Source organism: Sphaerimonospora mesophila (genome assembly GCF_001417795.1).
In the GTDB taxonomy this organism is placed as follows: domain Bacteria; phylum Actinomycetota; class Actinomycetes; order Streptosporangiales; family Streptosporangiaceae; genus Sphaerimonospora; species Sphaerimonospora mesophila.
Genome location: NZ_BCBX01000033.1, coordinates 225,685 through 331,137, shown reverse-complemented (window position 1 = coordinate 331,137; position 105,453 = coordinate 225,685). Strand labels below are relative to the sequence as shown.

Sequence of the window (105,453 nt, the reverse complement as noted above, 5' to 3'; positions counted from 1 at the left end):
CCGTACCATCCCCCCTGACGACACCGATACGGTCCCCGGCCAGCGCCAACTGCTTGACGTTGTCGTTCTCCAACACCCAGCTCGCCGACAGCCCACCCTCCTTCACCAGAGCCGTACCATCCCCCCTGACGACACCGATACGCTTCCCGGCCAGCGCCAACTGCTTGACGTTGTCGTTCTCCAACACCCAGTTCGTGGACAGCCCGCCATCCTTGACCCAGGCCTTGCCGTCGCCGGTGAGCACGCCGATGCGATCTCCCGCGAGAGCGATCTGGATGACGCCGTCGTGTTCGAGCACCCAGTTGGTGGACAGGCCTCCCTCCTTCACCAGGGCATCGCCGTCGGCCCTGAGCACCCCGATCCGGGGCGGGGCGATGGCGGCCCGCGCCTGGGTTTCGGCCTGGGCGGCGGGTGCGGTGGTGCCGAGGGCGGCCAGCAGCAGGCCCACCGCGCATGCGAACCCCGCCTTGAGGGAAGCCGGGCCTGGTCGTGTCGCCGAACGAGTCGTCATGGATGCCTCCGCGTCAGATCGGGCGGGACTCCTTCCCACCGAAATCGATCACGCAGAGAATAGACCCGGACACGATGAGTGATCGCGGTAGTCTTATGGCAGGCGAGTCACGACCTTTCGGGACACACGCAGAACAGATGCCCCTCGGGGTCCGCGAGGACGATCCAGCCATCGCCCGGCTGGAACTGCGGCTTGGTCGCCCCGAACTCCAGTCACTCCGCCACCGTCTTCTCCACGTCGGGCACCTCCGGCGTACTCGTCCTCCGCGTACCGCACCTCGAACCCGGTGATCATCCTGACCAGAGCTCGGCGAGCCTCTTCGGCTCGGCACGGTCGATGGACATGGCGAGGAACCTGGCGATCGTTGTCATGCTCGCCGTGCTGCCGGCCGTACCTTTCAGGAAGTGTCAGGTATGCGAAGGAGTGAAGGGATGCCTGATGGTGGCACCATGAACCGGGCAGACGGAACCAGTCCGGCGGCCCGGACGTTGAAGCGAGTGCCCTGCCCGGCGCAGCGAAGGTGTCGCCGTGGTGATATGACGGGGCGACGACTGGCGGGAGGGGCACGGGCATGGCGCGGGTGACCGGTTGGATCAAGCGCCTCCTCGATAAGCCGGGGAGCGTCGACCTGGCGCCGTTCCAGCGGATCGTCGCGGAGGCCGGAGGGCTCGAATCGGGGCTGCGCGACCGGACCGAACTCGTGCCGGCCGACACGGATCGGACCAGTGCGAATCGGAGCGGCGCGAATCGGACCGGCGCGGATTGGGTCGGCGGCGCCGAGTTCAGCGCCGTCGTGCGCGAGGCGGCCCGCCGCACGCTCGGCCAGCGCCCATTCGACGTGCAACTCGTCGGCATGCTCGCCATGCTGAACGGCCATGTCGTGCAGATGGCGACCGGCGAGGGCAAGACGCTGGTGGGGGCGCTGACCGCGGCCGGGTACGCGCTGCGCGGCAGGCGGGTGCACGTGGTCTCGGTCAACGACTACCTCGCCCGGCGGGACGCCGAGTGGATGACCCCGTTGTACGGAGCCCTGGGCCTGACCGTCGGCTGGATCGCCGAGAGCTCGGCTCCCGAGGAGCGCCGGGCCGCCTACGCCTGTGACGTCACCTATGCGGCGGTGAGCGAGCTCGGCTTCGACGTGCTGCGTGACCGGGTGCGCACCGACCCGGCCGACCTGGTCGTACCGGCCCCGCAGGTCGCGGTCGTCGACGAGGCCGACTCCGTACTGGTGGACGAGGCGCGGGTGCCGCTGGTGCTGGCGGGCGCCGCCGATCCGGGGGCGGCCCTGCCGGAGATGGCCGCGCTGGTCCGGCGGCTGTCGAAGGGGTATCACTACACGATCGACGAGGAGGGCCGCAACGTCTTCCTGACGCCCAAGGGCACCGACACCGTGGAGAAGGCGCTCGGCGTCGACCTCTACACCGACCCCGGCGTCGTCACCCAGGTCAACCTCGCCCTGCACGCCCACGCCCTGCTGACCCGGGACGTGGACTACATCGTCAGGGACGGGCGGGTGCAGCTCATCAACACCGCACGCGGCCGGGTCGCGATGCTGCAGCGGTGGCCGGACGGTCTCCAGGCAGCGGTGGAGGCCAAGGAGATGCTCGCCCCCTCCGAGACCGGGGAGATTCTCGACTCGCTCACGATCCAATCCCTGATGCGGCGTTACCCCGAAATATGTGGCATGACGGGTACGGCGCTCGCGGTCGCCGACCAGCTCCGCGAGTTCTACGACCTGCGGGTCGCCGTCATCCCGCCGAACAAGCCGTGCATCCGGGTCGACGAACCCGACCGGATCTTCGCCACGGCGGAGGACAAGGAGCGGGCGCTGCTGGAGGAGATAGCGGATCAGCACGCCACCGGCAGGCCCGTCCTGGTCGGCACGCTCGACATCGCCGAGTCCGAGCGCCTCGCCGAGGCCCTGCGCGCCAAGGGGCTCGACCCCGTGGTGCTCAATGCCAAGAACGACGCGGAGGAGGCCGAGGTGATCTCCCGCGCCGGAGCCCGGGGGGCGATCACCGTCTCGACCCAGATGGCCGGGCGTGGTACGGACATCCGCCTCGGCGGCGACGAGGCGGCCGAGCACGAGCGGGAGGTGGCCGAGCTCGGCGGTCTCTACGTCATCGGCACCGGCCGCCACGAGAGCAGCAGGCTCGACGACCAGCTCCGCGGCCGCGCCGGACGGCAGGGCGACCCCGGGGGTTCGGTGTTCTTCGTGAGCGGGCAGGACGCCCTGCTCACCGCCTATGCACCGGAGGAGCGGCTGCCCCCGGCGGAAGCGGACGGCGTGGTGCGCGACAGGTATGCGGCGCATCTCGTCGCGCACGCCCAGCGGGTGGCCGAGGGGGTCAACCTCGAGATCCACCGCAACACCTGGCGCTACACCCGGCTGCTGGAGCAGCAGCGCGCGCAGCTCATGGAGCGCCGGGACGAGATCCTGCACGGCGACATGGCGTCCCGGGCGTTGCTGACCGCCTGCCCGGAGCGTTATCGGGAGCTCACCGAGGTCGTGGGAGAAGACCGGGTGCGGCGGGCCGCCCGGCAGATCGTGCTGTTCCATCTCGATCGCTGCTGGACCGAGCACCTCAGCTTCCTGTCGGACCTCCGTGAAGGCATTCATCTGCGGGCGCTCGGCCGGTTGAACCCGCTCGACGAGTTCAACCGGGAGTCCGTCCCCGCCTACCGCACCATGCTCGACGAGATCGAACGTCGCTCGATCGAGACCTTCGAGAAGGCCGACCTCACCCGAGACCTCGACGATCAGGGCCTGCGACGGCCCAGCGCCACCTGGACCTATCTCGTCCAGGACAACCCGTTCGGCTCTGAGTGGGACCGCGTCCTCAGCCGGGTCGCCGGCGCAATGAAGCGCCGCAAGCGCTGAGCCGCCGCCGGGCTTTCAGCCCCTGCCGCCCCGCAGGAGGCCGCTCACCATGACGAGCGTCCGGGGCCGCCGATGGAACAGCGTCTTCACTCCGATGGCGGCGAGCGCGCCCACGAACACCGCGGCGGAGATCTCCGGCGTGGCCGCGGGGGTGGGACACGGCGGCGGCGAGTCGTCCACGACCCGGTAGGCACCGGTCGAGAACGGCTTCGGGGCGCCCTTCTTGCCGGGGCCCGGCCCCCACTCGGTGATGACGTACTCGATGGGGATGTGCCCCATGCCGCCGACGCCGTCGACGGTGTACGACCCGGTGTTCCACGTGCCGCCCGTCAACTCGGCGAACGTCTTGCCGTCGAGGTCGAGCATGATGCCCTTGCCCGACGGCACTCCGGGCCCGCGGTCTCCGATGAAGAACTCGGCCTTCTTCCCCTGGTAGACGACGTAGCCCTTGGTGCCCATCGGCCAACTCGGACTGGCCGCGAGACCTTTCTGCATCGGCAGGCCGGACGCGGGGGCGCCCGTGTCACCGTTGATGCCGGAGCCGTCGTCCCAGAAGTACGAGGCCGTCGTGCTGCCCTTGTACAGCACCTGCATGCCGTTCTCGACGGGGCAGGTGACGTCTTTGCTGGAAATGGGGGATCTCCTGACTGGTCACGGATGGGTAATCGGACACTAAGCCAGAATCACGACGTTTCACCACACTCTAGGACAAAATTTTACCTTGGTCGGAGATTGCCCGAATCTGGCATGAGCATGGACATCCAGCCGACCGGAGTCCCGACGCCGTCCCGCCGACGGAACCGGCAGATCTTGTCAAGATCCACGTGCTTGCCGGCATCGAGACGAGTGGCTGGGCGAAGTGTGAATGACCTGCACGGGTCGGGTCATAGGTACCCAGAAGAACCGCAGACAGGTGCCGCCGGAGACCACGACCGGCCCGGCGAGAACCGGCACGGAACGGACAGAACGATCAGAACGATCAGAGGAAAGCGATGGGAGTCGAGACCATGGTCGCGGCAGACGTGATGAGCCGCACTCTCGTCACCGTCGAGCCGGACGAATCACCGCTGTTGGCGTGGGAGCTCATGCGGCGGGCGGGCGTGCACCACCTGCCGGTCGTGGACGACGAATCCCGGATCGTCGGCGTGCTCGGACGGGAGGACCTGTCCTCCCATTGGTCGGGCGGACCGGCGGAGCAGTGCCGGGTGCGGGTCAGGGAGCTCCTCCCCGACCAGCCGGGGCCGCAGGCGGCGCCGGACTCGCCGCTCGGCGAGATCGTCGCTCAGATGATCGACACGGAGGCCGGCGCCGTTCCGGTGATCGGCCCCGAGGGCGTACTGGAGGGACTGATCACCGCGCGGGACGTCCTGATGGCGGTCGCCGGGCGTGTCCCGCACCGTGAGGACGCCGACGTCAAGGGCGGACTGTTCCGCCTTGAGCCGGTGCTGCCGCCCCACCCGTGATCGAAGCCCCGGCAGGTCAGAGGGTCGGGCAAGTGATCGTCAGCCGGGGTGGCAGGAAGCGCGGGGCGCGGGACAGCACGGAGCGGAGTGCAGAACAGCACGGAGCGAAGCGAAGAACAGCACAGAGCGAAGCGCGGGACAGCACGGAGCGAAGCGAAGAACAGCACAGAGCGAAGCGCGGGACAGCACGGAGCGAAGCGAAGAACAGCACAGAGCGAAGCGAAGAACAGCCACGGAGCTGAGCGGGAGGGAGCGAGCGAGGACCGCATGCCGGGCCCTGCCGTCGGGGTCCGGCAGCGGACCGGAGCCTCCTCCCTGCGGGTCCTCGGGGCCCGCGTGAATTGCGGGCCTGCGAGGAATTTTCGGGGGTGGAGGAACCGGAGCCGCATCGAGACTTCCGCACGCGGTGTCGTTAATCGACCGATGCCCCAAGGGGCCCTAGCCGCGGCTGATCCGGCGTCCGGTGACCTCGACGGGCGCGATCCTGATGTACAGGTCCCGATCGCCGCCCGCCCACGTCTCCAGGCCGGCGGCGGCCGCCGCCGCGCGTTCCTCCTCGTCGGTGACGTGGTGCGCGCCGCCGCGTACGAGCACGCTCCACCCCTCCCGGTTCGCCTCGTCTATCCGGTCGACCTCGAAGGCGACCTTGAACTCGGCGCCCTCGACCCCGGTGCGCAGATCGGTGTCGATGGACCCGCCGAGGGCCGTACGGAACAGGATCGTGCCCGCGTCCAGCGTGTAGTTGACCGGCAGGATCACCGGCCCGGTCGGGCTGTTGAACGCCACCCGGCCCACGCCTCCCGGCGCGACGAGCTCCAGGCATTCGTCCTTGTCCAGCCATTCCAGCCGGGGCCGGCCGGAGTCGGCGTCCCTTGACATGGGTACCTCCCGATGATCGCCGCCGATTCGGGCTGTCTTCGTCTTCCCTGCGCATGCCCGATCCAGGCACGATCATCACACATCGTTCAGAGGGGGCCGAATGGAAGTGCTCAGCAGCCGGATGCTCCTGCGCCCGGCCGATCCGGACGCCAGCCGCTCGTTCTACCGCGACGTGCTCGGGCTGGCCGTGTATCGCGAGTTCGGCCCGGCCGACGACCCCGGTGTGGTGTTCTTCCTCGGACAGGGGTTCCTCGAGGTCTCCGGGCGCTCGGACGGCTCACGCGGGGCCCATCTCCAGATCTGGCTCCAGGTCAGGGACGTCGAGGCCGAACATCGCCGGCTGGTCGCCGCCGGGGTTCCCGTACGGCGCCCGCCCAGGACGGAGCCCTGGGGGCTGATCGAGATGTGGATCGAGGACCCGGACGGCACGCCGATCGTGCTCGTCCAGATCCCCGAAGATCATCCGCTCCGGCGGGACCACCGCACCATCGACATCTGAGCGCGCGGCATCTGAGCGATATCCGAGCGCGGCGGAGTCTGATCACCGGCGCTCGGCACCGGCGGTGGCGTTCTGCGCATAGGGTCATAATCCTCTGGTGACCCTAAACCCGAGGGAGTCGCCGCGATGAGGCGGACCAGACGGGCGTCGGCCGTCCTGGGCGGGTTCCAGCATCCGGCTCAGATGATCGTGACGGCCTTCGGCGTCGCCGTACTGCTCGGTACCGCGGCCCTGGCCCTGCCGTTCGCGACCGAGTCGGGTGAGTCGGCGGGCTGGCTCACCGCCCTGTTCACCGCCACCTCGTCGGTGTGCGTGACCGGTCTGGCCGTCGTCGACCTGTCGGCGCACTGGTCGGTGTTCGGCAAGGTCGTGATCGGCCTGCTGATCCAGATCGGGGGGCTCGGCATCATGACCCTGGCCTCCCTGTTCACCGTGCTCGTCTCCGGCCGGCTGGGCCTGCGCGCCCGGTTGTTCGCCCAGGAGGAGCGGAAGGCCTTCGGCATGTCGGACGTCCGGCGCCTGCTGCGCCGGGTCGTGCTGTTCAGCCTCGCCTCCGAGGCGATCGTGGCGACCATCCTCACGCTGCGGTTCGCCACAGGGTACGGCGAGCCGCTCGGCCGGGCGGCCTACCTCGGGGTCTTCCACGCCGTCTCCGCGTTCAACAACGCCGGGGTGACCCTGTGGCCGGACAGCCTGATGCGGTTCGTGACCGATCCGTGGATCTGCCTGACGATCGCCGCCGCGGTGATCGTGGGCGGGCTCGGCTACCCGGTGGTGTTCGAACTGCTCCGCTGCTGGCGCCGTCCGAGCAGATGGACGGTGCTGACCAGGATCACGCTGGCGGTCACCGCGGCGCTGCTGCCGCTGGGCACCCTGATCTTGCTCGGCACCGAGTGGAGCAACCCCCACACGTTGGGAGCGCTGGACGAGTCCGACCGGATGCTGGCCGGATTCTTCGCCGCCGTGATGCCCCGTTCCGCGGGGTTCAACAGCCTGGACGTCTCACAGATGTACCCGTCGAGCTGGCTGACCATGGACCTGCTGATGTTCATCGGCGGCGGCAGCGCCGGCACGGCGGGCGGGATCAAGGTCACCACGTTCGGTCTGCTGGCCTTCACCATCTGGTCCGAGCTGCGCGGGGAGACCCACGTCAACATCGGTCACCGGCGGCTGCCCGAGTCGGCGCAGCGCCAGGCCGTCACGATCGCCGTGATCAGCGTGACCGTGATCGTGATCGCCACCTACATCCTGCTCGTGCTGACGCCGCACAATCTGGACCAGGTAATGTTCGAGGTCGTCTCGGCGTTCACCACGTGCGGCCTGTCCACCGGCATCACCTCCGACATCGCCCCGGCCGGGCACGCGCTGCTCGTCCTGCTCATGTTCGTGGGCAGGATCGGGCCGCTGACCTTCGGCTCCGCGCTCGCGTTGAAGGAGCGGACCAGGCGTTACGAACTACCCGAGGAGCGGATCATCGTTGGCTGACAGGACAAGCGAGCCGGTCGTCGTGGTCGGACTCGGCCGTTTCGGCACGTCACTCGCATTGGAGCTCACCCGGCGCGGCACCGAGGTGCTCGCCATCGACCGCAGGCCCAAGGTCGTGCAGAACCTGGCCGGGCACATCACCCACGTGGTCACGGCCGACTCCACCGACATCGAGGCGCTGCGCCAACTCGGCGTGCCCGACTTCTATCGGGCCGTGGTGGCCATCGGCGGCGACCTGGAGGCGAGCATTCTGACCGCCTCGCTGATGGTGGAGCTGGAGATCGACGACATCTGGGCGAAGGCGGTCAGCCGTCAGCACGGCCAGATCCTCAGCAGGATCGGCGTCCACCACGTGGTCTTCCCCGAGCACGACATGGGCGAGCGCGTCGCGCACATGGTCAGCGGCAGGATGCTCGACTACGTCGAGGTCGACGAGAACTTCGCCCTCGTCAAGACCCGCCCGCCGAAGGAGTACGTGGGCGTCCCGCTGGGCGAGTCGAACCTGCGCCGCAAGCACGGCGTGACGGTCGTCGCGGTCAAGAGCCCGGGTGAGGAGTTCACCTACGCCACCGCCGACACCGAGCTCGGCTACGGCGACGTCATCATCGTCTCCGGCCGGACGGAACAGGTGGAACGGTTCGCCGAACTGCCCTGAGTCTGATCCTCCCGGCCCCGGACGCGGCGGAGACCCTCATCGATAGATGGCGACGGCGGCCTCGCCGACGAGCGTGTCGACCGTCTGGACGATCTCCTGGACCGGCCGTGAATGCTCCCCCGCGATGGTGCGCAGGCGGCCGATGAGCTGGCTCGACGGCTGGTCGATGTAGAGCGCCGACTCCAGGTGCAGCACGCCGACCAGCCCGCACAGCGCGGCGCAGTGGCTGTCCGGCGTCTCCCGGCCGTCGGCGGCGGCCCGCACCCCGGCACGCGCGCGTACGGCCGGGGCGGTGTCGACGGGCTGGTAACGGGTCTGCGCGAGCATGCCCAGGCGGCGCCTGGTCACCTTGGTGAGAAGGCCGGCGGCGACCAGGCTTCCGCAGGTGCGGTCGTAGATGTCCTCGGCGATCTGCTTGATCCAGACCTTGAGGTCGCGGTTGGCCCGGTCGTTCAGGATCGCGGGGATGAGGGTGTCGGCGACGGTGTCGCCGATGGGGTTGCGATCGTAGACGGCGAGCTGACCCTGGGTGACGTTGAGCCGGCCGCTCAGCGTGAGATCGAGCAGCACCGCGCCGGCAAGTCCAAGGCGCAGGGACGGCCGTTGGATGAGCGGCTTGCCATCGTCGTCGTGGGCGATGAGGTACAGCTCCTGATGAAGCGGCGGCCGGTTCATGATGTGGGGGGCTCCCTTGCTCCGTTACTCCGTTAGGCCGGACAGGTTGGGGCGGCGGCCCAGAGCGTACAGAATGATCAAGATCAGCGCGCCGATGCCCAGCCAGATCAACCCCAGCCGCTGGGCCAGGATGCTGGCGTTGATCACTACGTAGATGAGGATCGTCACGCCGATCAAGGGCATGATCAGATGGGACCACAGGTCGGTCGATCGCCGTCGGACCACGTAATGGACGATAACGGCCACGTGCAGGACCACGAAGGCGATCAGCGCGCCCATGTTGATGAGGCTGACGAGCAGGTTCACGCCGTCATCGATGTTGGCCATCCACACCCCCAGCACCACCGACAGCGCGGCGACGAGCATGGTGGCGTTGGCCGGCACGGAGTGCTTGACCGACACCTTCGCCAGGAAGGCCGGCAGCTGCCGGTCGCGCGCCATCGCGTAGAGCAGACGGGACACGCCGACCTGCGCGACCATCGTGTTGGCCAGGCCCCAGGAGATCGCGGTCGCGATCGACGTGAGGTTCGCCAGCCAGCTGCCGCCCGCGACCGCGGCGACGTCGAAGAACGCCCTGCTGTGATCTCCATCGGCCAGCAGTGCCGCCGGGTCGGGCACCAGCAGCGCGGCGACCCACACCTGGGTGATGAACAGCACGCCGGCCAGGGCGAGCGCCAGCCGCATCGCCCTGGCGACCTGAGCCGAGCCGCCCTTGGACTCCTCGGCCAGCAGGCTGATGCCGTCGAAGCCGAGGAAGGACAGGACCGCGAAGGAGACCGCGCCGAACACCAGCGGCCAGGAGAAGGTCTCGGAGTTGAACAGCGGATCGAGGCTGAAGCCGTGGCCCTTCCCCTGCGTGATCGCCCACACGCCGACCAGGAGGAACAGGGCCAGGACGATCAGCTGTGCGACGATCATCGCCTTGGTGAGCGAGACCGTCATCCGGATGCCGCGCAGATTGATCACGGTGTTGACGACCACGAACATGATCAGCCACGCCCACACCGGCACCGCCGGGACGGTGGCGTTCATCGCGATCGACGCCATCAGGTAGAGCAGCGTGGGGGCGAGGATGTAGTCGAGCAGGATCGCCCAGCCGGTCATGAAACCGACCGGGGGCGCGATGCCGCGGCCCGCGTAGTTGTAGACGGAGCCGGACAGGGGGAAGGCCTTGACCATCTGCGCGTAGGACGCCGCGGTGAACAGCAACGCGACCATCCCGATCAGGTACGCCAGTGCGGGCATGCCCTTCGAGACATGGTAGACGTCACCGAAGATCGCAAATGGTGCGATCGGCACCATGAAGATCAGACCGTAGAACACCATATCGGCCAGGCCGATACCACGCCGTAATTCCTGGCGGTATCCGAACCGTTCGATAGTCTCCTGTGGCTGCACCGCAGCCTCCTGTATTCCTTGTTTGTCAAGCTGCGAAGTTTGTCCGGCCGACGACGGCACGCGAATGCGCTCCATCACTCGGGGTCGTAGGGGATGATCCTCCCCCAGGTAACGTCATTGCCGCAAGCCGTCTGATAGACCAACAGATGCCAGTAGATCACCGACGAGTCGGCCACCCGGATCGGCCATGGAGCGACACGTGAAGAGAGCAGAAATCCTCGTCAGGAGGCGGGTGTGATCGAAACCATTCTTCCCGGCTGTGTGGTGGCGGCCGATCTCTTCCATGATCCGCCGGATGCGACGCTCTTCCCGGAGGAGGAAAAAGCCATTGAGCGTGCGGTCGACAAGCGTCGCAGGGAGTTCACCACAGCACGGGTCTGCGTCCGTACGGCTCTGGGCGAACTCGGCCTGCCCCCCTCCCCCATCCTTCCCGGGCTTCGGGGCGCACCCCAGTGGCCGCAGGGCGTGGTGGGCAGCATCACGCACTGCGAGGGCTATCGAGGCGCGGCCCTCGGTCCCTCGGCCGAGGTGTCGACCATCGGCATCGACGCGGAACCGAACGGACCCATCCCCGACGGCACGCTGGAGGCGATCTCGCTCCCGGAGGAGCGGGCCGAGCTACGCCGCCTGAGCTCCCGGCATCCGCAGGTGCACTGGGACAGAATGCTCTTCAGCGCCAAGGAATCGGTGTACAAGGCGTGGTTCCCGCTGACCGGCCGGTGGCTCGACTTCCACGAGGCATCGATAGCTTTCGATCCGTTATCGAAAACTTTCTCGGCCCGGCTGCTGGTTCCCGGCCCACGCGTGAACGGCACGCGGCTCGACTCTTTTTCCGGCCGATGGCTGGTCGACCGCGACCTCATCCTCACCGCCATCGTCGTGTGCTCCGGAGATCACCACTCCTGAAAGGCGCCAGAGCCGTGTGGAAGCCGCCCCGATCAAGGTCGCGGGGATGAAGGACATGCCTCGGCTCGGGCCTCTCCGGCGTCACGGCCTCGGGGGGCGGGTGAACGGCCGGACGTCGATTACCGTCATCCCGGCGGCGCGGGCCGCGGTAATGCCCTCGTCGCTGTCCTCGTACACGGTGCAGCGGGAGGGAGCGACCCCCAGCGCTTCGGCCGCTCGGAGAAAGATATCGGGGGCGGGCTTGCCACGCTTCACGTCGTCCCGGGTGATGAGTGCGTCGAAGAAGTATCGGAACGGCTGGTGGCGTAGGGTCGCTTCGATGATGCGGCGGGATCCGCCGGAGGCCACGGCCATCGGCACGACATCGCGCATGGCGTTGACCACCTCCAGCACCTCCAGGTGCGGACGCACCATGTGGGCTTCCTTGAGGAACAAGGCGTCCCGATGAGCAACGATCCGGTCCAGGGGACGGGACAGGCGAAGATTTCGTTCCTCCGCCAGGACACCGATCATTTCCGCGGAGGAGAGCCCGGTGCGGGCATCGAACCATTCCTGCTCGAGTTCCACACCCTCCGCGGCCAACGCACCGGCCATCGCCAAGTAGTTGGCCTGCTGGCTGTCCACCAGCGTTCCGTCCCAGTCGAAGAGCAGGCATTGGGACTGGCGGGGGGTGAGTTCGGCACGCAAGAGAGGACTCCGCTTTCTGCTGGTCAAGGTCTGAGATCGGTGCAAGAGGGCTTGCTTCCCCCGGGTCGGAGCCAATCCGGTCCCGGGGCCTCATACAGGCGGTCCAGACACGCAAGAGAGATGGCGCATGCGCGAGTGACCGAGATGTGGCCGGCTCACTATCGCACAGCGGTCTCATCATCCAGGCTCACGCCGGCGCCGCCGGCCGCTGCGGACCTGACGAGCGCTGCTCCCACCCTGGCAGTACGCCGGGAGTCCGCAAGGGTCACGTGAGGTGGCCCGTCGCCGCGTACGGCCTGCGCGAAGGAGGCCACCTGAAGCCGATAGTGATTCGCCGCGGAGATGGTCTCTTCACGGACTCCGTCCGCGGTGAGAACAGTGATCTCGCCGTTCTCCTCAGCCATGGCCCACGCGTTGCGCACGGTTATGGTGCCCCGTGTGCCCTGGAGCTCATACCAAGCACGAGGTCCATAGTCGATGCTGTAGTCGAGCACCGCTCTGCGACCATCGCCGAAGTCCATCGTCGCAACCGCGCTGGTCTCCACTTCGGCTCCCGGGCGACAACTGAAGTGAGCGTTCACCTGTCTCGGCGCCCGCCCGAAGAAGAGCAGCGGAACGTCCACTGCGTAGCAACCGACATCCCAGGTGGCGCCACCGCCCAGTGACGGCTCCAACCGGATGTTTCCACTCCCTTCTTCGATGGCGAATGCGAAGCAGGCGCGGACGACCCGCAGTTCGCCGATTACGCCGGCGCGCAGAAGCTCGGCGGCACGGCGCTGTTGCGGGTGGAAACGGTACATGAAAGCTTCCATGACCGTTCGTGAGGATTTCCGGGCGGCCTCCTCGATGCGCACACAGCCCTCCTCGACCATGGCCATGGGCTTCTCCACGAGGACATGCTTGCCTTTCTCCAACGCACGAACAGTCCAATCAACGTGGTCGCTGTTGGGAAGCGCGATATAGACCACGTCGATCCGTGGGTCATCGATCAGCGACCCGTAGTCCGGGTGTGCTGTCGCACCATGTATCCGGCCGACCTCAGCCGCGCGGGAAAACCGCTCGGGGCGGCTGGCCACGGCGACCAGCTCGCAGCCGGCGGTCTGCGAGATGGCGGGCATCAGGTGAGTGCCGATGTAGGAGGTGGCGCCCAGCACGCCCCAACGCAGGGTCTTGCGTCCAGTTGACATCATTTCGTGTTGTCCTCTTGAATGAACTCGGCCGCGCGCTCGGCTATCGCTGCCACCGCGCAATGAATGTTTCCGGTGACCATGCTTGGAATGACTGACGCGTCGGCTACACGTAGGCCGGTCAGTCCTTTCACTCGCAGCCTCGGATCCACGACCGCTTCGGTCTCCTCCGCGCCGAACCCGATTCGGCACGTGCCGACCGGATGGAACTGCGTCTGTGCGTATGTCCGCACGAACTCCTCGACTTCATCGCGGCTGAGGGTGCCGCCCCATGGCTTTCCCCGGACAAGCCGCGCCAGCGGGTCGGTGCCGGCTATGTCGCAAGCCATCCGCACGCCATCCACCAGAACATCGAGATCCGCTGGGTCGGTCAGATAGGCGGGGTCTATCAATGGGTGCTCGTCTGGATCGGCGGAGGCAAGGGACAACCTCCCGCGACTGCGCGGGCGGGTGACGGCCGGACCGATCGTGAAGCCGTGACCGAGCCGGGAAGCGTTGTTCAGATCCTTCATCGGAGCAAATGAAAGCTGCAGATCAGGCGCCGGCGAGTCCGGATAAAGGGTAATGAAACCACCGGCTTCGCCGAGATTGGAAGAGTCCGCGACAGGATGTCCCTCCACGGTGTCGTACGCAAGAGACACCTGAATGTGATCGTGCAGGTTGCCCCCGACGCCAGGCAGGTCGACCGCGACCGGAATGTTCACGGCCCTGAGGTGGGCCGCCGGTCCGATGCCGCTGAGCATGAGGATTTGCGGGCTGGCCACCGTGCCGGCACACAGAACCACCTCGTCCGCGCACCGGACGGACATCACTTTGCCACCGGTCCGGAATCGCACGCCGACGGCACGGCCGTGCTCGACGGTAACGCAAAGAACGGTGGCATCGGTCACCAAGGTGAGATTCGGTCGGTCAAGTGCCGAGTGCAGATGGGTGTAGGCGGTATTGCCTCGGCGGGCCGGAACGTCGGGCCCGCCGGCGGTACGGGTGATGCGATAGAGGCCAACGCCTTCTTGCCGACCCGAGTTGAAGTCCGGGTTATCCGGCAGGCCGTGTTTCTGAGCGGCCGTTACGAAAGCCGCGGCGAAAGGGTGTGGGCTGGTGTTCTCAGCGATGGGCAGGCGGCCGTACTCCGGTGTATCGGCCGATCCTTCCAGACGCTCGAGGTACGGAAACATGTGCCTCGCGTTCCAGGTCTCACCTCCCCAACGCTCCCAGGCGTCGAAGTCCGAGATCGCGCCGCGGATGTGCACCATCGCATTGATCGAACCAGAGCCGCCCACCACGCGGCCCCGCGGCCACGCCAGGCGTCTGCCTTTCAATGCGACCTGCGGAACGGTTTGGTACCTCCAATCCAACTCACTGCCGAGCAACAACGGCCAAGAGGCCGGACGGGAGATGAGGGGGTTGAGGTCGGAGGGACCGGCCTCCAGCAAAAGGATCTTTCGATCCCGATCCTGACTCAGGCGGGCCGCGATGACGCTGCCGGCAGCGCCGGCACCGACCACAATGAAGTCGTAGGCCCCGTCGAAATCCATATGAGTTGCCTTAGTTCTAAGGGAGAGGGAGACGATCAGGTCGCGAGGAAACCGCCATCGACGCCGATGACTTGGCCGTTGACATAGGACGAGGCCGACGAGAAAAGCCAGAGCACTACGTCGGCCACCTGACGCGGGGTACCGATCTCGCCGGTGGGGATCAGGCCACGCCATTTGGTGGCCCCGCCCATCGCCACTTCCGAGGCGGCCAGCATGTCGCTTTCGATAGGCCCCGGAGCTATCGCATTGACGCGTATTCCTTTACCCGCGTATTCCATGGCCGCGACCCGGGTAAGAGCGATGGCCGCATGCTTGGAGGCCACGTAGGCCCCGATTCCGGGAAAGACCACACGAATGCCGTGCACCGAGGTATTGTTGACGATGTTCCCGTATCCCTGAGCCGACATCAACCGAAGCTCCTCACGCAGGCACAGCCATAACCCGCGTGTATTGACCGCGAATGTCCGATCGAAATCATCGGGTGCCAGTTCGGCGAGGAGACCGTCACCCGGAACACCCGCATTATTGAACGCGAAGTCAATTCGACCGTAGCTGTCGAGAGCCCGGGAGAACAATGCGCTCACCTCGTCGGCGCTGGTGACATCGCACCTGATGAAGGAGGCCGTACCGCCCCGCTCCCGGATTTCCTGAGCGACCTCGCCGCCCCGTTCCCGATCACGGGCGGCGATCACCACCCGCATCCCGGCTTCCGCAAAGGCGACGGCCGACGCGCGTCCGATGCCGGCACTTCCACCCGTGACGAGAACTACCGAGCCGTCACGAAGGGGAGAACGATCGGTAGCAGGAGTCATCGTCCGTCCTCCGAGTACGGCGAGAGACGGCTGTCCCGGGAATTCAACAGGCTCGCCATGCCTTTGCACGCCTGCTCGATTTCCAGTTCGGTCACGTCGTTGAGGAAACACACCTCGCCGATCGCCGTCAGCATAGGCAGGTTCTGCCGACCGTCGCGGTGCCGTACCGTGTCCGTCAATCCTTCCATCACCAGATCGACATCGCAGAACAGGGGATGCGACGGCGCCAGTCCCATCTTCCGCGCAACGGTGATGATGCGATCGAGATCGGCGCCGCTGATCATGCCTCGGTTCGCCGCGATCAGGGCGGAGAACACGCAGTCCATGGTCACCGCCTCACCGTGCAGCAATTCCGGTAGGGCGCGCATCTCTATCAGGGGTGAAAAGGAATGGCCATAGTCGACGGGCCGCTGCAGCTTCTTCTCCCACAGGTTCGTCTCAAGTTCCTCAGCCATGCCGACGATCGCACGGGCGATGACCTCGTCGGCGACGGCCCCGCTCACGCCGCCCGCTCCCAAGGTCGAATCCTGGAAACGTGCCTCGATAAGCGCTTTACCATGTTCCTCAAGAAGTTCGAACAGGCGCAGGTCCTTGATAAGCGCCATCTTGAAGATCTCGCCCATCCCGTTACGTAGTTGCCTGGCGGAAACCGTGGCGAGGAAACTACGGTCGATCAACGTGCGCGGAGGGGGACTGTACGTGCCCAGCCGGTTACGGTAGCCGTCGTAGTTGACGCCGGTTTTGGCGGCCACGCTGACGTCCACCTGGGCAAGCAGGGTCGTGGGAACGCGAACGAACGGAATGCCACGCCTGTACAAACTGGCGGCCAATCCCACGACGTCGGCCACCACACCTCCTCCGATGACGATGGGGGGAGTACTCAGGCGGTTCGTCCCGATGTCGTTGAGTCTTCTGGCCACTTCCAGTACGCGCTCAATGGTCTTGTTCTCCTCAGAGCCGGGTAGCGTCAGGTAATCCACCTGAGCCGCATTCCGATCAAAATACGCACGGATCCGAGTCCCGTACAGATCATCCACGGAGTGATCCAAGATGACGAGTCGGGTGGCGGTGCTTCGGCCGCCCTCGGGGACGGCGAGCAATTCAGGATTGTCTGGATCGAGCAGTCCGTAGGTCTCGACTATCTCATATTCGACGGATAGTTGTGTTCGGACACTCCATCTCTGACTAAGAGGAGACAGATTCACCGTATTCCTTTCAGCACATACACCGGAGGGGCATGACATCGATCGACACAGCCACCTACCATTACGGCGGCCTTCGCGCGACCTGACCGGGAAGAACCATTGTGCTTCTTGATCCGAGGAGCCGACTGCCTTCGAACTCTGCGGGAGTAGGTATTCTTCTTCACAGGCCGCGGGCACGCCTATTCGCGGCTGTTTCCTGGGCGGTCGCGGAAACCTCGCCTCGGCAGAGCTCACGCAGCCCGTGCGGCCGGCGGACGGTCACTTGGCCCGCTTCTGGCACCGGCCTGTCATGTGATAGTTCGTTCCTCATCATCGGTGGGCCGATCGAACCGCGGGAGCCAGCGAGAAGACGACGCCGGTCAACACCACCACAAGGGCCAGGGCCGTGGTCAGGCTCAGGGCGCTGGCGACAATACCGATCAACGGGGGGCCGAGGACCACACCGAACCAGCCACTGGTGGATACCGCCGCCACGGCTGCCGGCGTGGAGACGTCTGAAAGGGCTCCGGCCGCCCTGATCACCAGAGGCATCACACAGGCCAACCCCAGTCCCAACAGGGCGAAGCCCAGAGTGGCGACCACAAGATCGCGAGAGAGCAGGGCCATGGTGAATCCGCCACAGGCGAGACCGGTGAGGGTCCTTATCGTGACGACCGGACCGAAGAAGCGCACGATCCGGTCGCCGACCACCCTTCCGATGAACATGCTGAGCGAGTACGCGCCATAGCCCAGACCGACCAGCCCTGGTCCGACTGCCAGTACATCCCGGAAATAGACCGAACTCCAGGCCACCGCGGCGCCCTCGCTGAACAACCCGCAGATGGCGATCAGGGAGAGCACCAGCAGCGGCCTCGTGGGCCGTGCGAAGCGCGGCGCGGTGGGTGCTTCCTCATCCGCTTGCGGCAGGAACCAGCGGTTGACGGACTCGATGACGGCGAGGGCCAGTATCGCCGTGATGGCGAGCTGGAGTACGAGCGGAAGAGAGGTGGAGTTCCCCAGCGATCCGAGTGCCGATCCCGCGAAGGCGCCCAGACTCCAAGCGGCATGGAAGCTCGACATGATCGGTTGCCTGTGCTTCTTCTCAACCGTCACCGCCTGAGTGTTCATGGCGATGTTCAGCGTTCCGAGGACCCCTCCCCAGAGGGCCAGAAGCAGGAAAAGACTGAGGAGCGAACCGCTCAGACCGATCATGACCGTGGTCACCGCGAACGCCCGGAGACTCCACCTCAGCACCCGCCCGCTGCCCAGCCGCACGATGATCGCTCCGGCGAGGAGCATAAGGGCGAACGAGCCAAGGGGCTCCCCCATTAGAGCAACGCCGAGTTCGGCCTCGCTGATGCCAAGCCGCCGTCTCAGATCACCGATATGGGGAGTCCAGGACGCGAATACGGTCGCGTGCAGGAAGAAAACGAGAGTGAGGCTGATCCTGGCCCTGGTCGTTGACCGGTCCACGGTTGTCACCCAGGTCATGCGTCAACTGCCATCAGGGAGTCGGCCAAGGCGATCTGCCCTTCTTTGCGCATGGAATCGGCCAGTCGCCGGTGAAATCGTTGGGAGATTTCCGGCACCATGTTCGGCGTGATTTTCCCGAGGGAGAGCGCGATGTCCACGGCGTCCTGGAATCCCCGTGCGTTCATGCGGACCATCTGCCGGTAGTAGCCGTCCTGACCCAGTCGGCGGCGGTCCGACGATCCCGACCCGTCCCGTGTCACCCGGTAGCGGGTCGGCGTAGAGGACACGAAACGGAAGCCCGTACCCGCTGCCGACATGCACAGCCAGGTGTAGGAGTCCTCGGAGCCGCGCTCGTCGGGGAACGGCTGAGCGGCCGCCAGCGACGAGCGCACGGCCACAGTCGAAGTCTGTGTCGCGTAACCCGTTTCGGTCGCGATCCGGATCCAGGCCATCGGTCCCTCTACAGGGGAGCTTCGATGGATATCCAGAATTTCCCGGATGGAGGGTGTCAACTCCTCCTCGGGCACCTCGTCACCGTTCTCATCAATGGGGATGAAAGTTGAGTAGACAAAATCCACCTCCGGAGAATCAGCGAAGATCGCACGTGCCTGTTCGAGCCGGCGCGGGTGTGACACATCGTCGGCGTCATGGAACAGCACAAAAGAAGCGCCCCGCTCTACAGCCCACCGGGTGCCGATGTTGCGGCCGTGCCCCTGACCGCGATTCACAGGCTGGAACAGTACGGTCACCCGGCGGTCACCTGACTGCTCCAGAGCACGCAGGTGGCGCAGACTCTCCTCATCCGGCGAGGCATCGTCGACGATCACGAGATGCCAATCGCCGTCCGTCTGCGCGCATAGGCCGGCGAGCGCGTGGTCGAGGAAGGCGATATCGCGCCGACTCGTGCCGTAGAAGGGCATGACAAAAGTCGGCGGATGATGGTCGAGCATCTTTCACTCCTAAAGGGACGGATTGTCCGCAGCGCCGACGCACGGTGAATTTTCGTCTGACGATGCATACTTCTGGGCGTTACCACACGGCTTCTGAGGGAGTCCTGACGGGATCTCCGCATCAGGCGGGAACGCCTATCGGCGCCCAGAATGCGATGATCTTATGGCGGCAGAACCGGGCTTCAGTCGATCTCAGCGAACTCGACCGTTCACCTGGGCCAGCGGCTTGCAGAGACCGAATTCAATCGGAATCTCGGGAAGCACTCCGGCGACAGCGCGATGTTCTACCTGAAGGATGCCCGGACAATACGTTATTCGAGCCGTACTCAGAGTTGAGCACGCACCAGCAGCGAACGCGGCGCCAGCCGAAACTTCTATCCTACGCTGCAGGGTTGTTTCGATGACCGGGCAGCGTGAGACGGTATGTCGAGATGGTAACGGCCAAGTAGGTCCTTACGAGTGAAATCAATAATGGGAGCGCTCCCAGATTTTTACCCGAGTCCCATAGTATGCGTCAACGGCATCTCAGATCATGAGATATCGAAAGGCTTACTTACCGATTTCACGAGTAGCCAAATGGCCGCGACGAGCTACCGAATTGGGTCGCGAACGGCCGATCCCCAAACCGTGCCGAAATATGATGACCTGGTCCATCGCGAAGTTCGGACCCATCGAGCCGGGGCCGAAATCAGGAGGGATGTGAGTAGGTGTGTGCGTTCGGCGATCCACCGGCCCCACAGGAAATACCGATGGCCCAGAAGGGCACCGTCTCGTACGGCGGGCGCCACACCCTCGGGCACCGGCCTGATCACCTTGGTCGTCGGATTGCGGGTAAGTCGCAAGCCAATAGAGAAAGCCCAGGCCGGACGTGCCGACCTGGGCTCTCCTCGAGTGCGCCGCCAGGGACTCGAACCCCGGACCCGCTGATTAAGAGTCAGCTGCTCTGACCAACTGAGCTAGCGGCGCGTCCCCTCAAGGGTAGCGGTACTTCGAGGTGCTTCGCGCCAGGGACGCGGGACCGTACGGCACCGCCCGTGAGGCGCCGTGAGCGGGCCTGCGGAAGGCAATCAGAGCCTGTCCTGACCCTTACGTGTCCTGGATGTTGCCCCCTGTCGCCCAGGGTACGGATTCCGATGACGAAGGGAGATAGATCATGACACCGGACCTTTGGTCTTATCCCGCCAGCATTCAACAGGAAAGCGGACAGGGGCTCGACATCGCCGGGTACGCCGTGGAGGCCACGGACGGCAAGATCGGCTCCGTTGACGAATCCAGCAACGAGGCCGGTCAGAGTTTCATCGTGGTGGACACCGGCCCCTGGATCTTCGGTAAGAAGGTCATGCTGCCGGCCAGCGTGGTGACCCAGATCGACATGCGCGAGCGCAAGGTCTTCGTCGGCCGCACCAAGCAGGAGATCAAGAACGCACCGGAGTTCGACTCCGCCGCTTACCGGGAGGCGGGCTACCGGGAGCGTGTCGCGGACTACTACGGGCGTTTCCAGAGCCCGGGAGGCATGGGCATGTAGCCGCCGAAGTCGGACGAGACCGCCGGCCCGGGCCGTACCACCACCGGACGGACCGTCAGGGCCCGCCACCACAGATCCCCAGACGCGAACGCGGACGACGACGCCAAGGGCCGTGCCGTACGGCACGGCCCTGTTCGCTGCCCACCCGCCCGTTATCCGCCCGTTGTGAACCGGTCAAGGCCAGTGGACCGGCGGCCCACCCGGCGAGGCCGGCGCGATGATGCGCAGCCGTTCGAGCAGCGTGACGAAGGTCGACGCGTACGGCGACGGCGCCACGATGGCGGCGACCCGGTCCCAGTCGACCTGCTCCCGCATGGCGCGGACCATCGGCAGCAGCGATCCGTAGTCGCAGGTGTGCTCCGACAGCGGCAGGATCCAGGAGACCACCAGGTCGGTGGCCTCGAGCACGGGCAGGCTGATCGCCGCCGTGGTGATCGGCTGGGCCCGCGCGATCAGTTCCTCGGTCACCGGCCGCTCGGCGATCGAGAAGATCATGTCGACGAGCACGCCCTCCTCGTCGTACGCCTTGACCAGCCAGTCCTCCGGCGGTTTCGCGGTCCGGAAGCCCAGACCGTCGAGTGTCTTGAGTGCGAGCGGGACGTCCTCCTCCACGAGCGCGAAGTCGACGTCGTGAAGCGACGGCGCGGCGCCTCGCGCGTACCCGGCACAGCCTCCGGCCAGGGCGAACCGGACCCCGGCCTCCTTGAGACCGGCGCCGGCACGCTTCAGCGTTTCCAGGATGGCGTCGGTGACCGCATGACTGTGACTACCCACTTACGTCGCTTGCCCCCAGATGTTCGCCGCAAACAATCCCGGGTAGGGCGCGTTCATGACCGAGACCCTGAAGGACATTCAGCATGCCTACGAGGGCGAGGCGGAGCGCCCGCTCGCGTCGTACACGCGCGTCCTCGCAGCGTACGGCGGTGCCGTCTCCGTGCTGCTGGCCGCGGCCAGGCTCTGCGGCCGCCACGCTCCGGAGAAGATCGGCGTGATGGACATCGCGCTGATGGGCCTGTTCACCCACCGGCTCTCCCGGACCCTCGCCAAGGACACCGTGACCAGTCCGATCCGGGCGCCGTTCACCAAGTACGAAGGCGTCTCCGGCCCCTCCGAGCTGAAGGAGGGAGTCCGCGGATCGGGACTTCGCCATGCCCTCGGCGAGCTGCTCACCTGTCCGTTCTGCCTGTCCCAGTGGGTGGCCACCGGATATGCGGCCGGCTTGGTGTTCGCCCCCCGGGTGACCCGCATGGCGGGCGCGACGATGGCTGCCGTGGCCGCCTCCGACTGGCTGCAGCTCGCCTACAGCCGCCTCATGAAAGCCGCGAATGGGTGACCTTGTCGAGCCACCCCGCGGGGAGAACCCGAAAGAACGCGTCGACCGCGAGCTGGGCGAGTTGCTGCAGGGTCTCCGGGTCGCCTCAACCGGCGTCCAGGTGCTGTTCGCCTTCCTCCTGACCCTGCCGTTCTCCGCCGGATTCGAGAAGGTCGATCAGGCCGCCCGGTGGATGTTCTACGTCGCGGTGATCGCGGCGGCCACCGCCTCCATCTGCTTCATCGCCCCGGCCACCCAGCACCGCATCCTGTTCAGGTCGGGGCGCAAGGAGCTCATGCTGCGCCGCGCCAACCGGCTTGGCGTGATCGGCGGCATCGCCCTCGCCGTCGCAATGACCTTCTCCACCGGGCTGGTCGTCGAGGCGCTGACGGGCGGCTTGCCGGGCACGATCGTGGCCGCGGCGGTGGCCGGGCTGAGCGGCTGGCTCTGGTTCGTCCAGCCCCTCCGTTCCCGCGGGATCATCGGCGCGGAAGGCGACGTCCCGCCCCCGCCGGAGGGAGCCGACCCGCCGCCCGCTGAGAGCACCTAAGGCAGGGGCTCGTGATGTTATGCGGCGAGTTGTCAGGGCAGTTCACGCTTATGGCTACGTTACTTTGGATCATCGCCGTCGTACTCGTCATCTCCGGGATCTACGTCATCCTGGCCCGCCGGGACATCCTGTGGGGGATCGTACTCATCGTCCTCGGTTTCCTCGTCGGCCCCGGCGGCGTCAGTATCTTCAATCCCTAGCGGGTCCCCGCCACACCCCGGCCCGTGATCTTGCGAATACTCGCACATCGGACCGTGAGCAGGGGTTTCGCGTTCATGATCTTGCAGTTTCTCGCAGACCCATCCATTAAGCAGCAGAAACACCATCCGTGATCTTGCACTCACGACTGCAAGATCAACCACCACATACAAGCAGGTCAGGCGACCTTTCTGCGAGAAACTGCAAGACCACGGAGTCGGTTCACGCAGGCCAGGGGGGTGTGTTGCGAGAAACTGCAAGATCACGGGATCAGTGTGTGGCTTTTGCCCACGGGTGCGGCCCGAATCCAGCCGGAACCAAGCCGCTGGATTCGGGCCGCGCCCACGTCGCGTCGCAGGCCGCACTCATTCGTTGAAGAGCCACACCACGTCGTTGAAGAGCCACACCACGTCGTTGAAGAGCCACACCACGTCGTTGAAGCGTCCGCGTCGAGCCGCACCCGCGTCAGGGAAGGGGCGCCGGCCTACTCGCCTTCGCCGTCCAGGCAGTAGACGGCGTAGGCGTGCTTGATGACCGGGAGCGCCACGTTTCGTACGCGGATCCCGCCGGGGGTCACACCCTGCTCCATGCCCGCGTGGGCATGGCCGTGGACGAACAGGTCGGCGCCCACCGCGTCGGCCGCCTCCGCCAGCAGATAACTGCCGAGGAAGGGGTAGATCTCCGGCGGCTCGCCCATGAGGGTCTCCTTGACTGGCGAGTAGTGGCTCAGCACGATCGTACGGTCGGCGTCCAGGTCTTTCAGCGCACGACGCCATCGGTCGGCTATCTCCCGGGTATGGCGGACGAAGGCCTTGGTCTCCGGCTCGCCGAACTCGCTGGCGCACTTGCCGGCGAAGCCGCCGCCGAAGCCCTTGCCGCCGGCCACGCCAAGCCGTACGCCGTTGATGGTGATCGTCATGCCGCCGTCGTCGAGGACGATGATCCCGGCGTCCCGCAGGACCTGGATGATCTTCCGATCGGCGTCCGAATGGTAGTCGTGATTGCCGAGCACGGCGATGACGGGGATGGGCAGGCCGCGCAACTCGTCGGCGACGACCCGTCCCTCGGCGACCGTGCCGTGCCTGGTCAGGTCGCCCCCCACCAGCAGCACGTCGGCGCGGCTCTCGATGTCGTCGAGCCGCTTGCGGTACTGACCGCTCAGGTCCGCCCCAAGATGGATGTCGGCGACGGCGGCGATCCGCAGATCCGTCACAAGTGCTCCTCCTCCCCCGGTTCTCTCACCTCGACGAGCGTGATCTCGTTGTGCACCCGCAGGCCGGGGGTCGCCTCACGGGCGACCGTCTCGATCGTGCGCCGCCGTTCCTCCGAGGGCACCTGCCCGCGGAGATAGACATGCTCACCCCGTACGTCCACCCGAATACCCAGCTCGCTGGTCCTGTCGTCCTCCGCGAGCACCCGCTGCACGCGGGCCGCGACGTAGTGCGGAGTCTCCATGGTGTCCCCCTGGTCTCCCCCCGGTGTCCAGTTGACGACCGGCCTCCCCCACCCATACGGGAGGGTCCCGTACGACTACCGCTGCCCGCCGCTTTCCCGGTGAAACGTCGACGAAGTCCGTACGGAAGGTCAGCAACCCCGCAGGAGTGCGATGACGGCCTGCTCGACCGGGCCATGGGTGGCCGGGCTCCCCCGGTCGGTGTCCTCGCCGAGGCCGAGCAGCGTGATCGTCCTGCCTCTCTCGTAGAGCTCGATCAGCCGGGGATCCACGTACGATGCGCGGGCGACCGCCGGGGTGTTGCCGAGGTATTCGGAGACCTCCCGCATGACCCGGGCCACCGCCCGCTTGCGCCCGGCCGTACTGCGGGCGGGACGGGAGACGGCCAGCCCGACCGCCGCCAGCACGGTCGCGTGCCAGGTGCGGAAGTCCTTGGCGGAGACCTCGGTGCCGAACGCCTCCTTCAGATAGGCGTTGATGTCGGCGCTGCGCACGTCCGCCCAGCCGCCGCCGTCGACGCGGTAGCGCAGCAGTTCTCCCCGGTTCCGCCTGGTCAGCTCACCGAGGACGGCACAGACGTCGGCGTCGGTCAGCACCTGCTCGCGTTCCTTACGCCCCTTGGCGGGATAGCGGCAGACGACCTTTCCGTTGCCGCATCGAATATGGGCGGCCCGCAGGGTGGCCAGGCCGTAGGAGTCGGTGTACTCCTCGCCGCCGACCCGGAAGAAACCGATGTCGAGCATGCGGGCCGCGGTCGCGAGCACCCGCTCGCGGGTCAGCCCCTCGCCCCGCAGGTCCTCGGCGATCCGCTCGCGGAACCGCGGCAGCCGCTCGGCCACCTCCAGGACGTGATCGAACTTGGCCCGGTCCTGCTGCACCCGCCACAGGTCGTGATATCGGTACTGACGGCGCCCGGCCGAGTCGGTGCCCACCGCCTGCAGGTGTCCGTCGGGCGTGGCGCAGATCCACACGTCGGTCCACGCCGGCGGGATCGCCAGCGCCCTGATCCGGCGCAACGCGGCACGGTCCCGTACGGCACGGCCCGTCGGCCAGGTGTAGCTGAACCCCCGGCCGCGGCGGCGCCGTCTGATCCCGGGCTCGTTCGGATCACTCGGCCGCAGCTCCACCGGCTCAGCCGTCAGAACCGCCGCCGCCGTCCGACGGCTCATCTCCGGGATCCCCGTACCTGCATAAACACGTCAGTACGGGTTACCCGCCGCATCTCACCGCAAACTCCCCGTCCGCGTGGGCGGTAAAGGATGTCGTGGCCACACTCGGTGCGGAGAATCGTCCCTGACAGACGCCCCCGCATTGCTACCGTCAGGGCTCGTGACCGATGACGACGATGTGAAATCGGATGGTGACTCCTCGCGGCTACCCGACTGGGTGTTTCCGCCCCCGGAAGGGTTCATCGCAGCGGACCTCGATCGCATTCCCGATGCGCCCACGCACACGGAATTGATCGATGGAAGCCTGGTGTTCCGAAGCCCCCAGACCTGCATCCACATGAGAACCGTCAGTCTCCTGACCGAAGGGCTTCACCGGCAGATCCCCAGAGATCTCCGGGTGCGGCGCGACATGAGCGTCATCCTCGGTCTCCGACAGCGCCCAGAGCCCGATGTGAGCGTCATCCGAGCTCAGGCCGAGCGGGGACCAGACCAGACCTCCTATGAAGCAGAGGACGTACTGCTGGTCGTGGAGGTGGTGTCACCGGACTCCGAGGAGCGCGACCGCAAGCGCAAGCCACAGCTCTACGCCGAGGCGGACATCCCAAACTTCTGGCGGGTGGAGAACAACTCGGGCCGCCCCACCGTCTACGTGTACGAACTCGACCCCGCCACGAAGGCGTACGCCCTCACCGGCATCCACCACGACCGGCTCAAGCTCTCCCTCCCCTTCAAGATCGACATCGACCTCACCGAAATCGACGCCCTCTAACTCAAATCCGGTGCATCCGCCTGCACCCCTCCCAGGGGAATAACTTTCTCAAGTTAGGGCGTCAGGCACATACGCATAAGCAGCGTAAGCGATCTCGAGAGAATCGCGTTTCGGTCCTCGCACGGATGGTTACCTTCAGTGGCATCTTCGATCACACATCCTTTGCCCTGAGCCCGGCATCTTAATAGCACGCCACCTCTACGCAGCGCCAGTATTCATATGCGGCCCCACTTGCCTGCGTGGACGGCACTGAGGGCACGGATGCGACGCAAGACCCTTGTGATCTGCTAGCCCTGTCACCAAACCATCCACGACGGGCATCCGACCGTGAACGCGGCGTAGATCAACTGGAGATCCTCGTGCCGGGAAACTGGCCCGCGGCGTTCGGAGGGGAGCCACGCGCAAAAGGACCTGCCCAGCAGGAACCTCGGCGCGTGGCTTACCCGGTTAGCCGAAATGCCGCAAGGTTATGACGATCAAGGACGCCGAGTCGCCTACAGCCTCATAAATCTTATTTGCGGCTCGCTGTTCAGGGTATATCCCGTAATCAGATCGCCATTCTGCAAGAAATCGGGTGAGGGATCTGACATAGGCGACGGTTTGGTGTCTATCTGAACTCAAATACCATAGTTCCGGGCCGTCGCTGTCCAGACGCCAGCCAGACCTCTGCATCCGAGCAACCTGACCCCGGATTGCGGCTTCCGCACTCTCTGCCCCACGATCTAGCACCACATACTCGTACTCAAATAGAGGATCCCCGGTATTAGAAAGCTCCTCTACAAAAGTGCGGATCTTCCCGTCATAGGTGAGCTCTTTTCGTACTCCGTCATCGACCAGCACCGGAGAATAGTAGTGATTTATGATGGCAATGCAGCCGACTACCAGAACCGCGAGTAGCACAACCGGGATCAGAAGATAGTGTTTTCTGGAACGCCGAATCAGCACGGACTCCTAACTCTCATTAGGCTCACTGAATGCGAACTCGATCAAGTACTGCCCGTGCCGGCACATTTCCGCCACTCCGCATGTCGTCGATCACGCATTCCACCGACTCGGCCGCGAGGACCACCGCCGTCCGACGGCTCATCTCCAAAATCCCCTCACCTGCGTAAACAGGTCGGTACGGCGAGCCCTCAATCGCCCACACTTACCTCAACCTTCTTCTCTGACACCCCCGGATCACTCCTTACTGCAGCTATCAGCACCGTTTCGCCGATTCGCTTTTTGAGCACGATTTCACCATAGTAGCGTTTCGCATTCTGCGAAGAGAGCACTTCCACTGACGATTTAAGGCTGGCTGGTCTCAGCTTTGGTGTGGGCGCGTGGACCTTGCCCTTGCGATGTCCAGTGTTGTCTGGTCTGCCCTTTTTGATCACCGGGTAGCGGGGTCGGGTCGTGCGGTTCTTGCCTCCCTTGGGGCGGCCCGGCCCCGGCGTGGCGGGTTTCGGTGATCTAGCCGGGCTGGGCAGACCGGCGGTAACTCGCCGAAATACCCGACGGACTCGTCCCGGGCTGAGTAGATCGCCCTGGCCGGGCTTCTCCCACGGCAGGCGATGATCGATGGCCAGTACGCGGGCCAGATGCAACTGGGCGTAGGCGACCACCCAACTCCACCGCGTGGCCTGGACCGGCGACAGCGGAGTGTGCCCCGTCCAGAACAGATCAGTCACCACGTGCGACATCACATCGCACGGCTGCCGCCAGCTTCACCGGGCTGCTGCGACAGCCCGGCGGAGGGTCACTTCCTCCCTCTCGAAAACACAGCACCTCACGGCGCACCTGCACGACATGGAACGCGTCCAGGCACAGCTCGGCCCGGGGTGCGCGTTCGGCGACGACGGTGTGGATCCACTCGACGCCCTCGACGAGCGCCGATCGCCGAGTTGACGCACGTGCTCCGACCGTAGCCCTCTTTCGCCTACCTCAACCGCCACACATGGCTCGTCGGGCCGGGGGTGAAACCCCGTTAGCGCCACCGCTGCGCCACTGACAGATCTTATTCGTTAGTGCGAGACAACTTCAGGATCACAACACCTTCCGACATCACCTGGCCCCCAGGATCATTCACCGCCTTTCTTTCCTTCGGCCCCAACCCCTCGGTCGAATCATAAAATTCCAATCCTTCAATCGATAACAGCACATTTTCCCACTCGCCCGATTCCATCTGCACCCAATCAGGGAGTCGCTGAGCGGATATCACCCATCCGCGCTCACGCAATAAATTGCCTGCTTTCTCGAGTGCTTCTCTAGCTCTCAAGCTTCCGACGTCGATCACCAAAATCTCCGTGACCGTGGTGATGCCATCCCAGGTGTCCTCATCCGTTTTTTCTAACAGCACCTTCCCAATACTGCGCACTTCCTGAACGATCCCAGGGCCGACGCGTAGCGTCTTGGGGAAAAGTTCCGAGCGGCAACCTGGGAGAAGCAGAAGCACAAAGAGAAGAACCACAGTCGACCTAATGGGATGGATTTCCCACTTCACCCTATGGACTCTAATGCGGGACATTTACCGACACCAACCTCCTCTAAATCTAGCAGTTAGCGTCCGCACATTTCCAATATTCATATGCTGCGGTCCTTACCCAGCCGAAGATGTAGTCCCGGCGTTTCTCCGCCTCCGCTTGCGGAGCGCTTCCACCTTCGATCCATTTCACGAAGCCACCCCACACGAAACGCCCCTTCGACCGGCTCCAGGTAACCCCCGTACACCCACAGTAGGCGAGAGCGGCTTCCCAGTCATTAATGTGTCGCGACCCACCTGGCGTATCGATAACGATGCTCTCTTTCAGATAGCGCATATATGCGGCAGCCAATTCGATAGCCATTCCCGCATTATGGTTCAGGAGAGTGGCAATCTCCTTATTGGTCATCCTGTCGCCACGCCCACTATAATACCTGTTCAGCATGGCTCGCGCCTTGTATATCTCCATCTGCGCTATACCTAAAGAAATTCCGTCACCATATCCGGACAGCCACGCTATAGCATCTCCAGGCTTACCCCCCTTCGGCTCCAGCCAAAGACCCTCATAGATGAGAACTGCCGTTAATGCTGCGCGATCAACTTTGTGCTTCTTGGCGGCAGCGGCTATTTCCTTCTTGTACTGCAAGAGTTCAATATACTTCTGAAGATACGGATATGGGCAGCCCTCCCTGGTGCAGGGCTGTCGCTTGGGTCCCTCCTTGTAGGCCTGCGCGGCGAGGACAATCGTGTTGACATCATCCCCCTGCTCGATCAGGGTTTTTTTGATGTCTTCCCACATGCGCTGGAGCTGCGCGTCGCTCATGTACGTGTTCACTTCGTAGACCCGTATGTAGGTCTCTCGTTGTCCTTCCGTCGCCTCCCAGAAGCCCTTCGGAGCAGGTCTGCCGGTCGATGTCACACCTAGTTCCCGGGCCCGTTCATCCGAGAATTGCGGCTGGCTCATCCTGTAGTCAATGGAACTCGTGTATTCGCTCCACCAGCGTGCGGCGGTGTCGGTTTGGTGGCATGAGCCGTTGCTGCCGCAGATGTATCCGCCACCGCAGATTGTGCCGGCGAGGCAGACTTCGACCTGCTGGTGACCTGTGGGGTCGATGCCCATGAGCGGTGAGGCGTTGGCGTAGGCGTACCGGTTGAGCTGGACGGAAGGCACCGGTTCCAGATTCCAGCTGTCGCGGGAGGCGAAGGTGGCGGTGCCGGGTTGGTACCAGCGGGCGTGCATGTTGACGTTGCCGGTGTCGGGGTCGGTCCATTCGCCCTGGTAGCCGAGGTCGTGGGTGGTGCCGGTTTGGGTGATGACCTCGCCGAAGGGGGTGTAGGCGGTGGAGTCGGCCAGGGCTGTGCCGGTGGCGGTGAAGGTGCCGATGAGGTCGCCGTGCAGGTCGGTCAGGGCCAGGTGGGCGCCACCGGCGCCGGAGAGGCTGAGGGTGTTGCCCAGCGCGTCGCGTCCATAGGCGACCTTGGTGGTGTTGCTGCCGTCGGCCACGGCGATCAGGTTGTTGGTTAAACCGTCGTAGGTAAAGCGTTCGGTGTCGGTGCCCTTGACGCGGCTGGTCATACGGTCCGAGGCGTCGTAGCCGTACTGCACGGCGCCATCTTGGATGAGCCGGTCGAAGGCGTCGAACTTGCTGATCGTGACGCGGCCGTCGGTGCTCTTTTCGGCGAGGGTGCCGCGTGGGGTGTAGGTGTAGGTGCTTCCGTCGCCGGAGGTGAGGCGGTTGCGTTCGTCGTAGGTGTAGGTCTTGTCTCCTGCGCGGGTGCGGTTGCCGGCGGCGTCCCAGCCGTAGTCGGTCTTCTGCCCGTCGGGTGCCGTCCAGGAGGTGAGGCGGCCGGCCTGGTCGTAGGTGTAGGCGTTCGAGCCTGCGCCAGCGGTTCCGGCGGTGGTCTTGGAGACCATGTTGTCGTCCAGGTCGTAGCCGTAGCTGATCTGGCTGATCTGCCCGTCCGAGGACGACTTCAGCTCGTCCTTGACCAGGCGGCTGAGCGGGTCGTAGGAGAAGCTGCGGCTCGCGCCGCCGGTGCCGTATCCCATGCTGGTCAGGCGGGAGGCGCTGTCGTAGCCGTAGCTGATCGTGGTTCCGGTCACCGGGTCGGTGGCCTGGGTGAGGCGGTCGTCGCCGTCCCAGGTGAAGGAGGCGGTGCCGGTGGTGTCCTGCCGCTGGGTCAGCCGACCGTTGGCGTCGTAGGCGTAGGCGCTGATGTCACCGCCCGGCCCGGTCACCTTCAGCAGATTACCCCGGTCGTTGTAGGTGAAGGTCAGATCGCCGGCGCTGGTCAGATGCCCGGCCAGGTCGTAGGCGAAGGTCTTGTCGGCGGTGGCCGCCTCGGCGCCGCTGCCGGTCATCGTGGTGACCCGGTTCAACTCGTCGAAGGTGCGGTTGACCTGTACGCCGCCTGGCGCGACGTCCGCGACCGGGTTGCCGGCGGCGTCGTAGATCGTGGTCCAGGTCCGGTCGGATGCGTTCGGGTGCGCGGCCGTGGACGGCTCGACCATTGATTCGACCAGGCCTAGGGCGTTGTAGGTCGTGACGGTGGCGTTGCCGCGCCCGTCAGTTGATCGGGTACGCGCACCGGCCGCGTCGTAGCCGAAGCTGGTCGTGACGGTCTCCTCCGCCGAGACCGGCTCCTTCACCTCCACCAGGCGGTTGCCCGCATCGTAGGCCTGCCGGAGCGTGTGGCCTTCGGCCGTGGTCGTGCTGGTCGGGTTCCCGGCCGCGTCGTAACCGAGCACCTGGGTGCGCAGCACGTCACCATTGTCATCGAGTTCCTTGACGGCGACCTTGCGTCCCGCCAGGTCGTACTCGGCGGCCGTGCTCGTCCCATCGGGATTCGTCACCTTGGTCACGCGGCCCGCGAGGTCGTAGTCGAAGGTGCCGGCGTTTCCGAGCGCGTCGGTCTCTGACATCACAGCGCCGGAGGCGTCGTAGGTGCGGGAGATCACGTCGCCCGCCGGACGGGTCTGCTTGGTGAGACGACCGGCGTCGTCATACTCCAGCCGGGTCACGTACGCCGCGGCGCTCGGCCGTCGCTCGATGGTCGTCTGGGTGATCGCACGTCCGAGGTCGTCGTAGGTGCTCTCAGTACGCGCCCCGGTCGGGTCGGTCGCCGACAGCAGTTCGCCCGCCAGGTCGTAGGCGTAGGTCCACCGGCCGGGGTCGGCATCGCCCACCTTGGGGTCGGTGACCTGGACACGGCGTCCGAGCCCGTCGTAGACCGCCGTGGTGATCTTCCCGCGCTCGTCGGTGACGCTGATCTGCTGGCCGGCCGCGTCATAAGCGAACCGGGTGATCGGCGTGACCGCCGCTCCCCCGGGTGGGGTGTAGGCGGGCTTGGCCTGCGAGGTCGGCCGCCCCGCCAGGTCGTAGGTGGCCACCGAGGTGCGGCCCTCGGGGTCCACCGTGTGGGTGAGCTCGCCCGCGGTGTTGTAGCCCATCCGGGTGATGGGCTGGGTCCTGGCCGGTGCGCCGCCGCCCCGCTCCACCATCACGGCCGGCTGGATGGCCTCCACGGCCCGGCCCGCCAGGTCGTAGCGGATCGTGGTGGTGAAGTCGGCGGGATCGGCACCGGAGAGGTTCCCACGAGGATCGGTGATGCCGGCCACCAGACCACGATCGTCGACCGCGAAGCTCGTGACAAGGTCCTGCCCGTCATTGTTGACCGTCTGGCGGATGGGCTTGTCGAGATCGTTGTAGGCGATCTCGGTGACCTCGGCCCGATCCGTCCCATCAGCGGTCCGGCTGATCTTGGTGATGTTGTCGTTGGCGTCGTAGCCGTAGGAGGTCGTGCGGGCCAGATGCTGCGGGTCGAGCGTCTTGGCGGTGAGACGGCCGGCCGCGTCGTAGACGGCGTCGACACGGGTGGCGCCGCCGCCGGTTACCTGCTTGATCAGGTTGCCGACCGGGTCGTAGGTGTTGTCCTCGACGACCACGTCCCTGCCGGTGGACGACCCGTTGAGCTTGGCCCCCTTGGCGATCACCTTGGCCAGCCGCTCGTCGCCGTAGTAGGTGTAGGCCGTGGTCCGGCCCATCGCGTCGGTCTTCGAGGCGAGCCGGCCGCCGGGGTCGTAGGCGTTGGACTCGATGACCACGTTACGGGCGGGCTGGGGATCGACCGGGCTACCGGTCCACCCCATCAGGGTAATGGTGGCCAGTTCGTCACGGTTCGTGTAGCCGTAGGCATACACGGTTCCGCGCTCGTCGGTGAAGCTGGTCTTGCGGCCCTTGTGGTCGTAGGCGTACCGCTTGACCCCGCCCTCGGGATCGGTGACCGTCTCCACCCGGCCATAGGTGTCGTAGGTGAAGGTGACCTTCCTGTCGGGGTCGCCGCCGGTGAGGTCGGCGGAGACCTCGGTGAGCGGGTTTCCGTCGGCGTCGTAGGTCGTCCGCTTCTCGCGGGTGTGGGTCACGTCGGTGACCTCGTTCTTGACACCGGCCTCGGTGGTGCGGATCAGCCGCCCCACCTGGTCGTAGCCGAACGTCGTGGTCACACCTGCCGGAACGGCGTCCGACACCTTCGTGCTGGCCGCCACCCGGCCGAGGGCGTCGTGGGCGACGTCCAGCACCATCCCCGACGGCTGAGTCACCTTGGCGAGGTCACCGGCGGAGGTGTAGGCGAGCGTGGTCTGGTTGCCCTTGCGGTCGGTCTGGGTCTTCAGCAGCCCGGCCGGGGTCGTGCCGCCGCCCACGGCCGGCTCGGTGCCGACGGTGTAGGTCCAGCTCGCCGACCTCCCCGAGGGGAAGTCGGTGGTCGCCGGACCGGTCTGCTTGACCTTGTTGCCGTACTGGTCGTACTCGATCGTGGTGAGGTAGGTGTCGTCGGTCTCGTCCGACGACCTCGCGTCACGGAACTCGACCACCTGGTCGTTCCGGGCATCGAACAGGTTGTCGATGTCCAGGTGATAGGTGTAGTGCTCGCTGGCGCACGACCCGGCCGCCTTGCACACGGTCATGGCGAGCAGGTTTCCACGCACGTCGTTGGCGTACTCCCGCACGTTGCCGTTGCGGTCGGTGACCTTCACCTTGAAGCCGCCGGTGTCGTAGTCGTAGGTGGTCTTCTTGGCGAGCTGATCGGTCCAGGACACGATGCGGTCGTCCCGGGAGGTGTCGTTGACGAACTTCAGCGTCCCGTTGTGCGGGTCGGTGACCGTGACGTTCGCCAGCGACGTGCCCGCCGAGTCCTTGGTGTACGCCGGCGCCGACAGCTTCCACTGGCCGCCGTCGTCGTCGGTGTTGGTCAGCAGGCGGCCGCCGTCGGCGGCGTAGGTGTTGGCCGCGGCGACCCGCCCCGACGGCAGGGTGACCTTGGTGAGCTGACGGCGGACCTGCTTGGTCCGGTGATGGGTGGCGATCTGCTCCAGGCGCAGCGGTTTGCCGTAGATCGCGACCTCGTCGATCGACCCATTGAACGGGAACGGCCCGCTCGAGCTCACCGTCCCGGGCCAACTGGAGGAGCCGAATCCGTAACCGATGCGGGCGTCCCACTGGCCCAGGTTGGTGATCGCCTTGGCGATCGACCCGACGGCCTGGCCGTCGAGGTAGAGGGTCTGGGTGTTCTTGGCTCCCGACAGCGCCACGTGATGCCAGTTCCCGTCGTTCACGGTGCTGTTGGAGGCGATCGGGGCGGCCGTCCCGGTCCAGAACTGGCCGCGCAGCTTGCCGTCGGTTCCCACATAGATCGCCGGAGTGTACGCGCTGGGCGCGTTGGCCGCCGAGTTCTGGTAGCCGATGATCGTGCCCGAGGCGGTGGTCTTGAACCATGCCTCGATCGTCACGTCGCTGCCTCGGCCGCTGACCACGCTGGCCGGCAGGGAGACGTACGCCGAATTGGCCGTCCCCTTGAACGTCATCGCCGTCTCCGACGCCCCGTCCAGCGGCGAGGTCACCCCGCCGGTCGCGTCGGCGGCACCCCCGGCGATCTTGCCGTCGCCGATCCCGCTGATCGAGCCGACGAAGTTGGAGACCACGCTGCCGAGCCCGGTGCCGGTCTCGTTCAGCCGCCAGTAGCCGACCGGCTTGGTGTCCAGCACCGTGCTGCGATAGCGGGAGTCGTCACTGTAGTCGTACCGCGTGCATGCGGTGCCGGAGGCGGGTGGGCACACCTTGACGAGATAGTCGCCGTCATACGTGTAGGTCCAGATGACGGGCGTGCCGTCCACCGGATCGCTGATCACGCTGGTCACGTGGCTTCCGCTCCAGGTGAACGTCAGCGATCTCCCACCCGTCGCCGTCGCCTTGGCCAGCTTCCCGTCCGAGCCATACTGCAGCGTCTGCGTACGGCCCTGGCTGTCGGTGACCTTCACCAGCCGCCCGGCCGAGTCGAACCAGTAGGAGGTGGACGCCTTGTCCATCAGCCGCCAGGTGCCCCCCGGCTGACTGGCCAGCGTGGCGTACGTCCCGGCCGGAGAGGCATACGTGCCGTCCCCCTTGGCCGCGAACCGCCACTGCCGCCCATCCGGATAAGTGATCAACACCGTCGAGGTCAGCGGCTCGTCCTCCAGCCGGGTGTCCCACCGCGTGGTCCAGCCCGCGCCGAACGCCCCGTCCGTCCGCGGATCCAGGCTGTTATAGGTACGGATCACCGACAGCGGCGGCCCCACCGTCGCGACGACGAGATCGGTCTCGGTGCGGGTGAAGTTCCCGGTGACATGGTCGAAGTCCCGCCCGTTGGTCCCCGCCGCCAACTGAGCGTTGATCGACGCCTGCTCCGGCACCGTGGTGAAGCTCCGCCACGACGACGTCGCCGTCGCCGCACTGGTCGCGGCCTGGGCATACCACCAATACGTCTTGCCCCACTGCAGCTTGCCCGACGGGACCATCCAGGCGCCCTTGACCCAGGTGGACGACTCACACCACGTCCAGTTGTCCTTCGGCCCCGCGCAGACCTGATACCAGTACGACGTCGCCGCCTCCCCGGGCACCTGCGCGTACGCCGACAACGCCGGCGTGAGCGACCCCACCTGGGTGTTGTCGACCGGCGTGAACTGCTGGAACATCACCGTCGCCAGGTCCATCGAGGTCACCTGAGCCGTCTGCCATCCCGACCACGCCGAGTAGGCCGACCCGTCATACGCACGCGCCCGATACTGGATCATCTGCCCGTCCGACAGCTTGCCCGACGGGACGGCCACGGTCGCCTTCCCGCCCGAGCTCACCCCGCTGGCCGTGCCGCTCCACACCACCGTGCTGCCGACCTGCACCTGGAACTCCCCCGACAGCGACCCGCCATCGGGATCCGACAACACCGCCGACAGCACCGGCGTCAGCGACGTGACCACCCCGCCGGTCTCACCCGTCACCGTCGGCGACACCGCAGGAGCCGGCACCGCCGGCGCGCTGTTCGCCGTATACGTCACCGTCAGTTTCGGCGGAACGCCCTTGGACGACTCAGACGAATAAATCAGGCAGGAGAAACAGTCGGTGAGCGCGAACCCGTAATTGGGCGATCCGGATGCCCACGCCTGAGCGATCGCCTTCACGTTCACGTTGACCCGATCGCCGCCATTCGCGTAGACCGACCCGGCGCTGGTGTAAGTAGGCTGGTTCCTCCACGTCGTTCCGTACCCCCACGGAGAGGTCACCCGGCTGATCGTCGCATCGATGACCTTGAAACTGGAGTCGTAGTCATGGGTGAGGCTGAGCGTCGCGCTCGTCACCGTCGCACCGGTCAACGAAGGAGTGTTGAAGTCTATGAACGACCTGGCCTCCTCACCGAAGCCGGCGTTGGAGACATACAGCAACGACGAACCACTGAACGAGGACGACGGCGAACTGCTGATGACATACGTATCCGTACTCGGCGTCAACGTCACCGACGGATCGACCTTCACCGGATAAACCGTGTCCGGAGCCTTCAGGAACTCAGCGTCAGGCCTGAGCACAAGTGTCTGGCGGCCCTTCTCCGTCACCACCCGCGTGTCGATTTTCCCGGCCGAACGGTGACGTTCCCGGGCGGCCTGGTCCCGGCCAGACGGCGCACGAGCGGCGGCGGAAGGAGACGAGGATGCCAGAGGTAACGGCGCGGCGAAGTCCGATACGGCCGCGTCGTACATGACGGGCTCGGGAGCGGAGGCGACGACCTTACCGTCATCGGAGGTCACCGACAGCCCACCGGACGAGGTCTCGGCCACCGTCAGGCCTTCCGCGTCGATCTCCATCTTGATCTCGACCGGTGAGTCCGGACGCTCCCGCAACACCACATCCTCGGAGAACCCGTCCGGCAGCATGGTGACGACCAGATCGGCGCCCTTGCCCGCCGCGTCGACGTACGTCGCGGTGTTGCCCTCGATCACCGGTTTCGGCAGTGGAGTCGGCCACCGCAACGCCAGTGATTTGCCCTTGCCCTTGGTGAGCTTGACGAACGGATCGGCCGAACCACCGAGGGAGAACTCCACATCGGCCTTGGCCGCCTTCGCCCGGAGCACCCCGCCGATCTCCACCAGCGAGGTGTCGACCGGAACCCACTTCCCATCCTGTTTGACTCGGGCAATGCCCCCGGTCACCTCGGTCGTCAGCGTGCCATCGCCGTTGGCGTAGGTGATAGAACTCTCTGTCGTCTCACTATCTACGACGACAGGGGAACCCGTACGCCGCGCGGTGGCCAGCGCGTCCGCAACCTCCGAAGACATCGGCGCCGTCTCGGCGCTCTTGCCGTCATCAGCAGCCTTCGCGTCCTTCTCCGGCTCGGCGTCCTTCACATCCGGGTCGCCCTCGGACGATGGCTTCAACTCCGCCGGTAACGGCGGAGGCGACTTGAGACCACCCTTGGCCGGCTCGTCAGAGGTCTTGTGCCGCTTCTCAACAGGCAGGCTTCCCTTGGGGCGCTTGGCCTTCTTCGAGGCCGAGCCACTCGCGTCGGCCTGCGTGGCGGCGGAATCCACAAGGTGCGGCAGCCCTTCGGCAGAACCCGACTGCTGCACCGGGGGCTTGTCCACGGAACCCACCGTCGAGCCGGCCAAATAAAGCGTCGTACGGCTCTGCTCCGCAGTGATGGAAAATGCCGGAAGCTGCAAGAACCCCGGCAGAACGGCGATCACGGCAACCGCTCCGAACCGCGTCAACCACCGACCCGGACCACGCACACCCGACAAGAAGCCATTCCACCGCATTTTGCCACCTCTAGAACAAAAACCCCACCCTGACAACGCTCGCGCGCCGCTCCGGCAAGGCCTAAAGGTTGACAAAGGCATGACTGGAACGGTTTTACACAAATCAACCGCAATTTACCCACACATGATCAACAGAGTCCAGAGAGATTTTACGTGATCTACATCACAACACTTCTATATTTTCTCTATATTTAGCGATATACGGCATGTCCAAAAATCATTTTGATTGCGTCCGATGCCGTTGTCTCGTCGACTTGGACGTTGGTGCTGGGAAGATCACGTTGCCGACACGACGTCGGGCGCCCGCCGGGGGCATCACGGGCTGTTTCTTGACTGCTTCTCGGGGTAACGGCCGGACATGACGGACTTCATGGCGGAAGAGACGCTGGACAGGTTCGGCGACGTCACCGCTGTCGTCGTCGGGGACGTCATGCTCGACTCGTGGCTGCGCGGCCACAGCAGCCGGATGGCACAGGAGGCCCCGGTGCCCGTGGTCACGCTGGAGCAGATCGAGGAGCAGCCCGGTGGCGCGGCCAACACCGCCGCCAACCTGGCCGCCCTCGGCGCCCGGGTGCACATGCTGGGGGTGACCGGGGCCGACCCGGCCGGGGCCACGCTCAACGCGATCCTCGGCGGCCTTGACATCGATGGCCTGGTGATCGCCAGGAGCCGGCGGACATCGGTCAAGCGCCGCGTGTTCACCGACGGCCAGATCGTGGCCAGGTACGACGAGGAGGACGGAGCGCCGATCCCCGAGTCGGCGGAGCGCGAGCTCATCGAACGGATCAGGCGACTGGTCGCGGACGCCGACGTCGTCATCGCCTGCGACTACGGCGGCGGCGTGTGCACCCCGGCGGTACGGCAGGCCCTGCGTGAATCGGCATCGGGCGAATCGGCATCGGGTGAATCGCGCGTTCTCGTGGTGGACGCGCACGACGTGGCCAGATGGCGAGGCAGTCGTCCCCGCGCGGTGCTGCCCAACTACCGGGAGGTCCAGCGCCTCCTCGGCGAGACCGGGAACGGCGACCGGCCGGGCTTCCTGTCGTCCCGTTCCGACCGGCTGCTCGCGGCCACCGGCGCGGAACTCGTGGTCACCACGCTCGACGGCGAGGGGACGCTACTGCACCGGCGGGGGCGGGAGCCGTACCGGACCTATGCGACACCCGCGCCGGACACGATGAGCATCGGCGCCGGCGACACGTTCACCGCGGCGTTCGCCCTCGGCCTGGCGTCGGGGGCGGCCCCGGAGACGGCGGCCGACATCGCACAGGCGGCGGCGAGCGTCGTGGTCCGGCGGGCGGGGACGGCGGTCTGCACGCGCGACGACCTGCAGCGGGCGCTCCGCCCCGACACCGCGCTGCCGCCCGACCGGCTGGCCGCGTGTCTGGCCCGCGAACGCGAGCAGGGCAGGCGCATCGTCTTCACCAACGGCTGCTTCGACGTGCTGCACCGGGGCCATGTGGCGTACCTGGAGGAGGCCGCCCGCCTCGGTGACGTGCTCGTCGTCGCCGTCAACGGCGACGACGGGGTGGCCCGCCTGAAGGGACGGGGCCGGCCGATCAACCACTGTGAGGACCGGGTGGCCGTGCTCGCCGCGCTCGGCTGCGTCGACTACATCACGGTCTTCGAGGAGGACAGCCCGGTCGAGCTGCTCACGCTCGTCCGCCCGGATCTCTACGTCAAGGGCGGCGACTATCACCCCGACCTGCTGCCGGAGGCCGAGTTGGTCCGACGGCTGGGCGGCGAGGTCCGCGTGCTGAGCTACGTACCGGAACGGTCGACCACCGCGATAGTCAACCGAATCCGAGGGTAGGGGCTCCCACATGGGTGAGGAACCAAGCTGGGGTGAAGAACAGGTGTCACCCACCGGCAAGGCGATGGTGCAGACGACGCCGATGGATGTGATCCGCATCCGGATCGCGTCGTTCGTCCTGCTCTTCTGTGTGCCGGTGGCGATCCTGTCGATAACCGCACATCTGTGGGGACTGCTGGTGGCGGTGGGGCTGATCGCCCTGATCGCGGCCGGCAGCATCGTGTTCGCCGTACGCAAGCAGCGCAAACTGGGCGGCGGCCCCGAGTCCAGAGGCTGACGGCCAGAGCCGAAGGGGAGGATGCCTGGTGAGCCTGAACGGCAAGGTCGTGGTGGTGACCGGAGCGAGCGGCGGAGTCGGGCGGGCGGTGGTCCGGCGGCTCGGCGCCGAGGGGGCGAAGGTCGCTCTCCTGGCCCGCGGCGAGGCCGGGCTCGCCGGCGCGTCCGTGGACGTCGGCGCCGAGGGCGGCATCGCCAAGGTGTACGCCACCGACGTCGCCGACTACGACGGTGTACGGCAGGCGGCCCAGCGGATCGAGGCCGAGCTGGGTCCGATCGAGGTGTGGATCAACGTCGCGTTCACCACGGTGTTCGCACCGTTCATGGAGGTCGCGCCGGAGGAGTTCGAACGGGTCACCCGGGTGACCTATCTGGGATACGTGTGGGGCACCCGGGTGGCGCTGGAGATGATGCGGCCGCGCGACCGCGGCGTGATCGTGCAGGCGGGCTCGGCGCTGGCCTACCGGTCGATCCCGCTGCAGTCGGCCTACTGCGGCGCCAAGCACGCGATCAAGGGGTTCACCGAGGCGTTGCGGACCGAGCTGCTGGCCGAGGACTCCGGTGTGAAGATAACGATGGTGCAGCTCCCGGCGCTGAACACGCCGCAGTTCGACTGGGGACTGACCCGGATGCGGCGGCACGCGCAGCCCGTGCCGCCGATCTACCAGCCGGAGGTGGCCGCCGAGGCGCTGGTCTTCGCCGCCGAGCATCCGGAGCGCAAGGAATACTGGGTCGGCGGCAGCACAGCGGCCACGATCCTGGGGCAGCGGATCATCCCCGCCCTGCTCGACCGCTACCTCGCCAGGACCGGCGTGCAATCGCAGCTCGTCGACGGCAAGCCGCCCACGGGCGTGTCGAACCTCTGGGAGCCGGCGGACACCGACCGCGACTACGGCGCTCACGGCGACTTCGACGACCGGTCCCATCCCCGCAGCGTGCAGACGTGGCTGTCCCGGCATCGCCGGCTGGTCGCCACGGGAGCGGCGGGTCTCGCCGCGGTCGCGGCCCTCGCCCTGCGCTCCGCCGCGAAATGACCCGCGGCGGAGCGAACGAGCCACCCCGAAACGAGCGCCCCGAAACGAGCCACCCCTGAAACGACCGCCCCGAACCGAGCCACCCCGAAACGAGCGCCCCGAAACGAGCCACCCCTGAAACGACCGCCCCGAAACGAGCCACCCCGAAACGAGCGCCCCGAACCGAGCCGCCTCGAAACGACCCACCACAAAATAGGCCGCCGCTGCCGGGAAATGACCAGACTCGGGTGGTATAGCTCGCCGAGGCGGGGTAGTTGAGGGCGGTGGACGAGCCTGACTACCGCTTTCTGTGTGAACTCGCAGCCCAGCTCCGGGTGGACTCGGTGCGCGCGTCGGCCGCCGCCGGCTCCGGCCATCCGACCTCTTCCATGTCGGCGGCCGAGCTCATGGCCGTGCTGCTCGCCCGCCATCTCCGCTTGGACGTACGCGACCCGGACAATCCGGCGAACGACCATCTGATCTTCTCCAAGGGGCACGCCTCGCCGCTGCTCTACTCGATGGCGAAAGCGGCGGGCGTCATCACCGATGAAGAGCTGCTGACGTTCCGCCGCCGCGGCAGCAGGCTGGAGGGCCATCCCACGCCCCGCATGCCGTTCGTCGACGTGGCCACCGGTTCGCTCGGCTTCGGGCTGCCCGTCGGCGTCGGGCTGGCGTTGACCGGACGCAAGCTCGACCGCCTGCCGTACCACATCTGGGTGCTGTGCGGCGACAGCGAGCTGGCCGAGGGATCGATGTGGGAGGCGTTCGAACACGCGGGACACGAGGGGCTGACCAACCTCACCGCGATCATCGACGTGAACCGGCTCGGGCAACGCGGGCCGACCCGGCACGGGTGGGGCCTGTCGGCCTACGCACGGCGGATGTCCGCGTTCGGCTGGCACACGATCGAGATCGACGGCCACGACCCCGGCGAGATCGATTACGCCCTGTCCGACGCGCGCGGCACACGCCGCCGCCCCACCGCGATCCTCGCCCGGACGTCCAAGGGCCACGGCGTGTCGGCCGTCGAGGACAGGGAGGGCAAGCACGGCAAACCGATCGCGGACCCGGAACAGGCGATCGCCGAGCTGGGCGGGCCGCGCGATCTGACGGTCGAGGTGCAGCCGCCCACGAGCCCGCGTGATCCGTACGGCTTCGCCGCCACCGGCACGCTCGACCTGCCGGTCTGGGAGGTGGGCGAGAAGGTCGCCACGCGCGAGGCGTTCGGGGAGGCGCTCGCCGCCCTCGGCACGGCCTGCGGCGACGTCGTCGCGCTCGACGGCGAGGTGGCCGACTCCACCAGGCTCGAGGCCTTCGCCGAGGCACACCCCGAGCGGTTCTTCGAGTGCTACATCGCCGAGCAGCAGATGGTGGCCGCCGCCATCGGCGTGCAGGCACGCGGCTGGAAGCCGTACGCCGCGACCTTCGCCGCGTTCCTCACCAGGGCGTACGACTTCGTCCGCATGGCGGCGGTCAGCCGGGCCGACCTGTGCCTGGTCGGCTCGCACGCGGGCGTGTCGATCGGCGAGGACGGACCGTCGCAGATGGGGCTGGAGGACCTGGCCGCGTTCCGGGCCGTCCACGGCAGCACGGTCCTCTACCCCTGCGACGCCAACCAGACGGCGCGGCTGGTCGGGGACATGGCCGGGCTGGGCGGGATCCGATATCTGCGTACCACGAGGGGCGCCACGCCGGTCGTCTACGACGCGGGCGAGCACTTCCCGGTCGGCGGCAGCAAGGTCTTGCGCACCGGCGACCAGGCGACGATCGTCGCCGCCGGGATCACCGTACACGAGGCCCTCGCCGCCGCCGACCTGCTGCGGGAGGACGGCATCGAGGTGACGGTGATCGACGCCTACTCGGTCAAGCCGATCGACGCCGAGCGGCTGCGGACCGCGGCCGCCGACACCGGCGGGATCGTCACGGTGGAAGATCACTGGCCGGAGGGCGGCCTCGGTGACGCGGTGCTCGCCGCGCTGGCGACCTCACCCGTGCCGGTGGTGAAGCTGGCCGTCTCGGCGCTGCCGGGGTCGGCGACCCCTCAGGAGCAGCTCGAGGAGGCGGGCATCGACCGGCACGCGATCCGCCTGGCCGTACAGGACCTGGTCAAGCGGGCCGCCGGCTGAGCGGTCACTCGCGGGCCTTGGCGGTGGCGCGGCGGTTGGCCTTCTTGATGGCGTCGACGAGCTCCTCCTTGGTCATCTTCGATCTGCCCTCGATGCCGAGGCGGGAAGCGACGTCGTAGAGGTGCTGCTTGGACGCGTTCGCGTCGACGCCCTCGGCCGTACGGCCGGGCTTGGGAGTGCCCTTCTTCGCCTGTGCGTCGGACGGACCGCGCCCGCCCTTCTTCTCCCAGTGGTCGCCGACCTTCTCGAAGGTGTGCTTGAGCGCGGCGAACGCCGTACGGTGGGCCCGCTGGCCCTCGCCGTACGTCTCGACGGCCGAGTCATGCGCCTTGATCCACGTCTCCTGGGCCTCCTTGGGCGAGCGTTCCAGGGTCGACGGGAGTTCCTCACGTCCTGGCATGTCATTTCTCCCTCCGGGGCTACTCCTTCTGCTTTTTCCTCCCCGCACGTCTCAAACGTGGGTGACCCCGGAGGAATGGACTACGACGGGTGCGGCTCAGCCGACCGTGATCCTGGATCGGCTCGGCACGATCGGCATGTGCGAGGTGCGCCCGGTGCCCATGACGAACCAGACGGTCTTGCCGCCATGGGCGTACGGCGTGACGCCCCAGTCGTCGGCGAGTTCGCTGACGATCAGCAGGCCCCTGCCATCGGTGGAGTCCATGTCCGCGTCCCGCTGCTGCGGCAGGCCCTCCCCCTGGTCGGAGATCTCCCCGTAGACCCAGTGGCCGTCACTGCCGAGGCGCATGGTGAACACGGTCCCGCCGTGTCGCACCACGTTGGCGGCGAGCTCGCTGACGACGAGACAGCAGTCGTCGATGAGCCGCTCCACGCCCCATCTGCCGAGTTCACGACGGATCAGGGATCGCGCGTCCGCCACACTCGCGCCGACTGCCGGCAGGAGGCACTCGACGGTCCACACCGCGTTCCCCACCAGTGCCACGTCCAGTGGCGCGGTTCCGAACGGGAGATTCACGTGCGCCTCCTTTATCCGTGGGAGCGCTCCCACAGCAACCATACGGGACGCTCCGTGGTTTTGTGAATGCGGAGAAACAAGATTGTTTGCCACCGAGCAGCCGGATGTCCGCCTTTATCAGGAAACCTGGGAGGACCTGCGGCGTTCTAGCAGCTCACAAAGTTTCACCTGACACCACTCCTCAGCAGCATGCCGTACGGCCGGCCGCCGGGGGACGACGACGGAGAGCGACAACGCATGAAACTAGATGAAACAAGTATTTGCCGCCCCGCCCCCGTCATCCCGACATGTCCCACCACTCCGAGCGCGACCACGCCATTTCCCCCACCCCGTGATCTTGCAATTTCTCGCATGAAGGCCCGCCGACCTGCTCCGATCCATTCGCCGATCTTGCAGATACTCACAGGCATGCCGCCCGACCTGCACCTTCACACCAACCAATCTTGCACCGACACGGAGTGCAAGATCAGGGAGAGTGTTTTTCCTGCTCAGGGGGTAGACCTGCGAGAAGCCGCAAGATCACGAAGGCGTAGTTCCTGCTCCTAGCCTCACATGCGAGAAACTGCAAGATCACGGCGAGGTGGAGAGGGTCTGGCCGGCCAGCCGATCCTGGGCCACGAGCAACTCGCGGAGCTCGTCCGCGTCCTCGGCGGAGGCCGTCATAATCATTCCCTGATCCATTTCCGCGCGGGACAGCAACCTGGTCAACCTGGTCGCATACCAGCGACCGGCATCGCTGCGCCAGATGGACCAGCGACCCGCATACTCCCCGCGCAGTTGTCTCCAGACCACTTCCTCGGCTGAGAACCGCATTTCGCCACCACCCCCAGGCTTCGGTGCCCGGTACGGATGCGCTCGCCCGGACACGAACGGTAGTGAGAAACGGTCTGCCCGGCCCCACGGCGCGGCCACCGCACGTGGGGCGAAGATCTTCCGCTCGATGTGATCACTTCGTCGGGTCTTGATTCCGCGACCTCCCCCCGCTTCGGTGCATGTCACACCCTTTGAACACCTTGATCTCGGCTTGACCATACTTCGTCTCGCGAAGTATGGTGCCCGGCATGGCCAGGAGATCACCACCCTCGATCAGCGAGCCGACCTACTTCATCCTCGCCGCGCTCCTCGACGGCCCGCTGCACGGGCACGGGATCATCAAGTGCACGCTCCGGCTCTCCGAGAACCGGATCAAGCTGCCGGTCGGCACGTTGTACGGAGCACTCGACCGTCTGGCCGCCAACGGGCTGATCGAGGTGGATCGGGAGGAGACCGTCGACGGACGCCCGCGCCGCTACTTCCGGCTGACCGACGAGGGCCGTCACGTGCTGTCGGAGGAGGCGCTGCGCATGCGGCAGGCCGCCTCCGTCGTCATGAGCCGGATCGCCGACCCGGGATCGGCGTTCTCATGACCGAGACGGAGGCCGTCGGGACAGGGAGCACGAGGAGCGGGGCGCTGGAGCGGCGATACCGGCTGCTGCTGCGCGCCTATCCGCGGGACTATCGGGAGCGGTTCGGCGACGAGTTCATCGGCACGCTGCTGGAGACCACGCCACCGGGGCGGGCACTGCCGGGGATGACGGAATCGGCCGCGCTCGTCCGCGGCGGCCTGCGCACCCGCATCGCCGGCGCGGCGCACGGCCCGCCGTGGCCGGACGGCCTCCACCTCGGCCTCCTGATCGTCTCCCTCGCCGACCTGGGCCTGCTGCTCCCCTACGCCGGCTCGATCCCCCTGTGGGTGTGCCTGTCCGCCGGCGTCGTGCTCGCTGTGGCGCATGGCCGGGTACGGCTCGCAATGCCGCTCGTTCTGCTCGTCGGGAGCAAGACCACCGCCATCGCACTCGGCCGCCCGTGGCTGGATCAGACGCTGGTGCCGGTCTTCCCCGACTCCTTCTGGGGCAACGAGACCGCGCTCTACGGCATGGGCGGCCCGATCACCCCGGTGATCACCCATGCGGTGCTGCTCCTCGGGCTGCTCGTCCTCGCCGTTCGCCCCCGTCCGCCGCGCCGCCGCTTCCCGGGTTGGTGGGCGCTGGCTCCGCTGGTCGCGTGCACCGACCCGGCCTGGCTCACCGTCGCGGCCGGGTCGCCCCGGTCGCTGGCCAGGGTCGGGCTCGAGGCGGCGCTGCTGCTGCTCGCCGTCTGGGCCGGCGCGGCGACCGGCGACCCACGCTGGGCGGTGGCGGCCGTGCCGTACGTGCTCGTCCAGATCGCCGTCCTGGTCGAGAACTTCGACTCGGCGGGCCGTCAGGATGTCGCCCACTGGGCGCTGCTCGGTTTCCTGGCCGTCACGGCGACCGCCGTGCCGTACCGCTCCCGGGCGGCGCTGCGGCTCTGACCCGCCTCCCCCTGATCACCGGCACAGCCACCCTCCAGACCGACGACCGCGTCGTCACGAGGATCGGATTCAGCGTGCTCACAGACGTCCGTTCGACGGCGCCGCACCCGCCGGGCCGCCGCATCAGCGTTCTCGCGGATCACCGCGTCTTCGCCGTGGTCCTCTCGCTCGCCGCCGCGCTCCGGGTGGTGACGATGCTCGCGTACCGTCCGGCCAAGCTCTACTGGTACGACTCCTTCACCTACCTGGACAACGCGATCCATCTCCGGCCGTCGACCGGCCTGCACCCGATCGGGTATTCGCTGCTGCTGCGAGCGTTGTGGCCGTTCCACAGTGTCGAGCTGCTCGCCGCCGTCAATCACCTGCTGGGCCTCACCACCGCGGTGCTGATCTACGCGGTGCTGCGTCGCCGGTCGCTGCCCGGCTGGGCCGCGTCCGTGGCCACCGTGCCCGGCCTGTTCGACGCCTCGTTCCTCCGGCTGGAGCACGCGGTCCTGTCGGACACGCTGTTCATCTTCCTGATCACGGCCGCGCTCACCGTCCTCATGTGGTCGCCGTGGCCTTCGGTCCGCGCCGCTACCTGGGCGGGGCTGCTGCTGGCCCTCGCGGCGATCACCCGGACGATCGCACTGCCGCTGCTCCTCCTCATCCTGCTCGTCCTCGCCTGCCGGGGGGCCGTACGGCGCGGCGAGCGGCGGGCGGCCGGCTTGCGTCCGCTGCTCGCGCTGGCCCTGGCCGGGACGCTCCCGCTCGCGGCGTACGCGGGCTGGTACGCCGAGGAGCACGGCAGGTTCACCCTCACGCAGGTCGACGGGATCTCACTGTGGGCCCGCACGATGACCTTCGCCGACTGCTCGGTGATCGAACCGCCGCCCGAACTCGCCCCCCTCTGCCCGAACGGCGTCGTCGAGGACACGGCCGGCGAGTATTACTGGGTGTTCGGCGAGCGCGCCGACCGGCTCCCCGGCGGGGCGTTCGAGCGCAACGACGCCGCCCGCGCGTTCGCGCTCCGCGCGATCCTGGCCCAGCCGTTCGACTACCTGCGCGACGTCGTCCACGACACCGCGCTCACCTTCGCGTGGACTCCCGTGCCCCACCCTACGTGGGCCGTCCCGGCCTTCGGCTTCGGTCTCGACGCCGACGCCTTCCCCGACGAACCGCTGATCGGCAAGATGAAGCGAGAGTACGACTCCGGCATCCGGCCCCAACACGCGGTCCGTCCGTACGCCGACTTCCTGGTCGCCTACCAGCACCCGGCATACCTGCGCGGACCGATGCTGGGCGCGATCCTGCTCGTCGGCGCGCTGGGGTCGGTGGGCGTGACACGCGTCGCCCGTCGCGGACGGCGGGCCGATGACAGGTGGGAGCGCCGGGCCGCCCTGCTGCCGTGGAGCGTCGCCGCTGCCCTGCTCGTCGCGCCCGTCGCGGTGCTCGACTTCGACCATCGTTATGTGCTGCCCGTGATCCCCATCGCCTGCCTGGCCGCCGCGCTGGCCGTGCAGGACGAGACGCGGGCCCTACGCGGCCTGAGGTGAACTGTCGTCATGCCGATTCGCCCGATCACTCCGTCGATTCGCCGCGGGACGCTCACGGTTTCGGCCGTGCTCTCGCTGCTTTCGGTCACCGGTTGCGCGGGCACGGCCGAGTCGCTCACCGTGGTTCGGTCGAGCGGCGCGCGAGAGCACTCGATCGAGCGTTCGCTCGCGACGTGCATGGAGCAGAACGGCTTCCGCTACGTCCCGGACGACGGGTCGCCCTGGCAGCGGGTCGATCCCGAGCTCAAGAACGACAGGCTGGGTCGGGGCGACTACGCGGCGATGCGGTCCTACCGCGCCAAGTACGGCTACGGCGCCTTCGCCATCTACGTCTTCCCGCAGAAGTTCGGCAATCCCCGGGTGAAGCCCGAGCACGTCCCGATAAGTCCGAACGGGGCGATCCGGGCCGCGCTCTCCACCACTCAGCGCCGGGCCTACCAGGAGGCGTACGACCGCTGCTATGGGCCGGCCGTCAAGCAGGCCACCGGCAAGGACGTCGCGTCGGAGTGGGATCACCATCGCCAGATCAGCGCCCTGGTGGACCGGCTCGTCGCCGCGGAGATCGACGCCGATCTCCGGCTCGTCCGGCTCGCCGAGAACATGGCGGACTGCCTCAGGGCAAAGGGATATGCCGTCGAATCGACCCTGCCGTCCGCGCTGGCCGGTCGCGGTTTCGCCAGGTTCAATGCCGAGATAACCGAGATCGGGCGGACCGACGACATCTCCGACGAGCCATTGAAGTCCTTCGGAACGGACGAGGACGGGAACCACCGGGTCTACCAGCCGAATCTCACCCCGCTGCAGGCCGGGCCGTACCTGACACGCGAAATCGGGGACGCGCTCGACGACCTGAAATGCGGCCGGGAGTTCTACCCCGTCTACAAGACGCGTTACACGGACATCCAACGCCGTGCGCACGAGGAGTTCGGCCTGGCGGAGTGAATTCCGCCGGTCTCAGGTCGCGGGCTTCAAGATGGTGGCTTCCGTCATCGGTCACAGCGAGGGCGCCTGCATCGCGACGGCGCTCATGGGCGGCGCGCCGGGGCCCGGGCCCGGGCTCGCCGGGGTCGTGCTGCTGTCCGGCATCGCCAGGCCGTCTCCTCCTCCCCCACTGAACCGGCGACCGGCGACCGGCGACCGGCGACCGGCGACCGGCGACCGGCCAAGGATTCACTCGTCTTGCGGTCAGGTAACGACATATCCACGTGTTTCGGCATTGCGTCATCGCTGATCAGGTGAGAACTTCGAGGGGCCGCCGTCTCTTGAAGGGAAATCTGACATGTCTCGACTCCCTCAGTTGCCGTTCGCGCGGAGTGACGTCCTGGAGGTCTCCCCCGAGTTCGCCGAGCTGCGGGCCAGGGAACCGATCACCAAGGTCCTGACCGAGACCGGTGACGAGGCATGGCTGGTGAGCGGGTACGACGAGATCAGGCAGGTGTTCGCGGACCACCGGTTCGGCCGGTCGCATCCGACTCCCGAATCCGCCCCACGCCTGTCCAACAACGCCCTGATCGGCGGGCCGAACGGCGACCACGCCACGGAACACGTGGTGCACGCCCAGATGCGGCGGCTGCTCGCACCGGCCTTCTCCGCCCGCCGGATGGGGGCCCTGTCGGGACGGGTCGAGGAGATCGTGGCCGACCTGCTGGACCGGATGGCCGAGGAGGGTCCCCCCTGCGACCTGCACGCCCGGCTGTCGGTCCCACTGCCCATCCAGGTGATCTGCGAGCTGCTCGGCGTTCCGTACGAGGACAGGGACCGGTTCCGGGCGATCGCCGAGGAGATGACGGATCTGTCCGATCCGGCGCGCTCGGCCGCCGCCCGCGACGAGATGAGCGAGTACACGTACACGATCGTCAAGGGGAAGCGCGAGGAACCGGGCGAGGACGTGTACTCCGACCTCGCCGCCGCCGACCTGCCGGAGGACGAGATCGCGAAGATCGCCGGAGGTCTGCTGTTCGCCGGACACGAGACGACGGTCAACCAGATCGACTACGGCGTGCTGCTGCTCCTGCGCGACCCGGAGCAGCGGGAGGCGCTGCTGCGCGACCCCTCGCTGGTGCCGGGCGCGGTGGAAGAGATCATGCGTACGGCCGCGCCGAGCCAGCACGGCCTGGTCCGTTACGCGCACGAGGACGTCGAGATCGCGGGTGTCACGATCAGGGCGGGTGAGCTGGTGATGCTCGCCACGTTCGCGGCCAACCGGGACGAGCGCGTCTACGCCGATCCCGACCGGTTCGACGTCTCCCGCGAGATGTTCCACGCCCACGTCGGGTTCGGTTACGCGAGCCACTACTGCCTCGGCGCGAGCCTCGCCAGGGTGGAGCTGCGCACCGTGTTCGGCGCGCTGTTCCGGCGCTTCCCCACCCTGCGGCCGGCCGTGCCGTACGAGCGGCTGGAGCCGCGGGTCGACCGGCTGACCGGCGGATTCCGCGCGCTGCCCGTCACCTGGTGACCAGGTCGAAATGCAGCCGGAAGCCGGTGCCTGAGGCGTGCCGGTGGATGCGCACCAGGTCGGCGAGCTCGTTCACGACGAGCAGGCCGCGGCCATGGGTCGCGTTGTCGGGCGGCGGCACCCGTCCCGCGAGCGGATCTGCGAGCCGGCCCGTGTCATCCAGCTGACACACCAGGCTGCCGCCCTCGGCCCAGACCGTCAGCATGCCGGGCCCCCGGGTGTGCTCGGTGGTGTTCGTCGCGAGCTCGTTGACCGCTATGAGCAGTTCGGTCGTCCGCCGGGCGCCGAGTCCGGCGGAGGCCGCCTGACTCGCGAGGAAGGCCCGCACCTTCGGAAGCTCGCCGACCTCGCTGAAGACACAGGTCGCCGCGTCGCATGGCGGTTGCGGCAGCGGAAGATCGAAAGCTGCGGCGGTCTCCAGCGGATCGGCGTAAGCGGGGCCGGCCCGGGAGCCCGCGCCGTCCCGTACGAGCGGGTGCGTCCGATGCGCGTCGGCGATCACCGCCGGGTCCAGCCGGGAGACGTCGTACGGACACAGGACGGTCGCCGGGCGACCCGCGAAGGCGACGTTGATCAGCGCGTCGTGTGCCGCGCAGGCCGGATACTCGACGCTGCTGCGGCCCGACCAGATCGACTCCCCGATGATCCGCACCCGGCGCCCCGGACGCGCGGCGGCGAAGGCCAGCAGAACGCCGGGGATGATCCTGCCGGGGTTGCGTCCGGCGACGCTCATGTCCCTGAAGGCGACCGCCGCCGACTTCGGGCCGAGCCGCTCCCGGATCAGATCGCCGCCCCGACGGGGCACGGCCACCAGGGCGGGGTCTCCGCGCGCGAGCGCCTCCTCCACGAAGGCCGCACAGACGGTCACATACTCGTCGTCGTCGCGGTAGAGCAGTGCGATGTGCTGGAACACCTCGGCGGTCTCACTGGTGCCGGGGTGCCTCAACATGCTCATGTCAGGAGTCCAGCCCCCGGTGTCCGATGGTCTGCCGCGTGTCAACTTTTCCCCAGCGTACGCCTGAGCAGCCCTGATACCACTCCGGAGCCATAACGATTACCTTGCGCGAGGGGCTTTGACAGATCACGACGGCGAATCCGGGGGCCGTGAGCGGCGGCCGCGGCGAAAGTTCCGATTCGGTCGGAGCCCTGTGCGAAGATCAGGCCCACCGTTATGAAGGCCACCGTTAAGAAGGCCACCGGTATGAAGGGGTCTGGGAACATGAATCTGAGCGACTGGTACGACGACGAGGCCATGTGCGTGACCTACGTCCGGGGCCTGTCCCCGGCCGAGGCGTTCGCCCGGATGGAGGCGACCGTCGACCCCGAGGTGGAGTCGGGTCACGACGAGGGTGCGATCGCCGCTTTTCCCGTCGCCGGCGGGGTGGTCCTGGTGGAACCGAACGGCTTCGCGGGGATTCTCGACGATGTGATGTGCAAGCTCAGCAAGGGCACGGCGGCCGCCACGGTGTTCTTCAACGTCAACCTCGACCAGGATTTCGTGTACGCCGAGGACGGTGTGATCATCACTCAGTTCGAGCCGGATCAGCCGGGCGTCCGCTCGGGCGGCGATCCCGATCGGCTGCTGGAGCAGATGCGCGTCCTGGACATGGAGACCGAGGGCGATCTCGTCAAGGCGGCCGAGCTGGCCGAGATGGTGACCGGACTGACGTTGCCCGGCGACGACGACGAGCCCGCGCTCACCGGCGTTCTTCCCGACTACATGTGACCGGCCGCGACCCGGGCAGTGCCGGCCGGCGGAGTTAGGCTGGCGAGGTGATCTCTACTTGGGAGCCCACGGCGGCGGGTGTGCTGCGCCTGCCCTCCGGGCGGCTCGTACGCGGCCGGGGGCTGAGACACCCACTCCCCCAGGGGGCACGGCCCGACTTCGCGCTCTACCTGCTGGGCCGCCGACCGCCGACCGTGGCGTGGGAGAGCCGCTGGATCCGGTGGCCCGACTTCTGGCTGCCGTCCGACAGTGTGACGGCGGCCGAAGCGCTGCGCGCGGCCTGGGAGCGGGCCGAAACCGAGCGCGTGGAGATCGCCTGCGGCGGCGGATACGGACGCACCGGCACCGCGCTGGCCTGCCTGGCCGTGCTTGACGGAGTGCCGGACGATGAGGCGGTCGCGTATGTCAGACGGCACTACGCCGCACGCGCCGTCGAGACACCCTGGCAACGCCGTTTCGTCACCCGCTTCGGCGGTTCCGCCCGAATGACGTTTGAATGACGTTTGAATGACGAAAGACCTTGAATGACGAAAGACCCGGATCGGACGTACCGACCCGGGTCTTCGATCTGTGCGCCGCCAGGGACTCGAACCCCGGACCCGCTGATTAAGAGTCAGCTGCTCTGACCAACTGAGCTAGCGGCGCAGGCGACGTGCGTAACCCTAGCATTCCTGAAGTCCGCACGCACACCGAAAAATGATCTCGGGAGCCCCGCGTCCGGAGCTCCCGATCACCCGCTCAGCCCCGCCAGGCGCCCGAAGAGAAGGGGAGGGGACTGCCCGGGGTGCCGGGGCCGTCGCCCCACTTGGTCACGACGTAGTCCACCTCGATGTGGCCCTCGTCACCGGTGACGGTCAGCGAGTCGGCGTTCCACCTCTCGCCGACGAGCTCGGCGAAGGTCTGACCATCGAGATCGAGCATGACGCCCCTCTCCGAGGGAACGCCCGGGCCTCGGTCGCCGATGAAGAAGGGTGCCTTCTTACCCTTGTAGATGACGTAGCCCTCGGTGCCGAGCGGCCAGCTCGGGCTGGCGAACATTCCCTTCTGCATCGGCAGGCCGATCGCGGGCAGACCGGTGTCCCCGTTCCGGCCCGAGGAGTCGTCCCAGAAGTAGGAACCCACGGTGGTGCCGCGGAGCAGGATTTCCTCCCGCACGGGGGCGGCGTCGTCCACTGCCGTAATGGTCTGGTTGACCGGCTTGACAACCGGCGCGACCGGGGCGGGAGCGGCGGCCATGAGGGATGCGCCGACGGCGACGGTGCACGCGAGGGCGCTCAACTTCGACACGCTTTGGTTGTTACGCAGGTCAAACCAAGTCTTGAACACGAGAATAGGGATCTTTCGTGAGACGACAGAAGCAGGCCAGGAGTCATTGAGCCGACCCGTAGATCAGCGGGCCGAGAACAAGGGGCCTTAGGCCGGGCGAGAATGGTCGATCACCCGTGCCGAGCGCTGCTGGCGCTGATATTGGGATATGCGGCCGGAGGGCCGAGGTCGATCAGACGTGTGATCCGATGAGTCAGCGGATGGGGTCCCCCACGCAGATCTCCTCTCTGGAGGAACAACCCGTTGATGACAAATAGGACGCTACCGGACAGGTCAGGACAGAGCAAAACCAAACGCCCATAAAGCCCAGAAGATCTACCAGGTTATCCCAAGCCCAGGTCAGGAACCCGGTGGAAGCGACACAAGCCTTCCCGTCCGCCCCGCGACCCCCTCCCGACAAGACCGGCCCGGGACTCAGACCGGACTCGGACTCGGGCTCGGGCTCGGGCTCGGACTCGGGCTCGGGTTCGGGCGCAGGCTCGGACTCGGGCTCGGGTTCGGGCGCAGGCTCGGACTCGGGCTCGATGAAGACCGCGATCACCAGGATGTCGGCGCTGAACAGCGCGAGTTCCGGGTACGGCATGCGGCCGATGTCGAAGCGGGCCCACGACCCGGGGTGCGATACAGATCGATCTCGTCGTCGGCGCGCAAGGGGGGCTCACCGAACTCGAGGCAGGCCCCCGGAATCGGGGAAGCGTGCCGAGCCCAGGAGAAGCTCACCGAGCTCAAGGAAAGATCGCCGTGACGCCGGCGGCATGTGCCGTTCGATGTGGGGCGGCCGGCACCGGGCCGGAAAACGCCGGAGCCGGGCAGTCCCCCAACTGCCCGGCTCCGGATCAAAGCGGTTCCGCCAGTCATGCCCTCCCCAAAGGCACCGGCGGGCCCCCGCTTTCTCGGACGCGTTCCCCCATCCGCGTCCTTTCTTCATGAAAGTCTGTCCGATCCTCTTCCCTGAGGATCTGCTTCAAGCCTACAAGCGGGGTTGTCATGAAGTCGTCATACGCAGGTGGATTTTCGGCCTACATCCGGACCCCATCAGGCGTCCGGGTGCTTCGACAAATACTCGACGTAGACGGGGCGCAGCGCGTCGCCGAGATGGCCCTCTCCGGCCGCCATCGCATCGCTGAGCAACGCTGAGACCCGAGTGAGGTCGTTGGCAGTCTCGTCGGCCTTCCCGCTCGCGGCCTCGGCCGCCGGAATCACCTTGAGCAGGTCCCACAGAAACCCGAAGTCGCCATGGCGTACGGCATAGCGGACGGCGCGGTCGTGCAGTTCCCTGGCCGACAGTGACTCGATCTCTCGCTCATCCATCCGGCCTCACCCCCCAAGCCAGGGTGACTTCCCCCAAGCCTGTCTTTTATGCCCTGCCGGGAGGGCGGGACGCGGCTTCGCCACGCTCACCCGCGCGTTCTTTGCCGGATCGTGGAAGTATTCTTCCTGTGAAGGTCATACTCAAGATCCTGGTCGTCGCCGCAGCCCTCTGGGGGGCCACGAAACTGGTGGACGGCATCACGGTCTCCGCCGACACCACCACCAAGCAGATCGTCACCCTACTCGCGGTCGCGCTGATCTTCGGCATCGTGAACGCGGTGCTCAAGCCGATCATCAAGACCGTCGGATGCGCGTTCTACGTGCTCACGCTGGGCCTGTTCGCCCTCGTGGTCAACGCCGGCCTGCTGCTGCTGACGAGCTGGCTGGCCGAGCAGCTCGATCTCCCATTCCATGTCAGCGGATTCTGGGCGGCCTTCTGGGGAGCGATCGTCGTCGGGGTGATCAGCTGGATCCTCAACATGATCCTCGGAGACGACTGAGACGGGGAGACGACTGAGACGGCCGATGCCGACTGAGCGCGACTGAGGCCGGCTGAGATCGACTGACGTCACGGCCTCGGCTGCGCCGGCAGGGGCCTGGCGGCGAGCATGCCGAACGCGAGCTGGAGCACGCACGCGCCGATCCCGGCGAGCAGCGGCACCCGCCAGCCGCCGGAGAGCTGGTGAAGCAGTCCGATGGCCACGGGCCCCAGGGCGGCCAGCACGTAGCCGCTCGACTGCGCGACCGCCGACAGCGCGGTCACCGAGGCCGGATCCGGCGCGCGCAACGCGATGATCAGCAGAGCGAGCGCGATCGAGGCCCCCTGGCCGAGTCCCAGGACGACCATCCACAACCACGGCATCGTCGTCGGCGCGAGCAGGACCCCGCCGTACCCGACGATCGTCAGGAGCGCGGCGACCGTCACGTGCGGGACCTGGGAGCGAGCCGCTCCGGCGTGCACGGGCACGGTCAGGGTGGCCGCGATCTGAGCCAGGTTCGTCAGCCCCAGCAGATATCCGGCCTGATCGGCCGCGACGCCGGCGGACTGGAAGATCGTCGGCAACCAGGCCAGCATGACGTAGAACGTCAGCGACTGAAGCCCCATGAACGCCGTGACGAGCCAGGTGGTCCTGCTGCGCAGCAGCGCCCGGTACGGCCGATGCCCGGGAGCGCGGTCACCGCGCCGTGGCGGCGTACGGAACGCCTGAAATGACCACAGTCCCGCCGCGACCAGCGCGAGCAGCGCCGCCGACCCGGCGGCCGCCCGCCAGCCGACCACCTCGGCGAGCGGGACCATCACCGCCGATGCGGCGGCCGCCCCGGCGACCAGACACGAGACGTAGACGCCGGTGAGCGGCCCGATCCGGGTGGGAAAGTGCTGCCTGACGATGGCCGGCATGATGACGTTCATGACCGCGATGGCCGTACCGGCCAGGGCGGCCCCGCCGTAAAGAGCGACGACACCGCCGGCGCTGCGCACGACGACGCCGACCGCCAGGATGAGCAGGCCGATGAGCAGCGTGCGGTCGAGCCCGACCCGGTTGGCGAGGATCGGGGCCAGGGGACCGAGCAGGCCGAGGCAGACCACCATGACCGTGGTGATCGCCCCGCCCTCCGCCGCGGTGAGCCCGAGGTCCCCCATGATGTCGGTCAGCAGCGGAGACACCCCGGCCAGCGCGGGCCGGAGGTTCCACCCTGCCAGGATGAATCCGACTAAGAGCAGCAAATGGCCGCGATCTACCCTAGAACGGTTCATCATCCCCCAAACCATACAAGGGTGATCGGCCCTTCCCCCGCCCCGGGAGCGGCCGGACAGCGGCACACGTGGGGTGGCGGAACCACGAGCTAGGGGTGGAACTCGGCGTCGGGCGTGACGGCGACGTCGAGGAGCAGCGGTTCGGTGCGCGAGCCGAGCGTGGGGACGACCTCGTCGAGGGTGGCCAGGAGATCGGCATGGGAGTCCAGCTGGATCGCCGGGCAGCCGAACGAGCGGGCCATCGCCGAGAGGCTGACCTCGGTGAACGCGGGCCAGGGAGCCTTGCCCGCGCCGTTCTTCTCCGCCAGCCGGTCCATCACGGCGTAGCGGCCGTTGGCGAGCACGACGAACAGCGCGCCCACCCGGTAGTGCGCCGCGCTCCACAGCGCCTGGATGCCGTAGATCGATGACCCGTCTCCGACGACCCCGACCACCGGCCGGTACGGCAGGGCCATGCGGAGTCCGACGGTCGCGGGGAGGGCGAAGCCGAGCCCGCCCATGGCCGCGGAGACGAATCCCAGCGGCCGCCGGGCCCGCAGCAGCCGGTGCAGGTCGGGCCGGGACGACGGGGTCTCCTCCACCACGATCGCCTCCGGCGGGAGCCGTACGGCGAGCTCGTGCAGGACATGCGCGGCGCGCAGCGGCTCACCGGCACGAGCGGGCACCGGCGGGGTCGGCGGCCGGAAGACCGGCGGAGCGGGGGCCCGCCCGGGGACCAGGGAAGCGAGCCGCGCGCAGGCCGCCGCGGGATCGGCCAGCACGGAGAGCTCCGCGGGGCTGCGGTGCACCTCGGCGGGGTCGTCGCTCACAACGGCGATCCGCGTGCCGGGGTCGACGAGCGGCCCGGGTTCGTACGGATACTGCCGGAACGCCGCGGTCCCGACCACCAGGACCACATCGTGGCCCCTGAGCGTCGCCCGCAGTCCGGCACGGTTCGCGGGCAGGAACCCGGCGAATCGCGGGTGATCCTGCGGGAACCCGGCCCGGGCGCCGAACGACTCCTGCCAGACCGGGCAGCCGAGCCGCTCGGCGAGCGAGGTCAGGGCGGCCCAGGCCTCGGCCGAGTCGGCGCCGGCTCCCACCACCAGGGCGGGCGAATCCGCCTCCGCGATCAGGGAGGCGAGCGGGGCGAGATCGCGCTCGTCCACCGCGACCGGCCGCATCACCGTGGCCGGCGCGGCCTCGATCGTGCCGTCCCACTCCGCCGACCAGTCGTCCATCGGCACGATCACCAGCGCGGGGCCGCGGCCGGTCACGGCCTCGTGCCGGGCGCGGGCGATGGCGCCCGGGACGTCCTGCGCGCGCAAGGGGTGGTCGGTCCAGACGGGATAGTCCCCGGCCAGGCCGTGCAGCCGCCCGGCGAGGAACGGCTCCAGCGCGAGATGCCGCCGGTCCTGCTGGCCGACGACGACCACGACCGGGGCTCGGTTGACCCGGGCCGTGGCGATGGCGGAGACCGCGTTCCCGAGTCCCGCCGTCGTGTGGAGCAGCGCGACGGCCGGGCGGCCGTGGGCGATCGCCCAACCCGTCGCCATCCCCACGACCGACCCCTCGTGCAGGGCGAGCACGAAGTCCAGATCATCGGGCAGCCCGGCCAGCATCGGGATCTCGGTGGAACCCGGGTTGCTGAAGATCGTCGTCATACCGGTGCGGCGGAGCACCTCGAACACGGCATCGCTCACAGTGGTCATCGAGCCCGTGCTCATCGGCTCTCCTTCGCGACAGGCATGCGTCGAACGTCCAACGTTCGCGAGCCGAACGATAGTTCTTCTCCCGTACCGATTGTGGAAATTACGCCACCGGCACAGGCCCGTCAATCGCCCTCCGGCGACCGGTGCCGGAGAACAGACAGGTTTACTACGCGGAACGAGTGCTTGACAACGTTGTCACCATCGTCCGTGATGCGAGACGATCAGAACCGTGGGAGAGAAGCGATCCGGTCGGCCGACCATGAACGATGTGGCGGCGGCCGCGGGGGTGGCGCTGAAAACCGTCTCCCGTGTGGTGAACAACGAGCCGGGGGTCAACCCGGCCACGGCGGAACGGGTGCAAGCCGCGATCGACCGGCTCGGCTACCGGCGCAACGACAGCGCGCGTACGCTGCGCCGGGGCCGCACCGCGAGCATCGGCCTGGTGATCGAGGATGTGGCCGACCCGTTCTACTCCGGGCTCAGCCGCGCGGTCGAGGATGTCGCGCTGCGGAACGATCACTTCGTCTTCACCGGTTCCTCGGGCGAAGACCCCGCCAGAGAGCGTGATCTGGTGCTCGCCTTCTGCGCCCGCCAGGTCGATGGGCTGATCATCGTGCCCGCCGGGACCGACCACGGCTACCTCGCCCCCGAGTTCGACGCCGGCATCAAGGCCGTCTTCGCCGACCGCCCCCCGGGCGCGGGATGCCGCGCCGACACCGTGCTGAGCGACAACGCGGGCGGCTCGCGGACCGGCGTAGCCCACCTGATCGCGCACGGGCACCGGCGCATCGGCTTCCTGGCCGACTCGCCCGCCATCTTCACCGCGGTCGAGCGGCTGCGCGGCTATCGAGAGGCCCTGGCCGCCGCCGGCCTGCCGTACGACGAGAGCCTCGTCGCGATGGGGCCGCCGGACCAGGAGCGGGTGCGCGCCGTCGTCGAGCGACTGCTCGCGCTGCCGGACCCGCCGACGGCGCTTTTCACCGGCAACGGCCGGACCACGGTGGCGACCCTGCGGGTACTCGACGCGATCTCGGCGCGCTGCTCCGCCTACCACTGCTCCGCCTGCCGCTGCTCCAACGGCCGCTGCTCCAACGATCACGGGTCCGTACGGCACGGCGCCGAACGGCACGGAGGCACCGGACGGCATGGTCAGGGGCGCCTGGCCGGCCTTGCGCTGGTCGGCTTCGACGACTTCGAACTGGCCGACCTGCTCGGCATCACGATCGTGGCGCAGGACCCCTCCCGGCTCGGCCTGACGGCGGCCGAGATGCTGTTCCGGCGCCTGTCCGGACACGCCGGGCCGGGCCTGCGCCTGGAACTGCCCACCCGGCTCATCGAGCGGGGCTCCGGCGAAACGGTTCCCTGACTCGGCTCGCCCTGACTCGACCCGGCCCATGGTCAGCCCTTCAGCGCGCCCGCCATCAGACCACGCATGAAGAATCTGCCCAGCAGCACATAGACGACCATGGTGGGGATCGACGCGAGGATCGCGGCGGCCATCTGCTGGCTGTAGGGCACGGTCTGGGCACCCGCGATGTTGTTCAGCATCACCGTGGCGGGCCATGACGTCGGGCCGGTCAGGAACACCGCGAACAGGAAGTCGTTCCACATCGAGGTGAACTGCCAGATGATCACGACGGCGAACGCGGGCCCCGAGACCGGGAGCACGATCGACCAGAACGTGCGCAGCATGCCCGCGCCGTCGACCCGGGACGCCTCGATCAGTTCATCGGGGATCGTGACGTAGTAGTTCCGGAAGATCAGCGTGCAGATCGGGATTCCGTACACGACGTGGGCGAGGGTCAGCCCAGGGATGCCGCCGTACAGATCCAGGTTGAACCAGTCGCCAAGATTGACCATGAGCTGGACCAGCGGGATCATCACCCCCTGGTACGGAATGAACATTCCGAACAGGAACAGCGTGAACACCACGTCCGCCCCCGGGAAACGCCACTTCGACAGGACGTACCCGTTCATCGAGCCGAGCGCGGCCGAGAGCAGCGAGCCGGGGATCGCGAGCAGGAAGCTGTTGAGGATTCCGGGTTCGAGCTTCTCCCAGGCGACGCGCCAGGCCTCGACCGTCCAGACCTTGGGGAGATTCCACGCCTGACCGGGATCGGCCTCGCTGAGCGGCTTGAAGCTGGTGACCAGCAGCACGTAGACCGGGATCAGGAACACCACGACGAACAGGACCAGCAGGCCCAGTCGCACCCAGCGGGCGGCCCGCGCCCTGCCGCGTGTCATCGGTTCCCCTTTCTGGCGTTCCAGATCAGGTAGGGCACGATGAAGATCACCACGGACAGCACGATGTAGGCGGCGATGGTCGCACCCTTGGCCGGGTCGTGCGCGTCGAAGACCGCGGTCCACATGAAGGTCGCCGGCACATCGGTGATGATCTGCTTGCCCGACACCGCCACCACGAGGTCGAAGACCTTGAGCGAGATGTGCCCGAGAATGATCAGGGCCGACAGCGTGACCGGGCGCAGCATCGGCAGGATCACCCGCCGGTAGACCTGCCATTCGTTGCATCCGTCGACGCGGGCGGCCTCGCGGAGCTCCTCGGGCACGCCGCGGAATCCGGCCAGGAACAGCGCCATGATGTATCCGGACATCTGCCAGACCGCCGGAACGGCCATCGCGGCCATCCCCCAATCGGGGTCCCGGAACCACTGCCACTGCAGGAAGTCCATCCCGAGGTAGCCGAACAGCCGGTTGAGCCCGACCGCGCGCTCCCCCGTGGCGCTGTTCATCAGCCACCGCCACACGACGCCGGTGGCGATGAACGAGATCGCCATCGGGAACAGGTAGATCGCCCGGAACCCGCCCTCGCCCCTGATCCCCTTCTCCATCAGGAACGCCAGGAACCAGCCGAGGACGAGCGCGCCGCCGACGAAGACTGCGGTGAAAATGATCGAGTGCCGGACCGACAGGCCCCAGCGCTCCTCGCTCCAGATGCTGACGAAGTTCTCCAGCCCGACGAAATTGCCGGGGATCTCGGCTATCTCGTTGTGCTTGTCGGTCATCGCGACCTTGAAGTTCCACCCCAGCAGGCCGTACACGAAGACGGCGATGAGGACGATCGACGGCGACACCAGGAGCAGCCCGGGCAGCCATCTGCGCACGCGCGTCGTCACTTCCACCTCACAATGATCATGTACGGCTCACGCCGTCGCGATGGCGTGAGCCGCACAAGTAGATCAACTCACTGGTTGTTGTTCTTCGCGGCGGAGACCAGTGCCTCCTGGAGCTTGGCCCCGTCCTGGCTCTGCTGGAACAGGCCGACCGCGTCGTTGATCGCGCTGCGCCAGGCGTCGTTGGCCACGACGCCGTGCTGGATCGAACCGGCGAGCTTGTCCTTCGACCACTCCTCCAGGCTCCAGCTCAGGTAGTCCTGGTAGAGGGACTTGTCGGCGTCGGTGCGGGCCGGGATCGAGCCCTTCAGCGGGTTGAAGGCGTCCTGGCCTTCCTTACTGGCCGCCACCTTCAGCCACGCGATCGCGCCGTCCCGGTTGGGCGCGCCCTTGGGCAGCGTGAAGCTGTCCGACAGCCACATGAACGTGCCGTCGGTGCCCGGCGAGGCCGCCCAGTCGAAGTCCTTGTGCGACTCCTTGCCGAGGCCGCCCTCCGGCGGGTTGTGGAAGTAGCCGTAGGCCCAGTCGCCCATGATGTTGAAGGCGGCCTCGCCGTCGGCGACCTGCTTGGCCGCCGGCTGCCAGTCCTCCTGCGGGGTCCCGGCATACGACAGGATCGCCTTGAAGTTCTCCAGCGCCTTGGTTACCTCGGCGCTCGACCAGTCGGCGTTCGGCGCCCAGAGCTGGTTGTAGGCGTCGGTGCCGAGCGAGCCGAGCAGCACGCTCTCAAGCAGGTGGACCACGGTCCACTGCGAGCCGATCGACAGCGGGATCTTCCCGGTCTTCTTCACCTTCTCGAGGTCGGCGACGAACTCGTCGATGGTCGCCGGGGCGCCGTCGACCCCGGCCTCCTTCAGTACGGACGGGTTGTACCAGAGGACGTTCGACCGGTGGATGTTGACCGGCACCGAGTAGATCTGGCCCTGGACCGAGATCTGGTCGATGAGCTGCTGCGGGAAGGCGTCCTTCAGCTTGAGCTCGTCGTAGAGGAAGTTGAGCGACTCGAGCTTGCCGCCCTCGATGTATCCCTGAAGCTCGGCGCCCGCGTGCCCCTGGAAGGTGTCCGGCGGCTGGTTGGCCTGCAGCTTGCTCGACAGCAACGCCCGGGCCTGGTCACCGGAGCCGCCCGCGACGGCGGCGTCGAAGAACTCGAAATCCGGGTTCTGCTTGGCGAAGATCTCGCGCATCGCCTTCAGGCCGTCGGCCTCACCGGGGCCCGTCCACCACGAGAAGACCTCGACCTTCTTGTGCGCGGCCTCACCGCCTCCGCTCTCCTTCGCGTCGCCGCCGCAGGCGGTGAGAGTGAGCAGACTTGCCACAGAGACCGCGACGGCCGCCATCCACCGTCGTCTCATCGCAACATCCCTTCAAGTTCTCGTGATGACACCGGGTCCCGAGATACGTCCATATTGCTGACAACGTTGTCAGCAAGGCTTCATCAACCCACCTCCGCAGGGTCGGCGTCAAGTTTGTCCGGATAACGTCTCTGCATCGTGAAAGTCCCACCGGTCTTATCCGGGAAAGCCGGTGAACCTGTCGGTCCCCACGTTCAAACTGCACCTATGACGGCTCCCGACACCGCCCCCACAGAAAGCGACCCAGACGAAAACGACCCGGCCGAGACGCCCCCGACAGGGACGCCTCCGACGGGAGCCACCACGGGAACGACCCCGACAGGGACGCCTCCGACGGGAGCCACCACGGGAACGACCCCGACAGGGACGCCTCTGACAGGGACACCTTTGACGGGGACCACCACCACGGGAACGACCCCGACAGGGACGCCTTTGACCAGGACGCCTCTGACGGGGACCACCACCACGGGAACGACCCCGACAGGGACGCCTCTGACAGGGACACCTTTGACGGGGACCACCACCACGGGAACGACCCCGACAGGGACGCCTTTGACCAGGACGCCTCTGACGGGGACCACCACCACGGGGGCGGTCCCGGCCGAGGATCTCAGCGATGACGACCTGCCGTCCCTGGCTGAGATCGACTCGCCGCAGCGGTTCCGCCACGCGGCCACGATGGCCGGCATCGGGTTCCTCACGGTGGCGCGCAGGCTGCCCGGCCTCATCCGCCAGGCGCTCGGCATGGCGTGGCAGGCGAGCCCACGCGACACGATCGCCACCGTGACGTTGAGCATGCTCGGCGGCGTCTTCACCGCCTTCGGCCTGCTGGCCACCACCGGCGCGCTCACCGCGCTCTTCGAGGCCGGCCCGACGCCCGACCGGGTCCGCGCCGCGCTGCCCAGCCTGCTGCTGGTGGGCGCGGCCGCCGTCATGCGTACCCTGCTCCAGTCGGGTGCCGGCTGGGCCCAGTCCCGGTTGGGCCCCCAGGTGAGCCGCATCACCGAATCACGCCTTTACGGCCTGACCAGCCAGGTCGACCTCGTCTGCTTCGATGATCCGGAGTTCCACGACTCCCTTCAGCGGGCCCGGCTGCGCGGGATGGCGATGGCCGACACCGTCGTGGACACCGCGATCGACGCGGTCACCGGCGTGGTCGGGATCGCCGCGGCGGCCGGAGTGCTCGGCGTGCTCCACCCCGTGCTACTGCCGCTCCTCCTGCTGGCCGTCGTCCCCGACGCGTGGGCGGCGATCCGCGCGGCCCGGATGAGATACGCCACCGATCTCCTGCTCGTGCCGGCTCGCCGTCGCAAGTGGATCATCTCGGACCTGCTCGCGGACAAGGACACCGCCGCCGAGGTCCGGACGTTCACCATGCGCGGCTTCCTGCTGCGAATGCACGACCGGGTCGCCCGGGGAGAGCAGAAGGTGATGCTCGACCTGGCCCGCCGGCAGACGGTCGCCAGGATCGTGGGCGAGGCGCTCAGCGGCATCGGTCAGGGGGTCGTCTACGTGGCGCTCGGCGTGCTCCTCGCCGTCGGTGCCGTGCCTCTCGCCGTGGCCGGCACCGCGGTGCTCGCCATCCGCTCGGGCCAGTCATCGCTGGCGAACTTCATGTTCGCGACCAACCGGCTCTACGAGGAAGGGCTCTATTTCACCGATTATCTCGACTTCGTGGCCCAGGCACAGGCACGGATCCCGACGCACCGGTCCGGGGAGGCCCCCGCCGGTTTCCGGCACATCTCGGTGGAAGACGTGGTCTTCTCCTATCCCGGCTCCGACAAACCTGCGCTGCGAGGCGTGTCCGTACGGATCGACCAGGGCGAGGTCGTGGCTCTCGTCGGAGAGAACGGCTCGGGCAAGACCACGCTCGCCAAGATCCTCGCCGGGCTGTACGAGCCGGACGCCGGCCGCGTCATGTGGGACGAAACGGACGTGAGCGGGGTGGACCCGCATCGGCTCAGGGGCCGAATCGCGGTGATCGCCCAGGATCACACCCGGTGGCCGCTCACGGCCAGGCACAACATCACGATGGGCATGGAGAAAGGCGGGGACACGGTGGTCCGCGCCGCCGAGGTCGCCGGAGCCGATCAGGTCATCGCGGAGCTTCCGTACGGCTATCGCACACTGCTCGACCGCCGTTTCAAAGACGGGCACGAGTTGTCCGGCGGCCAGTGGCAGCGCATCGCGATCGCCCGCGGCTTCTATCGGGATGCGCCGTTGCTGATCTGCGACGAACCCACGGCGGCGCTGGACGCCCGGGCCGAGCACGCACTGTTCGAGCGAATCAGACAGCACGCCGACGGCCGCACGGTCCTGCTCATCACACACCGGCTCGCCAGTGTCCGCTACGCCGACCGGATCTATGTGCTCGATCACGGTGAGGTCGCGGAACACGGCACCCATCAGGAACTGATGGCCCTCGGTGGCCTCTACGCCGACCTGTACGGGCTGCAGGCCCAGGCATACCGGACAGCCTGAGTTTCCCCCGAACCCGCTTCCCTCACGTCCTCATGACGGAGGACGGGACTCGCACCGGGAGCATCCGTGGTCTTCGCGGATTCCGCCGCGGCCTCACATCGTGGCGGACACGCTCTTTCCGCGGGCGTCTTCCTGTGCCGAGCTCCCGGTCAACACCGGCCCTCCGAGCACGTCCTTGTAGTACTGGATCTTCTGACGGACCGCTCCGTGCTTGTGCCGCAGATCCTCGATCTGAGCCTCGACCTTGCGGTCGTGTGCCTCCAGCAGGGCGATGCGGTCCCTGATCGTGTGCTCACCCTGCCGTACCAGCTGGGCAAAGCGCAGCATCTCCGCGATCGGCATCCCGGTGTCACGCAGACAACGGACCATGCCCAGCCAGCTGACGTCGTCCTCCGTGAACCGTCGCTGGCCGGCCGCGTTGCGGCTGATCGGTTCGAGCAGCCCGATCCGCTCGTAGTAGCGAAGGGTATCGAGGCTGAACCCGGTCTCCTCTACTACCTGTCCTGGTGTGTAGACAACCACGCCACCGATCCTGGCACAGCACACGGCACCACGCGTCCGGCCGACTCGGCGGCCACGACGAGCACCGACACGGTCCTCCTCCCCATGATCGCCATCCTCCCCGGCATGGCTTCTGCTCCTCGGGGGAGGTCCTTCTCGCCGGGACGGTTCCTGTCTGTCAGCCACCCCTCCTCACCCATCCACGACGGTCTCCTCCTCGGGACGGTTCCTGCTCTCTTGTCCGCCCCTGGGACGGCCCCCTCATCAGCCCGCTCTCTATCCCCCAGCTCGATCCAGATGGAAGCTGATCAAGGGCATGAGGGACGGCGTCTCGGTCGGGCCGCCGTTCGATCGGAGGCGGTGTCGGCTCAGAGCGGTGTTTTCTGGTGGGTGAGGGGCCGATGTAGATGAACTCCCAGCGGTCGGGGCCGGTCTTGCGGCGTTGGTAGCGGTCGGGGTGCAGGTAGCGGTCGCGGTTGTGGAATTGGCAGGCGGGGCCGAGTCTGGCCAGGTCGGTGCGGCCGCCTTCGCTCCAGTTGTCGATGTGGTCGATCTGGCACATGCTCGCGGGGAGGGGGCAGCCTTTCACCCAGCAGGTGTCGTAGCGGGCGGCGACGGCGCGGCGTTGGGCGGGGGTGGCCAGGCGGGTCTTGCGGCCCATGTCCAGGACCTGCCCCTCGGTGTTCATGACCAGGCGGACGAGGGTGGAGGTGCGGGCCAGGCGGTGGATGTCGGTGATGGGCAGCAGGTGTCCGGTGGACAGCAGCAGCCCGGGCAGGGTGCGCAGCACCGACTGCCACCGCCAGTCCCCGGCCCCGGGTCCGCTGTCCCCGAAGCCGCCGTCGACGCTCCAGAAGCGGAAGCCTGTGCTCCTGGAAGTCGCACCCCCGGGGTCCACGCCCCCACGGGGATCGCCCCTGCCGGGGTCTCCAGGGTTGCCGCTGCCAGGATCGCTCCTGCCGGGATCGCCTCCGCTGGGGTCGCCGGGGTCGCTCCTGCCGGGGTCGTCCCTGCCGGGATCGCCGGTGGCGGGGTCTGCTGGGTGCGTGCCGAGGTCGGCACCGGCGGGGATGGCTCGGTGCGTGCCGATGTCGGCACCGGTGGGAGTGGTGTCCGCGGTGTGCTCGTCTTCACCGGCCCGGTTGTGGATGCCGGTGCGGGTCCCCGAGCCGCTCTCGGTCTCCGGCTCGTCAACGCTTCCGGGCTCGTCAGTGCCTCCGGTCCCGGCCGCAGCGCCGAGCTCGACCGCTGGGCTGGCCTCGGCCGCGGGGCCGGGCTCGTCGTCACCTGTGGTGGCCGGGCGGACGAGGGTGCGGTCTTCGCGTGAGTTCTCGGTGGGCAACTCAGAACGCTGGCCGCAGGTGGGATCACCGCCCGGAGCCGCGTCCCCCCGGTCGTCTCTGTGACCGGCCCCGGGAAAGGCTCCGGGAAGGAATCCAGGAGCAGGCTCGGAAGCGGGAGTGGATTCGGGGGCGGGCGCGGGCGCAGAAGCGATGCCGGGAGCGTGATCAGGATCGAGGTCGTCACCGGCATCCTCACGGGTTCCCGGGCCGGTTCCTTTGCCGGTCGCATGCACCGGGCCGTCGCTCCGGACGGCGTCACCGGGCGCGGTGTCCTCAGGCACGGTGTCACCAGCCATGGTGCCGTCGGGCATGGTGCCGTCGGGCGTGGTATCACCAGGCGCAGTGTCGTCGGGCGCGGTCTTGCCGGGAGTGACGTCGTCAGACGCGGTGCCGCCGGGCGTGGCGTCATCAGGAACGGTGTCACCGGACGTGGTGCCCTCGGAGGTGCCGTCTTCGGATGCGCTGTCTTCGGGCGCGACATCGTCAGGTGCGGCGTCGCCGGGCGTGGCGTCGCGGGGAGTGGTGCTGTGGTGGGTGGATTGCCCGGGGGCGGTGCCGTGTTCGGAATCGTGGGGGGTGGGGTCGTCGGGGAGGGATTCGGCGTTGATCAACACCAGGAGTTCGGTGGTGATCTGCTGCTCCAAAAGTGCGATCAGCGTGTCGGCGTTACGGACTCGAAGCGGCCGGTCATCTCCTTGGGCCGTGGGTTTGGCGTAGGCGTCCAGCAGGGCCCGTAGCCGGGCGGCGGCCTCCCGCGGCAGACGGAACTCCCCCTCCACCCCGCCGCTCTCGGTTTCCCGTAGCAGCAGGAAGCGGGCGTCGTAGTCGGCGGCGGCGTCGTTGACCTCCCCGCCGGGGTTCAGGACCGCCCGCAGATACCGTCCCGCTTTGGTGATCTCCTGCGGGCCGGCGCAATCGGCCAGTTCCACAAGGATCGTCTCGGCCTTGGCCGCGTCCTCATCGCTGAGCCCGGTGGTGGCCGCGCAGATCGCCGCCACCACCGCCTCGGTCAGGTTCCCGGCGGCGTACCGTGCGCGTACTTTGGGCAGGCGGGCCAGTTCGATGCCCAGGGCGACGGTGCGGTAGGCCGTCCGGCGGCTCATCCCGCACACCGACCGCAACCACGTCCGCGTCGAGGCGTGCCCGGTCTGGCGGGCCGCTCCGGCCGTGTGCACCCGCGCGGCCCGCAGGGCGATCGCCGCCTCCAGCCGATCCCGCGCGAACGCCAACTCCTCCACCTGCGCCAGACACACCTCCGCAGAGCCCGGGACCGCCGTCACCGCCAACGCCAGCGCGGCCTCCCGCACCTGGCTCACCAACGGCCACGAAAGCTCCTCAGCCCCGACCACGCCCGCGGAATCCGCCGCACACGCACCGCTCAGACCACCCGAAGAACCACCCGGAAAACCACCCGGGGACCCCTCTGCAGGGACACCCGAGGCGCCGCCCTCAAAAGCATCCGAAGCATCACCCGGGGAACCGCCCGGGACACCACTGGGAGCATCACCCGGAGGGCCGACCGTCGCAGCACCGGAAGGATCACCTGAGGAGTCACCCGGAGAACCGTCCACGGGACCGCTTGAAGCACCAGTTGCGGGGCCGTCCAGGACACCGCCTGGAGCACCACCCGAGACGCCACCCCTAAAAGCGCCCGGAGCATCACCCGAGGAGCCATTCGAGGAGCCACCGGAAGAGGTGCCCGCAGACTCCGAGGTACGTCGCCAACGGGTGTCAGCATCGCCATCGTCGGCGTACATCGGGGAACCGCCGGCCGTACGAGCCGCACCAGCGGACGCAGGAGCGCTCACGCCGCCGCTGCGCACGCCGCCCTCACGTTCTCTTGAGCGCACGCTGCTCCGAGGCACGCTGCTCCCGGCCGCTCCGTCTGAGAATGCGACATCCGGCGGCGGGCCGGGAACGACGGAAAGCCAGTCAGGCCAGCCGGACCACGACGCGGTACCTCCCCGATCGTCGGAGGAACGGGCGGCCGCACGCGCCGACGCCTCGGCCCGCACCGCAGCCCACCACTCAGGACCCAGCAGCGACCGTCCCCCGGAACGCGACGGATCCGGATCGAACAATCCGAGCGGCTGGGTCAGCTCTGCCGACTCCACGCGTCCCCCTTCCCGACTTCTCGCGAGTCACTGCCGCATCGAAAATCTGTACCAATAATCTCATGGAAACTCACGAATAGCAACGCGTCTCAGCGACCAACACGAAATTATATACGAGCTATAGAGACATTTATCGTGAAGGCCCGAGATGTCGGAAAAGTAATCGGCGTCGCCGGAAGTACGTCGCCGGAAGTACGTCGCCGAAAGTACGAGGTCAGGCGTTCATCCGGCTCAACGAGGAAAACGAGGGAAGCGCGAAGATTACGAAACATGTGCCGCGAAGGCAGCAGCCGCCGCTGCTCGCGCACCACTCGTCAGGGGGCTTCTTCATCCTGATGGCCTGGGATGGCAGGCCGGCGGAGAGCAGTACCTCCGTGGAGCCCACAGGAGATTACGGCGAAATGATCCACCGTCTGCGACCGACCCGCGGGGCCGTGGACAGTGGTCCGGGTCACCTCGGAACGCCTCCGCACAGGTAGGTGGACCCCTCCAGCAGCTGCGGCGTCATTGTGATCCCGGTAAGACGCTCGGCCAGGAGGAACGACGGCCCTTCGTGGGGCTCGGAGTGCGGACACATGGGGGAGTCGATTCGCTCCATGGTCTCTGCGAGTTCGTCCGGCATCTCCTCTGAGTAGCCTTCCATATGCGGGAAAAGGCGCTGGAGCTTGCCGTCCTCAATCCAGTGGGAGTAACCCTCCTGGTACGCGAATTCGAACCGGATCTTTCCGTCCTCGATCCAATATAAGTAATCCATGCCCTTGACCTCGAGATAGAAGTGCGAGACCAGGCGGGTGCCCGCCGACAGCGACAGGATGACCTCTTCGGTGACGCCGAGCCCGCCGTTGACTTCGACGAGGAGTACCCAGTCTCCGACGGCGACGGCACCGAATGTCTGCAGCTCGTAAGAGCCGGAGTAGGAATATCGGATCAGCTCATCGAGCGTCATGCGAGAGCAGTCCTCGACTCGTACGCCGAGCCGGGTCACCACTTCCTCAGGCGTCAGGCCGCGGATGTAGGTGAAGCAGTAGGCATACGCCAGATCGGGGAAGCGCTCGGGGGAGAGCCAGGAGTAGTCGTAAGGATTAGCGTTCATCCCGTCATGCTTGCAGCAGCCACCGACATAATGAGCCCTGCTCATCCTGAGCCAAAGGCCTGCTTTCACAAGGCGCAGCGCGAGGATCCGCCTGCACGATTGTGGTCACTCGATGCGGGCGACGGCGCAGCCCGGTCGGCGCCTTCCAACACTTGGGCGGCCTTCACCGATGAGGCGGACACCCTACCGATCGAGAACCGTCGGCTGCCCCCGGAAGCCCGCCCGAGAAGCTGCCGCGGGGACCGCCAGAGAAATGGCCGGGAAAACGACCGGCGTGAGTGACTAGAGCGACTGTCGGGTCTCGGAGGCGATCCAGTCGAGATAGGCGGTGAGCCCGCCCTCGATCGGCAGTGCGACGATCTCGGGAGTCTCGTACGGATGCTCGGCGCGGATGTGCTCGGTCAGCCGGTCGACCGAATCACCTGTCGTCTTCAGCAGCAGCAGGAACTCCTCGGCGGTCTCGACCCGGCCCTCCCACCAGTACGTACTGACGATGGGACCGACGAGCTGGGCGCATGCCGCGAGCCGGGCCTCGACCACGGAACGGGCGAGCGAGGCGGCCCTGTCCCGATCGTCGATGGCGACCTGAACCTGCACGTAATCCCTCATCTGGTCCTCTCCAACTCTTGCACGCGTATCGACGTCGGCTCGCCAAGGTTCCCCGGTCAGGCGTTGGTGGCTCCGCCGGCGAAGAAATCGGCCAGCGCGGGGGCCAGTACGGCGTCGGGCACACCATGCCACTCCCCCTCGAGGATCACATGGCGGCCCCGGGGAAGTGCCGCCGCCACGTCCTCGGCCCACCCGTTCATCCTGTCGTCGCTGGACGCGCTGCCGGCGACCAGGGCCGGCACGGTCACGGACCGGAGAGTGGTGTGAGAGACGGCCGAGGTCATCCGAAGGTCGTAGGCGAGGGTGTGCGCGATGTCCGTCAGCATCGGAAAGAAGGGGTCCTGCCGCATGCCGGCGACCATCTCGGGTGGGACGCCGATGCTCGCATGGAAATGCTCGACCGCGTCGTCGCGGCGATCGGCGGCTACGAGCTCTTCGATCTCGGCGGCGAGGTCGTGCTCGGCTCCAAAGCCGCTTTCTCCTCGCTGCCGATGGAGGTCGATCGGCGGTTCGAGGAGTGAGAGCATCGAGATCGGCAGGCCGGCCGCCGCTCCGAGCAGGGCCAGCGCCGCACCGGAGGAGAACCCGTGGACGAACGCCGATCCACCGCCCGCCGCTATGACGGCCGCGAGGTCCTCCAGTTCCCGTTCCACGGCGTACGGCGCGGTATCGCCGCTCTCCCCCCGCCCACGCCTGTCGTAGATCGTGACGGTGAATCTGTCGGCCAGGTGACCGGCGAGGGATCGCATCGGTCCGAGCCGGCGAAAGCCGCTCGCTCCGTCGACCAGTACGAGCGCGGGCCCGCTTCCCAGCTGTTCGAAAGCGATCCGGGTGCCGTCGCCCGACGTCACAGTGGCCATCGTGCTCTCCTCTGTTCGGCCGCCTCCGACGCTACCCACCGCCACCGACATCCGGCGCCACCTCCGCCGGCAGGCCTTCCGCACCGCCGCCACGCGAGATGAGCCGTTACGCGAGATGAGCGTTACGCGAGATGAAGGGACAGGTAGCGACGGACCAGTCGCTTGCACTCGGCGATCAGCTCGGGGTCGCCCTCCGGATCGACGCGGAAGGCGAGCTTGAGCACGGCGTCGGCGGCCTCGACGGCGACCAGGAACGCCCGGCCCAGCGCTTCGCCCCTCGGCAGGCCGAGCAGCTCGACCGTGAGCGTGCGTATCCGATCCGCCACCACCGCGTTGTTCTCCAGCGCGGCGTCGAGCATCCGTTTGGTGCCCGGCAGCGCGGGACCTCCGGGTGCGGCCAGCACCTCGCCGAAGTCCACGACGCCGAATCCGGGGGTGGTCCGCTTCATCTGGACGAACTCGTCGATCGCGAGATCCACGACGTCGGTCCAGTCGGAGATCCGCTCGACGGCGAGCCGGTCAGCCAGGCGGTCGAGGAACGCGTCGAGGTTGCGCAGCGCGAGCGCGCGTACCAGCGCCTGCTTGTCGCTGAAGAACTGGTAGAACGTACCGATCGGCACCTCGGCCCGGCGGGCGACCTCCTTGGTCGTCAGGCCGTCGTAGCCGAGTTCGTCGAGCAGCCGCGCGCACTCGTCCAGCATCCGCTCGACGCGTTCCTGGCTGCGGCGCTGGGCGGGGCGACGCCGAAAGGTTCCTCCGGAGATCGTTCCCCCCGCTCCGATGGAGACTTCGCCCGAGACCTTCGTCATTGGGACATTGTCTCCCTACTTCCCGGCACAACGGTTAACATGACGTGTGCTCATGTTAACGGCCCACGTCGTCCATAGGAGGGCTCGGACATGTTCCTCTGGGGTACGGCCACCGCTTCCTACCAGATAGAGGGAGCCGTCGACGAGGACGGCCGCGGGCCGTCCATCTGGGACACCTTCTCCCACGAACCCGGCCGGACCCGGGACGGCCACACCGGCGACGTCGCCTGCGATCACTACCATCGCTGGCCGGAGGACGTGGCGCTCATGGCCGAGGCGGGGCTGAGCGCCTATCGGTTCTCCATCGCCTGGCCGCGAATCCTGCCATCCGGGCGGGGTACGGCCAATCCGGCGGGACTCGATTTCTACGACCGTCTCGTCGACGCCCTCTGTGAGAAGGGCATCACCCCGGTGCCGACGCTCTTCCACTGGGATCTCCCCCAGGCGCTGGAGGACGAGGGCGGCTGGCTCAATCGCGATATTTCCGGTTATTTCGCCGACTACGTAGCCGTCGTGGCCGAGCGTCTCTCCGACCGGGTCAGAACGTGGATCACGCTCAACGAGCCGTTCGTGCACATGGTGTACGGCTACGGCCTCGGCATGCACGCGCCCGGCAGGATGCTCTTCCTCGACGCGCTGCCGGTGGCCCACCACCAGTTGCTCGGGCACGGCCTGGCCGTACAGGCCCTTCGGGCGGGCGGCGCGGAACGCGTGATGATCAGCAACAACTGCACCCCCGTGTGGCCGGCCTCGGACTCGCCCGAGGACCTCGCCGCCGCAGACGCCTACGACACACTGCACAATCGGCTGTTCAACGACCCGATCCTCACCGGCGCCTATCCCGACCTCTCGGTGTACGGCCAGCCCGAGCTCGACTTCGTCCGTACGGGCGACCTGGAGATCATCGCCCAGCCGCTCGACGGTCTGGGGATCAACTACTACAACCCGACCCGGATCACCCGGCCCGGTGAGCCGGCACCGGGATCCGGCGGCCTGCCGTTCGAGTTCGCCGCCATCACCGATTATCCGACGACCGCGTTCGGCTGGCCGGTCGTCCCGGACGGGCTGCGCGAGCTGCTGGAGTCGCTCAAGGCGACGTACGGCCCGGCGCTTCCGCCGATCTACATCACCGAGAACGGCTGCTCTTACGACGGAATCGACGACCAGGAGCGGATCGCCTACCTGGACGGCCACATCGCGGCCGTACGCGCGGCCGAGGGCGTGGACGTCCGGGGCTACTTCGTCTGGTCACTGCTGGACAACTTCGAATGGGCGGAGGGCTATCACCAGCGTTTCGGCCTGGTGCATGTCGACTTCGAAACCCAGAAGCGCACGCCCAAGGCGTCCTATTACTGGCTGAAAGACCTGATCTCGAGCCAGAGCCCGGAGGCCCGGAGCACCGAGGCTCAGAGTGCGGAAAAGGCTCAGAGCACCGAGACGTGAACGTGGTCGTAGTGATTGGCGGTGATCCCGCCGCGGTCTGACATCATCCGCCAGCCGGCGCCGGTGCGCATGTCGTAGAACTTCTGCTGCCAGATGATGTACATGATCCCGTACTTCCGGGCATTGTCGATGCACCACTGCGCCAGGGCGTCGCCGCGCGCCTTGCCGACCGCGTCCGGCATGCGGCCGCCGCCGCTCATCATGAAGTCGCAGGCCCGCCCCTTGCCGTGGTCGCCCGCGTCGCCGCCGCGCAGGCAGCCGTAGCCGGACGGCATCGGGAACTCCCGCAGGATCGCGTCTCGTACGGTGATCATTCGCTGGGTGAGGCCGGTCGTGGGCCCCGGCTGCTGAAAGCCGTACCTGGCCAGCATCCGCTCGATCTCGCGCTGCCTCGACTTGAGCTCCCTGATGTGCTTCTGCAGCTTGTCGATCTCGGCGTCGGCCTCGCGCGCCGCCTTCTTCTGCTGGCTGAGCAGCGTCTTGACACTGTTCAGCCGCTCGGTCTTCGCCCGGGACAGGTAGGTCATCGTCGAAATGGAGGTCAGATCACCCGCGCCGCTGAAAATCGACGTCCCGTCATAGCCGCCGCCCATATAACTGGTCTGGGCCATCGCGGCCACCTCCCGCTGGGCGGCGCGCAGCCGCGCCTTGAGGGTCTTGACCTTCCTGGACGCCTTCTGAACGGCGATCTTCGCGTCGTCCAGGCTGATGATCTCTCCCCGGTACGCCTTGGCGACGGCCGCGGCCTCCCTGGTCAGGTTGCGGATCTTGGTCTGCTGGTCCGGCTCGGCTCCCGCCTCCGGAAACCCGATGAGCACGCCCAGGCTCGCGATTGCCATCACCGCCAACCCGACCCGGCGTCTCGACCGCACGCGACCCTCCACTCAGATCCGGACCGAAACTATAGGAGACGATCTTCACCTATGCGACCGGAACAGGAGAAACCCATCCATCAATGGCAACTTATCTCACACTTTTCCCGGGCTTGACGCGCACCTCATCAGCCGACTCGAAAACGACAGGATGCCTTCTCGTGTCCTGACCACTCCCGTCGGAGCGATCGCGACCGGGGAGACGTGAGTGGCTCCCGTCCTCGTGGTCCCGCTCATCCGGACGCCCTTGCGACGGTCGCGTGGAACGTGATTCGGTCGATGCGTGTGCGCGGGCAGGCGCGCCCATCAGGAGGCCCCGATCAGGAGGCACAGGACATGCTGCAGCACGACACACTTTTCATCGGGGGCGATTGGGTGGCCCCGGCGGGCACCGGAACGATCGAGGTCGTCTCCCCGCATACGGAAGAGGTGGTTGCCCGCGTGCCCGACGGCACGCCGGCGGACATGGACCGGGCGGTCGCCGCGGCCAGGGACGCGTTCGACAACGGGCCGTGGCCCCGGATGACCATGGCCGAGCGCGCCGCCGTGGTCGGCAGGCTGGCCGACATCTACGAGTCCCGCCAGGGCGAGATGGCCGAGACCATCACCCTGGAGATGGGCTGTCCGATCACGTTCTCCCAGCTCGCGCAGGCCCCGCAGCCGCTCGGCATGCTGCGCTACTTCGCGGAGCTCGGCCGGACCTTCCCGGTCGAGGAGGAACGTCCCGGCCTGTTCGGGCCGGTGATCGTACGGCGCGAGCCGGTCGGCGTGGTCGCGGCGATCGTGCCGTGGAACGTCCCGCAGTTCGTCATCATGGCCAAGCTCGCTCCGGCGCTCGTCGCGGGCTGCACCGTCGTGATCAAGCCGGCTCCCGAGACGCCGCTCGACTCCTATCTGCTCGCCGAGATGATCCGGGAAGCGGGGATCCCGGCCGGCGTCGTCAACATCGTCGCGGCCGGCCGCGAGACCGGCGAGCACCTGGTCGCCCACCCGGGCGTCGACAAGGTCGCGTTCACCGGCTCCACGGCGGCGGGCCGCCGCATCGCGGGGATCTGCGGAGAGCGGCTCAAGCGGTGCACGCTCGAACTGGGCGGCAAGTCGGCCGCCATCATCCTGGACGACTGCGATCTGCCGTCCGCCATGGGCTTCCTGTCCATGGCCTCGCTGCTCAACAACGGACAGGCGTGCGTCGCCCAGACCCGGATCCTCGCCTCACGGCAGCGGTACGACGAGGTGGTCCAGGCGATCGCCGACATGGTGGCGGGCCAGCAGGTCGGCGACCCCGGCGACCCCGCCACCGGCATCGGCCCGCTGGTGGCCGAGCGGCAGCGGGAGCGCGTCGAAGGCTACATCAGGGCCGGGATCGAGGAGGGCGCCAAGCCGGTCGTCGGTGGCCTCGACCGGCCGTTCGACCGGGGCTGGTACGTCGCGCCGACCGTGTTCGCCGACGCCACCAACGACATGCGCATCGCCAGAGAGGAGATCTTCGGCCCGGTCCTGACCGTGATCCCCTACCAGGACGAGGCCGACGCGATCCGGATCGCCAACGACAGCGACTACGGCCTGTCCGGCTCGGTGTGGACGGCCGACCCCGATCACGGCGTGGCGGTCGCCCGCCAGGTCCGCACCGGGACGTACGGAGTCAACATGATGAACACCATGGACCCGAACGCGCCCTTCGGGGGATTCAAGGCCAGCGGGATCGGCCGCGAGCTCGGCCCCGAGGGCCTGTCCGCCTACCTGGAGCACAAGTCCATCGCCCGCCTCGGCTGAGGCATCGCTCAGGTCGTGAACCTCCCGGTCCCGTACGGCGAGGCGGCGAGCCGTACGGGACCGGAGCCCCGCCCAGCGCGCCCCCGCGACGCTGGGCCCACACCGTTCGACCCACCTGAACGGTGTGCGCCGATCCCCATATCGGCGGTGCGAAACCCCTCATGGAGTTGCCCACATTCCTAATAGACGAGCCCTAACCGGAAATAGTTCGCGCGATCCACCCGGCAATCTTCCGGATCAGTTCGGGGGTGGCCGCCGCCTCGGCATGGCCGTACCCCGGCTCGATCCACAGCTCCCTGGGCTCCTTGGCGTTGTCGTAGAGCCGATAGGCGTGCTCGAGGGGGAAGAACGGGTCGGCGTCGCCGTGCACGACCAGCAGCGGCGTCGGGGAGATCAGCGACACGGCCTCGTACGGCGGAAGCGGGATGGGGTCCCAACCACCGGTGGCGATCCTCGTCCGCTTGACCGCTCGGGCCGCCAGCCGCCCATGCCAGTGCTCGATCGCCCAGTGGACCTGACGCATCGGCCTGGTGCCCCGGTAGTACCACCAACCCGGGCCGCTGACCGAGGCGACGGCGTCCACCCCGGGATGCAGCGCGGCCTGCCGTACGGCCACCGCGGCGCCCATCGAGAAGCCGACGGTGGCGACGCGCCGATAGCCGATCGAGCGGGCGTGCTTCACCGCCGCGTCGAGGTCGAGGACCTCGAGATCGCCGACGGTGGACCGGCCGGACGAACGGCCGTGCCCCCGGAAGTCGAACGCCACGACCCCGCCGAAGCGGGACAGGACGTGCGCGATGCGCCGGGTGGGACGTTCCCGCCAGGAGCCGGTGAACCCGTGCGCGACCACGATGCCGAGATCGAGTGAACCGTTCGGCGTGTGCGCAGCGTCGAGGCGCACGCCGTCCGCCGTGCGCAGCATCGCCCCGAAGGCAGGAGCCAGACCCATGGTCACGACCATATTCGCGCCCGAGCACCGCGTCGGAAGGCACCCGCCGGACTCCGGTCCCGCGCTTCCTGGTCCCGTCCTGCGCTTCCCGGTTCGGCGCATGCCGAGGGATCAACTAAAATCGGTAGGCCGTGCCTGTTTCCGCGGCCACAGCGCGTCTCGCCCGCAGTTGAGTTGAGACGCGGACGGACACCCCGACGAACCCAGAGTGAGACTCGACATGCCTTTGCAGAGCCGCGACGACCTTCGGAACATCGCGATCATCGCGCACGTCGACCACGGCAAGACCACGATGGTGGACGCCATGCTGTGGCAGTCCGGGGCGTTCCGCGCCAACCAGGACGTCGACGAGCGGGTGATGGACTCCGGCGACCTGGAACGCGAGAAGGGCATCACCATTCTCGCCAAGAACACGGCCGTCAGGCACGGCGGGATGACGCTGAACATCATCGACACCCCGGGTCACGCCGACTTCGGCGGCGAGGTCGAGCGCGGCCTCTCCATGGTCGACGGCGTCGTCCTGCTGGTCGACGCATCCGAGGGTCCGCTGCCGCAGACCCGGTTCGTGCTGCGCAAGGCCCTGGCCGCCAAGCTGCCGGTGATCCTGTGCATCAACAAGGTGGACCGGCCGGACGCCAGGATCGCCGAGGTCGTCGACGAGGTGTACGAGCTGTTCCTCGACCTCGACGCGACCGAGGACCAGATCGACTTCCCGATCGTCTACGCCTCCGCCAAGGCCGGGCGTGCCTCGCTGAACCGGCCGCAGGACGGCGGAATGCCGGACTCCCCGGATCTGGAGCCGCTGTTCGAGACGATCGCGACGACCATCCCGGCGCCCGTCTACGATCCGACCGCGCCGCTGCAGGCGCACGTCACCAACCTGGACGCCTCCAGCTACCTCGGCCGGATCGCGCTCTGCCGCGTCCGCCAGGGCACGATCAAGAAGGGCCAGCAGGTGGCCTGGTGCCGTACGGACGGCACGGTCCAGCGGGTGAAGATCTCCGAGCTGCTCATGACCGAGGCGCTGGAGCGCAAGCCGGCGACGGAGGCCGGGCCCGGCGACATCATCGCCATCGCGGGCATCCCGGAGATCATGATCGGTGAGACGCTCGCCGACCCCGACGACCCCCGCCCGCTGCCGCTGATCACCGTGGACGAGCCGGCGATCTCCATGACCATCGGGACCAACACCAGCCCGCTCGTCGGGAAGGCGAAGGGTTCGAAGGTCACCGCGCGCCTCGTCAAGGACCGCCTCGACAAGGAACTCGTCGGCAACGTGTCGCTGCGCGTGCTGTCGACCGGCAGCCCCGACGCATGGGAGGTCCAGGGCCGCGGCGAGCTGGCCCTGGCCATCCTCGTCGAGCAGATGCGGCGGGAGGGCTACGAGCTGACCGTCGGCAAGCCGCGGGTCGTCACCAAGACGATCGACGGAAAGGTGCACGAGCCGGTCGAGCGGCTCACCGTCGACTGCCCGGAGGACTACCTGGGCGCGGTGACCCAGCTCCTCGCGCAGCGCAAGGGCCGCATGGAGCACATGACCAACCACGGCACCGGCTGGATCCGGATGGAGTTCCTGGTCCCGGCCCGCGGTCTGATCGGTTTCCGTACGGAGTTCCTCACCGAGACCCGGGGCACCGGCCTGGTGCACCACGTGTTCGAGGGTTATGAGCCGTGGTTCGGCGAGCTGCGCACCCGCAACAACGGCTCGCTGGTGGCCGACCGGTCCGGGCAGGTGACCGCGTTCGCGATGCTGAACCTGCAGGAGCGCGGCACGCTGTTCGTCTCCCCGGGCACGGAGGTCTACGAGGGCATGATCATCGGTGAGAACTCGCGCTCCGACGACATGGACGTGAACATCACCAAGGAGAAGAAGCTCACGAACATGCGCTCGTCCACGGCTGAGGAGACGGAGAAGCTGGTCCCGCCGCGCGTCCTGTCGCTGGAGCAGGCGCTGGAGTTCATCCGCGACGACGAGTGCGTGGAGATCACTCCGGAGACCGTGCGCATCCGCAAGGCCGTGCTCGACTCGGCCAGCCGGGGCCGGGCCGCGGCCCGCGCCAAGCGCGCGGGCGGCTGAGCGGGGCGAGCCCCGAGGGCTCCTTCTCGTACGGCAAGGCCGGGGCAAACGGCCTCCCATGATCGGCGTTTCCCGGTCCCGGGGTGGCGCGGCCGGTGCTCTCCTGTGCGCAGAGAGAACGCATCCGGAGGAGCCTTTCATGCTCGGTAAGACCCATATCACCTCGGCCGTCAGCGCCCTCCTCGTCACCGGTGCCCTCGGTATCACGGGCACGATCGGTGTCGCCGGCGCCGGAGCGGGTGCCGCGAACGCGGCGGCAGGGGCCGTACCGGCCGCCGATGCGGCGAGCCGTGGGCCCGACTCGGCGGTCGCCCTGATCAAGGATGTGCACGGAAAGGTGCTCGGCACCTTCCAGATCGAGCGCTACGACCGCAAGAAGCTGTGGGTAACGGTCAACGCCCGGGGGCTGACCCCGGGGTTCCACGGCATGCACATTCACACGACCGGAGTGTGCGACCCCGAGTCCGTCGACGAGGCCACCGGGACGCCGTTCGCCAGCGCGGGCGGGCACCTCGACGTCGGTCACAAGAAGCACGACTCCATGGCGGGTGACCTCCCCTCGCTGCTGGCCACCGCGGACGGCACGGCGATGGCGTCCTTCGTCACGGACCGGTTCAAGCTGAACCAGCTCGCCGACAAGGACGGCAGCTCGGTCGTCATCCACGAGTTGCCCGACAACCACGCGCACATCCCCGACCGGTACAGCCACCCGAAGGACTCCACCGGCACCACCGGGCCGGACGCCACCACGCTCAAGACCGGCGACGCGGGCCGCCGCATCGGCTGCGGCGTGTTCGACTACGCCTGAGCCCATCTGCGTGACCCCGCCGTTTCTGACTCCCTCAGCGCCTCGGGTACGGCACAGCCAACCGGTCAAGCCGTACTGAAGGCGATCGGCCATCACAGGTGCACCGGCTGTCCGCCGACGTGGACGCCCAAGGGCCGGGTCACGAGGTCGAACGTGCTTTCACCGGTGGTGATCATCCAGCCCGGTGAGATGCCGCATGACCATCAGCTCAAAAGAGCAAAAGTCGAGTGACGTCAATAACGCGCCTAAACTGAATCCTTACTCGTCGACGTCGATGCGGAAAAGTCTCACTGATCCACGGGAAACGTATAGTGTTCTCCATATCTCTGAACGAAGCGCCATGCCTCCGAACTCTGAGAACTCATCGCAAACAGCTCCACGACCAGCCCCCCCTCGAGCTCCAGCCGTACGTCGCCGATCGATGACACGTTCACCTTGCGAACTTTCGGACGAGAGGTAGAAAAGAAATCGTCGATGCCCTCCGCCCGTGTGTCGTAAACCGAGCGTTCATCGTCTTCCGCGAAGCCACGCATGGCATCTTTCGCCAGCCACTTCACATCTTCCGACCCGACCAGGACTCGCCCCTCCAGTAGCAGACGAAATGGGCAATTAATGTGCAGGGCGAAGGCACTACCCGATCTGGTGCCCAGACCGTTAACCGGATCGCCGAATTCCACGATACCCATGTCGAGAGCGCGACCCATGCCGGTAGCCGGCTGATCCACAAGCACGGTCAGCCGAGCCTGCGCAACCTCAGCGTTAAATGTCACAAGCATCTCCACCGACTCGATTGCCAAAGAACCCGAACCCGCATACAACTATTCAGAAAAGCCATATTCAAGGAAATAATCAGAACTCTTCTCATTTACTTCGACGGGAAATACTTGCAGCAGATGAGAGAGGGCACTCCGACCCAGCGGAAATACGTCGTATTTCAGATTTGGATGATCACCTACCAGGGACTTTACAAGTTCGTCGTCGACCACTGCGGATAGAGAGAAGTCCGCCTTCAAGCCGCTCCCCTCCTTCTCGAACTCAAGTAGATGCCACGTCATCTTTCACATGTCCTCGACGAATCTGCACCCATAACTCTTCCTTCACTATCGCCTGGCGGCAGGCTGCGTGTCCTCCACGCACTTGGCCGCCGACGTGAGGCCGGGCACCGGCCACCCCTCCACACTGCGCTCGGGCTCCGCCGCCGCGGCCGCGGCCGCGGACCCAGCAACAGTCACCGGCCCATCGGAAACCCTCACTTCCGCCACGAACACCGTCAAGGTAAGCCCGGGGAAGGTCAGGAGCCGGAGGCGGCCTCCTTGACCTGCAGGCCCCTGCCGAAGTCGGATGGCCGAGGTACTCCTCAGCAACACAGGGGCCGTCTCACTGCGCAAGTGCGCTGCCAGAGTGGCCTTTCCAAGGAACTCAGGGCGGTCTTCGCCCAGATGGGAGCCGGTCCGCTGCGGGACCGAGGTGTGGTGCTGATCCAGCTCGCGGTGGCGATCGCGCTCGGCGCGACATCGCCGCCGGCCTGAACGTCTGGCCCCCGCTGCTCGGCCTGTACGACGACGCCGAGCCGGTCGAGGCCGAGCCGCAGACGATGCGGTACCGCCTGTGGCACCTGCCCACCCGGCTCGTCTTTTTTGTCGATCGACATAAGATGCCATCTTTCCCCCCTTTGTATATAATTCGCACATCCATCGCCAGTCCGAGTTGGCGTTATGGACGAGGGCATTAGCACCCTTATCCCCACACCGACGCTACATATCAGTCATTATCCAAGGTCGACATGTCAAGGCCAGGTATGGCGGCGAGTTCAGCGAGTGCTCGGCGTGCCATTCTTCGAACATTGACCCAAACAGCATGATTACGTAGGGCGTCACTCGTCCATATCATCGCATTCTCAGCGCCACTGACATCGTCCAATAGACGATCTATCTGAAAGATTTGCGCCTTTAGGGATGGAGCCACAAGGTTTGCCTCAGTGGCGGCCCATAGGGTACTTATCGACCACTCTAGATCGAGAGCTAGCTCGTCTACTGGGAGCTGCCTATCCTCTAGCCGAGCAATTTGTTCGGCCGCCGGCCAAGCCAGTCGGTGGAGGGATGCAGCGATTCTCCTCAACGAGTCAATCGGATCAACTGAAACATCATTCATAAGCGTCACCAATCGAGAAGTTAGAGGTAACCATTCTGGTTCAATCTTCTCGTCTTGCGGGATTGGGTCATGACCGTGGCGTACCGCCGCGGCGGGCCCGTGCACAGACGCGCGGAGGTCAGGTCAGACAGTTGGGGCGTCGGGATCAGGCGCCATATAGCACGCATAGCGGGCATTTTGGAGTCAAACGGAAGAACATGCACATAACCCGCTCGTGCAAGTCTCTTTCGACACGGGCGACACATACCTGTTCTGGCGCATCTGCTCCGCGGCTGCAGAGGCGTCGCAGAAACGGCATATATCGCCATCTTTGAGGGTCAAACGCCCACTGAGAGGGCGTTTGATCCCTGATTTCCGTCGGATTCGGGTCAGATTCCTCGCCAGGTGTGGGTGGATTCGCCGGTGAGGGAAAATGGCACTCACACTTCCCCGAAGCCGGTCAGACCAGGTCGGCGGTCTTGATCTCACTCAGGCCCAGTGGCTCGAAAATCGGAACCAGCTTACGGAGGTACCAGCCCATATCACAGAATCTCGAATTCCCAGGGAGGCTGATCTTATTGATGGAAACAACAAAAGAGATCAGCAGCCGATCGGGATGGAAAATTACGTCACCACCGTGCGGGAAATCGTCAAGGAAGGCCACTATTCCAAGAGTCGCATCACGCCAACGTGCCTCACCCATACTATTTATCACGTCGGCTAGCCGGGAATCAGGAACCTCCTGCCAGTCATACATGCCATCCTCGTCGAGGAGATGTGAGACCACCCCGTTCCGTGAGAACGAGACCCCATGTGCCAACATGGCCTCGAGAGCCACGGGAACCCGGACCGGCCGGTCGAATACGAAATCGATGTCGACGGACCTGCTCACCGAAACCTCTCGATTCCGGCGGAAGCGATCGTCATGGTATAGTTCGCCACGATATACCCTTCTCGGCCAGCCAGTTGGTGACTTCTTTGGGTATGGCATTTTGCGAGATAATAGTGTAACCCACGCCATGTTTCCTGGCAAGCTGGAGCTTCTGACCCTCATTTGTGAAGAATTTCGATCTCATCTTGGAGTTTTTCATCATCTTTTCCCAGAAGTCTCCAGACTTGGTCTCGTACCATGTGCCGAGTCCAGTTTCTTGATCAATGAACGCTCCATCAAACTTGCGGCCCATCTCCTTGAAGTTACGGATACCACCGAGTTTTTTCTGTAAGTATGCCTCGTACGCATCACCGGCCACCTGGGCAGCCCTGCCAGCGCTCTTCTGAGCAAGCGACAGTCCTCGTTCCGCTTGCTCGAGCCGGTTTCCGGCATCCAGCCAGCCTCTGAATTTCTCGTATGCTCGGCCGATCGCGTTGGCCCGTTTCTTGCCTACTTCGTAGGCCTTCTTCCATTTCCACGGCAGGCCGTACTTGGCAGCGATTTTGCCGGCGAGCCCTCCGGCCACGGAAGCCAGGACGTTGAGGGCGGTGCTACCGCACGCTCCGAGATCACCCTTGGTAAAGCATTTAAGGGCATCCGTGATCCCGAGTTCATCCGCAGCGATCTTAGCGATCTCTTTGAGAGCCGCTAGGAATTGATTCCAGTAACCATCGGCCTCACCCCGAGGATCGTTGTAACGCTTCTCGGCACATTTGACCTTGCCCAGCTTCTTGTCACAGTCGTCCCGGGACATTTTGTTCGGACACTGCCGGGTGCCGACAGGCGATCGGGTCAGGAGCCGGGGGCGGCCTCCTTGGCCTGCAGGCCCCTGTCGACCGGCGGACGGCCGAGGTACTCCTTGCCCGGGACGAGCGCGCCGAGCAACTCCGAGACCGTCACGTAGGTGAAGCCCTTGCGGTCGAGCGTGTCCAGCAGGTGCGGCAGCGCCTGCACGGTGGTCGGGTGGATGTCGTGCATCAGCACGATGTCGCCCGGCTTGGCCTCTCCGCATCGCTTGGCCACGACCCCGGCGTTGCGGTCACGCCAGTCGAGCGTGTCGACGGCCCACAGGATCTGCGCCAGCCCCTCCTGCCTGGTCGCCGCCGCCACCTGATGGTTGGTCGCGCCGTACGGCGGGCGCATGACGTGCATCCGTACGCCGGTGACCTGGCGCACGATGTCCTGCGTACGGCTCAGCTCACGTCTGAGCGCCTCGGGCGACAGGCCGGCGAGCGAGGGGTGATCCCAGGAGTGGTTGCCCAGCTCGTGGCCCTCCGAGACCATCCGGCGGACGAATTCACGGGTGCCGTCAGTGATCATCTGGCCGAGCATGAAGAACGTGGCGCGGGCGCGGTGTGCGGCCAGCGTGTCGAGCACCCTGTCGGTCTGCTCCCCCGGCCCGTCGTCGAAGGTGAGCGCCACGCACTTGAGCCTCTCGCAGTCGACCCGGCGGGGAGGCGGGGCGACCGGCAGGCGGGGGCCGGGCCAGTGTGGCTGGGCCCCGGCCAGTCGCATCCGCAGCACTCCCGTGTCGAAGTGCGCCCGGGTGCCGAAGCGCTGCGAGACCGGTGCGCGCATGGGAACGATACGCGGGGCGGCTCCGTCGTCCCTGGTACGTTCCGCGCCTCGGCCGCATCCGGCGAGCTGGCCGCACCCGGCGAGCAGCAGCAACGACAGCAGAACCGGCCCGACCCGCATGAGACCCCCCTTCTCCCGCTCGGCGTTTCGACGCGGAGCGGGCGGGGGTGCGGACGCCTGGGATCCTAGGGATACTCCTCGGCCGAATCCCCCCGCAGAACCTTGGCCAGCTCCTCCCACCAGGGCGGCACGTCCGACTTCAGCTCGGCGTATCGGCGGGCCACCCGGATGGCGCATCCACCGGGATCCGTACCCGGATGGCGGCGTTTCACGGATCCCTCCCGCCAAAGGTAAAACCCGTCGCGGCAGCTCACGACCAGGCCGATCCACACCGAGAGCGTCACGCCGTCACCGATCTCGTACGCCTCGTGGACACCGAGTGCGGCGAGCTCCGCGTGGAGCTTCCCGATGGCGGCGTCCGACTCGCTCACCGTCACGCATCCCCCTGCCCGTGCGATCCACCCCAAAAGGTATGTACCCAACGTTGAACCGAAGCAGATGACTCCGATCAGTGATATTGAGACCGCATAGCGTAATCGTGCGGGTGAACCGGCGAGTCATCAAGCGGAGTTCGTACGGACCACGTCACGCTTCCGGGCACCACCCCCACCCCAGGGCGTTCCCGCAGGAAAACGATCAGCCATTACACTTCGTCGCACCGTCAATGACCGTTTTGTGGGGGTTGTTCGTGACAGTGGTGGCGCTCGCTACCGCGAGTGCGGTGATCTTCGGTACCGCCGACTTCTTCGGCGGTCTGGCCACCAGACGCTCGCGGGTGCTGGCCGTCGTCGTGCTGTCGCAGCTCGGAGGGCTGGCGCTGATCGTGGCGCTGATCCCCTTCCTGTCCGGCTCGCCGAGCACACCGGCACTGCTGTGGGGGGCCGCCGCCGGTGTGATCGGCGGCGCGGCCATCGTGCTGTTCTACCGGGCGCTGGCAGCGGGGATGATGTCGGTGGTGGCGCCGACCACCGCGGCCGCCTCGATGGCGCTGCCGGTGGTCTTCGGCCTGGTCGCCGGTGATCGGCCTCCCGTGGCCGCGCTCGTCGGCATCGCGCTCGGCCTGTTCGCCGTCGTGCTCGTCAGCCGGGAGCCGAACGGCCGGGCCTCGACTTTCAAGATCGGCCCGGTGCTGGCCGCGCTCGCCGCCGGTGCGGGCTTCGGCGCCTTCTTCGTCCTGATCAAAATCGCGCCGGCCGACGCGGGCGGCTGGCCGCTTCTCGCGGCGAGGACGGCGTCGGTGACGCTGGTCGCGCTGGTGGCGCTCGCCGCGCGCAGGAGCCTGCGGCCGATGCCGGGCAGCCTGCCCGTGACGATCGCCGCCGGGGTCCTCGACATGGCGGCGAACGTGCTCTATCTCCTCGCCGTCCAGCGCGGCATGCTCAGCCTGGTCGCGGTGCTCGCCTCGCTCTACCCGGCGAGCACGCTGCTGCTGGCGCGGTACGTGCTCGGCGAGCGGCTGAGCCCGGTGCAGATCACCGGAGTCGGCTTCGCACTGGGCTCGATCGCGCTCATCGCCGCCGGCTGAGCGGCACGAGGCCGGCTCAGGCGGCGAGATCGGAGGCGGGGGCGGGCGGCGGGCAGGGGCGGAACGGGAGGGTCAGGCCGCGCAGGGTTCCGGAAGGCGTACGACGCCCTCCTCCCGGGCGTAGCCCTCCAGCATGCCGCGCAGCTGACGCCTGCCGCGGTGCAGCCGGGACATGACCGTGCCGATAGGGGTGCCCATGCGGGCCGCGATCTCCTTGTAGGCGAAGCCCTCGACGTCCGCCAGGTAGACCGCCACCCGGAACTCCTCGGGCAGCGCGCGCAGGGCGTCCATCACGACGGTGTCGGGCAGCTGGTCGAGGGCCTCGACCTCGGCGGACCGCAGGCCGGTCGACGTGTGGGACTCGGCCGCGGCGAGCTGCCAGTCCTCGATCTCCTCGGCGGCCGAGAGCTTGGGCGACCGCTGCTTCTTGCGGTAGTCGTTGATGAAGTTGTTCGTCAGGATCCGGTGCAGCCAGGCCTTGAGATTGGTGCCCTCACGGAACTGGTGATAGGACGTGTACGCCTTGGCCACGGTCTCCTGGACCAGGTCCTCCGCATCGGCGGGATTCCGGGTGAGTCGCATGGCCGACGCGTAGAGCTGGCCGGTCACCGGCACGACCTCGCGCTCGAACCATGCCTGTCGCTGCTCGTCCGTCAACATCATCATCCCCCCTACAGGACTTCTCCCCCGCTACCCGTCCGGCAGGATCCCATGCGAGCATGTACGTCCATTACCTGGGTCATGCCGACGGCACGCCCTCACGACATCGTCGCGAGTGAACCGTAAGCAGAGCGTTAATCGTGATCCCTGATGATTCGGAATGCCGGCGGCATTGACACACCGCGGTCAGGTCACGCAATAACCGGACAAGTCTCATTATCATAACACCAACGACTCAATCCGGAGTAAAGTGTGGCAGACGTCACGCCAGTAAAGTGACCGCCATGGAATACGTGGACCGGCATGATCCAGTGACCCGCGCCTGGGTGATCGAGGCCATCCAGGCCGTGGAGGCCGACGCCAACCGTAGTTGCGACACCCACCTGCATGTCTTCCCGCTCCCTGCGCACTGGGGGATCGACCTCTACTTGAAAGACGAGTCGGTCCACCCGACCGGTTCACTCAAGCACCGACTCGCCCGATCCCTCTTCCTGTACGGCCTGGCCAACGGCTGGATCGGTCCGCAAACGACGATCATCGAGGCGTCCAGCGGCTCCACGGCGGTCAGCGAGGCCTACTTCGCCCGACTGCTCGGCCTGCCGTTCATCGCGGTGATCCCGGCGACCACGTCCCCGGAGAAGCGGGAGATCATCGAGTTCTACGGGGGAAAGTGCCATCTCGTGGCCGACCCCGGCGCGATCTACGCGGAGTCGCACCGCCTGGCCGCCGAGACCGGCGGACACTACATGGACCAGTTCACCTACGCCGAGCGAGCCACCGACTGGCGGGGCAACAACAACATCGCCGAGAGCATCTTCGAGCAGATGACCCTCGAACGGCATCCGGAGCCGGCGTGGATAGTGGTGAGCGCCGGCACCGGCGGCACCTCCGCGACGATCGGCCGCTACATCCGCTACCGCCGCCACCAGACCCGGCTGTGCGTGGCCGACCCCGAGGGATCGGCGTTCTATCCGTCCTGGATCTCCGGCGGCGAACAGCCCGGAGACGGCTCCCGGATCGAGGGCATCGGGCGGCCGCGGGTGGAGCCGTCGTTCCTGCCCACGGTCATCGACCGGATGACCCGGGTGCCCGACGCGCTGTCGATCGCCGCCATGCACTGGGTCAGGGAGGTCACCCGCCGCGACGTCGGCGGCTCGACCGGCACGAACATCGCGGCGGCCGTACAGATCATCAAGGAGATGCGGGAGAAGGGCGAGCACGGCAGCGTGGTCACGCTGATCTGCGACGGCGGCGAGCGCTACCGGGACACCTACGGCGACCCTCGGTGGCTCGCCGAGGCGGGCATCGACATCGACCCCCACCTCGCCGTCCTCCGGGAGTTCCTCACGTCCTGAGACGTCATCGCGTGGTCGCCCGCCCCCCCTCCCCCTCATCGAGCGCGCGCCGTACGTCCACGTCGTCCGGGGCCAGTTCCAGCGCCCGGAGCAGGTCGTCCCTGGCCTCCTCCCGCCTGCCCAGGGCCCGCAGCGCGATCCCCCGGTTGAACAACGCGGTGAGCAGCATGGCGCACGGCGGCGTGGCGTCCTCACCCAGCTCCACCGCATGGGTCAGGTCGGCCACGGCGCCTTCGGGATCTCCGCTCTCGAAGGCGAGTGCGCCCCGGGTGACCCAGGCCGCCGTGAGCCGGGGGTCTCGGTCCAACGCCGCGTCGAGCGCCCTGCGCGCCTCGGCGTGTCTGCCCTCCGCCGCCTCGACCTGCCCCAGCACGCACAGCAGGTGGGCGTTGCCCGGGTCCAGCCCCAGGCCTCGCTCCGCGTCGGTCCGGGCTTCGCCGTACCGCCCGGCGGCCGCCAGCAGGCCGGCCCGGTTGACGTAGGCGACCGCGAACTCGGGGTCGAGCTCCAGCGCGTGGTCCAGGTCGGCCAGCGCCCCCTCGTGGTCTCCGGCGGCGAACCGGATCTCCGCGCGGTTGTAGTACGGCTCGGGGAAGGGCGGGCTCAGCCGCATCGCGGCCTCGTAGTCGGCGAGGGCCTCGTCGTGCCTGCCCAGACGGAAGAGCAGGTTGCCGCGGTCGAGGTAGTAGTCGGGATATTCCGGATCGGCCTCGATCGCCGCCGTCAGGTCGGGCAGCGCCTCCTCCGGGCGGCCGAGCATCGCGGTCAGCTGGGCTCGGTTGGCCAGCAGGACCAGCCGGTGGATCGGATGCTCGCCGGGTGCCAGATCGCGGTCGGCCAGCTCGATGGCCTCCTGGACGAGCCGGTACGCCTCCGTGAGCCGGCCGCGGCGGCTCTCCACCAGGGCCTTGCCGTTCAGATCGAAGCCCAGGTGGAACGCGCGCAGCCGCCGGTCGGGCAGCAGCGAGGTGAGCGCCACCGCCTCGTTGATCCAGGCCAGCGCCTCGTCGGTGTCCCGCCGGCCGAGATCATGGTGACGTACCAGCAGCATCGCCGTGGCGTAGGCCGCCGTGGCACGCTCCACGGGGTCGGCGATCTCCCTGCGGGCCAGGTCGAACAGCGCCCGGGCCGCCTCCTCCCGCTCGGTGGCCCCCAGCGCGGATGCCGTGCTGTGCAGGATGCGCCACCACGCCTCGGGGTCGGACTCCCGCTCGATGACGCGCAGAGCCCGCTCGCCCAGCTCGGCCGCCGCGTGGTGGAAGCCCTCGGCCAGGCAGTGCTCCACCGCGAAAGCGAACGCGTCGATCAACTCCCGCGGGTCTCCCCCGTGTTCCCGGTGACAGCGCTCCAGGTGGTAGGGGATCGCCCCCAGCCGGGGCGCCACCCGCCCGGTCGCGGTCAGCGCGTCGGAACGTTCCCGGTGCCGCCGTGCCCGCTCCCCGGGGGACATCCGCTCGTACGGCTCACGCACGGCGGGCGCGTCGCAGCTGCCGTCCAGCTCAACGTAGTCCTGGCCGGGCACGGCAGGCGGTCCGTCCTGTTCACGGGGTCGCAGCGGCTCGGCGTAACGTTCCAGCGCGGCGGCCAGATCGGACTCGGGCTCGGCCGCGCAGACCACGAGCGTGAGCAGGGCGGGGTCCAGGCGGCGCAGCAGGACGATGAGGAACTCGCGGTCGGTGTGGTCGGCCTCGTCGGCCTGCTCCACGACGAGCGCGCGCGGCCCGGCCGATCCACGATCACGCAGGTGGTCGCGGAGGAACTCGGCCAGCCCGTTGGCGATCCGCAGGGTGCGGCGCGGCGCGGGAACCAGGATGCGCTGCGGCCGGGGCAGGCCGGCGGCGATCGACCGCCGCCTGGCGGGGACCAGATGGCACAGATCGGGCGCGGCGGAGCGGATCTCGATGTCGTGCGCGGCCACCAGATCGGGACGGCGCTCCAGTGCGCCGGGCACCAGCGCGTTCAGTACGGCACCGGCCGCGGTGTACGGCCCGCACCGCCGCCGGTGGGCGTCGACCAGCAGGTGCTCCCCTGGCACGGCCTCTCCGGTCAGGCGTGGCCCTCTGATCCACAGATGGCGTACCAGCTCTCTTCCTCCCAGCTCCCGCGACCGGCCTCGTGTGAGGCTCCGATGAGCCCCGAATGAGAACGAAGCCGGTGCCCCGGACGGGTTCCGATCCTGCCGGGCGCCGGCTTCGTCGCGGGTCAACTGCAATGTCGCGGGCTCGCCGCGGCGGAGAGCTTGACCGTTCCAGGCTTGTGGACGATGACCTTCTTCATGCTGACCTCTCCCGATCATCCGACAAACGAGAGAAATCCCAACACGAACTCGATCTAGTAACAAGCCCTGACACACAAATGTCCGGATTTGGACAAACCTGGCGGTCAGTCTCCCAGGATGGCGTCGACGAACACCTCCGGATCGAAGGGAGCCAGGTCGTCGGGGCCCTCGCCCAGGCCGACCAGCTTGACCGGGACACCGAGCTCACGCTGCACCGAGATGACGATGCCGCCCTTGGCGGTGCCGTCCAGCTTGGTCAGGGCGATGCCGGTCACGTTGACCACCTCGGCGAACACCTGGGCCTGGCGCATGCCGTTCTGCCCGGTGGTCGCGTCGAGGACCAGCAGCACCTCATCGACCGTGGCCTTCTTCTCGATGACCCGCTTGACCTTGCCCAGCTCGTCCATCAGCCCGGTCTTCGTGTGCAGGCGACCGGCCGTGTCGATGATGACGGTGTCCACCTTGTCCTCGATGCCCTTGGCCACCGCGTCGAACGCCACGGACGCGGGGTCGCCGCCCTCGGGACCGCGCACGGTCGCGGCGCCGACCCGGTCGCCCCACGTCTGGAGCTGGTCGGTCGCGGCCGCCCGGAACGTGTCGGCCGCGCCGAGCACGACCTTCTTGCCGTCGCCGACCAGCACCCGGGCCAGCTTGCCCGACGTGGTGGTCTTGCCGGTGCCGTTGACGCCCACCACGAGGACGACCGCCGGGCGCTCGCCGTGAGCCTCCGTACGCAGGGCCCGGTCGAGATCCGGCGAGACCTGGGTGAGCAGCTCCTCCCTGAGCAGCTTGCGCACCTCGTCGGGGCTGCGCGTGCCGAGCACCTTGACCTTCGTACGCAGGTCCTCCACCATCGCGCGGGTGGTGGACACGCCGATGTCGGCGGTGATCAGCGTCTCCTCGATCTCGTCCCACACATCGTCGTCGAGACGGTCCCGGGACAGCAGTTCGAGCAGACCGCGGCCGAGCACGTTCTGGGATCGGGCCAACCTGCTGCGCAGCCGTACCATCCGGCCCGCGGACGGCAGCGGGATCTCGATCTCCGGAGCCTTGAGCAGTTCCTCGACCGGAGCGACCGGCGGAGGAGGCAGCGTCGTCGTCGCACCGCCCTCCGCTTCGCCCAGGCCCGCCTTGGCGGGTTCCTCAAGCGTGGGCGCGGGCGGCTCCGGCGGCGCCTCCACGGGCGGGAGTCCCTTGCCCTTGGGCCGGAGCAGCAGGAACACGCTCCCCACCGCCAGGACGGCGATGGAGATCACCATCACGATTATGCCTACGTATGCGTCCACACCATGCAGTTTCCCAGACGAGCCGCCATGCTCTCGTCATCGCACCCAGCGTGCCTCGCCGCGTCCGCACCGGATGTGCCACCGCACGGCGGGAGCCGATCAGTCTCGCAGCCGCTGGCTCACGACCTGGGTGACGCCGTCACCCCGCATCGACACGCCGTACAACGCGTCGGCGATCTCCATCGTGCGTTTCTGGTGCGTGATCACGATGAGCTGGGAGCTCTGCCGCAGCTCCTCGAAAAGGGTCAGCAGGCGCTGGGTGTTGGTGTCGTCAAGGGCCGCCTCGACCTCGTCCATCACGTAGAACGGCGACGGACGCGCCTTGAAGATGGAGATGAGGAAGGCCACCGCCGTCAGCGACCGCTCTCCGCCGGACAGCAGGGACAGCCGCTTGACCTTCTTACCCGGGGGCCGGGCCTCCACCTCCACCCCCGTGGTGAGCATGTCGCTCGGGTCGGTCAGCATCAGCCGCCCCTCGCCTCCGGGGAACACCCGCTGGAAGATCTGCGCGAACTCCCGCGCCACGTCCTCGTAGGCCGCGGCGAACACCTGCTCGACCCGCTCGTCGACCTCCTTCACGACGAGCAGGAGATCCTTACGGGTCTTCTTGAGGTCCTCCAGCTGGGAGGTGAGGAACGCGTGCCGTTCCTCCAGCGCGGCGAACTCCTCCAGCGCGAGCGGGTTGACCTTGCCGAGCTGGGCCATCTGCCGCTCGGCCGTCCTGGCCCGCTTCTCCTGCTCCGCACGGACGTACGGCACCGGCGGCTCGCCCGGCACCGGGACATCCGGTCCGTATTCGGCGAGCAGCGGTTCGACCTCGAGGCCGAACTCCTCCATCGCCCGCTGCTCCATCTGCTCCAGCCGCAGCCGCCGCTCCGTCCTGGCCATCTCGCTGCCGTGCACCCGGTTGACCAGGGAGTCCAGCTCGGCGCCGAGCTCGCGCACGCGCAGCCGCACCGCCTTGAGCTCGGCGTCGATCTCTCCGCGCGCCCGCTCCGCATCGTCGCGCTCTCCGGCCGCCGCGGCCAGGGAGTTCTCCAGAGCCAGCAGCGCGGTCCGGGCGCCCTCGACCACGGCGGCGGCGGTCCGGGCCTGCGCCCGGCGGCGCGCCCGCTCGGCCGCCGCGTTGGCACGCTCCTCACGCTCCCGCCGGGCGGCGCGCAGCAGCCCTTCCGCGCGGCCGGCGATGCCCCTGACCCGTTCCTCGGCGGTGCGTACGGTGAGCCTGGCCTCCATCTCGGCCTGTCGGGCGACCCCGCAGGTCGCGGCCAGCTCGTCCCTCACGTCGGTGGTCGGCTCGACCTCCGGCTCGGCCGCGTACTCCTCCTCGGCGAGCCGCTCCTCCAGCTCCACGACGCCCGCCTGAGCCGCCTCCCCCGCCTCCTCGGCGTCCCGTACGGCCCTGGCCAGCCGGGCGGCCTCGTCCTGCGCGGCCTTGACGGCGGCCTCCAGGCGGGCGAGATGCTTGGCCGCGTCGGCCGCCTTCCTGTCCGCGTCCCGCTGCCTGCCGCGCAGGCCGTCGAGCACGGCCTGGGCGGCGTTCAGTCCGCTCTGGGCGCTGTTGACGCCGTTCTGGGCGGCGCTCACACCGCTGCTCGCCTCGGCCACCCCGGCCTGGGCCGCCTCGACCGCGAGCCGGCACTCCTCCTCCGCTGCCACGGCCTCGGCCAGCGCCTCCGCGTGCCCATCGGCGGCCGCCCGCGCCGCGGCCAGCTCGGCCGCCGCCTCGTCCAGCGCGCGGCGCATCTGCAGTGCCGAGGTCTCGCCGGCCGAGCCGCCGCGTGCCGCATGCGCGCCGAGCACGTCACCGGCCCGGGTGACCGCCCTCAGCTCGGGCCTCAGGTCCACGACCTTGCGGGCCGTGAGCAGGTCGGGGACGACGACCACGTCCGCCAGAAGGGCCTCGATCGACGGGCGGAGTCCCTCGGGCGCGCTCACCAGGTCGGCCGCCCAGTCGGCGCCCGCGACCGGTGGTTCCGCCGTCCGCCGCGTGCCTCCCTCCACGTCGGCCGCGATGAGGAGGGCCGAGCGGCCGCCGCCGCAGTCGCGGAGATGCTCGACCGCGGTCACTGCCGCCGTCAGCGAGGCCACCGCCACACCGTCGACCGCGAGCACCGCCGCGAGTGCCGTCTCCGCCCCGGACTCGACCGTCAGCAGGGCCGCGATCGGGCCGAGCACTCCGGGCAGGCCGGCGCCGAGCAGCGTGGCGGCTCCGTCGGCCCCGCCCGCGAGGCTCATCTCCAGCGCCTCGCACCGTGCCTGCAGGGCGGCCACCGTCCGCTGCGACTCCTGGTCGGCGGCGCGTGCCGTGGCGACGGCCTTGCCGGCGGCGGCCATCGCCTCGCGGGGCGCGGCCAGCGCCGCGCGCGCCTCGTCCACCACCGCCTCCGCCTGCGCCGCCACGGCCCTGGCCTCCTCGACGGCGGCCCGGGCGAGGTCGACGCCCTCCTCGGCCGCGGCCAGCTCGGCGGCCAGTTCGGGGTCGGCGGCCGGTTCGCTCAGCTCCTGCGCGTCGTGCTCCGCCTGCGCACGCTCGGCGCGCTGCCGGGCCTCGTCGAGGGCCTTGGCGAGCCGCCCGACCTCCTCGGTCGCGGCGCGGGCGCGGCTGCGGGCCGACTCGACCTGGCCCCGGAGCCGGGCGAGGGCCTCGCGCCGGTCGGCGGCGGCCCGCGCCGCCGCGGCCAGCCGCCGTTCCTCGGCGGCCAGCGCGTCCTCGGCCTCGGCCCGGATCTCCACGGCCGCCGCCAGCCGCTCGCGCGCCTCCTCCAGCTCCTCCGACAGCGCCCGCTCCTGCTCGCTGACCTCGGCAGCCTCCCGCTCCAGGTCCTCGGGGTCGCGTCCCCTGCGCTCGATCGAGGCCGCGTCCGCCGCGTGCCGCTGCCGTTCGGCCGCGAGGCTCTCCACGCCGCGCAGCCGCTCCCGCAGGGCCGACAGCCGGTAGAACGTCTCCTGCGCCGCCTTCAGACGCGGCTGGGCCTCGTTCTCCGCGACCTCCAGCTCGGCCTCCCGCCGCTGCGCCTCGGACAGCTCGGTCTCGACGCGGGAGCGCCGGGCCTGTACGGCAGCCTCGTCGGCCTCCTCCCGCCGCAGCGTGTCGCGCAGGGTCACCACGTCGTCGGCGAGCAGGCGCAGGCGTGCGTCCCGCAGGTCGGCCTGGATCACCGCGGCCTTCCTGGCGATCTCCGCCTGGCGGCCGAGCGGCTTGAGCTGACGACGCAACTCGGCGACGAGGTCCTGGACGCGCGTCAGGTTCGCCTGCATCGCGTCGAGCTTGCGAAGCGCCTTCTCCTTGCGCTTGCGGTGCTTGAGTACGCCCGCCGCCTCCTCGATGAACGCCCTGCGGTCCTCCGGGCCGGCGTGCAGCACCTGGTCGAGCTGGCCCTGACCGACGATGACGTGCATCTCCCGGCCGATGCCGGAGTCGGACAGCAGTTCCTGGATGTCGAGCAGACGGCAGGTGTCGCCGTTGATGGCGTATTCGCTCTGGCCGGACCGGAACATCAGCCGGCTGATCGTCACCTCGGTGTAGTCGATGGGGAGCGCACCGTCGGTGTTGTCGATGGTCAGCGTGACCTCGGCCCGGCCGAGCGGCGGCCGGCTCGAGGTGCCGGCGAAGATGACGTCCTCCATCTTGCCGCCGCGCAGCGACTTGGCGCTGTGCTCGCCCATCACCCAGGCGAGGGCGTCGACGACGTTGGACTTGCCGGAGCCGTTGGGGCCCACCACGCAGGTGATGCCGGGCTCGAACCGCAGGGTGGTCGCGGAGGCGAAGGATTTGAAGCCGCGCAGGGTCAGGGTCTTCAGATACAACCTGTGCCGCCCCCTCCCCTCGCCACGGCGTTCTGGGGAAGACTATCGCCCCCTCCGCCGCGAAACATGGCATACGCCTGGCGAGCCCGGCCCTCGTCCCGTCTCGTACGGACGGCCGGAGCAGGAAATCGGCGGCCATCGGGCGGGTGCACAGGGATGCCACACGGGCGGTTCCGTGCGGAAAAAAGATGACGAAAGGGCGGAAGCGGAGGCCGGAAATGGCAAGGGACGCCTTTGCGGGGCGTCCCTACAATCCGTGTTTCCCAATCCCTCGCCGGTTCTCAGGTGAGAACCGGCTCGCGATCCTGCAGCCGGGCCAGGGCTTCGTCACGAGCTTGCGCCGCGAGCGCGTCGTTCTGCGCCTGGAGCCGGGTAAGTTCTGCCTCCAGATCACGGACGCGCTGCTGGAGACGGCGCATTTCCGAGATCATCCGAGGGTCAGGACCGCCGACGTGGCCGAGTAGAGCCTTCGCCATAGTAAAGGGTCCTCCACGCTGAGTGACCAGACTGGTTCGCGCACTTCTATACCGCGGGAGGGGTGCGCGTGGTTCCTCTCAAGAGTCGCACCGGCAATGGAGTCGGTCAAGTTGAACGCTCCGCACAGACGGCCGGTGGGCACTCTCGACAGGTAAATATACCTGATTTGGGGGGTTTGAGGGAAGGCCTACCTCTCTACAAACCCGGCCATACTTCCCTTAGCGACGCTCCATCGCTCGACTACCCCCTCCACCTGGCCGGGCGTGTCTCCGCCACGTAACGCCTCGAGAAGCTTCTCGCACGATTCCCGGGGACCTTCGGCCACGACCTCGACTCTCCCGTCGACGAGGTTCGCGGCCCACCCGGACAGCCCGAGCTCGAGCGCCCTGGCCCGGGTCCACCAGCGGAACCCGACGCCCTGCACCCGTCCCCGGACCCATGCGGTCAGCCGAATCATGGTTACCAGTATCCAAACCGGTCGCGCGCGCCGCACGCCGGGGTCCTCCCGAGCGCCGGCGAGGCCCGCCCGGAGGACCACGGCTTCCACCGGGCGCTCTTCCGCGCCTTGGAGAAATTCCGATTGTGTGAGAAATCTCCCACGAATGAACCCGCCATCGTTATGGACGGGCGTTCCTGGGTCGAGGCTGACATTTCGGACAGCTGTAGGACGACCTGTTCATGAACGCCTCCCGCCTGATCGGCGCCCCACAGCGGGGGCAGGGCCGATCCTGCCTGCCGTACACGGCGAGCGACCGGTCGAAGTAGCCGCTCTCACCGTTGACGTTGACGTACAGGCTGTCGAACGAGGTGCCGCCCTGCGCCAGCGCCTCGGTCATCACCGCACGGACCGCCGACAGCAGCTCGGCGATCTTGGGACGGGTCAGCGTCTCGGTGGGCCTGGCCCAATGCAGACGTGCCCGCCACAGCGCCTCGTCCGCGTAGATGTTGCCCACCCCGCTGATCAACGACTGGTCCAGCAGCGCCCGCTTCAGTCCGGTACGGCGCAGCCGTAACCTGGCCGCGAACTCCTCGTCGTCGAACGCGCCCTCCAGCGGGTCGGGCGCGATGTGCGCGATCGGCTCGGGCACCGGGCGCGGCAGCCGTACGGCCATGGGCGCGACCAGCAGATGGCCGAAGGTGCGCTGGTCGACGAAGCGCAGCTCCGGGCCGCCGTCCGTGAACGAAAGCCGCACCCGCAGGTGCTTCTCCATCGGTGCGAGGGGATCCACGACCAGGAGCTGACCGCTCATGCCCAGGTGGGCGATGAGCGCCTCCTCCGCGCCTTCGGCATGCGGGCCTTCGGCCCGCCCGTCGTCGCTCCGCAGGTCGTCGCGCAGCGGCAGCCACAGGTACTTGCCGCGGCGCTCGACGGATTCGACCGTCCGGCCCTTGAGCCGGTCGGGCAGGCTGCCGTCGTTCCTGCGGACGGCGCGCGGGTGCAGGACCTCGGCCGATGCGACGGTCCGGCCGGCCACCCAGCGTTCGAGTCCCCGCCGGACGACCTCGACCTCGGGCAGTTCGGGCATCCGTCAGCCCTGTCCGATCTCCGCGGCCTCCTTGGCCTCGCGCATCGCGCGGATCGCGGTCCAGGCGGCCTCGGCGGCCTGCTGCTCGGCCTCCTTCTTGCTGCGCCCGGCGCCCTTGCCGTACTCCCTGCCGCCGACGCGCACCGTGGCCACGAACGACTTGGCGTGGTCGGGGCCGCTCTCGTCGACGTGGTACTCGGGCACTCCGAGCGCCTCGGCGGCGGTCAGCTCCTGCAGGGACGTCTTCCAGTCGAGCCCGGCGCCGAGCGAGGCCGACCGCTTGATGAGCGCGTCGAAGAGCAGGTGGACGACCCGGAACGCCTCGTCCAGGCCCTTGTCGACGTAGACCGTCCCGATCAGCGCCTCCAGCGTGTCGGCCAGGATCGACGACTTGTCGCGCCCGCCCGTGCCCTCCTCGCCCCGGCCGAGCCGCAGATACTTGCCCAGGTCGAGCGTCCTCGCGACGTCGGCCAGCGCCCGCATGTTGACGACCGCGGCACGGAGCTTGGCGAGCTGCCCCTCGGGCAGGTCGGGATGGTTGCGAAACAGCGTGTCGGTGACGACGAGGCCGAGGACCGAGTCGCCCAGGAACTCCAGGCGCTCGTTCGTCGGCAGCCCGCCGTTCTCGTACGCGTACGAGCGATGCGTCAGCGCCCGCTCGAGGATGTCCGTGCTGAGCCGGACGTCGAGTACCTGCTCCAGCTCGTCTCTGGCGACCTCCACGGCCACCGGCTTACCGCCCGATGCTGCGCCCACCGGTCTCACTCCCTACTCGTCCCGCGGCAGGGCCCAGTCGAGCACGGCGGGCAGATGGATCGTCGGGAGAGCCCGAAGGCGTGGTGGACGCCGGGCCACCGGTTCACCGATCAATCGGTTCACGGGGCCCCGGCGTCCACCACGGCCGCGGGCACGTTCCGAAATTCCCCTCCGTCCGGCCACCGACCGCGTGCGCGTGTGTGGAAGCCCTACTGCAAGTGCTACAAAACTCTGAAAGCAAGGTAGCGCCGACCGGGTCGTTCGACGATCCGGCCGGCGCCCCCTGTACGCCTGTTTTCGCTGTACGCCTGACTGCCCCACGCCTACGGCCGATCAGGCCGACGGCTCGACCACCTGGCGGCGGTTGTAGGTGCCACAGGTCGGGCAGGCCGTGTGCGGGCGCCTGGGCGAGTGACACTGCGGGCAGTTCACGAGCGCGACGGCGGCAGCCTTCCACTGAGACCTGCGGTGGCGGGTGTTGCTCCGCGACATCTTCCGCTTGGGGACGGCCACGTCAACCCTCCTGATCGTCTTCGTTGTCCAGTTCCAAACCCTGCAGCGTCGCCCAGCGTGAGTCGATCTTCTCGTGCCGGTGGTCTGGGCCGGCCTCGGCCAGCCTGACGCCGCACTCCACACAGAGCCCGGGGCAGTCATCCTCACATACCGGGCTCAGCGGCAGCGCGAGCACCACCGCGTCACGGAATACCGGCTCGAGATCGAGCAACTCGCCGTCGAGGAACAGATCGTCCTCGCCGCCCGCGCCTCCATCGGGAAACACGGCCTCCGCCGAGTAGAAGTAGAGCTCCTGGAAGTCGACCTCGGTCTGCGAGGCCAACGGTTCCAGGCAGCGCGAGCATTCGCCGCTGAGCGGAGCCCGCGCCGTGCCCGTCACGAGCACGCCCTCCATCACCGCCTCGAGCCGGATGTCCAGCTCGACGTCGGCGTCCTTGGGAACGCCGATCATTCCGACCGCGAGGTCCGCCGGTGCCGGGAGCGTCGGGTTGAGCCTGCGCATGGACCCCGGCCGGCGACCCAGGTCGTGGGTTGAGAGCACCCAAGGGGCCCGGGGATCGAGGCTGTGCGCAGTCATCCTGTTCTCGCGTTAGGCATGGCGAATCACCGCCGTCGTGCAAGGCTGAGAAGCAAGAATACCAGCCCCGGCCCTCTCGCCCGCACGGCTCAACCCCTGAGCCGTTCGACGAGCAGCTCGCGCACGAGGTCGGGGACCAGCCCGGACACGTCCCCGCCGTACCGCGCGATCTCCTTCAGCCGGCTCGACGACAGGAAGGAGTACTCGGGGTTGGTGGACATGAACAGCGTCTCCACGCCGGACATCCGATAGTTGAGCTGGGCCATCTGCAACTCGTAGTCGAAGTCGCTGACCGCGCGCAGGCCCTTCACGATGGTCGGGATCTCCTGCCTGCGGCAGAAGTCGACCAGGAGACCGTGGAACTTCTCCACGCGGACGTTTCCGTACTCCTTGGTCACCGCTTCCAGCATTCGGATGCGTTCCCCGACGTCGAACAGCCCCTGCTTCTCGACGTTGACCCCGACGGCCACGACGACCTCGTCGTACAGTCGTGACGTACGACCGATGATGTCAAGATGTCCGTTGGTCACTGGGTCGAACGACCCCGGGCAGACGACGCGACGCAAGGCGCACCCCCAGTTTCACGGGTTCCTGGCTGCTGCGCGACCGTACCAAACGGCCGCTTCTCCGTATCGTCGGACCCTGCCTTCCTCGAACCCTTGTGGCCACACCAGGTCCTTACCCCTGGACTCACGTTCCACCGCGACGAGTGCGCCGTCCGCCAGCCAGCCGTTGTCCCGCAGCGCCTCCAGCACCCTGGCGACCACGTCGTCGGCGACGGAGTAGGGCGGGTCGGCGAAGACGAAGTCGTACGGATCCTCACACGGCCTGCTCACCACCCGCTCGGCCTTCTCCTGCCGGAGCACCGCGCCCGGCAGGCCGAGCGCCGCGATGTTCTCCCTGATCGTGCGTACGGCTCTCGCGTCCGACTCCACGAGCAGCGCGTGCGCCGCTCCCCTGCTGAGGCCTTCCAGGCCCACGGCGCCCGATCCCGCGTACAGATCGAGGACTCTGGCCCCGTCGAGCGGGCCGAGCACCGAGCCGACCGTGGCGAACAGCGCCTCCCTCGTCCGGTCGCTCGTCGGCCGCGTCCCCCTCCCCGGGGGCACGGCGAGCCTGCGGCCTCCTGCGATCCCTGCGATCACCCGCGTCACCCGTTCATTGTGCCGTGATCCGGTGTGGGACGCGCCGCAGGTCAAGAGTGGGCAAGCGACGGCGAGGAATACGTAAGTGCGGTATCGCGCGGCCGCCCCCGTCAGCATGATGAGTTCTGCGGCCTTCAACGTGACCCAGGGGAAGGTCGGCCGACGTGAACGTGAGCCCTTCCGCACGTCGGCGCCCTCGGCACCTGACCCGGGGGTGGGCCCGGCCGGGGACGGCATTCGGGGGGAGGCCGTCCCAAGGTCGGGCCCTGGGTCATTTCACGGCGTTCTACTCGCCCGTTCCGTTCACCCGCGCCGTCGACGGAATTCTGCTCACGCCGTTCTTTTCGCACCGTTCTGTTCGCGCCTTTCGCGGCTGTTCGCGCCTTTCGTGCGCCGCCTTTTTGGAAACCGATGGCCGTTCGCGGGTCGTCACGCCCGCGGGTCACGTCTTCTCGAGGAACTCCGCCTGCTCGCCCGCCACCAGCGCGTCGAGCTCGGCGCGCAGCGCGGGCCAGGCGGCCAGCTCGGGATCGGCGCCCAGCACCGCGACGGCCTCGGACCGCGCCGACTCGATGACGTCCTCGTCCTCGAGGAGCCGCAGCATCTTCAGCGAGGACCTGCGGCCGGACTGCGCCACCCCGAGGACGTCGCCCTCCCGGCGCTGCTCCAGGTCCACCCGGGACAGCTCGAAGCCGTCCAGGGTCGCCGCCACAGCGTCGAGCCGCCGGCGCGCCTGGGTGCCCTCCGGCGCCTCGGTCACGAGCAGGCACAGTCCGGGCAGCCCGCCCCGGCCCACCCGGCCGCGGAGCTGGTGGAGCTGGCTGACGCCGAACCGGTCGGCATCCATGATCACCATGGCGGACGCGTTCGGCACGTCGACGCCGACCTCGATGACCGTGGTCGCGACCAGCACGTCCACCTCTCCCCGGGCGAAGCCACCCATCACCGCGTCCTTGTCCTCCGGTGCGAGCTTGCCGTGCAGCACCTCGACCCGCAGCCCCCGCAGGGCACCCTCGGTGAGGCTCTCCGCGACATCGAGCACCGCCAACGGCGGCCGGCGCTCCCCCTCTGCCCCGTCGGTGCGCTCGTCCTTCGCGATGTCGCCCTCGTCGCCCTCCTGGTCGCCGATCCTGGGGCACACGACGTACGCCTGCCGGCCCAGGCCGACCTCCTCACGCACCCGCTCCCAGGCCCGGTCGAGGAAGTGCGGCTTCTCCGCCGCCGGGACGACGTGCGTCGTGATCGGGGCGCGGCCCGCCGGGAGCTGGGCCAGCGTGGACACCTCCAGGTCGCCGAAGACGGTCATCGCGACCGTGCGCGGGATCGGGGTGGCGGTCATCACCAGGATGTGGGGCCGGCCGCCCCCGCCCTTCTCCCGCAGCGCGTCACGCTGCTCGACCCCGAACCTGTGCTGCTCGTCCACGACCACCAGGCCGAGATCGGCGAACTGGACGTGCTCCTGCAGCAGGGCGTGGGTGCCGATCACTATCCCGGCCGCGCCGGAGGCCACATCGAGCAGGGCGGCCCTGCGCGCGGCCGCGCCCATCGACCCGGTGAGCAGGGCCACGCCCGTCCCGCCGAACATGCCGCCGGTGCCGAGGTCGCCGAGCATCTTCCTGATCGACCGGTGGTGCTGCTGGGCCAGCACCTCGGTCGGGGCGAGCAGCACGGCCTGGCCGCCGGAGTCGGCCACCTGGAGCATGGCGCGCAGCGCCACCACGGTCTTGCCCGCGCCGACCTCGCCCTGCAGCAGCCGGTGCATGGGATGGTCCTCGGCCAGATCGGCGGCGATCTCCTCGCCGACCTGCCGCTGCCCCTCGGTGAGCCGGAACGGCAGCCCCCGGTCGAACTCGCTCAGCAGCCCGTCGTCCCGCCGGGGACGGGGCCGGGCCGGGGAGGCCGAGGCGGCCATCCGCCGGCGCACCAGCGCGGCCTGGAGCAGGAACGCCTCGTCGAACTTCAGCCGCCGTCTGGCGCTGTCAATCTCCTCCGGGTCCCTCGGCCGGTGGATCCGGCGCAGCGCCGTCTCGAGGCCGGGCAGCCCGTGGCGGTGCCGTACCTCGTCCGGGATCGGGTCGTCGAGCACGTCGAGGACGTCGAGCACGGTGCGCACGGCCCGGGCGATCTTCCAACTGGCCAGGCCCTGGGCCGAGGGATAGATCGGCACCGGCACGTTCGCGAACTCCTCGGCCGTCGCCTCCGTCTCGTCGAACGACTCGTACTCGGGATGGGTCAGCGACACGCGCCTGGTCCGCGGCGTGCGGAAGACGTTGACCTTGCCGGAGAACATCGCCTCGGCGCCCGGCCTCAGCCGCTGCTCCGCCGCGTGCGACCCCTTGCCGAAGAAGGCGAGGTGCAGCTTGTCCTTGCCGTCGCTCACCTCGACGTCCAGCCACGTGCCCTGCCGGTTCTTCATGGGACGGCGCATCACCGCCGACACGCGGCCGACGACGGTCACGTGGTCGTCGTGCTCCAGCGAGGCGATCGGCGTCAGCTCGCCGCGCCGTGCGTAGCGTCTGGGGTAGTGTCGCAGCAGCTCGCCGACCGTGGAGATGCCCAACGCGGCCTCCAGCGGGGAGGCCGTACGGCCCAGCGCTCGCTTGAGCGGCTCATCGAACCTCGTCACGGCACCCATTACTACCCGGACTCGCCGACATTCCGGCGCACCCAGGCCGCTTCTCCGCACCGGCGCACGCCGTTACGCTCCGATGCGCTAACGTGGGCAGGTACGAGGTTTCCGGGTTGGCCGGGGTCGCCGTTTGGCGTCACCCTCCCGGCATCGGATATTCTTGTTCGGCCAGCCGGTTGTTCCCGGCATTGCTCGGACGAGCCGTTGCAGCGGCGCCGGGCCGATCGACTGAATCGAAGGAGCGATTACCGTGGCCTCCGTCTGCGACGTCTGCGCCAAGAAGCCGATTTTCGGCAACAACATCTCGCACTCGCATCGGCGCACCCGCCGCCGCTGGAACCCCAACATCCAGACCGTGCGTGCGATGGTCAACGGCACGCCGAAGCGTATGAACGTGTGCACCTCCTGCATCAAGGCGGGCAAGGTCTCCCGCTGAGGAGACTCATATCTCGTCCGAGCCCGTCACCGGCGTCCGGTGACGGGCTCTCGCGTGTTCCGGCCGTCGCCGGCCGGCGACCCGACGGCTATCGCCGGCGCCAGGCGTGGTCGACGGGCCCGATGCCGCCGCCCAGGGGGAAGCCACCGGCGATGGCGCCCGTGATGTAGTCCTTGGCCTGCCGTACCGCACCGGGCACGTCCTCGCCCAGGGCGAGGTAGGACGCGATCGCGGAGGCGAGCGTGCAGCCCGTCCCGTGGGTGTGCCGGTTGTCGAGGCGCTCGGCCGTGAAACGATGCGCGGCGGTCCCGTCGGTGAGCAGGTCGACCGGCTCGCCGGGAAGGTGGCCGCCCTTGATGAGCGCCCACTTCGGCCCCAGGGCCAGCACCGCCTCCGCCGCCCGCGGCAGGTCGTCCTCGCCCTCGACCTTCACCCCGGTGAGCTGCTCGACCTCCCACAGGTTGGGGGTGACGACGGTCGCGACCGGCAGCAGGCGGGCCTTGACCGTCTCCACCGCCTCAGGGGCGAGCAGGCTGTCGCCGTGCTTGGAGACCCCGACCGGGTCGACCACCACGGGGACGGACACGCCGGCGAGCACCTCGGCGACGGTCTCCACCAGCACCGTGGACGCCAGCATGCCCGTCTTGATCGCCTGTGCCCCGATGTCGCCGAGCACGGAATCGAGCTGGGCCCGTACGGCCTCCGGCGGAAGCTCCCAGTAGCCCTGGACGCCCAGTGAGTTCTGCGCGGTCACCGCGGCGATCACGCTCATGCCGTGAACGCCAAGGGCCAGCATCGTCTTGAGGTCGGCCTGGATCCCGGCGCCCCCGCCGGAGTCCGAGCCCGCGATCGTCAGCACAAGCGGAGGTGTGGTCATCATGCCCTCATCCTCCCAAAAGGTCAGACACGCCTTCAGAACTCGGGGAGGTTGCCTCACCACGCCTCGCAGTCCCATACCCATCACAGATCACCCTACGGGCGTCCCAGCGACGCTCGGCCTGGTCTTGCGCGCGTGTGTCAGCCCGGCCAACGCCAACGACTGGGATGGTGCGATGGTGCTGCTGTACCACACCGTGCAGCGGTTCCCCGCTGCGGCACCTATGGGCCGACCAGGACTACTGCGGGAGCCGGTTTATCGGCTGGGCGCACGATGTGCTGGGGATGCAGATCGTGGTACGTCGCGACGGCGGCAACCGGCGTACCTGGGCGAAGACAGGTGCGTCCCCGCACGAGCTACCGGCGATCACGGTGGTCCCTCGTCGGTGGATCGTGGAGAGAACGTTCGCCTGACTGGGCCGCTACCGGCGATTATCTAAGAGCGTGTTTGAGAAGGGTTCCTCCGCTGGATGAGCGAGGGTGATGCGCTGCTGACGAGTTGCAGCGCATCCCCGCGTCAGGCGGCGGGTCATGCCGCTGATCGCGGCCCATCGGATCATGGCCTCTGCCGTGGCTGGCTGGCGCTCGTAGTCGCGGGCCAGGCGGCGGTGGC

The 105,453-nt window shown here is 67.8% G+C and carries 92 protein-coding genes, 2 tRNA genes and 2 pseudogenes; 33 read left to right on the top strand and 63 right to left on the bottom strand.

What is annotated here, in order from left to right; translation table 11 throughout:
• Both AP234_RS11475 and AP234_RS38550 read right to left on the bottom strand, forming a co-directional pair.
• Positions 1-511, bottom strand: a 511-nt coding sequence (locus tag AP234_RS11475) for a hypothetical protein (RefSeq protein WP_200926429.1), incomplete at its 3' end; no start/stop codon positions are given.
• Between the two features lie 107 nt (positions 512-618).
• Positions 619-723 carry a VOC family protein gene (locus tag AP234_RS38550; RefSeq protein ID WP_160330419.1) on the bottom strand — a complete coding sequence of 35 codons (105 nt, stop codon included), beginning with the start codon at positions 721-723 and terminating at the stop codon, positions 619-621.
• A 359-nt stretch (positions 724-1,082) separates the two neighbouring features.
• Between AP234_RS38550 and secA2 the strand changes: the two genes are divergently transcribed.
• Positions 1,083-3,392: an accessory Sec system translocase SecA2 gene (gene secA2, locus AP234_RS11465; RefSeq protein ID WP_055479563.1), complete on the top strand. Its 2,310-nt coding sequence runs from the start codon at positions 1,083-1,085 to the stop codon at positions 3,390-3,392.
• Between the two features lie 198 nt (positions 3,393-3,590).
• On the opposite strand, the pseudogene AP234_RS11460 reads toward secA2, so the two are convergent.
• Positions 3,591-3,986, bottom strand: a pseudogene (locus tag AP234_RS11460) (hypothetical protein); the annotation flags it as partial.
• Positions 3,987-4,384: 398 nt separating this feature from the next.
• Here AP234_RS11460 and AP234_RS11455 point away from each other — a divergent pair.
• Entirely contained in the window at positions 4,385-4,855 is a 471-nt protein-coding gene (locus AP234_RS11455) for a CBS domain-containing protein (protein WP_055479562.1), read from the top strand.
• Between the two features lie 438 nt (positions 4,856-5,293).
• On the opposite strand, the gene AP234_RS11450 is transcribed toward AP234_RS11455, so the two are convergent.
• On the bottom strand, positions 5,294-5,734 hold the full coding sequence (locus AP234_RS11450) for a pyridoxamine 5'-phosphate oxidase family protein (protein ID WP_055479561.1): 441 nt from the start codon (positions 5,732-5,734) through the stop codon (positions 5,294-5,296).
• 100 nt (positions 5,735-5,834) lie between these two features.
• Here AP234_RS11450 and AP234_RS11445 point away from each other — a divergent pair, with 100 nt between their 5' ends.
• The 3 genes from AP234_RS11445 (at position 5,835) to AP234_RS11435 (ending at position 8,373) form a co-directional block, all read left to right on the top strand.
• Positions 5,835-6,233, top strand: a complete 399-nt coding sequence (locus AP234_RS11445) for a VOC family protein (protein WP_055479560.1) — start codon at positions 5,835-5,837, stop codon at positions 6,231-6,233.
• A gap of 126 nt (positions 6,234-6,359) precedes the next feature.
• Entirely contained in the window at positions 6,360-7,718 is a 1,359-nt protein-coding gene (locus AP234_RS11440; protein ID WP_055479559.1) for a potassium transporter TrkG, read from the top strand.
• Positions 7,711-8,373 carry a potassium channel family protein gene (locus AP234_RS11435; protein WP_055479558.1) on the top strand — a complete coding sequence of 221 codons (663 nt, stop codon included), beginning with the start codon at positions 7,711-7,713 and terminating at the stop codon, positions 8,371-8,373. The genes AP234_RS11440 and AP234_RS11435 overlap by 8 nt, the downstream gene beginning before the upstream one ends.
• Positions 8,374-8,409: 36 nt before the next feature.
• Here AP234_RS11435 and AP234_RS11430 read toward each other — a convergent pair whose 3' ends face one another.
• On the bottom strand, positions 8,410-9,048 hold the full coding sequence (locus tag AP234_RS11430; protein ID WP_055479557.1) for a GOLPH3/VPS74 family protein: 639 nt from the start codon (positions 9,046-9,048) through the stop codon (positions 8,410-8,412).
• Positions 9,049-9,072: 24 nt separating this feature from the next.
• Positions 9,073-10,446, bottom strand: a complete 1,374-nt coding sequence (locus tag AP234_RS11425) for an APC family permease (RefSeq protein ID WP_055479556.1) — start codon at positions 10,444-10,446, stop codon at positions 9,073-9,075.
• A 234-nt stretch (positions 10,447-10,680) separates the two neighbouring features.
• On the opposite strand from AP234_RS11425, the gene AP234_RS11420 reads away from it, so the two are divergent.
• Positions 10,681-11,352: a 4'-phosphopantetheinyl transferase superfamily protein gene (locus tag AP234_RS11420; protein WP_055479555.1), complete on the top strand. Its 672-nt coding sequence runs from the start codon at positions 10,681-10,683 to the stop codon at positions 11,350-11,352.
• An 81-nt stretch (positions 11,353-11,433) separates the two neighbouring features.
• Here AP234_RS11420 and AP234_RS11415 read toward each other — a convergent pair whose 3' ends face one another.
• From AP234_RS11415 to AP234_RS11380, 8 genes are all read right to left on the bottom strand, one after another.
• Complete coding sequence (locus AP234_RS11415; protein WP_055479554.1) at positions 11,434-12,039, bottom strand: HAD family hydrolase; 606 nt, start codon at positions 12,037-12,039, stop codon at positions 11,434-11,436.
• 158 nt (positions 12,040-12,197) lie between these two features.
• Complete coding sequence (locus tag AP234_RS11410; RefSeq protein ID WP_083502003.1) at positions 12,198-13,229, bottom strand: Gfo/Idh/MocA family protein; 1,032 nt, start codon at positions 13,227-13,229, stop codon at positions 12,198-12,200.
• Positions 13,226-14,761 (bottom strand): GMC family oxidoreductase N-terminal domain-containing protein, encoded by a 1,536-nt coding sequence (locus AP234_RS11405; protein ID WP_055479553.1) that lies wholly within the window; start codon positions 14,759-14,761, stop codon positions 13,226-13,228. Before AP234_RS11405 ends, AP234_RS11410 begins: the two co-directional genes overlap by 4 nt.
• A 35-nt stretch (positions 14,762-14,796) precedes the next feature.
• On the bottom strand, positions 14,797-15,573 hold the full coding sequence (locus AP234_RS11400; protein ID WP_063842860.1) for an SDR family oxidoreductase: 777 nt from the start codon (positions 15,571-15,573) through the stop codon (positions 14,797-14,799).
• The gene (locus tag AP234_RS11395) at positions 15,570-16,610 is read right to left on the bottom strand and encodes a sedoheptulose 7-phosphate cyclase (protein WP_235558113.1); all 1,041 of its coding nucleotides are present in this window, start codon (positions 16,608-16,610) and stop codon (positions 15,570-15,572) included. The genes AP234_RS11400 and AP234_RS11395 overlap by 4 nt, the downstream gene beginning before the upstream one ends.
• Positions 16,611-17,087: 477 nt before the next feature.
• Complete coding sequence (locus AP234_RS11390; RefSeq protein WP_055479551.1) at positions 17,088-18,248, bottom strand: MFS transporter; 1,161 nt, start codon at positions 18,246-18,248, stop codon at positions 17,088-17,090.
• The gene (locus tag AP234_RS11385) at positions 18,245-19,180 is read right to left on the bottom strand and encodes a glycosyltransferase family A protein (RefSeq protein WP_055479550.1); all 936 of its coding nucleotides are present in this window, start codon (positions 19,178-19,180) and stop codon (positions 18,245-18,247) included. The genes AP234_RS11390 and AP234_RS11385 overlap by 4 nt, the downstream gene beginning before the upstream one ends.
• Before the next feature lie 892 nt (positions 19,181-20,072).
• Positions 20,073-20,146, bottom strand: a tRNA-Lys gene (locus AP234_RS11380).
• Between the two features lie 187 nt (positions 20,147-20,333).
• Here AP234_RS11380 and AP234_RS11375 point away from each other — a divergent pair.
• Positions 20,334-20,705: a hypothetical protein gene (locus AP234_RS11375; protein WP_055479549.1), complete on the top strand. Its 372-nt coding sequence runs from the start codon at positions 20,334-20,336 to the stop codon at positions 20,703-20,705.
• A gap of 174 nt (positions 20,706-20,879) precedes the next feature.
• Here AP234_RS11375 and AP234_RS11370 read toward each other — a convergent pair whose 3' ends face one another.
• Positions 20,880-21,479 carry a nucleotidyltransferase family protein gene (locus AP234_RS11370; protein ID WP_055479548.1) on the bottom strand — a complete coding sequence of 200 codons (600 nt, stop codon included), beginning with the start codon at positions 21,477-21,479 and terminating at the stop codon, positions 20,880-20,882.
• A gap of 55 nt (positions 21,480-21,534) precedes the next feature.
• On the opposite strand from AP234_RS11370, the gene AP234_RS11365 reads away from it, so the two are divergent.
• From AP234_RS11365 to AP234_RS37650, 3 genes are read left to right on the top strand one after another with little or no spacing between them, the layout of a single operon-like run.
• Positions 21,535-22,038, top strand: a complete 504-nt coding sequence (locus AP234_RS11365; protein WP_055479547.1) for a DUF1360 domain-containing protein — start codon at positions 21,535-21,537, stop codon at positions 22,036-22,038.
• Positions 22,031-22,567, top strand: coding sequence for a DUF6328 family protein (locus AP234_RS11360; protein ID WP_055479546.1), 537 nt, complete (start codon positions 22,031-22,033; stop codon positions 22,565-22,567). The genes AP234_RS11365 and AP234_RS11360 overlap by 8 nt, the downstream gene beginning before the upstream one ends.
• 50 nt (positions 22,568-22,617) lie before the next feature.
• Positions 22,618-22,767, top strand: a complete 150-nt coding sequence (locus tag AP234_RS37650; RefSeq protein ID WP_162842196.1) for a GPGG-motif small membrane protein — start codon at positions 22,618-22,620, stop codon at positions 22,765-22,767.
• A 482-nt stretch (positions 22,768-23,249) separates the two neighbouring features.
• Here the strand turns inward: AP234_RS37650 and AP234_RS11350 are convergent, their stop codons facing one another.
• The 3 genes from AP234_RS11350 to AP234_RS11340 all read right to left on the bottom strand — a co-directional run bounded on the left by AP234_RS11350 (position 23,250) and on the right by AP234_RS11340 (position 25,387).
• Positions 23,250-23,978 (bottom strand): metallophosphoesterase, encoded by a 729-nt coding sequence (locus AP234_RS11350; protein WP_200926427.1) that lies wholly within the window; start codon positions 23,976-23,978, stop codon positions 23,250-23,252.
• Complete coding sequence (locus AP234_RS11345; protein ID WP_055479544.1) at positions 23,975-24,220, bottom strand: BON domain-containing protein; 246 nt, start codon at positions 24,218-24,220, stop codon at positions 23,975-23,977. Before AP234_RS11345 ends, AP234_RS11350 begins: the two co-directional genes overlap by 4 nt.
• A 129-nt stretch (positions 24,221-24,349) precedes the next feature.
• On the bottom strand, positions 24,350-25,387 hold the full coding sequence (locus AP234_RS11340) for a DNA topoisomerase IB (RefSeq protein WP_200926419.1): 1,038 nt from the start codon (positions 25,385-25,387) through the stop codon (positions 24,350-24,352).
• Between the two features lie 76 nt (positions 25,388-25,463).
• On the opposite strand from AP234_RS11340, the gene AP234_RS11335 reads away from it, so the two are divergent.
• Positions 25,464-26,156: a Uma2 family endonuclease gene (locus tag AP234_RS11335; protein ID WP_431998433.1), complete on the top strand. Its 693-nt coding sequence runs from the start codon at positions 25,464-25,466 to the stop codon at positions 26,154-26,156.
• Between the two features lie 447 nt (positions 26,157-26,603).
• Here AP234_RS11335 and AP234_RS36140 read toward each other — a convergent pair whose 3' ends face one another.
• The 4 genes from AP234_RS36140 to AP234_RS11330 all read right to left on the bottom strand — a co-directional run bounded on the left by AP234_RS36140 (position 26,604) and on the right by AP234_RS11330 (position 37,666).
• The gene (locus AP234_RS36140; RefSeq protein WP_152990363.1) at positions 26,604-27,101 is read right to left on the bottom strand and encodes a hypothetical protein; all 498 of its coding nucleotides are present in this window, start codon (positions 27,099-27,101) and stop codon (positions 26,604-26,606) included.
• 188 nt (positions 27,102-27,289) lie between these two features.
• Positions 27,290-27,829, bottom strand: a complete 540-nt coding sequence (locus AP234_RS36135) for a hypothetical protein (RefSeq protein ID WP_152990362.1) — start codon at positions 27,827-27,829, stop codon at positions 27,290-27,292.
• 323 nt (positions 27,830-28,152) lie between these two features.
• On the bottom strand, positions 28,153-28,638 hold the full coding sequence (locus AP234_RS36130) for a hypothetical protein (protein WP_152990361.1): 486 nt from the start codon (positions 28,636-28,638) through the stop codon (positions 28,153-28,155).
• A gap of 49 nt (positions 28,639-28,687) precedes the next feature.
• Positions 28,688-37,666, bottom strand: coding sequence for a DNRLRE domain-containing protein (locus AP234_RS11330; RefSeq protein WP_160330415.1), 8,979 nt, complete (start codon positions 37,664-37,666; stop codon positions 28,688-28,690).
• A gap of 430 nt (positions 37,667-38,096) precedes the next feature.
• Between AP234_RS11330 and rfaE2 the strand changes: the two genes are divergently transcribed.
• The 4 genes from rfaE2 to AP234_RS11310 all read left to right on the top strand — a co-directional run bounded on the left by rfaE2 (position 38,097) and on the right by AP234_RS11310 (position 42,966).
• On the top strand, positions 38,097-39,551 hold the full coding sequence (gene rfaE2, locus AP234_RS11325; RefSeq protein ID WP_055479542.1) for a D-glycero-beta-D-manno-heptose 1-phosphate adenylyltransferase: 1,455 nt from the start codon (positions 38,097-38,099) through the stop codon (positions 39,549-39,551).
• 10 nt (positions 39,552-39,561) lie between these two features.
• Positions 39,562-39,828 (top strand): hypothetical protein, encoded by a 267-nt coding sequence (locus AP234_RS11320; RefSeq protein ID WP_152990360.1) that lies wholly within the window; start codon positions 39,562-39,564, stop codon positions 39,826-39,828.
• A 34-nt stretch (positions 39,829-39,862) separates the two neighbouring features.
• Positions 39,863-40,861 carry an SDR family oxidoreductase gene (locus AP234_RS11315; protein ID WP_152990373.1) on the top strand — a complete coding sequence of 333 codons (999 nt, stop codon included), beginning with the start codon at positions 39,863-39,865 and terminating at the stop codon, positions 40,859-40,861.
• Between the two features lie 263 nt (positions 40,862-41,124).
• Positions 41,125-42,966: a transketolase gene (locus tag AP234_RS11310; RefSeq protein WP_083502001.1), complete on the top strand. Its 1,842-nt coding sequence runs from the start codon at positions 41,125-41,127 to the stop codon at positions 42,964-42,966.
• 4 nt (positions 42,967-42,970) lie between these two features.
• On the opposite strand, the gene AP234_RS11305 is transcribed toward AP234_RS11310, so the two are convergent.
• Together AP234_RS11305 and AP234_RS11300 are read right to left on the bottom strand one after the other, a co-directional pair.
• On the bottom strand, positions 42,971-43,366 hold the full coding sequence (locus AP234_RS11305; RefSeq protein ID WP_055479539.1) for a ChaB family protein: 396 nt from the start codon (positions 43,364-43,366) through the stop codon (positions 42,971-42,973).
• 96 nt (positions 43,367-43,462) lie between these two features.
• The gene (locus AP234_RS11300; RefSeq protein WP_055479538.1) at positions 43,463-43,942 is read right to left on the bottom strand and encodes an ATP-binding protein; all 480 of its coding nucleotides are present in this window, start codon (positions 43,940-43,942) and stop codon (positions 43,463-43,465) included.
• Positions 43,943-45,003: 1,061 nt separating this feature from the next.
• Between AP234_RS11300 and AP234_RS11290 the strand changes: the two genes are divergently transcribed.
• The 5 genes from AP234_RS11290 (at position 45,004) to AP234_RS11270 (ending at position 50,264) form a co-directional block, all read left to right on the top strand.
• Positions 45,004-45,348 (top strand): PadR family transcriptional regulator, encoded by a 345-nt coding sequence (locus tag AP234_RS11290; protein WP_055479717.1) that lies wholly within the window; start codon positions 45,004-45,006, stop codon positions 45,346-45,348.
• Positions 45,345-46,274 carry a hypothetical protein gene (locus AP234_RS11285; RefSeq protein ID WP_055479536.1) on the top strand — a complete coding sequence of 310 codons (930 nt, stop codon included), beginning with the start codon at positions 45,345-45,347 and terminating at the stop codon, positions 46,272-46,274. Before AP234_RS11290 ends, AP234_RS11285 begins: the two co-directional genes overlap by 4 nt.
• A gap of 74 nt (positions 46,275-46,348) precedes the next feature.
• Positions 46,349-47,809, top strand: coding sequence for a hypothetical protein (locus tag AP234_RS11280; RefSeq protein WP_055479535.1), 1,461 nt, complete (start codon positions 46,349-46,351; stop codon positions 47,807-47,809).
• A 66-nt stretch (positions 47,810-47,875) separates the two neighbouring features.
• Positions 47,876-48,751, top strand: coding sequence for a hypothetical protein (locus AP234_RS11275; protein WP_160330414.1), 876 nt, complete (start codon positions 47,876-47,878; stop codon positions 48,749-48,751).
• A 337-nt stretch (positions 48,752-49,088) separates the two neighbouring features.
• Positions 49,089-50,264, top strand: a complete 1,176-nt coding sequence (locus AP234_RS11270) for a cytochrome P450 (RefSeq protein WP_055479533.1) — start codon at positions 49,089-49,091, stop codon at positions 50,262-50,264.
• On the opposite strand, the gene AP234_RS11265 is transcribed toward AP234_RS11270, so the two are convergent.
• A complete protein-coding gene (locus tag AP234_RS11265) occupies positions 50,254-51,219 on the bottom strand; it encodes an anti-sigma factor RsbA family regulatory protein (protein ID WP_200926407.1) in 966 nt (321 codons plus the stop codon). The genes AP234_RS11270 and AP234_RS11265 overlap by 11 nt on opposite strands.
• 264 nt (positions 51,220-51,483) lie before the next feature.
• Here AP234_RS11265 and AP234_RS11260 point away from each other — a divergent pair, with 264 nt between their 5' ends.
• Positions 51,484-51,990, top strand: a complete 507-nt coding sequence (locus tag AP234_RS11260; RefSeq protein WP_055479532.1) for a DUF6461 domain-containing protein — start codon at positions 51,484-51,486, stop codon at positions 51,988-51,990.
• A gap of 47 nt (positions 51,991-52,037) precedes the next feature.
• Positions 52,038-52,490, top strand: coding sequence for a protein-tyrosine phosphatase family protein (locus tag AP234_RS11255; protein ID WP_055479531.1), 453 nt, complete (start codon positions 52,038-52,040; stop codon positions 52,488-52,490).
• Between the two features lie 71 nt (positions 52,491-52,561).
• Here the strand turns inward: AP234_RS11255 and AP234_RS11250 are convergent.
• From AP234_RS11250 to AP234_RS11235, 3 genes are all read right to left on the bottom strand, one after another.
• Positions 52,562-52,635, bottom strand: a tRNA-Lys gene (locus tag AP234_RS11250).
• A gap of 93 nt (positions 52,636-52,728) precedes the next feature.
• Positions 52,729-53,277, bottom strand: coding sequence for a hypothetical protein (locus tag AP234_RS11245; RefSeq protein ID WP_235558112.1), 549 nt, complete (start codon positions 53,275-53,277; stop codon positions 52,729-52,731).
• A 1,074-nt stretch (positions 53,278-54,351) separates the two neighbouring features.
• Positions 54,352-54,627 (bottom strand): hypothetical protein, encoded by a 276-nt coding sequence (locus tag AP234_RS11235; RefSeq protein ID WP_055479529.1) that lies wholly within the window; start codon positions 54,625-54,627, stop codon positions 54,352-54,354.
• Between the two features lie 128 nt (positions 54,628-54,755).
• Here AP234_RS11235 and AP234_RS11230 point away from each other — a divergent pair, with 128 nt between their 5' ends.
• On the top strand, positions 54,756-55,127 hold the full coding sequence (locus AP234_RS11230; protein WP_055479528.1) for a phage holin family protein: 372 nt from the start codon (positions 54,756-54,758) through the stop codon (positions 55,125-55,127).
• Between the two features lie 68 nt (positions 55,128-55,195).
• Here AP234_RS11230 and AP234_RS11225 read toward each other — a convergent pair whose 3' ends face one another.
• A complete protein-coding gene (locus tag AP234_RS11225; RefSeq protein ID WP_235558111.1) occupies positions 55,196-56,353 on the bottom strand; it encodes a CynX/NimT family MFS transporter in 1,158 nt (385 codons plus the stop codon).
• 119 nt (positions 56,354-56,472) lie between these two features.
• On the bottom strand, positions 56,473-58,089 hold the full coding sequence (locus tag AP234_RS11220; protein ID WP_055479527.1) for a thiamine pyrophosphate-binding protein: 1,617 nt from the start codon (positions 58,087-58,089) through the stop codon (positions 56,473-56,475).
• Positions 58,090-58,303: 214 nt separating this feature from the next.
• Between AP234_RS11220 and AP234_RS11215 the strand changes: the two genes are divergently transcribed.
• Positions 58,304-59,440 (top strand): LacI family DNA-binding transcriptional regulator, encoded by a 1,137-nt coding sequence (locus tag AP234_RS11215; protein ID WP_235558110.1) that lies wholly within the window; start codon positions 58,304-58,306, stop codon positions 59,438-59,440.
• 32 nt (positions 59,441-59,472) lie between these two features.
• Here the strand turns inward: AP234_RS11215 and AP234_RS11210 are convergent, their stop codons facing one another.
• From AP234_RS11210 to AP234_RS11200, 3 genes are all read right to left on the bottom strand, one after another.
• On the bottom strand, positions 59,473-60,318 hold the full coding sequence (locus tag AP234_RS11210) for a carbohydrate ABC transporter permease (RefSeq protein WP_055479525.1): 846 nt from the start codon (positions 60,316-60,318) through the stop codon (positions 59,473-59,475).
• Positions 60,315-61,214, bottom strand: coding sequence for a carbohydrate ABC transporter permease (locus AP234_RS11205; protein WP_235558109.1), 900 nt, complete (start codon positions 61,212-61,214; stop codon positions 60,315-60,317). The genes AP234_RS11210 and AP234_RS11205 overlap by 4 nt, the downstream gene beginning before the upstream one ends.
• A 62-nt stretch (positions 61,215-61,276) precedes the next feature.
• Positions 61,277-62,560 carry an ABC transporter substrate-binding protein gene (locus tag AP234_RS11200; RefSeq protein ID WP_055479523.1) on the bottom strand — a complete coding sequence of 428 codons (1,284 nt, stop codon included), beginning with the start codon at positions 62,558-62,560 and terminating at the stop codon, positions 61,277-61,279.
• A 678-nt stretch (positions 62,561-63,238) separates the two neighbouring features.
• Between AP234_RS11200 and AP234_RS11195 the strand changes: the two genes are divergently transcribed.
• Positions 63,239-65,041 (top strand): ABC transporter ATP-binding protein, encoded by a 1,803-nt coding sequence (locus AP234_RS11195; RefSeq protein WP_083502026.1) that lies wholly within the window; start codon positions 63,239-63,241, stop codon positions 65,039-65,041.
• A gap of 93 nt (positions 65,042-65,134) precedes the next feature.
• Here the strand turns inward: AP234_RS11195 and AP234_RS11190 are convergent, their stop codons facing one another.
• From AP234_RS11190 to AP234_RS11160, 6 genes are all read right to left on the bottom strand, one after another.
• A complete protein-coding gene (locus AP234_RS11190; RefSeq protein ID WP_083501998.1) occupies positions 65,135-65,563 on the bottom strand; it encodes a MerR family transcriptional regulator in 429 nt (142 codons plus the stop codon).
• A gap of 157 nt (positions 65,564-65,720) precedes the next feature.
• A complete protein-coding gene (locus tag AP234_RS11185) occupies positions 65,721-68,201 on the bottom strand; it encodes a DUF222 domain-containing protein (RefSeq protein WP_235558130.1) in 2,481 nt (826 codons plus the stop codon).
• Positions 68,202-69,450: 1,249 nt separating this feature from the next.
• The gene (locus tag AP234_RS11175) at positions 69,451-70,092 is read right to left on the bottom strand and encodes a DUF6461 domain-containing protein (RefSeq protein ID WP_055479520.1); all 642 of its coding nucleotides are present in this window, start codon (positions 70,090-70,092) and stop codon (positions 69,451-69,453) included.
• Positions 70,093-70,374: 282 nt separating this feature from the next.
• Positions 70,375-70,701, bottom strand: a complete 327-nt coding sequence (gene cutA / locus AP234_RS11170) for a divalent-cation tolerance protein CutA (protein WP_055479519.1) — start codon at positions 70,699-70,701, stop codon at positions 70,375-70,377.
• 56 nt (positions 70,702-70,757) lie between these two features.
• The gene (locus tag AP234_RS11165) at positions 70,758-71,561 is read right to left on the bottom strand and encodes an alpha/beta fold hydrolase (protein WP_055479518.1); all 804 of its coding nucleotides are present in this window, start codon (positions 71,559-71,561) and stop codon (positions 70,758-70,760) included.
• Positions 71,562-71,683: 122 nt separating this feature from the next.
• Positions 71,684-72,370 carry a TetR family transcriptional regulator gene (locus AP234_RS11160; protein WP_083501996.1) on the bottom strand — a complete coding sequence of 229 codons (687 nt, stop codon included), beginning with the start codon at positions 72,368-72,370 and terminating at the stop codon, positions 71,684-71,686.
• Positions 72,371-72,460: 90 nt separating this feature from the next.
• On the opposite strand from AP234_RS11160, the gene AP234_RS11155 reads away from it, so the two are divergent.
• Entirely contained in the window at positions 72,461-73,813 is a 1,353-nt protein-coding gene (locus AP234_RS11155; RefSeq protein ID WP_055479517.1) for a GH1 family beta-glucosidase, read from the top strand.
• Here the strand turns inward: AP234_RS11155 and AP234_RS11150 are convergent.
• Positions 73,795-74,652 (bottom strand): coiled-coil domain-containing protein, encoded by an 858-nt coding sequence (locus tag AP234_RS11150; RefSeq protein WP_055479711.1) that lies wholly within the window; start codon positions 74,650-74,652, stop codon positions 73,795-73,797. The genes AP234_RS11155 and AP234_RS11150 overlap by 19 nt on opposite strands.
• A gap of 369 nt (positions 74,653-75,021) precedes the next feature.
• On the opposite strand from AP234_RS11150, the gene AP234_RS11145 reads away from it, so the two are divergent.
• Positions 75,022-76,458 (top strand): aldehyde dehydrogenase, encoded by a 1,437-nt coding sequence (locus AP234_RS11145; RefSeq protein ID WP_055479516.1) that lies wholly within the window; start codon positions 75,022-75,024, stop codon positions 76,456-76,458.
• A gap of 193 nt (positions 76,459-76,651) precedes the next feature.
• Here the strand turns inward: AP234_RS11145 and AP234_RS11140 are convergent, their stop codons facing one another.
• Positions 76,652-77,407, bottom strand: a complete 756-nt coding sequence (locus AP234_RS11140; RefSeq protein WP_083502025.1) for an alpha/beta fold hydrolase — start codon at positions 77,405-77,407, stop codon at positions 76,652-76,654.
• Between the two features lie 220 nt (positions 77,408-77,627).
• Here AP234_RS11140 and typA point away from each other — a divergent pair, with 220 nt between their 5' ends.
• Both typA and AP234_RS11130 read left to right on the top strand, forming a co-directional pair.
• Complete coding sequence (gene typA, locus AP234_RS11135) at positions 77,628-79,484, top strand: translational GTPase TypA (RefSeq protein WP_055479515.1); 1,857 nt, start codon at positions 77,628-77,630, stop codon at positions 79,482-79,484.
• Positions 79,485-79,623: 139 nt separating this feature from the next.
• Positions 79,624-80,292: a superoxide dismutase family protein gene (locus AP234_RS11130; RefSeq protein ID WP_055479514.1), complete on the top strand. Its 669-nt coding sequence runs from the start codon at positions 79,624-79,626 to the stop codon at positions 80,290-80,292.
• A 287-nt stretch (positions 80,293-80,579) separates the two neighbouring features.
• On the opposite strand, the gene AP234_RS11125 is transcribed toward AP234_RS11130, so the two are convergent.
• The 3 genes from AP234_RS11125 to AP234_RS39165 form a co-directional block, all read right to left on the bottom strand.
• On the bottom strand, positions 80,580-81,074 hold the full coding sequence (locus tag AP234_RS11125) for a hypothetical protein (protein WP_152990357.1): 495 nt from the start codon (positions 81,072-81,074) through the stop codon (positions 80,580-80,582).
• Between the two features lie 36 nt (positions 81,075-81,110).
• A complete protein-coding gene (locus AP234_RS37165) occupies positions 81,111-81,305 on the bottom strand; it encodes a hypothetical protein (RefSeq protein WP_160330413.1) in 195 nt (64 codons plus the stop codon).
• A gap of 87 nt (positions 81,306-81,392) precedes the next feature.
• Entirely contained in the window at positions 81,393-81,524 is a 132-nt protein-coding gene (locus AP234_RS39165; RefSeq protein WP_268778043.1) for a hypothetical protein, read from the bottom strand.
• A gap of 156 nt (positions 81,525-81,680) precedes the next feature.
• Between AP234_RS39165 and AP234_RS37160 the strand changes: the two genes are divergently transcribed.
• Complete coding sequence (locus tag AP234_RS37160) at positions 81,681-81,821, top strand: hypothetical protein (RefSeq protein ID WP_160330412.1); 141 nt, start codon at positions 81,681-81,683, stop codon at positions 81,819-81,821.
• Positions 81,822-82,882: 1,061 nt separating this feature from the next.
• On the opposite strand, the gene AP234_RS36115 is transcribed toward AP234_RS37160, so the two are convergent.
• The 4 genes from AP234_RS36115 to AP234_RS11110 form a co-directional block, all read right to left on the bottom strand.
• Complete coding sequence (locus AP234_RS36115; protein WP_062415291.1) at positions 82,883-83,314, bottom strand: hypothetical protein; 432 nt, start codon at positions 83,312-83,314, stop codon at positions 82,883-82,885.
• Between the two features lie 31 nt (positions 83,315-83,345).
• Positions 83,346-84,107, bottom strand: a complete 762-nt coding sequence (locus AP234_RS36110) for a hypothetical protein (protein WP_152990356.1) — start codon at positions 84,105-84,107, stop codon at positions 83,346-83,348.
• Positions 84,108-84,145: 38 nt separating this feature from the next.
• Positions 84,146-85,051, bottom strand: coding sequence for a polysaccharide deacetylase family protein (locus AP234_RS11115; protein ID WP_055479511.1), 906 nt, complete (start codon positions 85,049-85,051; stop codon positions 84,146-84,148).
• Between the two features lie 65 nt (positions 85,052-85,116).
• Positions 85,117-85,422: a hypothetical protein gene (locus tag AP234_RS11110; RefSeq protein ID WP_055479709.1), complete on the bottom strand. Its 306-nt coding sequence runs from the start codon at positions 85,420-85,422 to the stop codon at positions 85,117-85,119.
• A gap of 290 nt (positions 85,423-85,712) precedes the next feature.
• On the opposite strand from AP234_RS11110, the gene AP234_RS11105 reads away from it, so the two are divergent.
• Positions 85,713-86,516: an EamA family transporter gene (locus AP234_RS11105; protein ID WP_235558108.1), complete on the top strand. Its 804-nt coding sequence runs from the start codon at positions 85,713-85,715 to the stop codon at positions 86,514-86,516.
• Positions 86,517-86,588: 72 nt separating this feature from the next.
• Here the strand turns inward: AP234_RS11105 and AP234_RS11100 are convergent, their stop codons facing one another.
• Positions 86,589-87,182, bottom strand: a complete 594-nt coding sequence (locus AP234_RS11100) for a sigma-70 family RNA polymerase sigma factor (protein WP_055479510.1) — start codon at positions 87,180-87,182, stop codon at positions 86,589-86,591.
• A gap of 278 nt (positions 87,183-87,460) precedes the next feature.
• Between AP234_RS11100 and AP234_RS11095 the strand changes: the two genes are divergently transcribed.
• On the top strand, positions 87,461-88,531 hold the full coding sequence (locus tag AP234_RS11095) for a PLP-dependent cysteine synthase family protein (RefSeq protein ID WP_055479707.1): 1,071 nt from the start codon (positions 87,461-87,463) through the stop codon (positions 88,529-88,531).
• Positions 88,532-88,535: 4 nt separating this feature from the next.
• On the opposite strand, the gene AP234_RS11090 is transcribed toward AP234_RS11095, so the two are convergent.
• From AP234_RS11090 to recG, 12 genes are all read right to left on the bottom strand, one after another.
• Positions 88,536-90,566, bottom strand: coding sequence for a tetratricopeptide repeat protein (locus AP234_RS11090; RefSeq protein ID WP_235558107.1), 2,031 nt, complete (start codon positions 90,564-90,566; stop codon positions 88,536-88,538).
• Positions 90,567-90,913: 347 nt separating this feature from the next.
• Positions 90,914-92,068 (bottom strand): signal recognition particle-docking protein FtsY, encoded by a 1,155-nt coding sequence (gene ftsY / locus AP234_RS11085; RefSeq protein ID WP_431998471.1) that lies wholly within the window; start codon positions 92,066-92,068, stop codon positions 90,914-90,916.
• 126 nt (positions 92,069-92,194) lie between these two features.
• On the bottom strand, positions 92,195-95,905 hold the full coding sequence (gene smc / locus AP234_RS11080) for a chromosome segregation protein SMC (protein ID WP_055479508.1): 3,711 nt from the start codon (positions 95,903-95,905) through the stop codon (positions 92,195-92,197).
• 281 nt (positions 95,906-96,186) lie between these two features.
• Positions 96,187-96,381 (bottom strand): hypothetical protein, encoded by a 195-nt coding sequence (locus AP234_RS34850; RefSeq protein WP_083501994.1) that lies wholly within the window; start codon positions 96,379-96,381, stop codon positions 96,187-96,189.
• Between the two features lie 188 nt (positions 96,382-96,569).
• Entirely contained in the window at positions 96,570-96,839 is a 270-nt protein-coding gene (locus tag AP234_RS11070; RefSeq protein ID WP_055479705.1) for an acylphosphatase, read from the bottom strand.
• 160 nt (positions 96,840-96,999) lie between these two features.
• Positions 97,000-97,908, bottom strand: a complete 909-nt coding sequence (gene mutM, locus AP234_RS11065; protein ID WP_055479506.1) for a bifunctional DNA-formamidopyrimidine glycosylase/DNA-(apurinic or apyrimidinic site) lyase — start codon at positions 97,906-97,908, stop codon at positions 97,000-97,002.
• A gap of 3 nt (positions 97,909-97,911) precedes the next feature.
• Positions 97,912-98,631 carry a ribonuclease III gene (rnc, locus tag AP234_RS11060; protein WP_235558128.1) on the bottom strand — a complete coding sequence of 240 codons (720 nt, stop codon included), beginning with the start codon at positions 98,629-98,631 and terminating at the stop codon, positions 97,912-97,914.
• A gap of 366 nt (positions 98,632-98,997) precedes the next feature.
• Entirely contained in the window at positions 98,998-99,177 is a 180-nt protein-coding gene (gene rpmF, locus AP234_RS11055) for a 50S ribosomal protein L32 (RefSeq protein ID WP_055479504.1), read from the bottom strand.
• Between the two features lies 1 nt (position 99,178).
• On the bottom strand, positions 99,179-99,754 hold the full coding sequence (locus AP234_RS11050) for a YceD family protein (protein ID WP_055479503.1): 576 nt from the start codon (positions 99,752-99,754) through the stop codon (positions 99,179-99,181).
• 89 nt (positions 99,755-99,843) lie between these two features.
• Complete coding sequence (coaD, locus tag AP234_RS11045; protein ID WP_055479502.1) at positions 99,844-100,320, bottom strand: pantetheine-phosphate adenylyltransferase; 477 nt, start codon at positions 100,318-100,320, stop codon at positions 99,844-99,846.
• Positions 100,321-100,335: 15 nt separating this feature from the next.
• On the bottom strand, positions 100,336-100,908 hold the full coding sequence (rsmD, locus tag AP234_RS11040; protein WP_055479501.1) for a 16S rRNA (guanine(966)-N(2))-methyltransferase RsmD: 573 nt from the start codon (positions 100,906-100,908) through the stop codon (positions 100,336-100,338).
• A gap of 433 nt (positions 100,909-101,341) precedes the next feature.
• Entirely contained in the window at positions 101,342-103,525 is a 2,184-nt protein-coding gene (gene recG, locus AP234_RS11035; protein ID WP_152990355.1) for an ATP-dependent DNA helicase RecG, read from the bottom strand.
• Between the two features lie 253 nt (positions 103,526-103,778).
• On the opposite strand from recG, the gene rpmB reads away from it, so the two are divergent.
• Positions 103,779-103,964: a 50S ribosomal protein L28 gene (gene rpmB / locus AP234_RS11030; protein WP_055479499.1), complete on the top strand. Its 186-nt coding sequence runs from the start codon at positions 103,779-103,781 to the stop codon at positions 103,962-103,964.
• Positions 103,965-104,052: 88 nt separating this feature from the next.
• On the opposite strand, the gene thiD is transcribed toward rpmB, so the two are convergent.
• Entirely contained in the window at positions 104,053-104,844 is a 792-nt protein-coding gene (thiD, locus tag AP234_RS11025; RefSeq protein WP_200926405.1) for a bifunctional hydroxymethylpyrimidine kinase/phosphomethylpyrimidine kinase, read from the bottom strand.
• 418 nt (positions 104,845-105,262) lie between these two features.
• A pseudogene (locus tag AP234_RS38545) lies at positions 105,263-105,453 on the bottom strand (hypothetical protein); the annotation flags it as partial.

What these genes read in the sequence shown, in the direction of transcription:
- secA2 (WP_055479563.1), top strand. Translation starts at nt 1,083, where the DNA reads ATGGCGCGGGTGACCGGTTGGATCAAGCGCCTCCTCGATAAGCCGGGG.
- AP234_RS11455 (WP_055479562.1), top strand. Translation starts at nt 4,385, where the DNA reads ATGGGAGTCGAGACCATGGTCGCGGCAGACGTGATGAGCCGCACTCTC.
- AP234_RS11450 (WP_055479561.1), bottom strand. Translation starts at nt 5,734, where the DNA reads ATGTCAAGGGACGCCGACTCCGGCCGGCCCCGGCTGGAATGGCTGGAC.
- AP234_RS11445 (WP_055479560.1), top strand. Translation starts at nt 5,835, where the DNA reads ATGGAAGTGCTCAGCAGCCGGATGCTCCTGCGCCCGGCCGATCCGGAC.
- AP234_RS11440 (WP_055479559.1), top strand. Translation starts at nt 6,360, where the DNA reads ATGAGGCGGACCAGACGGGCGTCGGCCGTCCTGGGCGGGTTCCAGCAT.
- AP234_RS11430 (WP_055479557.1), bottom strand. Translation starts at nt 9,048, where the DNA reads ATGAACCGGCCGCCGCTTCATCAGGAGCTGTACCTCATCGCCCACGAC.
- AP234_RS11410 (WP_083502003.1), bottom strand. Translation starts at nt 13,229, where the DNA reads ATGATGTCAACTGGACGCAAGACCCTGCGTTGGGGCGTGCTGGGCGCC.
- AP234_RS11405 (WP_055479553.1), bottom strand. Translation starts at nt 14,761, where the DNA reads ATGGATTTCGACGGGGCCTACGACTTCATTGTGGTCGGTGCCGGCGCT.
- AP234_RS11400 (WP_063842860.1), bottom strand. Translation starts at nt 15,573, where the DNA reads ATGACTCCTGCTACCGATCGTTCTCCCCTTCGTGACGGCTCGGTAGTT.
- AP234_RS11390 (WP_055479551.1), bottom strand. Translation starts at nt 18,248, where the DNA reads ATGACCTGGGTGACAACCGTGGACCGGTCAACGACCAGGGCCAGGATC.
- AP234_RS11385 (WP_055479550.1), bottom strand. Translation starts at nt 19,180, where the DNA reads ATGCTCGACCATCATCCGCCGACTTTTGTCATGCCCTTCTACGGCACG.
- AP234_RS11375 (WP_055479549.1), top strand. Translation starts at nt 20,334, where the DNA reads ATGACACCGGACCTTTGGTCTTATCCCGCCAGCATTCAACAGGAAAGC.
- AP234_RS11365 (WP_055479547.1), top strand. Translation starts at nt 21,535, where the DNA reads ATGACCGAGACCCTGAAGGACATTCAGCATGCCTACGAGGGCGAGGCG.
- AP234_RS11360 (WP_055479546.1), top strand. Translation starts at nt 22,031, where the DNA reads ATGGGTGACCTTGTCGAGCCACCCCGCGGGGAGAACCCGAAAGAACGC.
- AP234_RS37650 (WP_162842196.1), top strand. Translation starts at nt 22,618, where the DNA reads ATGGCTACGTTACTTTGGATCATCGCCGTCGTACTCGTCATCTCCGGG.
- AP234_RS11345 (WP_055479544.1), bottom strand. Translation starts at nt 24,220, where the DNA reads ATGGAGACTCCGCACTACGTCGCGGCCCGCGTGCAGCGGGTGCTCGCG.
- AP234_RS11340 (WP_200926419.1), bottom strand. Translation starts at nt 25,387, where the DNA reads ATGAGCCGTCGGACGGCGGCGGCGGTTCTGACGGCTGAGCCGGTGGAG.
- rfaE2 (WP_055479542.1), top strand. Translation starts at nt 38,097, where the DNA reads ATGACGGACTTCATGGCGGAAGAGACGCTGGACAGGTTCGGCGACGTC.
- AP234_RS11320 (WP_152990360.1), top strand. Translation starts at nt 39,562, where the DNA reads ATGGGTGAGGAACCAAGCTGGGGTGAAGAACAGGTGTCACCCACCGGC.
- AP234_RS11305 (WP_055479539.1), bottom strand. Translation starts at nt 43,366, where the DNA reads ATGCCAGGACGTGAGGAACTCCCGTCGACCCTGGAACGCTCGCCCAAG.
- AP234_RS11290 (WP_055479717.1), top strand. Translation starts at nt 45,004, where the DNA reads ATGGCCAGGAGATCACCACCCTCGATCAGCGAGCCGACCTACTTCATC.
- AP234_RS11285 (WP_055479536.1), top strand. Translation starts at nt 45,345, where the DNA reads ATGACCGAGACGGAGGCCGTCGGGACAGGGAGCACGAGGAGCGGGGCG.
- AP234_RS11270 (WP_055479533.1), top strand. Translation starts at nt 49,089, where the DNA reads ATGTCTCGACTCCCTCAGTTGCCGTTCGCGCGGAGTGACGTCCTGGAG.
- AP234_RS11265 (WP_200926407.1), bottom strand. Translation starts at nt 51,219, where the DNA reads ATGAGCATGTTGAGGCACCCCGGCACCAGTGAGACCGCCGAGGTGTTC.
- AP234_RS11260 (WP_055479532.1), top strand. Translation starts at nt 51,484, where the DNA reads ATGAATCTGAGCGACTGGTACGACGACGAGGCCATGTGCGTGACCTAC.
- AP234_RS11235 (WP_055479529.1), bottom strand. Translation starts at nt 54,627, where the DNA reads ATGGATGAGCGAGAGATCGAGTCACTGTCGGCCAGGGAACTGCACGAC.
- AP234_RS11220 (WP_055479527.1), bottom strand. Translation starts at nt 58,089, where the DNA reads ATGAGCACGGGCTCGATGACCACTGTGAGCGATGCCGTGTTCGAGGTG.
- AP234_RS11210 (WP_055479525.1), bottom strand. Translation starts at nt 60,318, where the DNA reads ATGACACGCGGCAGGGCGCGGGCCGCCCGCTGGGTGCGACTGGGCCTG.
- AP234_RS11200 (WP_055479523.1), bottom strand. Translation starts at nt 62,560, where the DNA reads ATGAGACGACGGTGGATGGCGGCCGTCGCGGTCTCTGTGGCAAGTCTG.
- AP234_RS11195 (WP_083502026.1), top strand. Translation starts at nt 63,239, where the DNA reads ATGGCCGGCATCGGGTTCCTCACGGTGGCGCGCAGGCTGCCCGGCCTC.
- AP234_RS11175 (WP_055479520.1), bottom strand. Translation starts at nt 70,092, where the DNA reads ATGAACGCTAATCCTTACGACTACTCCTGGCTCTCCCCCGAGCGCTTC.
- cutA (WP_055479519.1), bottom strand. Translation starts at nt 70,701, where the DNA reads ATGAGGGATTACGTGCAGGTTCAGGTCGCCATCGACGATCGGGACAGG.
- AP234_RS11165 (WP_055479518.1), bottom strand. Translation starts at nt 71,561, where the DNA reads ATGGCCACTGTGACGTCGGGCGACGGCACCCGGATCGCTTTCGAACAG.
- AP234_RS11160 (WP_083501996.1), bottom strand. Translation starts at nt 72,370, where the DNA reads ATGACGAAGGTCTCGGGCGAAGTCTCCATCGGAGCGGGGGGAACGATC.
- AP234_RS11155 (WP_055479517.1), top strand. Translation starts at nt 72,461, where the DNA reads ATGTTCCTCTGGGGTACGGCCACCGCTTCCTACCAGATAGAGGGAGCC.
- AP234_RS11150 (WP_055479711.1), bottom strand. Translation starts at nt 74,652, where the DNA reads ATGGCAATCGCGAGCCTGGGCGTGCTCATCGGGTTTCCGGAGGCGGGA.
- AP234_RS11145 (WP_055479516.1), top strand. Translation starts at nt 75,022, where the DNA reads ATGCTGCAGCACGACACACTTTTCATCGGGGGCGATTGGGTGGCCCCG.
- AP234_RS11140 (WP_083502025.1), bottom strand. Translation starts at nt 77,407, where the DNA reads ATGGGTCTGGCTCCTGCCTTCGGGGCGATGCTGCGCACGGCGGACGGC.
- typA (WP_055479515.1), top strand. Translation starts at nt 77,628, where the DNA reads ATGCCTTTGCAGAGCCGCGACGACCTTCGGAACATCGCGATCATCGCG.
- AP234_RS11130 (WP_055479514.1), top strand. Translation starts at nt 79,624, where the DNA reads ATGCTCGGTAAGACCCATATCACCTCGGCCGTCAGCGCCCTCCTCGTC.
- AP234_RS36110 (WP_152990356.1), bottom strand. Translation starts at nt 84,107, where the DNA reads ATGTCCCGGGACGACTGTGACAAGAAGCTGGGCAAGGTCAAATGTGCC.
- AP234_RS11115 (WP_055479511.1), bottom strand. Translation starts at nt 85,051, where the DNA reads ATGCGGGTCGGGCCGGTTCTGCTGTCGTTGCTGCTGCTCGCCGGGTGC.
- AP234_RS11100 (WP_055479510.1), bottom strand. Translation starts at nt 87,182, where the DNA reads ATGATGATGTTGACGGACGAGCAGCGACAGGCATGGTTCGAGCGCGAG.
- AP234_RS11095 (WP_055479707.1), top strand. Translation starts at nt 87,461, where the DNA reads ATGGAATACGTGGACCGGCATGATCCAGTGACCCGCGCCTGGGTGATC.
- ftsY (WP_431998471.1), bottom strand. Translation starts at nt 92,068, where the DNA reads ATGGTGATCTCCATCGCCGTCCTGGCGGTGGGGAGCGTGTTCCTGCTG.
- AP234_RS34850 (WP_083501994.1), bottom strand. Translation starts at nt 96,381, where the DNA reads ATGGCGAAGGCTCTACTCGGCCACGTCGGCGGTCCTGACCCTCGGATG.
- AP234_RS11070 (WP_055479705.1), bottom strand. Translation starts at nt 96,839, where the DNA reads ATGATTCGGCTGACCGCATGGGTCCGGGGACGGGTGCAGGGCGTCGGG.
- mutM (WP_055479506.1), bottom strand. Translation starts at nt 97,908, where the DNA reads ATGCCCGAACTGCCCGAGGTCGAGGTCGTCCGGCGGGGACTCGAACGC.
- AP234_RS11050 (WP_055479503.1), bottom strand. Translation starts at nt 99,754, where the DNA reads ATGACTGCGCACAGCCTCGATCCCCGGGCCCCTTGGGTGCTCTCAACC.
- thiD (WP_200926405.1), bottom strand. Translation starts at nt 104,844, where the DNA reads ATGATGACCACACCTCCGCTTGTGCTGACGATCGCGGGCTCGGACTCC.